The organism is Micrococcaceae bacterium Sec5.7, assembly GCA_039636785.1.
In the GTDB taxonomy this organism is placed as follows: domain Bacteria; phylum Actinomycetota; class Actinomycetes; order Actinomycetales; family Micrococcaceae; genus Arthrobacter.
This window is the reverse complement of the sequence record CP144169.1, coordinates 2474639-2589981: the sequence shown is the minus strand read 5'-3', so window position 1 is coordinate 2589981 and position 115343 is coordinate 2474639. Positions and strand designations below refer to the sequence as shown.

Below are 115343 nucleotides of genomic sequence, written 5' to 3'. Positions count from 1 at the left end.
ATACGCGGGAGCTGATCCAGCAGATCGAGTCGTCCGGTGACGCCACCGCAGTCCTGCGGGAACGGCTCAAAAGCGCGCTGGCGGACGACCCAAGGCTTGCCTCCCGGCTGGCACTGTGGGGCAGGCGCCTCGTTGGCGAGGCACTCACACAGGCACAGCGGGTCAGTTTCGAACACGCGTTCCTGGACGGGCTGACCGGCGGCCCGGACACTGAGGATGCGAAGGAACTGGTGGGCAGGCTGAGGGCCGAGGTTGCCGAAAACCACTCCCGCCGCATGGTGCAGCTGGGAATGACAGGCTGATCTGACCGCGCCGCTGAGTAATGCCGCCGGGGCAGCCGTCAACAGCGGCCAGCTGCCGGAGGCTTCCGTTAGGAGCCGGCGGCGTCCAGCGCTTCCAGCAGGGCGGTCGCGGCGCCTTCGGGATCGTCGGCTTCAGTGATGGCCCGCACCACTACGATCCGCCGGGCCCCTGCCGCAACAACCTGTTCCACATTCCCCAGATCAATGCCGCCGATTGCGAACCAGGGCAGCAGCACGCCTCCCACCGTGTCGGCGTCGGCTTTCGTCACGGCCTGTGCCGCGTACGTCACCAGATCAAGCCCGACGGCGGTCCGGCCCGGTTTGGTGGGAGTGGCCCAGACCGGGCCCACACAGAAGTAGTCGAGCCCGCTGCGCCCCGGCGAGGCCGCGATGGCGGCGTCAATCTGTTCCGGTGTGTGGGTGGAAATCCCGATCACCGTGGCGTCGTGGAGGAGCTTCCGGGCGGAACGCAACGGCAGGTCCTTCTGGCCGATGTGGAACACTGGGGCGGCTGATACCGAGGCGATGTCGGCGCGGTCGTTAACAGCCCACAGCCGGCCATGGCGGTGTGCTGCGGCCTGCAGGACTTGAAGAAGCTCAAGTTCTTCGGCCGCTTCGATTGTCTTGTCGCGGAGCTGGATGATGTCCACGCCGCCGGCGAATGCCGCGTCCACGAAATCGGCAAAGTCGCCGCGGTCCTTTCGGGCGTCGGTGCAAAGGTAAAGGCGGGCAGTGGAGTGGACGTTGTGCACGTTCATGGCACCAGCCTAGTTCCTCTAAACTGGACACGTACCGCGGGAGCCCGCTGCAGCTGTCACAAAGCTGCAGGGCTGAGAGGGCGTCAGTGCCGACCGCTTGACCTGATCCGGTTAGTACCGGCGTAGGGAAGGAATATCCATGACCTCTCCACCCCGCGGAGCCGGGCCCGGCCCCGCTGTCCTGCACGCAGATGTCGCGGTGATCGGCGGCGGCGTGATCGGCCACGGCATTGCCTGGGAGGCCCGGCGTTCCGGACGTTCAGTGGTGCTGATTGATGACGCCCCGGGTTCCGGAGCCAGCTGGGCGGCCGCTGGCATGCTCGCCCCGGTCAGCGAGCTGCACTACCAGGAGGAAGGGCTTCTGGAGCTGATGCTCGAGTCTTCGGCCCGGTGGCCCGAATTCGCTGCGGCGCTCGCCGGGGCCGCGCCCGGGGCGGCAGCTGACACCGGATACCTCACGACGCCGACGCTCGCCGTCGGCGCTGATGCTGCGGACCGGCGGGCCCTCACGGATCTCCGCGGCGTCCAGCGGACCAGCGGCCTGGACGTTGAACCGCTGACTATCAGGGAAGCCCGCTCCCGCGAGCCGCTCCTGAGCCCTGGAATTTCCTGCGCCATGGATATCCCGGCAGACCATCAGGTAGATCCTCGGAAGCTCCTGGCCCGGTTCGCCGGCTCCTTGGCCAGCCATCATGGCGACGCCGGCACCTGGGTAGACGGGGCGGCCGGCGGTTACGCACTCAGGGAGCGCGCCACAGGGCTCCTCTGGGAGACCGGCCGGGTATCCGGCGTCCGCCTGACCGGCGGCGGCACCGTCAAAGCCGGCGAGACCATCGTGGCCAACGGACTTGACGCTGCCTCACTGGCCGGGCTCCCGGCCGGGCTTGAACTGCCGTTGCGGCCGGTCTACGGCGACATCCTCAGGCTCCGCGTGCCCCGACACCTCCGCCCGCTCGTCACCTCCACGGTCCGTGGCCTGGTCCATGGCGTGCCGGTGTACATCGTGCCCCGGCAGGATGGAACTGTTGTCATAGGTGCCACCCAGCGCGAGGACGGGCTGTCGGCCGCGGAGGCGTTGGGTTCGGTCAATGCCGTATCGGCGGGCGGCGTCTACCAGCTGCTCCGCGACGCCCAGGTACTGGTTCCCGCCGTCTCCGAACTTGAACTGCTGGAGTGCACCGCCCGTGCGCGGCCGGGCACGCCGGACAATTCGCCGCTGCTGGGCAGGGTCTCCGCGGGAAGGGTGCCCGCGGGAAGCTGCGCCGGGGAAATCAGCGGCCACATCCCCGGGCTGATCATTGCCACAGGATTCTTCCGGCACGGCGTCCTGCTGACCCCGGCAGCCGCAGTGATCTGCCGTCAGCTCATGGACGGCACGCCGGATGCCCGCTGGGCTGTGTTCAGGCCCGACAGATTTTCCGGCACGCGCCGCGGGAGCCAGCCACTCACCGGCCCGGGGCTACCGGAGCCCACAGTCACAATTGACCCGAACAAGGAATCAGCATGAACATCAAATTGAACGGAACCCACCACGCTGTCAGTAATGGCGCTTCGGTCACAACTCTGGTCAGCCAGATCACCGGGCGTCGCCTTGCCGCCAACGGCCAGGCCGCTGACGGTCAAAAACTCGGAGTAGCCGTGGCGCGCAATTCCGACGTGGTGCCGCGAAGCCAATGGTCCGTCACGGCGCTCGCCGAGGGCGACGACGTCGAACTCGTTACAGCAGTTCAGGGAGGTTGAGCCGCATGACAGCCACAGATGCGCTTGTTATCGACGGGGTTGAGCTTGCCTCGCGCCTCATCATGGGCACCGGCGGCGCGCCGAGCCTTGACGGGCTGGGGTCCGCGTTGCTGGCATCCGGGACGGAACTGACTACCGTAGCCATGCGCCGCTACTCGCGGGCTGAAACGGGTTCCCTGTTCCAGCTGCTGGTCGACCACAAGATCCGGGTGCTGCCGAATACCGCAGGGTGTTTCACCGCCAAGGACGCTGTGATGACGGCCGAGCTTGCCCGGGAGGCCCTGGAGACGGACTGGGTCAAGCTTGAAGTCATCGCGGACGAACAGACCCTGCTGCCGGATGCCGTGGAACTTGTGGAGGCCACCGAGCAGCTGGTCAACCGCGGCTTCAAGGTGTTCGCCTACACCAATGACGACCCCGTCCTGGCCCTGCGTCTTGAAAATCTGGGCGCCACCGCCGTGATGCCCCTTGGCGCCCCTATCGGGACCGGCCTGGGAATCCTCAATCCGCACAACATCGAGCTGATCGTCGCCAGAGCCTCCGTGCCCGTGGTGCTGGATGCGGGGATCGGCACGGCCTCGGACGCCGCCCTCGCCATGGAGCTGGGCTGCGACGCCGTACTGCTGGCAACGGCGGTGACCAGGGCACAGAACCCGGTGCTGATGGGGGAGGCCTTCAAACACGCCGTCATCGCCGGTAGGCTGGCGAAAGCGGCCGGCCGGATTCCGCGCCGCGAGCACGCCTTGGCGTCATCGGTCATGGAAGGCCGGGTTGAATTTCTCTGAGCCCGCTCCATACCGGCTACATCTAGGCGGCTCATCCCGAACCACCCCAAGGAGTCAGCCGTGGCCGGCAAGGACGACATTCTCACACGCCTCCAGATCGACGATGCCCTCTCGGCGCTGCCCGATTGGAGGTACCGGCTGGGCGGTCTGGTCACTGTCTATAAGACGCCGACGGCGGCCGGCGCACTCGAGCTGATTGCCGCCGTCGGACGCCTGGCCGAAGAGCAGAACCATCACCCTGACCTTGACTGGCGGTACAACCGGGTGTTTATCCGCTTCAGCTCGCACGACGCCGGAACGGAGGTCACGTCACGGGATGTCCGTGCCGCGGCCGAAGCCAGCGACGCGGCGGCGGCGGCGGGCGCCACTCCCGAGCCCGGGCTGTACCGGACCGTGGAGTTCGCAATAGATACGGCCGATCCGGCGGGCATAGCCGAGGTCTGGAAGGCCGCGCTGGGCTACCGAAAGGGACGCTTCGGGGATCTCGTGGACCCGTACGGCCGCGGGCCAGGGCTGTGGTTTCAGGAAACAGACACCCCGAACGACAACCGCATCCACCTGGATATTCATCAGGCCAAGGCCGAGTCCGGGCCCACGCTTGAAAAGACGGCCGGTACCGGGGCCTTAATGAACCATGACCACGCACCCGACTGGGTGGTGGTCACGGATGCGCAGGGCAACCGGCTGTGTCTCTGTACTGAAGAAGGCCACGAACCTGACCTGTAGGGCCTGCTTAGGAAAGGCCTGCCGTTGGAGTCGCCGTTAGAGTCTCAGGGCAGCGGTCAGGCGCAGGGTGTCATGGCGGGCGCGGGTGCGTCCGAGCAGGATTGCGGCCGCCACCCCAGCGGCGGTACCCAGAACCATGGGCAGGATCCACGGAATCCAGGTGAGGCCCGGCTGGTAAGCAAAGCCTGCCGTGATGCAGATGATCCAGCTCAGCGCCCCGACTGCCGCGGCGACGCCCGCAGGCAACGCCATGCCGTACTTTGCATGGCGTTTGTCATTGGCCCAGACAACAAAACCCGCGGCCACTGTCACCAGGACAACGATAATCAGGGAAAGCATGGGATCTCCTCGGTGATGCGGACGGGTGTCAGAACTGGCCGAAACCGACGCGGCGGGCTTCCTCTGCGCCGATTTCAACGTAGCCCAGCACATTGCCCGGAATGATGACCAGGCGGCCCTTTTCGTCCGTCAGGCGCAGCTCCGTGCCCTTGGTGATGGCCTCAGCCACCACTTTGGCAACAGCGTCAGCATCCTGAGCCGATTCCAGCACAATTTCGCGGCCAATGTTCTGAATGCCGATCTTTACTTCCACAGCAAGGCCTCCCAGCCAATCAAAGTTTCAGGGTGTTCTCTATTTGTAGTCTAGGACTCTTTGGGGAAGCGAGAGATTCCGCGCCAAGCTAAACGGTAGATGAGGTCGCTGGCGACATCGAGATCAAGGTTTCCGTCGGTTTCCAGCCAGTAACGCGCACTGACCTGCGCCATTCCGGCGAGTCCCCGGCCCAGGAGCTGTGCCTCGAGCAGCGGAAGTTTGGTGTCCTCGGCGATGACCCGCGCGATGGCATCGGCAAACGTTTTGTTAAACGTCTCAAGCCGTGAACTGACGTCCGGATCGTTGATGAGGTCCGATTCAAACACCAGACGGTGTGCCTGGTCATCACTGTCGATGAAGCGGTAGTACGCGCGCATGACGGCCTGCACACGTTCATCGTTGTCCGACGTGGAATTCAAGGCGCCCAGCATCAGTTCGGTCAGCGAGCCCAGATGGCTGTCCAGCAGGGCCAGGTAGAGCTCGCGCTTGGAGGGAAAGTGCTGGTACAGCACGGGCTTGCTCACATGGGCGGTTTCGGCGATCTCGTCCATGGCTGCCCCGTGGTACCCGTTGGCTACAAAGACTTCCTGGGCGGCTGCCAGGAGCTGTGCACGGCGTTCGTCACGCGGAAGCCGGGCCGAACGCTGGCCTGCGGCACGCGTCTGTCCTGCGGGTACTTCGCCGGCCGGAGCTCGATCAGCCGGTGCATCGTCAACCACTGTTGGCCTACTTTCAATTGCAGTTACACCTACTTTACTTCGCAGTAATATGACCGGGCGGCATCTGGAGGCATACATTGAAGTATGGCTTCCACTTTGACCTCAGCTGCTTCCCCTGCTTCCCCTGCATCACTTGGAGCACTGGTTGAACCAGCGGCCGGGCTGACCCCGGACGAGGTTGAACGGTACTCGCGGCACCTCATCATTCCGGAAATCGGCGCGCTGGGCCAGCGCAGGTTGAAGAATGCCCGGGTGCTGGTCATCGGGGCGGGCGGACTGGGCTCTCCGGCACTCCTGTACCTCGCCGCCGCCGGCGTGGGAACCCTCGGAATCATTGACGACGACGCCGTTGACCTGAGTAATCTCCAGCGGCAGGTGATCCACGGGGTAGCCGATGTGGGACGGCCCAAAATCGAATCAGCCCGGGATGCCATCGCCGCGCTGAACCCCCTCGTGAACGTCCGGCTTCACAACGTGCGCCTTGATGCCACGAACGCCCTGGAGCTTTTTGCGGACTACGACCTCATCCTCGACGGTGCCGACAACTTCGCCACGCGCTATCTGGTCAATGACGCCGCGGCCATCCTGGGCAAGCCGTACGTGTGGGGCTCAATCTTCCGGTTTGACGGCCAGGTCAGTGTGTTCTGGGAACAGCATGGCCCCACGTACCGCGACCTCTACCCTGAAGCACCGCCCGCGGGTTCCGTGCCGTCCTGCGGCGAAGGCGGCGTGTTCGGCATGTTGTGCGCCGCCGTCGGGTCACTCATGGTGACGGAGGCCGTCAAGTTGATCACCGGCGTCGGGCGTTCCCTGCTGGGGCGGGTGGCGCTTTTCGATGCGCTGGGCGGCAGCTGGCGGGAGATCCGGGTGTCCAAGGACCCGGCTGCCGAACGGATCACCGAACTGACGGACTACGAGGCCTTCTGCGGCATCGCGCCGGTGGCGGTTACTGACGCTGAACACACGGTCACGGCAACGCAGCTGGCCACCATGCTGGCCTCGAGGAAAGCCGGGCTGAAGGACTTTGAGCTGGTGGATGTCCGCGAGGCCGGCGAGCACGACATCGTCAGCATTGACGGTTCGGTGCTGATCCCGCAGGGGAGGATCCTGGCGGGAGAGGCCTGGGCTGAGCTGCCCCAGGACAAGGACATCATCTTCCACTGCAAGGCAGGCACCCGTTCAGCAAACGTGCTGGCTGCGGCCCGCAAGGCCGGTTACCAGCGTGTCAGCCATCTCGACGGCGGTATTCTGGCGTGGGTCAGGGACGTGGAAAAGGAAAAGCCGGTGTACTGAACGGCGCCTGCCGGAAAACCACTGGACCGGCGGATCACTGCATGGGCAGATCACCGTGTGAGCAGATCACTGCGCAATGATGCTGACTTCCCGCGAGGCGATGACGGCGCCCGTGATCCAGTGCAGAAGGTCCACTGTCAGCCGGTACTTGCCGGGCGCCGGAGGTTTCAGGATGATGTCGTAGCGCTCCCCGGCTCCAAAATTGACGATGCTTGTCAACAGGGGCCTCTGCCCGCCGGAGATTGGCCTCGCGGCCCCAATCCGTCTTGAGATGTCGCGGAACGGCCGGCCGTCTTGGGCGATCAGTTCTGCCATCGCGACTCGCTTTCCTGCAGCGTCGGTGAAACGGGCGTTGATGGGGAAATAGTTGCCATTGAGCAGGCGCAGTAAAGTGGGTTTGACCCTGCCTGCTGCTCCGGCCGTGACATTGGCCCGGATGCGGGAGAGGAAGCTCGGGCCTTCCACTTTCCTGTCCGGATGGGCAAACTCGCCCCCAAGCAGATAGAAGTGCTTGGGTTCGAATCTGTCCAGGCCCACGTCATCGCCTGAAAGCCCGGCGGCGTGGTTGAGTTCATGCCAGCGGGGGTCCACAGAATACGGAACCAGGATCGCTTCGGTGTCAATGTCGTATTCGGGCCCGTCGACGAAGGCCCGCCGGGCGCCCGGCGCCACCGGGAAGTCCGGGTGTACCGCAGGATCGATGATCAAGGGGCCGAACATCCCCATCTGCACGTGCAGGGTCGTATTCACGTGGCAGTGGTAGAAGTACGTGCCGGCGGCCCCGACGTTCGGATTCCCGGGCTGGCCGCGGTCCGGCAGCCACTGGTAGGTGTATTTGCCGGAAACCTCGAAGGACGTGTGGCCCACGCCGTCGTTCCGCGGATCCGGTTCGATCCCGTGCCAGTGGATCGTATGGACTTTCTTGCTCGAATGCACAGTGCCGTGGAAGAGCTGTCCCTCGGTGAGCCGCACCAGGGGTGCCGGAAACCTTCGCCCGGAAGTCGCTGTCTCGAACGTCCATATCTCAAACGTGCCGCCGTCGTCGAAGGTCATCTTCCGGTTGAAGAATTTGAAGTCGAGGGCTACATGCGGCTCCTGGCGGAACTCGGTCTGCGGGCTGCCTTCCTGGATCTGGTCCGAGCTGAAGTCCACCTGGCTGCGGTAGAGGTGGTGCGCGGGTTCACGCGTGGACGGCACCGGGGCAGCGAGTGACCAGTGTCCCACCAGCCCGCCGGGATACATCCCGCCCATGGCCACCTGCGACGGTTCGGCATGGCAGTGCATGGGGTATTGCCAGTCGACGTTCCGTGCATTCCACACCTGGTCGGTGGCCTCGGGCGGACGCCTCAAGGGAAGAACAGAGTCCTTCCGGTCCAGCGGGTGGACCTCCACGACGTCCTCCCACTGCTGCAGCACCACGTGGCCGTCCGCATCCACCGAGCCCCCGGACCGCGGAAAATTGGTTTCGTTGCGCCGCACCGTCCAGACATGGTTGCCGTGGAAATGCAGCTGGTGATGGACAATGCCGGCATTGAGGAAGCGCATCAGCTGCCCGGTCCTGACAGTCCCCGAAGCGGTGCCCTGGCTGAAGTCGCGGACGTCAATAGCCCGTGCTGAACCGGACATCATGGATTCTTCCTCGCGGATCCGGTTTGCTTCCTCGTCCGTGGATATGCCCAGCGATTGGAACCCGCTGCGGCCGTTGAGCGTGAAATAACGGGGGTACGCAGGGGTCTTGGCCGGATCCACGATTCCTTGGCGGGCGGCGATCGCTGCCCATTTCGGATCGACGTTATGCAGGATCCAAAGCCACTGGCGCTCGAATTCGGTACCGCCTGGCCCGGAGAGCCACGGTGCGTCCGGATTGGTCACCAGCAGGGCACCGAACAAGCCGAGAATCCGCTGGACAGGGTCAGCTTCCGGATCGGCAGGATCAGCACCGGGGTCACAGTAGATGTATGTGCCTGCCGGAGGTGCCTCGAATTCCAGGGTTCTGGTCCGGCCAGGCGCAATCTCCCCGGTGCCCACATGGCCGCCGCCAGGTCCGGCGTGGAGGAATTGCAGGGCGTGTGGCTGGGCCAGGTTGTTCGATACCCGGAGGCTGATGATGCTGCCCGCTTCTGCGATAAGGGTCCGTTCCGGGAAGTAGCTGGCCCAGTGGGCACGGCGGATCAGGAACTGGCCGGGATTCGCCGGATCCGGCCGTGCGGGCTGCGGGCGGCCACGCGGCGGCAGGGCCGCGTTCAGCGGGTAGCTCCGGCTGGCCACGACGGAGCCGTTCCGGAGGACGACGCGCGGGCTGAGCGTGAGGCTCGGTGCCGGGTCGGAGGCCGATGTCCGACGGTCACCGAAGCCACGGTGGTATACCAAGGCCCCGTCCACCATCGGCAGGAATCCCTCATTGATGTGGACGTTAATGGTTGTCATGGCCGTCCTTGGTTAATCGTCAGGGGAGGCAGAGCAAGGGCCAGCGTCTGGTCTCGCACCGGATCTGAATACTCCAGCTCCATGTCCACGGAATCGTGGGGTGCCAGATAGCTGATCCACAGGTGCTCCGTTGTTCCCTGCGAAAGCGCACCAGGGCCTCGGCCGGAGTCCTGCGGCGTTACAGTCATGGCCGACGGGAGCAGCTTTAAACGGAGCTGGCCCGGGCCGAACAGCATCGGCTCCGTCATGGTGTTGTTGAGCTCCACCTCAAGCACTACTACGTCACCCCACGTGAGGTTTGCAGGCTGCTGCGACGCAGAATCGGGAAGTGTTCCACCGTCGTGGGAGTGGCTGTCGGTGCTGACCTTCCGGCTGCTGTCGACGCGCCGCAACGAAGGTCCGCCGCTGAAAGCGGCCGCTGAACCGGTCCCTCCTGTGAGCTGCGCGGCTGCGGCCGTGACCGTCCGGAATGCCGTCCGGCCTTGCGAATCCAGGCGGGCCAGGCGTCCGGCGCGAAGTACGGACAGGGTTCCGAACGCCGTGGCAACGCTGCCCCCGGAATCCTGTCCACTGCGCGATATGACACCGTACGTCCCGCCGGCCACCAGCAGGAACGCCCCGCCGCCCACCACCAGACCGAACTGGCGGCGGCTCAGGAGAGGGCCTGAAATGGTGCGTGTACTCAGATTCATGGTCGCGCCCCCAAATTGGTTTCACGGACAGCGTCCATTTTGCGTTGGACACCCTATGGAAAGCTTGGGATGCCGAAGCATCGGGCGGTGGAGTTGCCCGCGCAAACCAAGGCCCGGGAACGCACGTCAGGGCAGTGTGCCTAGGCGGTTTCCCGGGTTCCTTCAGGGTCCGCGGCCACAGTGTGGCCCACGGGGCACTCGGCGGCCGTGGCAGCGGCCGGCTGCTCCACCGTAATGCCGTACAGGGTTTCGAGGGCCGTGACGTAGTTGTCCTGCTGGCCGTTGGCGGCGAGTTCGCGGGCCCGGACGGTGGGCACATGCAGGAGCTGCTTGACCATCCGGCGCAAGGCGAATTCCACTTCCTCGGCGGCAGCTGTGCAGCCGTGGCGGGCACGGACCTTTTCCATCTCAGCGTCGAGTACGTTCATGGTGTGGCGGCGCAGAGCCACGATGGCGGAGTCCACAGACCGGGCCTCCCGCTCCTGCTCAAAAGCCTCGGCGGCGCCTGAAACAATGCTGCTGGCGTGGGAAAGCGATTCCGCCTGCTCCTGGGGGGCTGCGAGCCGGACGGATTCCAGCGTCAGCAGCTCAACGCCGTCGAGCTCCCCCACGGCCGGGTCAAAATCATGCGTGAGGGCGAGATCAATGGCGACGAGAGGCCGGGGCGACCCATCGCGGATCTGCGCCAGCTCTGCGGCCTCAACGCGCGTATCGGAACCGCTGCAGCCGATCATGACGTCGGCGGTGGCAACAGACGGGCGGAGGGATTCGCCGTCCAGGGCGGTCCCGCCACGGGTGGCAACAAAGCCTGCGGCGCGGCCGGACGAGGAAAAGACTGAAATGTCGGTGCAGCCGCGTTCCCGCAGCAATGCCATGGTGGCTCCGGCGTAGGCGCCGGTACCGAACACCACCACTTTCTTCTCTGACCAGTCGGTGTTCTCCGAAAGATCGGTGGCGAGATCCAGTGCCACGGAAACTATGGACAGCCCTCTGGAACCGAGTGCAGTCTGCGCGCCCACGTCCTTTGCTGTTTTGGACGCCGCCTGGAACAGCCGGACCAGTCCGGAACTGGCAGTGCCTTCATGTTGGGCAGTGATGAGGGCGCGCCGCACCTGACCGGCAATTTCCCGTTCCCCCACCACAGCAGAATCGAGCCCGGCGCTGACTGCGAAAAGGTGTTGGCTGACATCGGGGCCGGTGCGTGTGTTGAACGAGCGGGACACAAGCTGTTCGTTGAGGCCGCTCAAGCCGCTGATCTGCGCGACAAGCGCTGCCCGGGCAGCTTCGACATCGTCCACATGGGGAGCTTCGCCATAGATTTCGTAGCGGTTGCAGGTGGCAAGGACAATCGCGCCCGTCACTGCCGGCGATCCGGAGAGTGCGGACGTGGCGATCTCTGAAGCGCCGCTGCTCAGCTGAGCAACGGTCTCAAGGTCGATGTCGGCGTGTGTAGCCACCAATGAAAAAAGAACCACAGCAGATCAATCATAGCTTTTTCGCAGCCGTGTAGAACAACCCCGCGGGGCGATGCCGGACACCATGCCCTGTGATTCCTGCCACCGCACTGCCTCCCGGAGCCGCGAATGACAGGCTGTCGTTATCTTTTGAGGCCGTTTTTGGGCACAATCGAAGCATGACTCCTAGCGCTGCGTTATCTGCTGCCGGCACTCTCGATGCAGGCCATCCGTTGATGGACGGCCGCACTGCCGACTCCCCGCTGATCACTGCCTACCGCGGCGGTAAACCTTCGCGCCGACCGGTATGGTTCATGCGCCAGGCCGGGCGCTCCCTGCCCGAGTACCTGAAGCTGCGCGAAGGCGTTGCGATGCTGGATTCCTGCCTCCGCCCGGAGCTTGCTTCCGAGATCACCCTGCAGCCGGTGCGCAGGCACGACGTTGATGCGGCCATTTTCTTCTCTGACATTGTCATTCCGCTGAAACTGGCGGGTGTTGGTGTCGATATCATTCCCGGTGTGGGACCGGTTCTGGCCAAGCCCGTGCGGACGGCAGCGGATGTGGCAGCGCTGCCACAGCTGACCTGGGAAGCTCTTGAGCCCATCAGGGAAGCCGCGCGACTTACGGTGGCTGAGCTGGGAAAGACCCCTTTGATCGGCTTCGCCGGCGCACCGTTCACCCTGGCGGCCTACATGGTTGAGGGCAAGCCGTCCCGCGACCATCTGGGCCCGCGCACCATGATGCACGCTGACCCGGAAACCTGGACCGCGCTGGCCAACTGGGCAGCGGATGCCTCCGGCATGTTCCTGCGCGCCCAGCTTGAGGCCGGAGCATCTGCCGGACAGCTCTTCGATTCCTGGGCAGGCTCGCTGGGACTGGCTGACTACACAAAGTTCGTTGCACCGGCGTCGGCCCGTGCCCTGGACCACGTCCGCCGCCTCGGCGCACCGCTGATCCACTTCGGCACCGGAACCTCTGAGCTCCTCGTTGCCATGCGCGACATCGGGGTGGACGTGGTGGGCGTGGACTACCGCCTCCCGCTGGACGAGGCCAACCGGCGGCTGGGCGGAACTGTCCCGCTGCAGGGAAACATCGACCCCGCCCTGCTTTCAGCCCCGTGGGACGTGCTGGAAGCGCATGTGCGTGAAGTCATCGCCGCCGGCGCAGAGGCGCCCGGCCATGTCCTGAACCTTGGTCACGGCGTACCGCCCGAAACGGATCCGGCCGTCCTGACGCGCGTCGTGGAGCTCATCCATTCCATCTCGCCGGAGTAAGCCCGTGGACGCAGGCAAGCAGGGCCCCGGTACGGAACAAACCGCCGGAAGGACCGCACTGGTGGTTGGCGGCGGGATTTCCGGCCTGCTCGCTGCACGTGAACTTGCCGCAGCGGATTTCCACACCACCGTGCTGGAGGCCAGCGGTTCCTGGGGCGGCTGCGTGGGCAGCCACGTGGTTGCCGGACTGACCCTGGACAGCGGCGCGGAGTCCTTCGCCACCCGCTCCACAGCGGTGGCCGAACTCGCAGCTGAACTCGGACTGGCAGGAAAGATCGTTGCGCCGCATCCCGGCGGTGCCTGGGTGCAGCTGCCTGACGGTCCACGGGAACTGCCCAAAACGGGTGTTCTCGGAATCCCCGCCAATCCCTGGGACCCCGAAGTCCGACGCACGCTGGGGTTCCTGGGCTCCTTCCGGGCATCCCTGGACAAGTACCTGCCCGCCGCCGTGGGTACCGGAGGCGACGTCACCAGTGTGTCTGCCCTGGTTGGTGCCAGAATGGGCAGGCGCGTGCTGCAGCGTCTCGTGGAGCCGGTAGTGGGCGGTGTCCACTCTGCGGATCCGGCGCTCCTGGACGTGGATATGGTGGCGCCCGGCCTCCGTGCCGCAGCCAAGGAACATGGGTCCCTTGCCGCCGCTGTCGCAGCCCAGCGGCGCACCCCGGGCACCAAGGCAGGTTCCGCCGTCGCCGGTCTCGAAGGCGGGATGCACACGCTTGTTTCAGCATTGGTGGCTGACCTCCGCCACCGCGGAGTGACGCTCTTGGGAAATTCCCGTGCAGGTTCCATAGTCCGGACGGCGGATGGCTGGCACGTCACGGCGGAGGAGAAAATTCACGACGCCGGCCTGCTGGTGGTTGCGCTGGACGGTCCGGCCGCCATCGGGCTGCTGGAGGATGCGGTGCCCGCGCTCGTGGGCCGGCGCCCCGAAAGCGGGCCGGATGTGAAGCTCGTGACCATCGTTGTGGACCTGCCCGAACTCGATGGCAGCCCGCGGGGGACCGGAATCCTGGTGGCGCCGCAGACTCCGGGTGTTCAGGCAAAGGCGCTCACCCATGCCACAGCGAAATGGGATTGGCTGGCGGCGGAAACGGGGCCCGGCACCCATGTTTTGCGCCTGTCCTACGGCAGGGCAGGGAAGGAACCCGCCTCCGAAGACAAAGACCCGCAGAGCGACACTCAACTTCTCGCGGCCGCACTGCGCGACGCCTCGAGTCTGCTCAGCGTCCCTGTCACAGCTCAAGACGTGGTGGATTGGGACGTGGTCCGGTGGCCGGGCGCACTGCCGTTCGCGGCCGTCGGCCACAAGCAGCGCGTCGCGGAAGTACGGCGCATCTGCACCGACGCAGGCAGCCTCGCAATTGTGGGCGGCTGGGTATCGGGAAACGGCCTGGCTGCCGTGGTTGCGGACACCGGGCAGCAGATCCGTGCGCTGACCAGCTAAACGTTTTGGGCCACTGACCGGGCCTGTCAAGCGGTACGCGACTTCCTTTTCACTGCGGATTCTGGTTAGGGTGGGTGGCTATGGTTACTAACAGGTCCAACGTTTCAAGAGCGCTGACCGGTTTCCATGGGGGACTTCGGCGCGGCACAACTGCTGCTGCGCTCGGAGCGGTACTGGTTCTAACAGCAGGGGTACCTGCATCACATGCTTCCGGGGGTATGTCGCTTCCTGGGGCGGCCACCCGGGTGACGGCCAGTGCCCAACCGGCTGGCTTGGGTGACTGGCTGGGGGGCCTCTTCGGCCAGCCGGATCCGGATCCGGCCGAGCCCTCTGACCCGCCGGTAACTCCCGGTCCGTCTCCCGCACCGGTTGCGGACAAGCCGGCTCCTGTCCCGTCGTCCACCGCAGTTCCCGACCGGGGGCAGACCAATCCCGCAACGACACCGGCGCCCGCGCCGGCCGCCGCGCAGACTTCAGCTCCGTCTTCAGGTCCGGCGCCCACCACGGCCGCCCCGCCTGCTGAATCCCCGGTCACGCAGGCTGCTGAGGGAACAACGCCCACTCAGGCGACGGCTCCTGACACGCAGCCGGCCAACTCAACCAACTCATCCGCGGCGGCTTCGGACGTCCGGGCTGGCGCGGCTGCCTCGTCGCCCGGAAGCACGGCGCGTCCGGATCAGCCTGCAATCAAGCCGGTTTCGAACGTGGTGTCCTCCCGGGTGTCCGCGATGATCTGGTGGGGGCTTGGGCTTGTTGCCCTCGCAGCTGCTGCCGGTTTGGTCTTCCTGAGGATGCGTAAGGCCTGAGCACCCGGCGGCTGGGCGGCAAGCCGGCGGAACACACCCCGATCGTTCTGTGAAATAGAGCACTTCTACGTGTTGTAGAAGAGTTCTTTTTCGACTTACAGGCCGTGGAGGGGGCAGTATGGTATCCATGAGCCACACATCTGCCGAATCTGTCACTAAAACCGAAGAATCAGCTGAGCAGTTCTTCACTCTCTGGACTGTGTTCAAGCGATCCGCCGATGTCCTGCGCAGCGGTGATGCCGCTGACGAATTTGACGCACTGGTGGCGCGGCTGGCTGAGGCCGGCGTGACCCACCGCGGTAGCTACGATGTCTCCGCGATGCGGGCTGACGCCGACGTCATGGTGTGGCTCCACGGCTCCAAGCCGGAGGCCCTGCAGCAGGCCATCCGGGATATGCGGCGCAGCAAACTGTTCGCGGGAACCGAGATTGTGTGGTCGGCCATGGGCGTCCACCGCGAGGCCGAGTTCGCCAAGAACCACACACCCGCCTTCTCGCGCGGGGTTGCACCGGCGGAGTGGCTGTGCGTGTACCCGTTCGTCCGCTCCTACGAGTGGTACATTCTGCCCGACGCCGAGCGCGGCAAGATGCTGCGGGACCATGGCATGCTGGGACGGGAATTCCCGCAGGTCATCTCCAACACCGTCTCGTCCTTCGCCTTGGGCGACTGGGAATGGATCCTGGCCCTGGAAGCCCCTGAGCTGGTGGATCTGGTAGACCTTATGCGCCATCTGCGCTCCACCGAGGCACGCAACCATGTCCGGGAGGAAATCCCGTTCTACACCGGACGCCGCATTTCGGCCGGGGAGATTGCCGAGGTCCTGGCATGAGCCTGCTGGAGCACCAGGATGCAGGCGGCGCCGTCAACCCGGCGACGGAAGGGGGCCGGATGGCACCTAAGGACTACGACGCCGTCGTCCTTGCCTCGTTCGGTGGGCCTGAGGGGCAGGAAGACGTTATTCCGTTCCTGCGGAATGTGACCCGTGGCCGCGGCATCCCGGACGAGCGCCTCGAAGAGGTGTCCCATCATTACCGCGCAAACGGCGGCATCAGCCCCATCAACCAGCAGAACCGTGACCTGAAGGCGTCCCTTGAGGCTGAACTGGCCGCCCGCGGCATTGAACTGCCGGTGCTGTGGGGTAACCGCAACTGGGATCCGTACATCCCGCAGACCCTTCAGGACGCGTACGACGCCGGACACCGGAAGCTGCTGATGATCACCACGAGTGCCTACTCGTGTTACTCCAGCTGCCGCCAGTACCGTGAAGACGTCGGCATGGCCCTCACCGAGAGCGGCCTCGACGGCCGGCTCGAGGTCGACAAAGTACGTCAGTACTTTGACCACCCGGGTTTTGTGGAGCCGTTTGTGGAAGGCACTGCCGCCGGGCTGGCTGAGGTCCGTGCCCAGCTGGCTGCCGCTGGAACGCCCGATGCTTCCGTGCACGTTCTTTTTGCCACGCACTCCATCCCCATCCGTGATGCCGAAGCCGCGGGGCGCTCCGACGGCGAGCCCCGCGAGTTTGCCGAGGACTCGGCGTATGTCGCCCAGCACCTGGCCAACGGTACCGAGGTAATCCGGCGTGCCGAGGCTGAATCCGGACTTACAGTGCCCTGGTCTCTTGTGTACCAGTCCCGCTCCGGGGCACCGAACATGCCCTGGCTCGAACCGGACATCAACGACGCCATCGAGCAACTGGCAGTCCAGGGAGTCCAGGGGATTGTGATTGTTCCCCTGGGTTTTGTCACCGACCACATGGAAGTGGTCTGGGATCTGGACACTGAAGCCCTGGAGACCTGCCGCAACCTTGGCCTCGCCGCCACGCGGGTACCGACACCCGGCACGCACCGGAAATTTGTGACCGGCCTGGCAGACCTCATCTCCGAACGGACCGTTGCGAACAACATCAGCGATCGTCCGGCCATAACGGGGCTCGGGCCCTGGTATGACGTCTGCCGTCCCGGCTGCTGCGCCAACTTCCGCGGCGAGAAGCCCACCATTGCCGGTGCTGACACCACCGTCGGCACGGGCCACGATCCTTACCCTGTCGGTCAGGCTGCACCGTGACGGTAAGAATCGGCACCCGCGCCAGCAAGCTTGCATTGACCCAGACCCAGCAGACCGCCGACCAGCTGGCCGCCGTCGGGGGTTTCCCTGTTGAGCTGGTCCACATCCGGACCGACGGCGATGTCCTCACCGGTTCGTTGTCCCATATGGGCGGCACCGGGGTGTTTGTGACAGCGCTCCGCGATGCGCTCCTGCAGGATGTCTGCGATGTTGCAGTCCACTCGCTCAAGGATCTGCCGACCGGCGCGGCCCCGGGACTGACCCTGGCCGCCACTCCGCGGCGTGCGGACGTCCGCGATGTGCTCTGCGCCCGCAATGGCCTGAAGCTTGCCGATCTGCCGCACGGCGCCAGGGTAGGCACCGGATCACCCCGCCGTGCCGCGCAGCTGCGCGCTGTCCGTCCGGATCTGGACATCCTGGACATCCGCGGGAACGTGGACACGCGCCTGGGCCGTGTCCCCGGGCTTCCCGGCAACGCGACGGACGCCGTTGTTGAAGGAAAATCCTGCGACCTTGACGCCGTGGTAGTAGCTGCGGCGGGCCTGGAGCGGATCAGCCGGCTGGACACAGTCAGCGAATTCCTTGAAACGGATGTGATGCTGCCGGCAGCCGGCCAGGGATCCTTGGCCATAGAATGCCGGACCGCGGATGCCCCCAGCACGGCTGGATCCACCGAAGGTTCACAGGGCGCACTCGCCCAGGCGCTGGCTGCCCTTGATGACCCGGATACCCGGCTCGCCGTGACGGCAGAACGGGCCTTGCTTGCCCGGCTGGAGGCCGGCTGCGCAGCTCCGGTAGGCGCATACGCCTACCGGAAGGGCAGCATGCTGCACCTTGAGGCGGTTGTCTGCGCTGTGGACGGCACAGCCTCGGTGCGGGATAAACGAGCCACCGACGGGCTGACGGAAGTTGGAGCGACTCTGCTCGGCATCGAACTGGCGGAGGTTCTTCTGGCCGGTGGTGCTGCCGATATCGCGGACCTGACCGCGTCCTGATCCGGGCAGATCACCGGGTCATGGGACGGCACAGCGCGGAAGCTCCCGCGGGAAGCCATGAAGCCGGCACCGCCGGTGAGGGCGAGCCGGGAATTCTTGAGGGCGCCCGTGTGCTGATCACCCGCAGCCCGGACCGCTCGGAAGCCCTCGTGGCCGCCTTGCGCCAAACCGGTGCCGAACCGCTGTTGTTCCCCCTGATTGACTTTGAACGGGCCCGCGATCAGCATTCCCTCGATGTGGCTTTTGACGCGCTCGGAGCCGGCGCCTACAGCTGGCTGGTGGTCAGCAGCATCACCACTGTGCGGGCGTTGAAGGACAAGGCGGCTGAACGGGGTCTGACTCTGGACCAGTGTGTCCCGCCGTCCACCAGAGTCGCAACGATAGGCCAGTCATCGCGCCGCGTCCTGGAATCCGAGGGCCTCACCGTGCATCTGGTTCCCAACGGGGTCCAGTCCGCTGCCGGATTGCTGGCTGTCTGGCCGGGCGGCAGGGGGAGCGTGCTTCTTCCCCAGGCCGACATTGCCACTCCATTGCTCGGTGAAGGAATCCGGTCGCGGGGCGCCAACGTCCAGACTGTCATTGCATACTGCACGGTGGACTATCCGGCCAACCCTTCCCGGAGACTCAGCACCGGGCCGTCCGCCGCCGCGAAAGATTCCGGCGGACGGCAGGCAGCCGCGGTTCTGGATCCTGCAGAAGCGAAAGCGGAGATTGACGCCGGACGGCTGCACGCCGTCCTCGCGGCTTCACCCAGCGCCGTACGGCGCATCCAGGCGGCCCTGTCGCCATTGGCTGGCTGCCGCCTGGTGGTGATCGGGCGTTCGACGGCGGAGGAGGCCGGATCGTTGGGGCTCGAGGTTGCGTCCGTGGCCAGCGAGCCCACGCCGGGAGGTCTGGTGGCGGCGGTCATAGAGGCCCTGCTGCCGGGACATCCGGCAGTCACCCCGTCCGGCGGGAACCGGGCCACGCACAACCATCCACCGGCACAATATCCGTCAGAACAAAAAGGCACCATGTGAAGGACAGGACATGAGTTTTCCTAACCACCGCCCCCGGCGGCTCCGCACCACGCCGGCGATGCGCAGGCTCACGGCCGAAAACCGGCTCGCGGCGGCAGAGCTGATCTTGCCCGCCTTCATCCGGGAAGGCCTCACTGAGCCCAACGCGATTTCGTCCATGCCTGGCGTAGTCCAGCACACCACCGACTCCCTGAAACGTGCGGCAGCTGAAGCCGTGGAGTTGGGGGTGGGCGGCATTATGCTCTTCGGAATCCCGGCCGTCCGAGATGCCGAAGGAACGGCGTCACTTGATCCCGACGGTGTTCTGAACAAGGCCATCCGCGACGTCCGCTCAGAAGTAGGCGATGAACTCGTGATCATGAGTGACGTGTGTCTGGACGAATTCACTGACCACGGCCACTGCGGAGTGCTGGACGATGACGGTTATGTGGACAACGACCGGACACTGGAGATCTACGCCAGGATGGCAGTGGCGCAGGCCGACGCCGGCGCGCACATGCTGGGTCCGTCCGGAATGATGGACGGCCAGATTGCCGTGATCCGCCAGGCGCTTGAGGAAGCCGGCCACAACAACACCGCGGTCATCGCCTACGCCGCGAAGTATGCCTCAGCCTTCTACGGCCCCTTCCGCGAGGCCGTGGATTCCCAGCTGAAGGGTGATCGGCGCACATACCAGATGGATTCCGCGAACCGCCGCGAGGCCCTCCTCGAGGTGGAGCTGGACCTCGAGGAGGGTGCCGACATCGTGATGGTGAAGCCCGCCATGAGCTATCTGGACATTCTGGCAGACGTGGCCGCCATGAGCCCCGTCCCCGTGGCCGCCTACCAGATCTCGGGGGAGTACTCCATGATCGAGGCGGCAGCCGCCAACGGCTGGATCGACCGCCGGGCAGCCATCACTGAATCTGTGCTCGGCATCAGGCGGGCCGGCGCGAACATGGTGCTGACATACTGGGCTTCCGAGCTCGCCGGCTGGCTGACGGAGTCCTGATGGCTGACAAGGACGTGGTTCCCACCCCTCCTGGCAGTCCCACCTCTCCTGTGGGGCCTGCCGAAATCCTGCTCGGCCTCAATACTTTTGGTGACGTGGGTGAGGGTGCGGACGGAAGGCCGCTGCCGCATGCCCAGGTGCTGCGGCAGCTGCTGGAGCAGGCGGAACTGGCTGACGACGTCGGGCTTCATGCCTTCGGGGTGGGCGAGCACCACCGTAAGGACTTCGCCGTTTCGGCTCCCGAGGTGTTCCTGGCTGCGGCCGGCGCGAGGACCGCACGGATCCGGTTAGGTTCGGCCGTAACAGTACTTAGCTCCGACGATCCCATCCGGGTTTTCCAGCGGTTCTCCACCGTTGACGCCATCTCCAACGGCCGGGCTGAAGTGATGCTGGGGCGGGGATCATTCGTTGAGTCCTTCCCGCTGTTCGGCCTGGACCTTGCCGACTACGAGATCCTGTTTGAGGAAAAGCTCGAGCTCTTTGACAAAGTGCGGATGCAGAAGCCGGTCCACTGGGAAGGCCGCACCCGGCCGGCAATCAACGGGCTGAGCGTGTATCCGCCGCTGGAGCAGCACCTGCTGCCGGCCTGGATCGGTGTGGGCGGCACCCCTGAATCCGTACTGCGGTGCGCTGAGTACGGGTACCCCATCATTTTCGCCATCATCGGAGGTGAGCCCCGTGCCTTCGCGCCGCTGGTGAACCTGTACCGGGAGGCTATGGAAGAGTACGGCCACCCGATGCAGCAAATTGCCACGCATTCCCCGGGCCACATCGCGGATACCGATGAAGCTGCGCGCGAGGAGCTCTTCCCTCACTGGCTGGCGCAGCGGAACAGGATCGGATCCGAGCGTGGCTGGGGCCCCGGAAACAGGCGGGAATTTGATGCCATGTGCGGCCCTGAGGGGGCGCTCTACGTGGGCTCGCCTGAAACCGTGGCGCAGAAAATCGCCCTGCTCAAGCGCAATCTTGGCGTTGACCGCTTCGACCTCAAGTTCGGCAACGGCACCCTGCCGCACGATTCCATGATGCGCTGCATCGAACTTTTCGGCACCGTAGTGGCCCCCCGGGTAGCGGAGCTGCTGGCCGAAACCCGGCCGGCGAACTGAAAGAATGAAACACATGACTTCCAGCACCCCTCGCAACGAGGAACTCTTTGACCGCGCCCGCCAGCTGATGCCCGGCGGCGTCAATTCGCCTGTCCGCGCGTTCGGCTCGGTGGGCGGGACGCCGAGATTCATGGTCTCGGCCCAGGGACCGTACCTGACGGATGCCGACGGCCAGGAGTATGTGGACCTGGTCTGCTCCTGGGGGCCGGCGCTCCTGGGCCACGCCCACCCCGCCGTTCTTGAGGCGGTGCACGCAGCCGTGGACCGTGGGCTGTCCTTTGGTGCCTCGACACCGGACGAGGCCAACCTGGCTGCAATCGTCAAGGAACGTGTTCCCGCCGCCGAACGCGTGCGCATGGTATCCACGGGCACCGAGGCCACCATGACCGCCGTCCGGCTGGCCCGCGGCTTCACCGGCCGCAACCTGATCATCAAGTTTGCCGGCTGCTATCACGGCCACCTCGACGGGTTGCTGGCGGCGGCCGGCTCCGGCCTGGCCACGCTGGCGCTGCCCGGCTCTGCCGGCGTCACCGCGGCAACGGCAGCTGAGACGCTGGTTCTGCCGTACAACGATCTCGCCGCCGTTGAGGCCGCTTTCGCTGTCCATGGGCCAAACATCGCCGCTGTCATCACCGAAGCCGCACCCGCCAACATGGGTGTTGTCACTCCCGGTGACGGTTTCAACGCCGGACTGTCGCGGATTACGCGCGAACACGGCGCGCTGCTCATCCTGGATGAAGTCCTCACGGGTTTCCGCACCGGCTATTCCGGCTACTGGGGCCTCACCGGCGGCGCTCTTGATGCTGCCGAACCGTGGAGCCCCGATCTGCTCACCTTCGGAAAGGTGATCGGCGGCGGAATGCCGACGGCGGCCCTCGCCGGCCGTGCCGATGTGATGGGCTACCTCGCGCCGCTCGGCCCGGTGTACCAGGCGGGCACGCTGTCCGGCAACCCGGTGGCCATGGCTGCGGGTGTTGCCACTCTCACCCACGCGACCCGGGACGTCTACTCGTTCGTTGACGCGCGTTCGCTGGAACTGTCCTCCGCATTGTCCTCGGCATTGTCCTCAGCCGGCGTGGATCACTCGATCCAGCGCGCCGGGAACCTGTTCTCAGTGGCGTTCGGCACGTCTGCCCGGGGCGTTCACAATTACGACGACGCCCAGGGCCAGGAAGTGTTCCGCTACGCGCCGTTCTTCCACTCGATGCTGGACTCGGGCGTTTATCTGCCGCCGTCTGTCTTCGAGGCATGGTTCCTTTCAGCTGCTCACGATGACGCAGCCATGAACCGGATTTTCGATGCTCTGCCGGGCGCGGCGCAGGCTGCCGGCGCCGCAAAGGCCTGAGTTCCTCGGCATGGCCCGCATTGCCTGCCGAGGTGGCGGGCAGCGGGGCAGGCCGGGAGTAGGCTTATGGAGAACAGCCCGACTCAACCAAGCCACGGTAAGCATGCGCAAGCCTTTCACAACTGCAGCACTCGGGATGTCCGTGGTTATGGCTGGATTCTTTGTGGCGGTTGCTTCCTCCGACACCGCCACGGTAGGCGGAGCAGGGAGCCATCCCAGCGGGTCTCCGCCTGCTGCGGCTTCGCCTCCGCCGCCGTCCGCGACGACGCCCGCATCAGCGTCTGCCCCAGGCGCGCAAACTGCTCCGCCGCCCACGGCGGCGAGTCCACCGCCGGCCCGGACGCCTCCGGCGCAGGCTCCGCCGCCCGCAGTTGGCACGCCCGAACAGCGGTTGGCTGGGTTGACGCAGGAGCAGCGAGTGGGGCAATTATTCATGGTTGCTGCAAAAGCCACGGGTGCGGACGCCACTACCATGGCCGACCTCGCCAACTACCACACGGGCAACGTGTACTTGGCCGGCCGAAGTCATGCGGGCACCCGGGCTACGGCGGCCGTGGTGGCTGGCATGACAGCCACAGTGTCGGCTGCCAGTACCGGTGGTGTGCCGCTCTTCGTGGCAACAGACCAGGAGGGCGGCTACGTCCAGGTTCTGAACGGTCCCGGGTTCTCCGTTATTCCCACGGCGCTGGCGCAGTCCGGCTCGAGTTCCGCCCAGATCCAGGCGAGCGCCCGCCTCTGGGGAAGCCAACTGCTGCAAGGCGGCGTGAACGTCGACTTGGCACCGGTCCTGGACACTGTTCCGGGCCCGCAGTCCGCCGCCTCCAACCCGCCGATCGGCTTCTACCAGCGTGAGTATGGTTTTGCGCCAGCGCAGGTGTCCGCCCAGGGGAACGCCTTCGCCGCAGGGCTCCGGGAAGCCGGAGTGGCGCCGGTAGTCAAGCATTTTCCGGGTCTGGGACGGGTCCTCCTGAACACTGACGTCAGCGGGAATGTCCATGACACCTTGACCACGATCAGCGACGCATATCTGGAACCGTACCGGGCGGCGATCAGGAACGGTGTCCGATGGGTCATGGTGTCAAACGCCTATTACGACCGGATTGACCCAGCCAACATCGCTGCGTTCTCAACAGTCATCATGGGCACCATGTTGCGCTCGGATGCCGGGTTCACAGGAATCATCGTGTCCGACGACCTCTGCAACGCAGTGCAGCTTGCACCGTGGGCGCTCGGCGACAGGGCCGTAGACTTCATCGGCGCCGGCGGCACCATGGTCCTTTGCGCCGACCCGCTGAGCATCCCGGTCATGTACAACAAGGTGCTGCAGCGTGCGCAGGGCAATGCGGCCTTCCGGGCCGAGGTGGATGCTGCGACGTTGACTGTGCTGCGGGTCAAAGCGGGCCACTAGTTCGGAGCGGGTGCGAAAAGCCCCGGCCTCCGGCCTTTTACCTCGGCGTACGCGCCGTCGTCGTTCTCAAACGCGTTAAATGACTTTGGCACCCGCTGCAACGGGTGCCAAAGTCATGTAGACGGTTGCCGCGGGCTGTGGGCCGGCGCCGTGGGCTAGAAAGCCGCGGTCACATCTCCATTGGGCCATTCCTTCTCGATGAAGGCCTTGACCTCGGGGGAGTGCAGGAGCTCGTCGAGCTTCTGGATGCGGGCGTCATCCTTGGAGTCCGCGCGCCACGCCAGGAAGTTGGCGTACGGGTTATTGTCCACTGATTCCACAGCCAGGGCGTTTTGGGTGCTCAGGCCTGCCTTGAGGATGAAATTGCCGTTGATCAGGGCCAGATCCACGGAGGGGTCCTTGAGGTCGTTGATCAGCAGTTCCGGCTGGTTCTCGGAGAAATTAAGCTTCTTCGGGTTCTGCGCGTCCGTCAGGGTGATCACGGAGGAGTCATCCTTGATGTCCTTGACCAGTCCGGCAGCCTGGAGCACCTTGAGGGCGCGGACCTGGTTGGAGGGATCGTTGGTGATGGCGATCTTTGCGCCGTCGCCGATTTCCTTGATGTCCTTTACCTTTTCGGAGAAGGCAGCGTAAGGCTCAATGTGTACGCCTTCGCCGTGGCCGAACTTGTAGCCCTTGGTTTTCACCTGGTCGTTGTACCACGGCAGGTGCTGGTAGAAGTTGGCGTCCAGTGAACCATCGCTCAGGGCCGTGTTGGGCGTCTGGTAATCCTCGATCTCCGTGATGTCCAGTTTGAGACCGGCCTTCGGAGCGAGATCCTGATTGATGAATTCGAGAATCTTGGCGTGCGGAACCGGGCTGGCGCCCACCGTGAGCGTAACGGGGTTGGCCGGGTCCAGCGTTTTGGTTTCGGCGCCGGGGGTGGACGAACCACCGCAAGCCGTTAGCGCCAGAGCGGTAACAATACCAGTGGCAAGGAGGGTGAGTGACTTACGCATTGAATGCGTTCCTTTCAAAATCGCTTGGATCGCGGCGGCTGGCCGCCGGGATCCTGCATCTGTGCAGAGGGCAGATACCCGCTGCAGTGAAGTTATTGAGTAATTTGGGCTGGAGCAGGGTCAGCTCCGGCGCAGAAACAGCACTGCTGCCGGAGCTGGGGCCGTGGCCGGCCTAACGGTGATCCAGGCTCCGGGAGATCCGTTCGCCGACCAGCTGGATGACCTGGACCAAAACGATGATCAGCACGATGGTTACGATCATCACAGTGACGTCGAAGCGCTGGAAGCCGTAGTTGTAGGCGAGCTTCCCCAAGCCTCCGCCGCCCACGAGTCCGGCCATGGCGCTGTAGCCCACCAGGGTGACCACGGTGGTGGTGGCGGCGGCCACCAGGGCCGGCAGAGACTCGGGCAGCATGACCTTGCCGATCACCTGCATGTTGGTGGATCCCATGACCTGCGCGGCGTCAACCTTGCCGTGGTGCACGTCGCGGAGACAGGACTCCACGAGCCGGGCGAAGAACGGAATGGTCCCGATGGAGAGCGATACCGATGCCGCCACCGGACCCAGGCTGGTGCCGACGAGCAGACGGGCCAGCGGGATCAGCGCCACCATCAGGATGGCGAACGGGATGGACCTGGTGATGTTCACGATGATGTCGCTGACGATCCTGTTGACCACGGGCATGGGGCGGAGGCCGCCGGGTGCCGAGGCGTGAAGGAATACGCCGAGAGGCAGTCCGATCAGGACGGTGAAGAACGCCGAGATGCCCACCATCTGAAGTGTTTCAAGGATTGCTTCGGGGAGCGCTTTGGCCAGGACGGGGTTGCTGAAGATGCCGTTCACTTGACGTCTCCTGTCTCGTCGTTAAACGCAGCTGCGCTCACGGTGTTCGCGAGCTTGGCGCTAATGCCGCGTTCGTGCAGGTAATTCATCACGGCGTTGTGGTCCACATTTTCGGCGACCTGGACCCGGAGGTGGCCGAACTGCTGGCCGCCCAGGGTCTCGACGCTGCCCGCGAGCACGTTGAGATCAATGTCGAAGTGCCGGGCCACACCTGTCAGTACAGGTTCCTTGGCGCTTTCGCCGGAGAAAAGAATCTCCAGGACGGGGCCGCCCTGGAGTGCGCCCTTGAGCGGCTCCGATGGCGGCAGCGGCAGCAGGGCGCGGGCCAGCCTGCTGTCGAGCTCGCCGGCGACGTCCCGCAGCGCCCCATGTTCAATAACGCGGCCCTTCGACAAGAGAGACACTGATTCACACACACGCTTAACCACGTGCATTTCGTGCGTGATGATGAGCACCGTGAGCTGCAGGCGTCTGGTGAGGTCCTGGATCAGGTCAAGAATTTCATCGGTGGTGGCCGGATCAAGCGCCGACGTGGGTTCGTCGCACAGCAGCACATCGGGATCGGCCGCCAACGCGCGGGCGATCCCCACGCGCTGGCGCTGTCCACCGGAAAGCTGCGACGGATAAGCGCCTTCGAACCCCTCAAGGCCTACGAGCTTCAGGAGTTCAGCCACCCGGGCGCGGATCGTGTCTTTGGGCGTTTTTACGAGCTCCAGCGGATGAGCCACGTTGCCGGTGGCCGTGCGCGAGTCCATGAGGTTGGCGTGCTGGAACACCATCCCGATCCGGCGCCGTGCTGCCCGGATTTCCGAATCCTTGACGGAGCTGAGCTCCTTGCCATCGATACTGACAGAGCCCGACGTCGGACGGTCCAGCAGGGTGAGGCAACGGACCAAAGTGGACTTTCCGGCGCCGGAATGGCCGATGATTCCATGGATGGAACCTTTGGGAACGGAAAGAGTGACGCCATCGAGGGCAACCACTTCTTTCTTTCCCTGGCGGTAGACCTTGCGCAGGTCGGTGACTGTGATCATTTATCCTCAGGTGGTTGGGCCCGGGGGAGGCTCCGGGCACGGCATAGCACAAGCTCGCTTCTGAACTAAATTATGTCAGGGCAGCCAAAAGGCATCCACTTCTGCACACTATTCGTAATAGAGCGGGAACGGCGGAATATCCTGCGGGAATTGAGGATGCTTTACGACCAGCAGCCCGGTGTGGCTTTCGTCGGTTGAATTGCGGCCCGGCAGGCACAGTTAGCCCGCCGGGCGAAGTCAATGTGATATCCGTCCCACGATCCGCCGCCAGGCCGGGCTCCCGCTGAGGGGTCCGGCCGAGTCAGCGGTGATTCCATGAGTGATGCCAGGGCTAGAAGTCGCCCCTGCTGGAGTCTTCAGGAGGAAGCACGGGCCAGTCTCCCTCGATGACAGCCGTGGGTTTGGTTTTCCGCAGATAGTTCTGGAAATCAGCAGCCTGCGTGACGGCCCAGTCCACCTGTAACTGGTGCAGCTGGCTTGCCGGCATTTTGAGCTTGGGGAATTTTCCCGCCATGGCGTCGAGCATGCGCAGTGTAGCCAAGGCATCGGCCGCTGAGGTGTGGGCGTCGTCCAGCTGACACCGTACTCCTCGCACAGGGCCGTCAGGGTGCGCTTTCCTTTGCGGTAGCGGTCCACCTGCTTGTTCATGATGTAGGGGTCAAGGACAGGAAAGCGGTTCAGTTGCGTTACGCCGTACCGGGCAGACTCCGCGGCCAGGACGGTGAAGTCATAGCTGGCGTTGAAAGCGATCACGGGGACACCGGCGTCGAACAGTTCCTGAAGGACCGTGGCGAGCTCCCGGGTGACTTCGTGGGCCGGACGCCCGTCTCGGCGTGCCTGTTCAGTGGTCACGCCATGGACTTCGCTGGCCTCTGCCGGGATCTCCACGCCCGGATCCGCGAGCCACTCATGCTCCTTGACGACACTTCCGGCTGCATCCACCACGGTCACGGACGCGGTGACGATCCTGGCGGCGCGGGAGTTGCGGCCTGTGGTTTCGAGATCGAAGGCGGCCCGGGGGAGGGTGTTCCAAGTGGTCATGCCTCCACGCTACCTGCTGCCACCGACAGTTTCGGTCCGTGTCCCGCGCAGGGGGCGCAGAACACTTCAGCTGGCGGGCAGCAGCTAGTCTGGAGCCATGCGGACGGAGTATGTCGAGGCAGTGCTGGCATTTGTTGAGCTGGTGCCTGCGGGGACAGCCGTGGCCTATGGGGACGTGGCCGAACTCCTGGGATCGGGCGGCCCGCGGCAGGTAGGGTCCGTCATGAGCCACTACGGCAGTGCCGTGCCCTGGTGGCGGGTTCTGAAGGCGAGCGGCCTCGCCCCGGAGGGGCATGAGGCCGAAGCTTTGCGGTATTACCTTCAGGAGTCCACTCCGCTACTGGGGCAGTACCTCGAGTACTCGCGGACAGGGGAAGGCCGTTGGCGGGTGGATCTGGTGGCCGCGCGGTGGTCGCCGAAGGATGCTGACTTCGACATCATTGACGCCATTGCCGAGCGCTTGGAACGGCAGCTGCACAAATTGTCAGTGGCGGATGATGGAATGTCTGTGTGACCGTAACAATCCCTCAAACCGAGAGTCCCCAAACACCGGGTCCCGCGACACCGGGCAGGAACACTGCCGGTGCGGCAAAAAAGGCCGGCAGCAGGCTTCGGCTCCTGCCGCCCCGGGAGATCCACAGCGTTGAACCGCACCTGTCCCGTGACCAGCGCGCCGCCGTCGACGTCCCCAAAGGCTCCGGTCCGGTGCTCGTTCCCGGAGCACCGGGCACAGGAAAATCAACGGTGCTTGTTGAAGCTGCCGTCCGCCGGGCGGAGCAGGAGGGCGTCGATCCGGAACGGATCCTTATTCTCGCCCCGGGCCGGCTGGCCGCCGACTCTCTGCGTGACCGGTTCACCGCCAGACTGGACCGAAGCCTGAGCACCACCCCTGCCCGGACCTGGGCATCGTATGCGTTCGATCTGATCCGGCGAGCCAAGGCAGAAGGCATCCTTCCGCTGCCGCGCCCACCGCGGCTGCTTTCGGGCCCGGAACAGGACCTGATCATTAAGGAACTTCTCGAGGGACATGCACTGCCTGGTCTGGAACTTCCCTGGCCGGGCGATCTCGGGGCAGCGTTGGAGACCCGGGGGTTTCGCCAGGAAGTGCGGCAGCTGTTTGACCGGATCATTGAATCAGGCCGGACAGCAGCGGACCTTGTTGCGCTGGGGCGGGAATGCGGCAGACCGGACTGGATCGCGGCTGCGTCCCTGTATGCCGAGTACAGGGACGTCCTGGACCTGCGGATGCCGGAGGCGTTTGATCCGTCCGGCATCATCACCGCTGCCCGTCAGATTTTCCAGGACGAACCGGACTTTCTGGCGGCCGAGAGGGAACGGCTGCAGCTGATTCTCGTGGACGATATCCAGGAAGCCAGTCCTGCGGTTTTCGAGCTTTTGGCTGATATTGCGGGCGGCAAGGATGTCTATGTGACGTCTTCTCCGGACACCGTGGTGCAGGGCTTCCGCGGCGCCCGCCCTGATCTTGTGGCCGAACTGCCGCGGCTGCTTTCGGCCGGGAGGCCGGTCATTGAGAGGCCGCTCTGGCAGACACACCGTCACTCCCCGGCTGTGGCGAAGGCTTGGCTTGGCGTGGCCGCCCGCATCTCCCTGCGCGCGGGCGGCCAGCTTGCCCGGCGCCTTGAACAGCCTGATTTCGTTGAACAGTCTGATGTCGTTGAAAGGCGTCCGGAGCAACCTGAGGCCCGGGAAGCGGCGGGGTCCGTGGAGGCGCACCTACTGCCCTCTGCAGTCCACGAGTTGCGCTACGTTGCGCAGCGGATCCTCGAGGCGCACATCAACCACGGCCGCGAGCTCTCGGATATTGCGGTAATCGTGCGTAACGGCGGCCAGCTGAGCCAGCTTCAGCGGTACCTTTCCGGTCAAGGCATTCCAATTCGTATTCCCGTTGCAGAATCCGCAGTCCGGGACGAAGTGGCCGTCCGCCCACTGCTCGATGCATACGCCGTGGCATTGGACCCAGAGCAGTTGACGCCGGAATCCGCTGTGTCCCTGCTGACGTCCAGAATCGGTGGTGCAACCTCGCTTGAACTGCGCCGGCTCAGGCAATCGCTCAGACGGGAAGAAATCCTGGGCGGGGGTGGCCGGTCCAGCGATTCGCTGCTCGTGGAAGCCCTGCTGGAGCCCGGAGCCCTGGCAACACTGGGAATAGAGGGCCGGGCGGCGCGGCGGGCCGCGCGCATGATCCAGGCTGGCCGGCAGGCTGCGTATGAACCGGGCGCGAACGCGGAAACAGTTCTCTGGGCATTGTGGCACGCCACCGGCCTGGCCGGGGCCTGGACCGAAGCGGCATTGTCCGGCGGCGCATCCGGTGCCCGGGCGGACCGCGATCTGGACGCCATGATGGCACTGTTCCACACGGCGGAACGCTATGTTGACCAGCTGCCCGGATCCGGGCCGGAGCAGTTCCTTGAATACCTCCTGAATCAGGAACTTCCCATGGACACGCTGGCGGCACGTGCGCAGCTGGATGACGCCGTGGAACTGATGACGCCGGCCAGTGCCGCGGGACGGGAATGGCCCATGGTGGTTGTGGCTGGCCTGCAGGAAGGTGTGTGGCCCAACACCAGGCTCCGAGGCGAACTGCTGGGCAGCACCCTTTACGCGGATGCCGTTGAGCACGGAGTGGAATACGCGCTTCAGCTGGATCCACTCAGCAGGCTTCGGGAGATCCGGTACGACGAATTGCGGAGTTTCTCCACCGCAGTGTCGAGGGCGCGGGAAGTACTCATCTGCACGGCCGTTTCTTCAGAGGATGACCAGCCGTCGTCCTTCCTTGACTATGTGGCACCGCTTGGGCCGGATCGAGATGCCCGGGGGTTCACCCCCGTTCAGCGGCCCCTGACGCTTCGGGCTCTTGTGGCCGAACTCCGGCAATACGCCCAGCTGGACGGCAAATTGCCCGCCGAGGCCGAGGAAGCAACCCGCATGCTGGCACGGCTTGCAGCGGCAGCACCCGCGGTGCCCGGCGCCCACCCTGACAGCTGGTGGGGGCTCGCGCCGCTGACGTCCACGGAACCCGTGGTGCCACCCGGCGGCACCGTCTATGTCTCACCTTCCAAGGTGGAATCGGTCCAGAAGTCACCCCTTGACTGGTTCGTGCAGGCAGCCGGCGGCGAAGCTGCTACTGACTTCGCGCGAAGCCTGGGCACTCTGGTCCACTCCATAGCTCAGGACTTGCCGGAGGCTTCCGGAGCCGAGTACATCGCCGAACTGGTGCTTCGCTGGCCGGACCTGGGCATAAAGGACAACTGGGAGGGCAAACTTGACCTCAAGCGTGCCGAGACCATGGTGCGGAAGCTGGCACAGTACGTCCTGGTCATGCGGAGCGAAGGCCGGAGCCTGGTTGGTGTGGAGCAGGAATTCGAGGTGGCGCTGCCCGAGCTGCCGGGCGAGACCGCCGGGTCGCAGGCTGACACTCCGCGGTCGGCGGTCCTTCGGGGGCAGGTGGACAGGCTTGAGATTGACGCCCAAGGCCGGCTGGTCATCGTCGACCTGAAGACCGGGAAGCGGCAGCCGGGCAAAGCGGAACTCTCCCGGCATCCCCAGCTTGGTGCTTATCAGGCGGCCGTCCTCGCCGGAGGATTTACGGCTCCGGATGGTAATCCGCCGCCGGCCCGCCCCGGCGGCGCCGTTCTTGCGCAGCTCGGAACAAGCACCAAGCACGCCGGTGTCCAGCAGCAGGAGCCGCTGGATCCAGAGGACAACTGGGCGCTGGACATGGTGACTGAAGCCGCGGGCCTGATGTCAGGAAGAGTTTTTGAAGCGAGGCATGATCCGTCCAAGAGCGGACACGGTGGTCACGGCTGCCGTTTGCCGGAAGTCTGTCCTCTTTGTGTGCGCGGAAGGCAGGTTACTGAATGAGTCCCGAACATAGCCAACCGGCACCCCGGTTCAGCCCTGAGCAACTCTCGGCCATGCTGGGCGAAAAGAACACGCCCACGGAAGAACAGTCGGCCATCATCTGTTCTCCGCTGACACCCCGGCTCGTCATTGCCGGCGCGGGTTCGGGAAAGACCGCCACCATGGCTGACCGCGTGGTCTGGCTCGTCGCCAACGGCTGGGTCAGGCCCGAGGAAGTCCTTGGCGTCACCTTTACGCGAAAGGCAGCGGGCGAACTGGCCAGCCGGATCCGCGCCAAGCTCAGCGCGCTGCAGCGGATCGCAGCGGAAGATACCCGGCACCTTGTCTTTCCGCCCGGCCTGCTGAGCACCGATGCGCTCGAACCAAAGGTATCCACCTATCATTCCTACGCGAGCGGGATCGTTTCGGACTATGGGTTGCGGCTCGGTGTGGAACGAGACGTGGTGCTGCTGGGAGGGGCACAGGCCTGGCAGCTGGCCAGCGAAGTCGTGGAAGCCTTCGACGGCGAGTACCAACACTTCCGCGCCGCCAAATCCACCCTGGTCAAAGCTGTCATCCAGCTCGCGGGGGAGTGCGCAGAGCATCTGCAGGATCCGGCGCAGGTGGAGGCATGGCTGCTGGCACGGCTTGACGAGTTTAATGCAGTGCCCTATCTGGCAGGTGCCAAGAAGACTGCCACCCAGGCAGCCGGTGAGCTCAGCGTGATGTTGCGGACCCGGGCAAGCGTCGCTGAGATGGTCGGACGCTACTCGGAGGCCAAACGTGCGCGGGGGGCACTGGACTTCGGTGACCTTGTGGCGCTCGCTGCCAAGGCATCCAGCGAAATCCCGCTTGCCGCCGAGATGGAACGGCAGCGCTACAAAGTTGTCCTGCTGGATGAATTCCAGGACACCTCCTACGCCCAGCTGGTCCTCTTTTCTCGACTGTTCGGGGACGGACATGCCGTCACAGCCGTGGGCGACCCCAACCAGTCCATCTACGGGTTCCGGGGTGCTTCGGCCGGTCAGCTTTTCCACTTCGTCCGTGAATTCCCGGTGCGCGTGGCAGGAAATCCAACAGAGGCTGCCGCAGGACCGCCGGAGCACGGAAAATTCGAGGTGGCCCCCACCTCGTACCTGACAACAGCGTGGAGAAACGGCCGGAACATCCTTACGGCAGCTAATGTCATCTCGGCACCTTTGACCCGCGCAGCGGTCAATTCAGGTGCAGCCGGCCAACGCGGTACCGCAGCCTCCGTAGATGTCCCGCCGCTGCAGCCGAGCCCGGCTGCTGTGGATGGCCGTGTGGTGATCGGACGTTTCGGAACTGATGAGGATGAGGCCGCTGCCCTAGCCTCGGACGTGCTGACCTACCGTGTGACCGATTTTGAGTGTTCAGCCGAGGGGGCGCCGGTGCCTCCTTCCATGGCTGTACTCTGCCGGCGCCGGGCACAGATGGAATGCATCCGGCGTGAGTTCGAAGCCAAAGGGATTGCCTACGAAATCGTGGGACTGGGTGGCTTGCTGGATACTCCGGAAATCGTCGATCTTGTCTCAACCCTGAGGGTTCTTGCAGATCCAGGGCGTTCAGACTCGCTGATGCGCCTGCTTGCCGGCGCAAGGTGGCGGATCGGCCCGGCCGACCTCATGGCTTTCCGGGACTGGTCCAGTTTCCTGGCTCGCCGGCGTGGGCGACCGGGCCCAGGGGGAGCGGCCGGGAACGAGTCCGATGAATCGCCCGCTGAAGTGCTGATCGAAGGCGATATCACCGACACCGCCAGCCTCGTGGAAGCTCTGGACTGGCTTCCGCGGGACGGCTGGACGTCGGCCAACGGCCGGTCGGTCGGTGCGGAGGCCCTGGGCAGGCTCCGCCGCTTGTCGGCCGAGCTCAGGCAACTGCGCGGGTATCTGGGGGACGACCTCACCACGTTACTTGGCGAAGTGGAGCGGGCCATGTTGCTGGACATCGAGGTGGCGGCACGCCCGGGCTTCACTATCCATCAGGCGCGCCGGAATCTGGATGCATTCCAGGACGCTGCAGCGGGCTTCCTGCAGACTTCGCAGCGGGTGGATATTCTGGCTTTCCTCGCGTGGCTTGAGGCCGCGGCGGCGGAGGAAGGCGGCCTCGACGCTGCCCCGCCCGACGTCAACCGGGAGGCGGTCCAGCTGTTGACGGTGCATGCGTCCAAGGGGCTGGAATGGGACGTTGTTTTTGTGCCTGGGCTGAATTCAGGCGCGTTCCCGAGCAACCGGGATTCACGCTGGAGCAGCGGATCCGCAGCGTTGCCCTGGCCGCTTCGCGGAGACCGGGCGGATCTGCCCCAATGGGATCTTGACCAGCCGGACCAAAAGGGCTGGCTCGACGCCGAAAAGGATTTCAAGTCAGATGTTCAGACCCACAGCGAAGCCGAGGAACGCCGGCTCGCGTATGTGGCATATACCCGGGCCAAGTACGTCCTGTGGGTTTCCAGTGCAGCGTGGGTCGGTTCGCGCTCAGGCATGGCGGACATGTCCCCCTTCCTCGCCGAGCTGGCTCCGCTTGCCGGTCTGGGCGCAGTTGGCGAGCATGGCGTGTCGGGCATCGGCGTCTCGGACAAAACGGTGGCACCCAACGGTGTGACGCAACGGCGCGGGGCGGGCGGCAGCTCTTGGAAAGCTGCGACAATACATCCGTCGTCAGTCGAGGAGGATTCCCTCCCGGATGAAAGCCCGCTTACCCAGGAGCTGGAGGTGGCGGAGTGGCCCTATGACCCGTTGGAGGGTCCAGTTGATCCAAGAACCGGTGAACGCCGCAGGCTGACTCCGGGCCGACGATTGGCCATGCAGTCCGCTGCGCGGCGTCTGCTGGAAGCCATAGCGGTTGTCGAGGCAGCCGCGGGCATGCCGGGCTCCAGTAAACAGTGCGAACTTAATCCCGTCACAGCTGTCCTGTTGCGGGGCAACGCCGCCGGCTGGGCCCGGGAAGCCGAGCTGCTGCTGGAGCGCCGCAACAGACGGGCCGGCGGCGGGCAGGAGGTGCACCTGCCAAGCCACATCTCCGCTTCCACGCTGGTGGATCTCGGAGACAATCCGGAACGGGTCCTGGCACAGCTCAGGAGACCGCTTCCGCGCCAACCGGGGATGTCAGCCCGGAAGGGTACGGCTTTCCACTCGTGGGTGGAAGAGTATTTCGGCGCTGCCGGAACGCTGGACCTTGGCGAGGCTCCGGGATCTGACAACCACATTGACGAGGCTTACGGGCTCGATGCCATGGTGGCCACGTTCCGGGAATCGGAGTGGGCCAACCGATCGCCGGCGTACGTGGAGGTCCCTGTCGAGACGAGAGTCGGGGAGGTGGTGGTCCGCGGACGTATCGATGCTGTGTTCAAGGACGCGGACGGCAGATGGGATCTGGTGGACTGGAAGACAGGAAGGCGGCCTTCACCCAGTGAGCTCAAGGTCAAGGCGGTCCAGCTTGCTGTTTACCGGCTGGCCTGGGCCCGGCTCAAAGGTATTCCGGTGGACGACGTGAGTGCTGCGTTCTACTATGTGGCCGACAACCAGGTGGTCCGCCCGCACGATCTCGGCTCAGCGGCCGAACTGGGAAAAATCATCGCCGCAGCGCTCTCGGCCCCGGCGGATTAAGAGCGAAGTCCCTACCGGCGCTATTCGGGATACGAAGTCCCTACCGGCCCTATTCGGGATACTTGGTGCAAGGGTGACGCGGTGTCAGGGCAACTTGGTGTCAATAAACTTGAGGGCAGCTGTTGACGTGTCGTCAGCGGAAAGAACCACCGGCCGGGAATGTGTCCGGCGTTCCGGGTCCTCGTCTGTCGGAATCGGCATGACATGCACTGGGGCCAGTGCCGCTGATGACGGTTCAACACCTTCGTCGGATACCGGTTCCGGTACGCCTGCGGGTGCTGACCGTCCTGCTGAGTCAGCGCTCGCAGCCGTTTCACCGGGCCGTGCTGCTGCGGCGGGTTGTGATGCGCTTCCGGCGTCCCCAGCGGGTTGAGGCAACGGTTCAACGCTGATGGATTGCCCGCCGTGCTCGGCGATGTCGGCGGCGAGAGTTTCGAGCATGCTTTCTGCCTCGGAGATCATTTCCTGGTCGCCGGCCGCAATGCCCTTGACCAGGTACTGCGCCAGCGCAAACTCCGCCGAAAGGGCCGCACGCCGCAGCAGATGGGTGTCAGGGGTGTCCCTGCGGCTCTCGGTGTAGTTGCGGACCACAGCATCCACAAAGTCCTGTTCGTTCGAGGCAACCAGCCAGGCGAGGTCGTCTGCGGGATCGCCGATCCGCAGATCGGTCCAGCCGGTCACCGCGGTGATCCGTTCCCCGTCGACCAGGAGGTTGTCCTCGTGGAGATCGCCGTGGACCACGGAGGGGTTGAAGCGCCACAGGGAGACGTCTTCCAGAGCATGTTCCCATCGGCGCAGGAGCACGGGGGGGATCTTGCCCGTGGTGGCTGCCTGGTCGAGTTCGTTCAGCCTGCGCTGTCGGAATTCGTTCGGGGTGTAGCTCGGCAGATCCGCATTGCTGACCAGGGCGTGGGGCAGATCGTGGATGGCGGCCAGGGCGGTCCCGATTTCCTTGGCCAGCGCTGCAGAACCCGTGGTCAGGTCTTCGACGCTCCTGGTGGCTCCGGTCAGGTGTGAGTAAACAAAAGTACTGAGGTTTCCCTGGCGGACGGTGCCTGCCACGGTGGGCATCAGGAAAGGCAGTTCAGCCCTGATTCCTGGAGCGAAGGCGCGAAGCACCAGAAATTCAGTCTCCAGCCTCGCACTTGCCTCCGCATGGCGTGGCGAACGGACGCGCCAGCGTTTGCCTTCGGAGTCCAGCAGGAGGGCGGAGTCGAAGTCCGCAGGATCGTCCGGTGCGGAGCTTACTGCGGTCGGGGTCAGCCCGGGGACTGCCGCGGTTGCCACAGCTGCCAGTTCGATCGGTTCTCTTCTCACGCCTCCACGGTAGATTGACTGGCGTCCAAGACGACGATGTGTATCGGCGAGTCTCCATATCAGCCCTAAATCACAGCCAGTCGTCAGCTTCAGGAGCCAGATGCAGGGCTAAAATGTCAATTGTCGGCCCGAGTCAGTACGGTGGATACATGAGTCATGCGGAGTCCGCGGCACCGGCAAATCAGCTGCCGGCAAGAGAACTGCCGGCCAACCACCTGTTCGATACCGTGCTTCCGGTGCGCCCTGCCCTTGTGGACCGAGGTTCAGTCCGGCGGATGAAGCCGGGGATGGTCGAAGAGCTGCTAGCAGGCGCCGGCACACGCGCAATGGTCCTTTCCGGCCGCCAGGCTCTGCTTCATGGCACTCGACTGCTGCTTATGGATGGGTCCGCGCTGCTGGACGAGCTCCGCAGGATGGGATCCGCGCCAGAGCAGCTGGTGTATCTGGGCTCAGGGCTGGAGGGCTCTGAACTCACGGCAGGCACGGAACTTGTGTTGGTGGTCCTCGCTGCACCGGTGGAGCCCGGCCTTGCGGGCATCCCCGCCGATGCCTCCTGGGCCGGGTTCCGCGACGTCGCCGCCCGGCTCAATGCCACGGATGCTGCCCTGTTCATCGAAGCCAGCGCCATCGCCAACTGGCATGGCAGCCACACCCACTGCCCCCGGTGCGGCACCCCCACGCTCGTGGAGTCCGGCGGCTGGGTGCGCCGCTGCCCGGCTGACGGTTCGGAGCACTACCCGCGCACCGATCCCGCCATCATTGTCACGGTGGTAGGGCCGGACGATCGCCTGCTGCTCGGCGGCGGTGGCCCTAGCGATGCGAAAAACTATTCGACGCTGGCGGGTTTCGTTGAACCCGGCGAATCACTCGAGCAGGCTGTGGTGCGGGAAATCCAGGAAGAAGTGGGGGTGCGGGTCATTGCCTGCCAGTACCTCGGCTCCCAGCCTTGGCCGTTTCCGGCATCGCTGATGCTTGGATTCACCGCCGTAACCGATGACGCAGAAGCAAAGCCCGACGGCGTTGAGGTCACCCGGGCGCGCTGGTTCAGCCGCGAGGAGCTGCAGGAGTCTGTGCTGAGCGGCGAAATTGTCATCTCCAGCCGGTTGTCCATTGCGCGGTCACTTATTGAACATTGGTACGGCGGAGTCATCCTGGACCGTCCCGCCGTCGAATGACCGTCGGCTTTAATTGAACAGACATCATCCGGCGACTGAGCAGCAGAAGTGACTAACGAGAATCCTGACAACACCGCGTCTCCTGACGGCGCGTCGCTCGAGGACCGCATCCTCGGCGGGCTCGACGCCGAACAGCGTGAGGTGGCCAGCACACTGAACGGCCCGCTGTGCGTGCTTGCCGGTGCCGGCACGGGCAAGACCCGCGCCATCACGCACCGCATTGCGTACGGCGTGCACTCAGGTGTCTACAGTCCACAACGTCTCCTGGCCGTCACCTTTACGGCCCGTGCTGCTGCCGAAATGCGCAGCCGTCTTCGCGATCTCGGCGTCGGCAACGTCCAGGCTCGGACCTTTCACGCGGCAGCATTGAGGCAGCTTCAGTTCTTCTGGCCCCAGGCAGTGGGTGGCGCCCTGCCGAATCTGCTGGACCACAAGGCGCAGATGATCGCCGAGGCAGCCCGCCGGCTGCGGCTGAGTACGGACCGGGCCTCCATCAGGGACCTTGCCTCGGAAATCGAGTGGGCAAAGGTTTCCATGCTGACACCGGCAAACTATCTTGAAAATGCGCACGACCGGGGGACTCCCGGCGGATTCGACCTCACGGCTGTGGCGCGGGTTTTCCAGTCCTATGAGGACGTCAAGACGGACCGCAATGTGATCGACTTCGAGGACGTCCTGCTGATCACGGTGGGCATTCTCCAGGAGGATGCCAAGGTGGCAGCCACCGTCCGCGAACAGTACCGGCACTTTGTGGTGGACGAATACCAGGACGTTTCGCCCCTTCAACAACGACTCCTTGAACTGTGGCTCGGCGGTCGCGACGAATTGTGCGTGGTGGGCGATGCCAGCCAGACGATCTATTCGTTTACCGGCGCCTCGCCCAAGCATCTGCTCGGGTTCAAGGGCATGTACCCCCAAGCCAATGTTGTGAAGCTGATCCGCGACTACCGCTCCACGCCGCAGGTGGTGAAACTCGCCAACGACCTGCTGGCCGCCCGCCGCAGCGGCGGCCCTGTGGCCGACGCGGCCTGGGCCGCCCCTCTTCAGCTCGTGGCGCAGCGCCCCGCGGGTCCCGTGCCCCAGTTCACCGAGTGCGCAGACGATGAAGCCGAAGCAGCCACTGTTGCCATCAAGGTCCGTGAACTGCTCGACGCCGGCACACAGGCCAGCCAGGTGGCCGTGCTGTTCCGCACCAACGGGCAGTCCGAAGCGTATGAGCAGGCCCTGGCATCTGCCGGGATCGGCTATCAGCTCCGTGGCGGGGAGCGGTTCTTCGCACGCAAGGAGGTCAGGGACGCCATCCTTCAGTTACGGGCAGCCACCCGGGCAGCGGCTGAATCGGCAGAGCCTGAGCCTCTCGGGCAGCTGGTGCGCGATATCGTCGCCTCCCTTGGCTACACCGAGGCGCCACCGCACAGCGGGGGTGCGCTGCGGGAGCGGTGGGAGTCACTGGCCGCATTGGTTGCCCTTGCCGACGAACTTGTTCTGAGCCGGGGGGCAGAGTTCAGCTTGTCGGATTTCGTCAACGAACTCCAGGAGCGGTCACTGGCGCAGCATGCCCCCACCGTTCAGGGTGTGACGCTGGCCTCCTTGCACGCTGCCAAGGGCCTGGAATGGGACGCCGTGTTCCTCGTCGGCCTCAGCGAAGGCCTGATGCCCATTTCCTTCGCGGACACACCGGAAGATGTGGATGAGGAGCGCCGTCTGTTGTATGTGGGCATTACCCGTGCGCGCGAGCACCTCGCGCTGTCGTGGTCTACGGCCAGAACCCCGGGAGGACGGGCCAACCGCAAGCCCTCACGCTTCCTCGACGGGCTGAGGCCGGACTCGGTGGCCAGTTCCACGGCGCGCGGAAAGGGAGCTCCGCCGCGCCGAAAGGCCGCCGCACCGGCCGTGTGCAGGGTCTGCGGGAGCATGCTCTCCAGCGGTGCAGAGCGCAAAGTGGGCCGCTGTAACCAGTGCCCGCCCAGCTACGAGGAGCAGACGTTCGACGCACTAAGGCAATGGCGGAAGGAGGTGGCGCTCTCGGCTGAAGTTCCCGCATTTGTGGTCTTCACCGACGCAACGCTGACAGCCATTGCCGAGGCCAGGCCGGCGTCTCTGGAGGAGCTGGCCGAGCTGGCCGGCGTCGGCCCGTCCAAACTTGAGCGGTACGGCGAGGCCGTCCTCGCTGTACTGGTGGAAAGCGCCACCCTCTGATGCCTCAGCCACAAAGATCAAGGGGAGCACAACTGACCACCGACGACGGCGCCCCGGTGGTGGTGCGGCGCTCCGCCCGCCGCCGCCGGACCGTTGCGGCGTTCTGGGAGAACGGCACGGCAGTAGTGGCAATTCCGGCGAACTTCAGCAAAGCCCAGGAATTCGAATGGGTGGGGCGGATGCTCGAGAAGCTCCGGCTGCAGGGTGCAAAACGATCCATAGGCGGGGGCAAGCGACGTCCTGCAACCGATGCAGCGCTCGCCGCGCACGCCACGGAACTCTCCGGCCGCTACTTCGGCGGGCGGGCCATTCCGACGTCGGTCCGCTGGGTGAGCAACCAGAACTCACGGTGGGGATCCGCCACACCTTCTGACGGGTCCATCCGGCTCTCGGACAATCTCCGACCCATGCCGCAATGGGTTATCGACTATGTGCTGCTGCACGAGCTGGCGCATCTTCTGGTTGCGGGGCACAATGCCGCGTTCTGGAAGCTGTTGGAGACATACCCGGAAACGGGGCGTGCCAAGGCGTTCCTCGAAGGCGTTTCATTCGCAACGTCACGCGGGCTGGCCGCCTCGGACGGGGCCCCGGCCGCTCAGGCTGCCCGCGTGGCAGGTTCCGCCGACGCCGACTAGTGTCATGCGCCTGAAATTCGTTTCTTAATTGTAAATGGGGTATGGCGAATGCGGGCGGCCGAAGGCCGCGTTGGAACTGTCGGACGACGAGCGTGAGACGGTGGCCCGGTGGGCCCGGAGGCGGAAGTCATCCCAAGCGTTGGCGGTACGGTCGAGGATCGTGCTGGCCAGTGCGGAGGGGCTGACGAACGTGGCTGCCGCGGCCCGGTGCGGAGTCGAGCCGCACACGGTGGCGAAGTGGCGGCGCCGGTTCCTGGAACAGCGCCTGGACGGGCTGGTCGATGACCCCCGGCCCGGGCGTCCGGCCACGATCACCGCCGAACAGGTCGAGGACATCGTGGTCGCGACGCTGGAATCAACGCCGAAGAACGCCTCGCACTGGTCGCGGGCGAAGATGGCCGAACGCTCCGGGCTCTCCAAATCGACGATCGGACGGATCTGGCGGGCCTTCGAGCTCAGGCCGCACCGGGCCGACGGCTTCAAGCTCAGGCCGCACCGGGCCGCCGGCTTCAAGCTCTCCAACGACCCCTTGTTCGTCGAGAAGGTCTACGACGTGGTGGGCTTGTACCTGAGCCCGCCGGAGTCGGCGGTGGTGCTCAGCGTGGACGTGAAGTCCCAGGTCCAGGCATTGGCCCGGTCCCAGCCGGCGTTCCCGATGATGCCGGGCATGCCCGAGAAGCGCACCCACGACTACGTCCGGCACGGGACCACGACCTTGTTCGCGGCACTGAACACCGCGGACGGGTCCGTGATCTCCAGTCTGCACCGCAGGCACCGGGCCCTGGAGTTCAAGAAGTTCCTGGCCAAGATCGATGCCCAGGTGCCCGGGGACCTGCAGATCCACCTGATCTGCGACAACTATCAGACCCACAAGACGCGGGCGGTGAAGACCTGGCTCGAGAACCACCCGCGCTTCCACATGCACTTCACCCCGACCTACTCCTCCTGGCTGAACCAGGTCGAACGGTTCTTCGGATTCGTCACCGAGGATCTACTGCGCCGCAGCGACCACCGCAGCGTCCAGGCGCTCGAGGCAGACATCCGCAAATGGGTCAACGACTGGAACACCAACCCCACACCCTTCACGTGGAAAAGACCGCCGAACAAATCCTCGAATCCCTCGGACGACTTCTGAACCGAATTTCAGGCGCGGGACACTAGCCTTTCGGTTCCTGTCCGTCTTCCGGATCGGCTCCGGCGTCGGGTTCGCTGTTGCTGTCTGACTCTGTGCCTGCAGCCGGTTCGCTGCCGCCGGCGGCGTCCCCAGCTATTTCGTCCGGGCCGGAGGCATCCGGCCCGGCCGGGGTGTCAAAGCCGCCGCTCAGTAGTTTCTGCAGTGCGTCATCCACTTCGCTGTCGCGGGCTTCGGCAAGTTTCCGGCGGGCGTTGAATCCTTGGGGATCGTCAAGATCCCCGGCCGTAGGGAGCAGATCCGGGTGCTTCCAGATGGCGTCGCGGCCATCAATGCCGCGCTCGTCCTTGAGCGATGCCCAGAGCGTGGCGGCTTCGCGGAGCCGGCGGGGCCGGAGCTCCAGCCCCACGAGCGACGAGAAGGCGTGCTCGGCCGGGCCGCCGGTGGCCCGGCGGCGCCGCACGGTCTCCCGAAGAGCGGACGCTGAGGGCAGAACGTTCTCGGTGGCGGCTGCCGTCAGCTCGTCCACCCAGCCTTCAACGAGCGCGAGGGCGGTCTCAAGCTTTTCCAGTGCCTGTTCCTGGGCCGGTGTCCGCTGCGGCATGAAGACCCCCTGTGACAGTGCCTCCTGGATACCTTCGGGGTTGCTGGGGTCAAGGTCCCTGGCGAGCTCTTCAATTCTTGAGGTGTCAATGTGAATGCCGCGTGCGTAGGCCTCGATGGCACCGAGCAGGTGCCCGCGAAGCCAAGGAACCTGAACAAAAAGGCGTGCGTGGGCAGCTTCGCGAACGGCCAGGAACAACCGGATGTCGTTTTCCGGGAGACTGAGTCCTTCGCCGAACTTGGAAACATTCGCCGGGAGCAGCGCCATCTCCAGATCGGCAAGGGGGACGCCGATGTCAGTGGAGCTGACCACCTCGGCGGAGAGAGCGCCAATGGCCTGTCCCAGCTGCATGCCGAAAATAGCCCCGCCCATGTTCTGCAGCATGGAGGAGGCACCGCCCATCATGGACTTCATTTCCTCGGGCATCTGTTCGGTCATGGCGCTGGACAATGCGTTGGCAATGCTGTTCGCCACTGGCTCGGTGAGCCGCTTCCACGTTCCGAGGGTCTCCTCAACCCACTCCGCGCGTGACCATGCCCGGCCGATGAGTCCGGTCGCCGGAAGGTCTGTCACCTGGTCAAGCCACAGTTCGGCAAGCCGCAGTGCCACGTCCACTTCCCGCGACTGCAGGGCCGTGACGGAGGGGTCAGTGCTGCTGGCGGCCACGCGCCTGGCGTTCTCATGGGCGAGCTGCCAGTTGACCGGGCCCTCGGACGGGGCGCTCATCATGGCCTGGACCTGAGAGAACATCTGGGCCAGCAGATTTGGATCGTCCGGCAGCCCTGCTGCCTTTGCCAGTTCGGCGGGGTCAATGTTTTCCATGCCCTTGCCGCCCATCAGGTTCTGCAGCATTTCTGCCAGCGGATCCTTTGGGGTGTCGTCGCCGTTGGACGGATTGAGTGGGTTGGAGGTCATGATCCCGCCGATCGTCGGTGTGACTGTTGATCAACTTCACGGTACCCCGGCGCACGAGCGGCTGTCTGCCGAAAGCGGGTCACGTTCGCTGTAGGCAAAGAGCTCTGGGGGTGCCGAGCGCGTAGTGTTAGGAATCGGAATGTTTGCAGGCTGCCGGCGTGCCTGGTTTCAGTCACATTGCCCCGGCATGCAACTGCGGTACGGAGAGGTCCTTCAGTGACGATTACACGGGGCGATCAGCCCACCGAAGAGCCTGTTGCTCACTTGGCAAGCGGCAGACGGGCTGACGGCACCCGCTCCCGGCGCGGCAGAGCACGCGACCACAGGTTTCGGGCCATGGTGGTGTCCGGCGTCGTGGCCGTGGGACTTGGTATTGCCGCGGCCAGCATCCCGGTTCCCTACGTGGTGGAGTCTCCCGGGCCAACCTTCAACACACTGGGACAGGACAACGGGAATGCCGTGATCAGCGTGACGGGGCATAAAAGCTTTCCGGCCAAAGGAAATCTGGACCTCACCACTGTTTATGTTGACGGCGGACCCAACGGCCCTGTGAGTGTCTTTGGGGCTTTCGCGGCCTGGCTGGACGGATCTAAGGCCGTCTACCCGGAGGAATTGATTTTCCCCACCGGCGTCACCAAGGAGCAATCCCAGCAGGAGAGCGCGGTGGCCATGGCAACCTCTCAGGAAAACGCTGTGGCGTCCGCACTCAACGAACTCGGGATTCCGTTTGAGCAGAAACTCCAGGTCGCAGGCCTTTCCGACGGATCAGCGTCGAAGGGGAAGCTTCAGGCAGATGACGTCTTCACCTCGATCAACGGCAAGCCCGTCACGTCCCTGACCGTTATTCAGGCGGAGCTGGCCGCCGGTGCAGGGAAACCGTCTACCGTCGTCGTCGACCGCAAGGGTGCGCCCGTGACGCAGACCATCACGCCGGCGGAGACCGACTCGGGCCGTTTCATTCTCGGCGTGATGCTCCAGTACCGTTTCACGTTCCCTTTTGACATCAAGATTTCCCTGGACAAAGTGGGTGGCCCGAGCGCCGGCCTGATGTTTGCGCTGGGAATCGTTGACACCTTGACGCCGGGGGACCTCACCGGCGGCAAGTATGTCTCCGGAACCGGCACCATCACGCCTGAAGGCGTGGTGGGCCCAATCGGCGGAATCGGGCAGAAAATGCATGGGGCCCGGGCGGGGGGAGCCACCATTTTCCTGGCTCCGGCGGCCAACTGCAACGAGGTTGTTGGCCATATTCCCGACGGACTCCAGGTGGTCAAGGTGGAGAACCTGTCCGAAGCCCGGCAAGCGGTGGAGCTTGCCGGTTCGGGCGGGGATACCTCGGGACTTCCCGTCTGCACCAGCAACTAGACTGAATTGAGGAACTAAGCTTCGCTGCCACTCGTGGCAGATATGACGGCCGTTGCCACTCTGTCTGACCGGTGCCGGAAGTCGATCACACGCACGCTCTGAATGTTAATCTGACGACCAGCTATGAGGTACCGAGTTTGTCCCGTCCCGCCAGCCCCACCCCGCCCGGAAGACCCCAACCAAGGCGCGGTGCCTTGACGCCGACGCTGATTGTCGTTGCCCTCGTTGTGGTCGGCTTCATTTTCTTCGCCAATGTGTGGACGGACGTCCTCTGGTACCAGCAGCTCGGATTTTTCCAAGTGTTCCTGACGGAGAACCTGGCTCGGATCAGCATCTTCGCCGCCGGCTTCGCCATCATGTTTGCTGCCGTCTTCTTTGCAATCCGGATTGCCTACCACGCCAGGCCCGTGTACGCACCGGACTCCGAAATCCGGGACAACCTGAACCGCTACCAGGCGCAGCTGGAACCCGTGCGCCGTGTCGTGATGATCGGCCTTCCGGTGCTCTTCGGCCTGTTCGCTGGAAGCGCCGCAGCCAGCCAGTGGCAGAAGGTCCTCCTGTTCTTCAACCAGGAGCCGTTCGGCCAGAATGATCCCTTGTTCGGTCTGGACATCAGCTTTTACCTCATGACGCTGCCGTTCCTTGGCTTCGTCACCGGTTTCCTGATCAGTGTGGTAGTGGTGGCCGGCATCGCCGGCATCCTCACCCACTACCTGTACGGCAGCATCCGCCTGATGGAACGCGGTATTTTCACCAGCCGCGCCGCTCAGATCCACCTCGCCGTGACCGGCGCTGCATTCCTGTTGCTTCTTGGCACTAACTTCTGGCTAGACCGCTATGCTTCGGTGCAGAACAGCGGCGGACGCTGGGCTGGCGCGCTGTATACGGATGTCAACGCTGTCATCCCCACCAAGGCTATCCTGGCGGTGGCGGCCGCTCTCGTGGCCATCCTGTTCATCGTTGCGGCCGTGATCGGCAAATGGCGTCTGCCGGTGATTGGCATGGCCATGCTGATCATCACTTCCATTCTCGCGGGTGGCGTTTATCCCTGGGTCATCCAGCAGTTCCAGGTCCGCCCTTCAGAGCAGACGCTTGAAGAGGAATACATCAAGCGCAATATCGAGATGACCCGCGCGGCGTACGGGCTGGATAAGATCCAGGTTGACCGGTACAACGCCACGAACACCGCCACCACGGGTGCACTCGCCCCGGATGCCCAGACAACGGCGAACATCAGGCTGCTGGACCCCAACCTGATTTCAGACGCTTTCTCGCAGCTGGAGCAGTACCGCCCGTACTATCAGTTCCCCGAGGCGCTGAACGTGGACCGCTACGAGGTGAACGGCAAAATCCAGGACACGGTGATCGCAGTCCGTGAGCTCAACCCGGCGAACCTGAGCACCAACCAGCAGGGCTGGCTCAACCAGCATGTTGTGTACACGCATGGTTACGGTGTGGTGGCCGCGAAGGGGAACAAGTTCACCGTTGACGGCAAGCCCGATTTCCTGCAGGCAGGCATCCCGTCCACTGGTGTGCTGGGCAACGACTCTACGTACGAGCCACGCATCTACTTTGGCGAAAACTCTCCTGAGTATTCCATAGTGGGGGCCCCTGACGGTGCGGCAAATCGTGAGCAGGACCGCCCGTCTGCCAAGGAAGGTGACGGCGAGACCCAGTACACCTTCAAGGGCAACGGTGGCCCCAAAGTAGGCAGCTTTTTCAACAAGATCCTGTACGCGATCAAGTTCCAGTCTTCGGATCTTTTGCTGTCCGACGGCGTGAACGAGGAATCGCAGATCCTTTATGAGCGCAATCCTCGCGAGCGGATCCAGAAGGTAGCGCCGTACCTTACCGTTGATGGCAACGCCTACCCTGCCATGGTTGACGGGCGGGTCAAATGGATTGTTGACGGATACACCACGAGCCAGTACTTCCCGTATTCGCAACAGGAGCAGCTCTCCGATGCCACTGCGGACTCGCAAACCACGTCCGGGCGCTCCGTTGCCCTGCCGAACAGCTCGGTCAACTACATCCGCAACTCGGTCAAGGCCACTGTTGACGCCTACGATGGTTCCGTTACTCTCTACGCCTGGGATGATCAGGATCCCATCCTGAAGGCCTGGCAGAACATCTTCCCCACCTCTCTCAAGCCTTACTCCGAGATGTCAGGTGATGTTATGAGTCACGTCCGCTATCCGGAAGACCTGTTCAAGGTCCAGCGCGAGCTCCTGGGGCGCTACCACGTCACTGACCCCGTCAGCTTCTACAAGACCGATGACGCCTGGAGCGTTCCGAATGACCCCACCGTCGACGCGGACGTCAAGCAGCCCCCGTTCTACATGTCATTGCAGATGCCGGACCAGGACAAGCCCGCATTCCAGCTGACATCATCATTCATTCCGCAGATTGTGAACGGCAACGCCCGCAACGTGCTCTATGGCTTCCTTGCCGCAGATTCGGACGCCGGCAAGGTGAAGGGGGTTAAGGCTGAGAGTTATGGGCAGCTGAGGCTCCTTCAGATACCGCCGGCAACACAGGTGCCCGGTCCCGGCCAGGCCCAGAACAAGTTCAACTCGGACCCCACAGTCTCGCAGGCACTGAACCTTCTTAGGCAAGGAGCCTCGGATGTGCTCAACGGTAACCTGCTGACACTTCCCGTGGGCGGCGGAATCCTCTACGTCCAGCCGGTGTATCTAAAATCCACGGGTGAAACGTCCTACCCCACGCTTCAGCGAGTACTGGTGGCCTTCGGCGACAAGATCGGCTTCGCCCCAACCCTGGATGCAGCCCTGAAGCAGCTGTTCGGCGGGGATTCCGGCGCCACCGCAGGCGACGTGGCCAATAACGGCCAGACTCCCGCAAATCCTGGCGGCGGAACCACTCCTGCTCCCGGGGGTACGGATGCCAAGGCTGATCTCAAGGCTGCTCTGGCGGAGGCAAACGCCGCCATCAAGGCCGGCCAGGCGGCCCTCGCTGCCGGTGACTTCGCCACATATGGTGAGCAGCAGAAGAAGCTTGCCGCGGCGCTCCAGAAAGCGATTGACGCCGAGGCGAAGGTGGCTGTCACAACATCCGGGGGCACACCCACGCCGGGTGCCACCGGCACAGCAACACCCGCGCCTTCGCCGTCACCAAGCAGCTGATGCTGGCGGTTCGCAGCAGCCGAGTGAGCTGCGGCGCAGCCTGACAGCAGAGACGTCAGCTCTGAAGCAGGTTTTCCGGCTCCTTTCGGAGCCGGAAAACCGGCCTTTTGAGTGCCGGGGATTCCGCATTCTGAGAAGTTTCCCCAGCTCAGCGGCGTGCTGTGGAGTCGGGGAGACGCAGATCACGTCACTTCGATTTGGCCCGCCGTTCACCGCGAGGTAGAGTTGATCTTGCGACGCGGGGTGGAGCAGTTCGGTAGCTCGCTGGGCTCATAACCCAGAGGTCACAGGTTCAAATCCTGTCCCCGCAACTGACAAGAAGTCCGGAACGCTGGAAACAGCGTCCCGGACTTTTTGGTTTAAGCGGGTTATAGGAAAAATGTGTGTAAGTCTCGGGCGTGTCAGGAGCGCCCGGCCGAGCCTTTTGCGGGCCCAAAGCCCTTCTTCTGCGCAGAGTCCGGTGCTGTGGCGCACTGGTCCGGGAGTGCTTTCGATGACCTCTGTTTGTTGTGGTCGTTGGGGCTGATAGTGGTGGGTCTCGATCAGTGACGCCGGTCGTGCGGGGTTTTCGCTGCGGAGGTAGAGGTGACCATTCGATGGCGCGTTTCTGGTGGGCTTCGCTCATCCCGCGGTGGGCCCGTAGCAGCAGTCTGGGCCGGCTGGTCAGGAAGGTGCGGACGTTCCGTTGAACATGCACGAGGCAGCGTTGGACGGCGGCCTCCTGCCAGCTTTCGGACAGGGATGCGGCGATGCCGGAGCCGCCGTCGGTAATCACGACCCGCGGCGCGGGGAAACGGGCCAGCAAGGCGGCCCACGCGGCTTTCGTCTCGGTATCGCACCACTGCTGTCCCCGGTGATCTGCCACGAATTACGAGTACCCCTACAACCAAGGGTCTCAGGGCATAGCGATCGCCGTGATACCGCCCCAGCACTGGGAGGCAGGCTCATTCCTTGCACACATTTTTTCCTACAACCCAATAATTCACCCGCTGTGTGCGGGTAGGCGTTGAGGCCATCGCAGCCAGTGGCAAAGGTGCCCTGGAAAGTAGGGTACTGTTGATCAAGCGACGCGGGGTGGAGCAGTTCGGTAGCTCGCTGGGCTCATAACCCAGAGGTCACAGGTTCAAATCCTGTCCCCGCAACCACAAGAGAGGCCCTGACCGGGCAACAAGCCGGTCGGGGCCTCTTGTTTTGTCCAATTAGTAGCAGTCCCTAGTATTCTCTTTCGCAGAGCCTCAGATTTTTGAGCACTGGCCAGTCATTCTCGAGAGGAATGTTGTTCGATGTCCACACCGACGAAGAAGCCCGGTACCGCCAAGAGCAAATGGGCGAAACTCTACTGGGCAGTGCCCGCTGTCCTGATGGCCCTGCTGCTGGTGGTGTTGCTGGCAAAGTGGATTACGGGCCTCTCCGGCGTCAGCTCGTTTATGGCGGACTATCCGGGCCATTCGGAGCTGCCGGCGGGCGCTCCGGTGGGCTTTCCGGCCTGGCTGGGCTGGCAGCATTTCCTCAACGGCTTCTTCCTGTTGCTGATCATCCGGACGGGGTGGCAGGTGCGGACCACTACGCGCCCCAGCGGGCACTGGACGAGGAATAACAAGGGCCTGATCAAGACCAAAACGCCGCCCACCAAAATTACGCTGGAACTCTGGTTCCACCTCACTCTCGACGCCCTCTGGATCCTCAACGGCGTGGTCTTTGCGATTCTGTTGTTCGCGACCGGGCAGTGGGTGCGCATTATTCCCACTAGCTGGGATGTTTTCCCGAACGCGATTTCGGCTGGTCTGCAGTACGCCTCGCTGAACTGGCCCACGGAGAACGGCTGGGTGAACTACAACGCGTTGCAGCTTCTGACCTATTTCGCGACCGTCTATGTTGCCGCGCCACTGGCCTTTGTCACTGGCCTGAGGATGTCTTCTGCCTGGCCGAAGAAAGCTGCCACACTCAACCGGCTTTACCCGGTTGAGGCCGCCCGGGCAGTGCACTTCCCCGTGATGATCTACTTCGTGGCGTTCATCGTGGTCCACGTGTTCTTAGTCCTTGCGACCGGCGCGCTGCGAAACCTAAACCACATGTACGGCGGCAGCGACGACATCAGTTGGGTCGGATTCTGGATCTTTGCGGCCTCCATCGCGGTCATGGTCGCCGCCTGGTTCCTCGCCAGGCCGCTGTTCCTGCGGCCAGTGGCCTCACTTATGGGGAAAGTCAGCCGCTAGCCGGGTCAGCTGTCTCTGAGCCGCTGGTACGGCTCCAGGGCGCGCGCTTACGTGCGATTCCGCGAGACCCACTACTGGTTCAGGGTAGCCCAGAGCACGGGCCTGGTGCATCCACCGTTCGTGGAGCTTCCTGTCGTCCAGGATCGAAAGCTCCGGTACAAACCGCGCTGGTAACTGCCGCCCGCGTCGAACCTTTTGCTTTAGGTCACCGGAGTGAAAACCCGGAAGGTATGCGGGGACGTCGCCGGGCATTCGCGGCTCGCCCCGGTCGGGGGAGGACCGGCGCCGCCAGGTCTCTGACATCATCGCCAGCTGCGTGTCCAGGTTCATGACGAGCCGTTGTTGGTAGCCCAGCTACTGCAAGGATGCCGGCACAGTTCAGACGAATTCTCCGCGGCCGTCGTCGCATCATCCTAATTATTGTGGGCAGCTGGCTTGCGGAATTGCCTGCGGCAGGCGTAGGACAGCGGTGCGGTCCGCCCGGGCAGCCGCATTGCAGGAGCAGGTCTCACTGCTGCGGGCGAACAGGCCGTCAGCTTCCGGTGGCTCTGACTTCGCCCGCGTCGCCCAGGGCGCCACGGCTTCCACGTCGCAGGGCGTGGCAGAGGCCGGGGATCCTCAGGAGCCCCGGCCTCTCTTATTGCTTCGGCGGATCACCGCCGGATGTACTCTTTAGAGCTTGTCGAAGTCGGCTTCATCAACGGTGGAGCCTGATGCAGAAGCGGCACCCGCGGCACCGATAGCCGGCTTGGCACTGCCCGTCTTCAGCGCGGCCAGTCGGGCTTCGATCTCGGTCTGCTCCCCCAGATCCTCGAGCTGATTGAACTGGGAGTCAAGGCTCGAGGCCGCGAGCTCCTGCTGGCCGCGGACCTTGGCCTCTTCGCGGCGGATTTTCTCTTCGAAGCGGCCCACCTCGCTGGTGGGGTCCATGAAGTCGATGCTCTTGATGGCATCGTGGACCTGCGACTGTGCACTGGCCGTCTTGGCGCGGGCAACGAGCTCGTTGCGCTTGCTGGTGAGCTCGTTGAGCTTGCCCTTCATCTGATCCAGGCCGGTCTTGAGCTTGTCCACCACCTCGGACTGGGAAGCAATGTTGGGCTCAGAGGACTTGGCCTCGTTCTCCGAGGACATCTGGCGCTGCAGGGCAACCTTGGCCAGGTTGTCGAACTTCTGCGCGTCGGCTCCGTTGCCTCCGCTGCGGTATTCATCGGCCTTGCGGGAAGCGGCGAGTGCCTTGTTGCCCCAGTCCTGGGCGTTCTTGACGTCCTCGTGGTAATCATCCTGGAGCATGCGCAGGTTGCCGATGGTCTGGGCCACGGCGGACTCGGCCTCCGCAATGTTGTTCGTGTAATCCCGAACCATCTGGTCCAGCATCTTCTGCGGATCCTCAGCCTGATCCAGCAAAGTGTTGATGTTTGCCTTTGCGAGCTGCGCGATGCGGCCGAAAATGGACTGCTTAACCATGGTGTTACCTTTCGTCCTGCTCAGTGGTTGCCACTGGATTCAGTGAACAGTTGTTGTAGCGCTTCAATCCGCCAGCCGGGACAAGGCCGACTGGCGCCTAGTCTTCTACCAGCTAGAAGTCCCCGCCGCCGCCGGAATCGCCGCCCCAGCCGCCGCCGGAGTCACCGCCACCGAAGCCGCCGCCGGAGTCACCGCCGCCGAAGAAGCCGCCACCGTCGCTGTGGCCTCCGCCCCAGCCTCCGCCGCTGCCACCATTGAGAATGGAGTTGATCAGGATGCCGCCGAGAATTGCGCCGCCCAGACCGCCGCCTCCACCCCGGCCGCCGCCGCCGAACATTCCGCCGCCGCCGTAGCCCTGGTTGGAGTAGCCGCCGAAGCTGTCAACGTCCGACTGGGCCAGCTGGGCGGCCTGGGCCGCGAGTGCATGGGCCTGCTGGGCGTAGGTCAGCGCTGTGACCGGATCGGTCCGGGATATGGAAAGGGCATAGTCCAGGTTGCGCTGTGATTCCGCGAGCCGCGTGCGGGCCTCTGTTCCCACTCCGCCACGGCGTGCCGTGATGTAGTCCGAAGTGGCGCTGATCTGGGCCTGCGCCGCCATGATGGTCTGCTGGAGTGATGCCTGGGCACGACGCGCCTGATCCTGCTGGTCCCGGATGCCCGTCAGGGACTGGTCCAGGGACTGGTGGGCGGCTTCCACCCTCTGCAGGGTGGCGATCGGATCGATCTTGCCTCCCTGGATCTCGGACTTGACCTGCGCCAGTGCCGCTACGACGCCGGCTACCGGGCCCGCCAGCTCGGGATGGGCTCCGGACTCGATCATGGCTTTTGCCTGGGCAAGGTCCTGGGAGGTTTCGACGACGGCGGTTTCCAGCCCGTTGCGCGCTTCGTCGAGGCTCCCGGAAACCTTGGTGATGGCATCGATGAGTACGTTGGTCTGGTGAAGGCTTTCTTCGGAAGCCCGGACGGCTACTGCGGCAAGGCTGCCTTCACCGCCAGCGAGTTTTTCCTGTGCCGTGGCAGTGGCATTCTGAACAAATGCAAGACGCTCCTTGGCCTGGGTGATGTTGTCTGAGACCTGGACCAGGGCGCTGTCCGCGTATTTTGCCCGCAGGGTGGCCAGCGACTGTTCAGCGTTGGCGATCTTGGCGTCGGCTTCCTTGGCGCCCGCGCTAACGGCTGCCAGAGCCTGCGGAGCGTTTTTCTCGAGTTCCCGCAGGGAATCGAAATCTGCCTTCTGTTCCTGCAGCGAGGCCAGGGCCGCCTCGGAACGGCGGATGATTTCGCCCAGCCAGCTGCGCTGCTGCTCTTCGGTGTCCGGGATGTGGTCATCCAGCTGCTGTTGCAGTTTGAATGATTCGGACATGTGTCCCTTGGCTTCCTGCAGCGCCTTGGTGAAGTTTCCGACGGCGGAATCGCCGTACTGTGCCTGGGCGAACCCGAGTTCCTGCTCGCTGGACTTGATGGAGTCGTCCGCCTCGATCAGCAGTGATCCGCTCTTCTTGCGCAGGTCATCCACACTGAGTCCGGCCAGGGGATCGAGTTCCGCTCCCTGGGGTCCAAAGCTGGCGCTCGAAGCCTGGGCCGCTTTCTTGCGGCGGTTGCGGAAGTAAAGGTATGTTCCCGCGCCGCCAGCAGCAGCAACTCCGGTGCCGACCAATACGGCTGTCCCGGCGCCGCCAGCGGACGGAACGGTGCCGCTGCCGCCACCGGCTGCATCGCCAACGGCCGCCGCAGCGTCGATGGCTGCCTGGGCGTAGTCGCTGTTGCGCAGCTGTGGGTCAATTGCCGAATCTTTGATGGTGTCGCGCTGGGCATTGGTGATTTTGCTGTTGGACGGCTTGCTCAGCTGGTACTGGCGCGTGTCCGTGGCCACAGTCAAAAGCATGGAATTGGCACCCAGGCTGGCCTTCTGGGCAACGTCGTTTGCCCAGGCAACACGGTCAGTGGGATTCTCGAATTTCTTCACGTAAACGACGTGAAGGGTCATGGCGTGGTCGGTTCCGAGCTTCTTGATGGCGTCTTCGACGTCAGCCTTCCTGCCCCCGAGGACTCCTGCCGAGTCCACAATTTTCGTGACGGGATCCAGAGTCACCGGGTCTTCTGCCCAGGCCGAGGTGGCGGGTACCGCCATCAATCCAACCAGGCCGATCACGGCGAGAATACGTTTGAACTTTGACCGCATGTGCAACCCTTCAGCACGCCTGACACTGATTCGGGCCGAATCAGTCGTCTCAGAACGCAGCAGCGCCCCCACGCGTGATGTAAAGCCGCAGGTCGCTGTGGCAATTCCTCTTGATTCTATGGTGCACCTATTGCCGAGTCCACAACGGGGAATATGCCACCAGCGAAACGGGCTGCACCCATCAGAGGCAGGGTGGGAAGGTCATTCAGGAACCTCCCAGCTAACGTCCGCTTTGGTTTCAGTCAAAGCGTCCATAGTTAAGGCAGACGAGGATGAAAGGAAGTCCAATGACCGAGAACCCAGCACCGGGCGCATCACCTGAGAACCGAGATTCGGCCCAGCCACGTGGCGAGCAACCGGCAGAGCCGCAGCAGGACCCGGCCGCGGCCGTGCAGGGGGAGCAGGCATCGGTTTTGAACGCCCCTGCCGGCCAGGAAAATTCCGCCGGCCGGGAGAATCCCACCATGAGACTGGACGGTGCTGCGCACGAACCGCAGCAGGAGCCATTCGAGGCTCCCCGTCCCGTATATCCGCCTCGCGAGCCGTTTTATGGACAGCAGAGCGGTCCCGCGACGCAGCAGTTCGCATCGCCATCGGATCAGTCCCTACCCCACCGGACTCCGGCCCAGTCCTACCAGCAGCCACCGTACGGGCAGCACGGCGCACATGCTGCAGCGCCAGCGAACCCTGCCAATGCACCCAGGCGCAAGCCAGCGTTCGGCGTCGGTACGCTGGTGGCCAGCATTCTGGCCGCAGGGCTCGTCGGCGGTGGAGTGGCAACGGTGGCCGGCGGCAACCTGTTTAATGGCAATTCAACGCCGGTGGCCAGCAGCAGCGGCAACCAGCCAGGCCCGGTAATCGTCAATAACAAGGACGATGTGAACGTCATCACCGCGGCGGCGCTGAAGGCATCTCCGAGCGTGGTCACCATCAAGGCCAGCAGCGGCAGTGAGGGCGGCACCGGTTCGGGCATCATCCTGGACAACGTCGGCCATATCCTTACCAACACCCACGTGGTGACGCTGGATGGCAAAACGGCCGATGCCACCATCGAAGTCCGCACCAGCGACGGGAAGGTGCTTGCAGCCAAGATTGTGGGCACGGATCCACTGTCTGATCTGGCCGTTATCAAGGTGGATGACGCGTCCGGGCTGACGGCAGCAACCATGGGCGACTCCGGCAAGCTCAACGTCGGCGATACTGCCGTGGCAATCGGCTCTCCGCTGGGCCTGACAGGAACTGTCACGGACGGTATCGTTTCCACTCTCAACCGTACAATCAGCGTGGCTTCGTCTGCGGCGCCCAAAGACGGTGCCGATAATTCGCAGAACGGCGGCGAGGGCGGTTTCCAGTTCGCGCCTCCCGGCGGTGGGCAGAGCCAGAGCACAGCCAACCAGGGCTCTATCTCGATCAACGTCATCCAGACCGACGCAGCCATTAACCCCGGCAACTCCGGGGGCGCACTGGTCAACAGCAAGGGCGAGGTAATCGGAGTGAACGTTGCCATCGCATCGGCGAGTGGCGATTCCTCCAGCAGCGGCAACATCGGCGTGGGTTTCAGCATCCCCATCAACCACGCCAAGCGCGTTGCCCAGGAAATTATTGAGACCGGCAAGGCGACGCACGGCCAGCTCGGCGTCAGTGTCAAGGAGAAATCTGCCTCCAAGTCAGCATCCGGATTCTCCGTCGGTGCCGACGTGGCAACGGTTGAATCCGGTTCTGCTGCGGCCAAGGCCGGCATCAAGGTGGGCGACGTTGTGACCAAATTCAACGAACTCGCGATCAACGATCCGAACCAGCTCACAGCAGCGGTCCGCGAGCAGCCCGCCGGGGCCACCGTCAAGATCACTCTCTTGCGGAACGGCCAGCAGCACGTGCTGGACGTGAAGCTCGGCGCAGCAGCCGAACAGTAACGCAGCTGCCCGAAAGCTTCGCAGAAGGACCAACGACGACGCCGGGCCGCACCGTGAAGGTGCGGCCCGGCGTCGTGCTTCCGTATGCCGTGTGCGGCGGGCGCAGACACAGGCCTTAACGGGACGGCGCCGGAGCACCGCTATATGGTTAGCTAGGAGACACCCGTACCCCGGGCGATCCGTGGCCATGACCTCACCCGGCTGGCTATCCACAAGCATGGAAGGCTGCTGTAAATACAGTGGAAGAGACATTGAAGATCATCGTCCTCGTAAAGCATGTACCGGACGCGCAGTTCGACCGTCACCTCAATGGCGAGGGCAGCACCACGGACCGCGACGAAAGCATCCTGTCCGAACTGGACGAATACGCCCTGGAAGCTGCGTTGCTGCTGGCTGAGGCACGTGGCGGCAGTAAGGCAGGCAATCAGGTGATCGCCCTCAGCATGGGGCCCGCCGGGGCGGTCAACGCAGTGAAGAAATCACTCCAGATGGGCGCCACCGAGGGCGTGCACCTGAAAGACGACGCACTCGCAGGCTCGGACGCCGCGGCCACATCGCTCGCGCTCGCAGCAGCCATCCGTCACATCGGCACGGATTCGCCCGTGGATCTTGTGCTCACCGGCATGGCCTCCACCGACGGCGAGACCTCCCTTGTGCCGGCGCAGCTGGCTGAACGGCTGGGCCTCCCGCAGGTGACATTTGCCTCCGCGCTGGAGGTGAACGGCGGACGGCTCACGGCCCGACGGGACGGCGACACCCACTCGGACACCGTGGAAGCTGCGCTGCCGGCCATCGTCTCCGTCACGGATCAGATCAATGAGCCCCGGTACCCCAATTTCAAGGGCATCATCGCGGCGAAGCGCAAGAGCATCACCACATTAAGCCTTGCGGACATCGGCGTGGACGCTTCCCAAGTGGGCCATGCGGGTTCGTGGACTACCGTGGAGTCCGCGGAAGCCCGCCCACCGCGCACGGCCGGCACCATCATCACGGACGAAGGCGACGCCGGCATCAAGCTGGTTGAGTTCCTGGCCGCCCAGAAGCTGCTCTAAGAGGGATCAACAGACATGGCAAAAGTACTCGTATTCATTGACAACCCGGGCCAGGCACTGAAAAAGAGCAGCCTGGAACTGCTGACTATTGCGCGCTCCCTGGGCGAGACCGCTGTTGCGTTCAACGGTGAACTCAACGACGATGTCGCCGCGGCCCTGGGCGCTAACGGCGCCGTTGCGATCTACCGGCCTTCTGCGGAGGATCTGGACAGCTACCTTGTGGCCCCGAAGGCTGCATACCTTGCTGCCGCGGTGGCCGCGTCCGGTGCCACCGCTGTGCTGGTGGAGAACTCGGCAGACGGCAAGGAGATCGCCGCGCGGCTGGGAATCCGGCTGAGTGCCGGTGTGATCACCGACGTTGTGGCCGTGGATCCTGACGGCACCGCCCATAAGTCGGTGCTGGCTGGCTCGTACACCACCACGGCCAAGGCCACTACCGCCGTAACTGTGCTGACCATCAAGCCGAACAGTGTCACTCCGGAGCCCTCCGGAGCCGAGGCCGCGCCCGAGGCCATCGTGGTGGCGGTGCCCGCGGATGCAACAGCAGCCGCCGCCCGTATCACGGGACGGAATGAGAAGGGCGCCAGCGGCCGGCCCGATCTGACCGAAGCCCGGATTGTGGTGGCAGGCGGACGAGGTGTGGATGGTGACTTCGGTCCCGTCGAACAGCTTGCCGACGCCCTCGGCGCAGCTGTTGGGGCTTCCCGTGCTGCCACGGATGCCGGCTGGATCAGCCACGACGCGCAGGTGGGCCAGACCGGCAAGACCGTTTCGCCGCAGCTGTACATTTCTGCCGGAATCTCCGGGGCCATCCAGCAGAAGGCCGGCATGCAGACTGCCAAGGTAATTGTGGCCATCAACAAGGATGCGGATTCGCCGATCTTCGAGATCGCCGACTTCGGCATCATCGGGGACCTCTTTGAGGTGCTGCCCCAGGCAACGGAAGAAATCAAGAAACGCAAAGGCTGATTCCTTGACCGCACACGCTGTTTCAGCACAGAGCCCGTTCAGCCAGGACCACCACCCGGTTGAGCGGGTGCTCTGTTTCACGGCCCATCCGGACGACATCGATTTCGGCGCGGCCGGCACCATCGCGGGCTGGACTGCCGCCGGCGTCCGGGTTAGCTACTGCATCATGACCGACGGCGATGCCGGCGGTTTCGATCCCGCGCACCGTGCAGAAATCATCGCACTGCGGGCAGCCGAGCAGCACCGCGCTGCTGAACTGGTGGGCGTCACTGATATCCACTACCTCCACCAAAGGGACGGGTACCTGGAACCGTCGCACGAGGTGATCAGGGGAGTGGTAAAGCTGATCCGCGAAATCCGCCCCGACGTCGTGCTAGCCATGCATCCGGAGCGGAACTGGAACCGGATACAGAAGAGCCATCCGGACCACCTCGCTGTGGGAGAAGCCGTGACACGGGCTGTTTATCCCGCCGTGGAAAACCCCTTCGCATATCCGGAGCTCGCCGAAGCGGGTCTGGCGGCGTACAAGCTGCCGTGGCTGTGGCTATTGGCCGGTCCTGAGGAACGTGAGAATCATTTCGTGGACGTCACCGAGCACGTGGAGTCCAAGCTGGCTGCCATTCGCGTCCACGCCAGCCAGCATCCTGACCTTGGGGCCATGGACAGCACTGTCCGCAGCCTGATGCTGCGGACAGGGGAGCGCGCCGGCATGGGCGAAGGACGCAGCGCCGAGGCCTTCCACGTCGTACCAGTCAACGGGTCCGGGACCATCGCAGGGTTCTAACCGCGCGACCGGAGCGCCACCCGGCTTCTTGTCGATAGATCTGTTTATCATCCAGAAGACCGGACCGCGGCTCAGGCCCCCAAGGGTGCCGCAGCGACTGTCGGCAGCGTGGGAGTGGCAGAACCGCCAGCGGGTTCCACCGTGATGCCCAGGGCCGCCGCTGAGGCAATTCCATGGACCAGAGCCGGCTTGGACAGGGCCGCGGCGTCCATCAGTCCCTGGGAAACAGGGGCGGAGCCGTCCCTGGGGATCAGCCACATCTGATAGACCTTGCCTGCTGCAGGGGCAGGGACACCGCTCATTTTGAGCACTACGGCGTCCTTCGACGCCGAAATCAGGACGGTGGCTGTACCGCCGCCGGTGACGTCCACCGTGGCCTCACGGACATCCTCTGCCCTCACTATCTGGTTCACAGGATCATTCTGGTCGGCCACATAGGCACCGATTCCCACTCCGCCAAGTGCAATAACGGCGGCCGCCGCAACCCCTGCCAGCCAGTTGCGGACGCCGGCCGGCCGGCGTCGTACTTCACGGCGCCGACGCGCGGCGGAGAGGTCATCTGTTACCGGCGCGGCACGGATTTCGGCCACAGATTCCGGCACAGCGTCAGGGGCCTCGCTCTCGGAGGACAACTGCGGCGGCAGCTGCAAAACAATCCGGTCAAACAGCCCGGCGGGAGGTTCCTCCTCAGCCACATAGCTTGCCGCCAGCGTTTCCCGGGCCTGGCGGACGCGTTCGTTGAACGACTCGCGCTCGGCCTGGGGCGCAGCGGAGACGTGCCGCTCTATGGCGGCGCGTTCAGCGTCGCTCACGGCATCCAGGGCATACACTTCTGCCAGCTCCACGGCACGGCCAGAGGCCAGATCGGCCGGGATATCTTCTTCAAATCCCCCAGGCAGGCGACCGCTGTTCTGACTGTTCATCTCGGTCATCTCAACTCACCCCCAGACAGGTCTTCAAACGGATCAGTCCGTCGCGGATGCGGGACTTGACGGTGGGCAATGCCGCATCCACCTTTTCTGCGACTTCCCTGTAAGTGAGGCCGCCGTAGTATGCGAGCCGCACGGATTCCTGTTGCGTTTCGGTCAGAGTTTCCAAGCAACGGACCACGGCCTCGGCCTCAAGCCGGCTACCCACTTCATCGGATACCGAATCATGGTCGATGTCCTGGCTGCTGGCCCCGTACCTGGCTTCGCGGTCAGTGGAAGACTGGGACGATCTCACCTTGTCCACTGCGCGGCGGTGGGATATTGTCATCAGCCACGCCAGCGGGCTGCCTGCCTGACGATCGAACTTGGCAGCGTTTTTCCAGACCTGGAGAAACACTTCCTGAGTGGCGTCCTCACTGAGTTCCGGATCGATCAGGACCCTCCTGGCCATACCGAAAACCCGGTGTGACGTCAATTGGTAGAACTCGGCAAACGCACTCCGGTCGCCGGCGGCGATCCGATCCAGCAGCCCGGCCAGGCGTTGGTTCAGATCGGAGGCAGGGGCAGGGACTTCAGCTGCCTCAAAGTTTGGCGCGTTGGGAGTTTCCATCACTGATAAGCATAAGTGTCTGGGCGGTGAATCATCAGCAGTGTGACCATGAGGGGCAACCCGCCTACCGGCGGCGAACCGGCCCGGGCCCCTGCCCGCCTGCAATGTACTCACCTGCCGCTCCTTGGGATCCGTGGATTTGTCCTCACAAATAATTCGGTGCCGAGCAGCCGGTGGATGGGAGGACCACGTCCATGGTTTGGCAAGGTTGAAACGTGGGTCCTGCCGTCCCTCTACAACTGTGCGCCGGCAAATCCTTGTTGCCGCCATGCCTCATAGACGGCAATTGATGCGGCGTTTGCAAGGTTCAGGGAACGCAGGGACGGCATCATGGGCAACCGCACCCTGGTTGTCACGTGTGGATCGTGCTTGAGGTGTTCGGGCAGCCCTACGGACTCCGGCCCGAACAGCAGGACGTCTCCGGGCACATAAGCAATATCCGCATAGGAGACCTCGCCATCGGAGGTGAAGGCGAACACGCGCTGCGGCTGAAGGGCTTCCCAGGCGGCTTCGATGCTCGAGTGGATGGTCACCACTGCCAGATCGTGGTAGTCCAGACCGGCGCGGCGGAGCTTTGCGTCGGAAAAATCGAATCCCAGGGGCTCAACCAAGTGCAGCTCGGCGCCGGTGATGGCAGCCAGCCGGATGGCGTTGCCGGTATTGCCGGGGATTTCGGGAGTGTGGAAGAGGATACGGAACACTGTCCTATTCTAGCGAGGGCGTTAGTGCATCCCCCGCAGGAGCCGGGCGAGGACGGATACATTGACGGTGTTCGGGGCAGGCCCGGAACTCAGAAACTGCTTCAGGCCGCGCGTCAGTCCGGCTGCATTGACCACCTGGATGGCGTCCATGGGGCTCGGCGCGTGTCGGTGATGGTCGATGACCGGTTCGTGGAGGTTGCCGCCGGGGCTGTGGATGACAGTCCAGCCGGTCACATTGAGTTCGGGGAAGATGTCCTGCATGCGCCGCACCACGTGCGCCAGCTGCGGCGGGGCAATGGACCGTCCGCCATGGTTCAGCGTGCTTCCGTCCCAGGCATACGCGCCCTTGGGCAAAAGCATGGAGCCGATGAGAGCCAGACGGTAGCCGGACAGCAGCGCGTGGTCGATGTGGCTGTTGTCTGCCGGTGACTGCAGCCCGTTGATCAGCCGGGCAGCCGGAATAGCCGGGAGGATCTGGCGGCTTATGAGCTGCACGGTCCGCATCTCGCGCTGGATCCGGGCTTCGGCCCCGAAGATCCCGCGCTTCCTGGGCATTCCGTGGACCTGCTGGCCGGCCTGGCCCAGGGGGATAAGGGGCACCGCACCAACGGCCTCGGAACCATCCTGATCGTAAGGCGGCACATAGACCGGGGCGTCCCCTGACGTATTGCGTGGGGTGTTGGGGCGGTGGACGGTGGCAGAAGCATGGCTGCCGGCTGCCGGCGCGTCGAAATGCGCTTCTGATTCGGGATTGTCTGAATCCGTGCGTGAGGCCCCGCCCGCATAGGAGCGGTCGTAGGCTTTCCGGCGCCTGGGATCGATCAGGGTTTCGTAGGCCAAAGTGACCTCGCGGAACGCCGCGGCATCACCACCGTGGTCGGGGTGGACTGTGCGGGCGGCCCTGCGGTACGCCACCTTGATCTCCTTGTCGCTCGCGGTCACGGCAATGCGGAGTACCTGGTAATGGGAGCTGCTGCTCTCGGTCAAGCATTGTCCCTTCTTTTGATGTTGCCAGTCCGCTCAGGCAGCCCGGTCAGCCCAGTTTAACGGCCCACGGACATAACGACCGCGCCCGCGTGGCTAGTTCCCGTTGGCTGGCATAATTCACCGCATGATTATCGCCGTCGCCATCAATCCCCGGGCATCGTTCGGCGCCCGGCAACATGCAGGTGAGCAGGTGGTAGAGCACCTTCGGTCCGCCGGGGAGGACGTGCTGGTGCTGCGGAAGGGCAGTTATGCGCAGCTGGCCGCAGCTGTTGATGAAGCACTCGTATCCGGGATAGGCGCGCTGGTGGTGGTTGGCGGGGACGGAATGGTGCACCTTGCCGTCAACGCGCTCGCGGGATCGGCTTCCCCCTTCGGGACTGTTCCGCTGGGAATTGTTCCCAGCGGAACAGGAAACGACATGGCCAGGGCGCTCGGGCTTCCGCTCAACGACATTCCTTCGGCCTGCAAGAGGGTGATGGCCGGGCTGGCGTCCGGTGGCAGACTGATCGACGTGGGCCGGATCACCGGTGCTGCCGGGTCCCGCTGGTTCGCCGGCGTGGTGTCGGCGGGGTTTGATGCCTCTGTCAACGAACGGGCCAACTGCTGGCGCTGGCCCCGGGGAAAGAGCCGATACAACCTTGCGATGCTCCGCGAGCTGGTGACGTTCCGGGCCATCAACTACACGGTGACCGCCGACGGCGAAACGTGGCAGCAGCGAGCCATGCTGATTTCCGTGGCGAACGGCCAGTCGATCGGGGGCGGCATGAAGGTGACCCCGGACGCCCGGCTGGATGACGGCCTTCTTGATCTTTTCATAGTCCGTCCGCTGTCCAGGGTGCGGTTTCTGGCTGTCTTCCCCAGGGTTTTTTCCGGCCGGCACGTGGGCCACGCTTCCGTGGACATCCGGAGGGTACGGCACGTGGAACTGGCGGCAGCCAACGTTGTTGCTTATGCCGACGGCGAGAGGATCGGGCCGCTGCCCCTCACCGTTGATGTGGTGCCGGGCGCTGTCAGATTGCTCGCATAGCCTCATGGAGGCACTGGCCGTTCCAGGGGGTCCCTGCTGTCCTGGCTAAGGCATTGAGAGAGTCTAGACTTTTCAGGAAGCCGTGCCGGTCAGGTTGCCCGGCGGGACAGTACACGGGGTGGAGATGGAAGCCATAGGTGGATTCGCGGTATGCAGCCGATCCGGGGCACGGCAACTGGCGCGCCGGGGAACAGCTGCGGTGGGAACTGCGACGGCAGTTGTTGCGCTGCTGGCCGGCTGCAGTGTGGATGTGCCGGATCCCTCCGCGCCCAAGACCGTCCAGGCCACACCCTCACTCGCCAGGCCCACCATCATCCCCGGCCACGACCCAGCGGCGGTCGCGGCCGCGGACATGACCTTTGCCGCCGGCGGCACGCTTGCGCAAGGGGTTCCGGTGGGAATCTCGGACGGGCTCCGGGAAGCCCCGGGGTGGAAGCCGGTCAAGGAGAGTGTGGCTGGCGAGAGCCAGTATCTCAAGGCTGACGGCTGTCTGGTCTCGGCGAAGGTCCGGGTCAGTCAGTGGCCGCTGGTGGCAGGTGATGACCGGGCATCCACCGTGGAGCTTTTCAAATACCTGGATGCGAGCATCCTGCCTGAGTACCTGAAGGCGGCTTCCCTCCGTTGGGGCGGGGATCTGGACAAGCCCGGCCCCAAAGTTGACGTGCTGGTGCTTGAGGCCCCTGCCAAGCCGGGAGCAAGAGCCACAGCTGTTATGGCGCGGCTCTTCGGAAAGGCTGGTTCGTCTGCCCTCGTTTCCATCTCATGCACTGGCGCCGCATCCCTGGCTGCCGCACGGGCAGACGTTGCCAAGCGCTTGCTGGTTGTGCCGCCTTCGAACTGACTTGTCACGGCCGGCCAGTCATTTGCTGGATGGGGTTGACAGTCTGTTGAGGGCCAGTGCACCGACCAGCAGGCCAAAGTCCCGCAGCGCGACGTCAAAGAAACTGCCCACAATGATCAGATTGACTATGATCCCCAGCAGCCAGAGAGCAACAACGAGGGATCCGATGCGGGGACGAAAGGCCACCAGTACGCCGGCGATGATTTCGATGGCTCCGACGCCGTACATGATGGTCTGTGCGGGCAGCGGCACCATCGACGTGGCTACGGGGGCGAGGTACATGGTCCAGTCGGTCAGCAGATTCGTGAATTTATCCAGTCCGAAAATGATGGGCGCCACCGTGAAAACCGTGCGAAGCAGCATGAAAGCCTGCCGGCCACCATCTGCATTCGGCCCCCGCAGCTGTGTTGGTTCCTTCAGGACTGTTGGATCGTTCATGACAGGCTCCTTCTAAAAGTGGATACATTGATTTTAGACTGCCAAGCAGTATTAAGCAATGAATCTTGTTTTTAGAGTTAAACTGATTTCATGACCCGGATTCCCTGGCCCCGGCGCATTGCGGCGGTGGCATCACTCGATGACAGCAACCGGCGGCGCCTCTTCGGTTTCGTCGCATCAGCACAGGACGCCGTGGGCCGGGATGAGGCTGCTGCAGCCGTCGGTCTTCCCAGAAGCACAGCGTCTTTCCAATTGGACAGGCTGGTGCAAGACGGCTTGCTGGCGGTGGAATTCAGGAAGCTTCAGGCCAAGGCCGGCCCGGGTTCCGGGCGGCCGGCCAAGTTGTATCGGCCCGTCCTGGAGGAAGTCGGCGCAACCATTCCGGACCGCAACTACGATCTGGCCGGCGAGCTGATGGTGTCAGCCATCGAGGAGTCGATGAGCGGTGGGGGCTCCGTCCGCGACGCGCTGATCAGAACGGCGTATTCCAAGGGAAAGGCCATGGGGGCAGCGGGTGTGCCGTTCCAGGAAGTCCTGAGCGGCAACGGCTACCGCCCCGAATCCGATGGTGACGGCGGCCTGGTGTTGCGCAACTGCCCCTTCCACCGCCTGGCGGACGGGCATGCCGATGTGGTCTGTGCCATGAACGGGGCATTCCTGAGCGGTGTTGCCTCCGGTTGTGGAGTACCGGAAGACCGCGTTGAAGAGGTCGGTGTAGAGGAAGACAGGCCTGCCGGCCAGTGCTGCGCCAGGATCAGACCGAGCTGAGCACTTGCGGCCGCCTCCGCAGGCCGGTTAGCAGAACGCCGGAAATCACCAGTACCCCACCTATGATCTGCGGTGCGGTCATGGGTGTTCCCATCATGACGGTGATCATGGCGGTGAAAACAACCATGAGATTGAGATAGTTTCCCGCAGTGGCAGGTGTGGTGGTCCTTAACGACAGGTTCCAGAAGAGGTAGGCACCCAGGGACGGGAAAACGGCGATGTAGGCCAGCGACCAGCCTTCCGCAGGCGTGGACGGAAACCCCGCGTTGGTCAGTATTGCCAGCGGCCCCAGCATAACCGTGGCCATCAGCACCTGAACGGCCGTTGAAGCTATCGCGGGAACGCGCAGCTGCCGGGCAATGATGGTGTAGAAACCCCAGAACCCAATGGCCCCGGCCATCATGATCTCGCCGGTGTTGAAGCCAAGGCTGAAAACCCCCAGCAGGTCACCCCTCGTCAGCACGAGCAGCACCCCCAGCAGCCCCAGCGCAATGCCCAGCCAGCCGATGGGCCGCAGTCTGTCACCCAGAAGGAAAATGGCCATCACCACAATCAGCGCCGGATTCGCTGCGGTGATGAGCGAAGCATTGAGCGCCGAGGTGTGCTGGAGGGCGCTGTACAGCAGCAGGGTGTAGCCGCTCATTCCCAGGACGCTCAGAAGCAGGAGCACAGGCCAGCGGCGCAGTACAGCCCGCCAGTCCGGACGCTCCACAAAGTGAGCCAGTGCCAGCAGGGGTAACGCGGCGAGCGCCCAGCGCCAGAACGTCAGTTCCACCGGGGTCATGGTGGCAACTGCAGCCTGACCCACTACAAAGTTGCCGGACCAGAAAAGTGCGGCCAGGACAAGGTATATCGGCGCTTTCACCGCTCGAATCTACATCAGACCTTGAATCGAGCTCAGACCGGCCCCTGATCCGCGACCACAAACCCGCGGGCCCTGATCCGCGACCACAAGCCGCGGGTAGAATTGGCCTGTGTCTGTCTATATGGATCATGCCGCCACTACCCCCCTTGCCCCCGAGGCTCTGGCTGCCCTGACGCGAGAGCTGTCGCGGACAGGCAATCCCTCGTCTCTGCACGGTTCCGGCCGGCGTGCGAGGCGCTCCGTGGAGGATGCCCGTGAGACCATCGCGGCGGCGGCCGGGGCCCACCCCTCGGAAGTGATCTTCACGTCGGGCGGTACCGAGGCGGACAACCTCGCCGTCAAGGGCCTGTACTGGGCCCGGCGAAGCGACAACCCGGCACGACGGCGCATCCTTTGTTCCGCCGTCGAACATCACGCAGTCCTGGACACGGTTGAGTGGCTGCAACGGCACGAAGGTGCCGACGTCACATGGCTTCCCGTGGACTCCGACGGTGTTCTGGACCTGGCGGCACTGAAGGCCGAGCTGGCGCGCGAGCCGCAGTCCATTGCCTTGGTAACGGTGATGTGGGCCAACAATGAAGTGGGCAGTGTCCAGCCCGTCCGGGACATTGTTGAGCTGTCGCACGCGGCGGGTGTGCCGGTGCATTCCGATGCTGTGCAGGCCTTCGGGACCCTGCGGGTCGATTTCAAGGCGTCGGGACTGGATGCGATGTCCATTTCCGGACACAAGATCGGCGGTCCGGTGGGAGTGGGGGCACTCTTGCTGGGGCGGGCCGTGAAGCTCACACCGGTCCAGCACGGCGGTGGGCAGGAACGCGATGTCAGGTCAGGCACCCTGGACACCGCGTCCATCGCGGCGTTTGCAGCCGCTGCAGAAGCAGCCACCGGGATTCTCGACGCGGAATCCGGGCGGATCGCGGCCCTCCGGGACCGGCTGATCGACGGCGTTCGTGCTGCCGTGCCCGAGGCAGTATTGCGGGGCCCGGCCGGCGACGGACGGTTGCCCGGCAACGCGCATTTCACTTTTCCGGGCTGCGAAGGCGATTCCCTGCTTTTCCTGCTGGATCTTGCCGGCGTGGAGTCATCGACAGGGTCTGCCTGTACGGCGGGCGTTCCCCGGCCATCGCATGTGCTCCTCGCCATGGGGCTGGACGAGGGAACAGCACGGGGTGCGCAGCGCTTTACCCTCGGGCACGCGTCATCAGTCGCCGACGTCGACGCCCTGCTGGCCGCACTCCCGGGTGCCTATGCGCGGGCTCTCCAGGCGGGGATGGCCGGCCACGAGTCCTCGATCCAGACCGCTGCCACAGTTGCCCGTCAGGCGGCCGGAAGCAGCTGATCCAAAGGCGTATCGGCGTCCGCCAGCGTTTCCGGGGTGATCCGGGCGCGGGCTGAAATCAGTGCCTTGATGGTCTTCTGTGCGCCGGGTTTGATGGAGCGGGGCCAATTGACGCTCATCCCCGCCACCACCCGGCCGTCCTGTTGCCAGAACGCCATGAACTCCCTGGCTTCCAGTGAGCCGCGGATCACCGGCGCCGCTCCGGCCGCCAGCGTGGGGAATCCTGAATACTCCATGCTGACGTCAAACTGGTCCGTGTAGAAGTACGGAATCGCGTCCAGCGTGACGTCCTGGCCCAGCATTGACTTCGCCGCCACCTTCCCGCCATTGAGGGCGTTGGACCAGTGCTCGCTGCGGTGGTGTTCGCCGGTGAAGGGGTGCAGGGCATTGGCCACGTCACCGGCTGCAAAAATGCCCGGCGCGCCGGTCCGCAGCGAGGCATCGGTCAGGATACCGTTTTTGAGATCCAGCCCGGCAGTTTCGGCCACTGCCGTGTCCGGGACAACGCCCACGGCGATGATTACCAGGTCCGCCGGCAGGAGCTCGCCGGAATCCGTGACCACCCCCGTCACAGTTCCGGATTTACCGGTGATCTCCCGGGCAGATGCAGGCAGCCTGAACTGCACTCCGTTGGCCCCGTGCAACGAGCGGAAGAATCCACCCAGCTCGGGGCCGATTGCTGCACCGAGCGGTATATCCTCCAATCCCAGCAGGGTGACGTGGTTGCCGTAGATGGTGGCTGCCGCAGCGAGCTCCATGCCGATCCAGCCCGAACCGATCATCACCACGTTCCTGCCGCCGGCCTCCAGCTTCCCGCGGAGCAGGCGGCTGTCGTCCAGCGTCCTGAAGGTGGTGACGCCCTCGAGTCCGCTCCCGGGCAGCAGAATATGGCGGGGGAATGAGCCGGTGGCGAGGAGCAGCGCGCTGTACTTCAGGGAACTGCCGTCGCCGATGCGTACGGTTCGGGAGCCGGGGTCAACACCGGTGACCGGAACGCCCAGGCGCAGTTCGACGTCGTTCTCCGCGTACCAGCCGTCCGGCACCACCGGGACGCTGTCCTCCGCCGCCTTGCCCAGCAGATACTCCTTGGAAAGCGGGGGCCGAAGGTACGGGTGATGGGCCTCGGCCCCGAACAGGGTGATCCTTCCGGTGTACCCCTCAGCGCGGAGCGTCCGGGCGGCCGTGGCGCCGGCCAATCCGGCTCCGGCGATGACAATATTTTCGGTGTCTGCGGCAGGCATGGGTGGGCTCGATTCTTCCGGCGGGCCGTCCGCTGGCAGCCCTCGAATTCTAAAACCAGTAGTCTTGACGCTAGAAGCATTCGAGCCGGCCGTCAAGGTATTTTGAGGCCGCATTCCGCCAGGCAGTAGAATAGACGGGCAAGCATTGTGTCCGGCCCGTGGCCGGGACCCTGCCGCTGCCAGCACATCCCTCACTTTTCCTACAGAAAGCCAGCATGCGAGTTCTTGCAGCCATGAGCGGCGGAGTAGATTCCGCCGTCGCCGCCGCCCGCGCCGTCGAAGCAGGGCACGACGTCGTTGGGGTCCACCTCGCGCTGTCCAGGATGCCCGGCACCCTGCGGACCGGCAGCCGCGGCTGCTGCACCATTGAGGACTCGCGCGATGCCTGGCGCGCCTGCGACGTGCTGGGAATCCCCTACTACGTCTGGGACTTCTCGGAGCGATTCAAGGAGGACGTGGTGCAGGACTTCATCGACGAATATGCCGCCGGCCGCACTCCCAACCCCTGCATGCGCTGCAACGAACGCATCAAATTCGCCGCACTCCTTGAGAAGGCAATCGCCCTCGGCTTTGACGCCGTCTGCACCGGCCACTACGCCAAGGTGATCGAGGATGCCGACGGCAACGTTGAACTTCACCGCGCCGCCGACTGGGCCAAGGACCAGAGCTACGTGCTAGGCGTTCTCACCCACGAACAGCTCAAGCATTCCATGTTCCCGCTGGCCGACACCCCTTCAAAGGCCGAGGTGCGGGCCGAAGCCGAACGCCGGGGCCTGTCTGTGGCCAACAAGCCGGACAGCCACGACATCTGCTTCATTCCCGATGGCGATACCGCCGGCTGGCTGGCCGAGAAGATCGACATGACCACGGGCGACATCGTTGACGAAACCGGGTCCAAGGTGGGCGAGCACCCGGGCGCCAACGCCTTCACAGTGGGTCAGCGCCGCGGCCTGAAGCTGGGTACTCCTGCGGCCGACGGCAAGCCGCGGTTTGTGCTCGAAATCCGGCCGAAGGAAAACAAGGTTGTGGTGGGGCCGGAGGCGCTGCTGGCCATTGATGAGATCCGCGGCATCAAGGTTTCCTGGGCCGGTCTGCCCATTGACGAGGTAAGCACCGGTGCGGAGTTCGACTGCTACGCGCAGGTCCGCGCCCACGGGGATCCCGTCCCGGCGAAGGCCCACATGGAGCAGGTTTCCGGCGACGACGGTGTGCTTCGCCGGAACCTGGTGGTCACACTGACCGATCCGCTGAGGGGAGTGGCACCGGGACAGACCGTGGTCCTCTACCAGGGGAGCCGGGTGCTGGGCCAGGCAACCATCGACGCCGCCCGTTCCCTGCAGCGCGCGGAGCTATAGGGTGCACTGACCCGCTCAGGGAGCGTTAAACGGCGGCGGCCCGAGGATCTCAAGTCCGCCGTTCACCCTGCCGGATTCGCGAACACGGTCAAAATCGACGACGCCGAAGCCGGGCTCGTCTTTGTGCAGCAGTTCGCTGGCACCCAAGTAGAAGGCCTGAGCGCTTCCCCGGGTGTGCAGGCACAGGAGCCGTGCTCCCACGGACAGAACCATAAACGCGTGCGGCACGCCACGCGGCACCATGACAAAGCAGCCGGCTCCCAGCCGGTGTTCTGCCCCGTCAACATTCATCAGAATCTCTCCCGACAGAACGTACATGCTTTCATCCGACTCAGGATGAGTATGCATCGGCGTCACCTTGCCCTGTGTCATTTCGTCTTCGAAGAGCAGGAAGGCACCGCCTGTTTCGGACTCTGTAGCCGGCCAGGTGTGGGTTCCGCCGCCAAGGAACCAGCGGCGCTCTGCGTCTTCGGCCTGGCGGACTATTGCAGGAGCTGGTTTTGTAGTCTCCACGGCGCTCGCCTTTTCAGTGAAATGAGCTTATGGGACTTATGTCCCATAACAAGACTGGAGTACCATAACGCACATGTCAACCCCTTATCTTGAGACCGGCCGGGCCGGTCAGAAGCGACGGACCCGCGACGCGCTTGTTGCCGCCGCGAGAGAGCTTGTGGCCGCTGGCCTTGCGCCCACGGTGGATGAGGCTGCACTTACTGCCGGAGTGGCGCGCAGCACCGCATACCGCTATTTTCCGGGCCAAAGTGAGTTACTGGCCGTTGCCCACCCGGAGACGGTGCGCGAATCGTTGCTGCCCGCGGAGCCGCCGAGAGATCCTGCGGAACGACTGGACGCTGTCGTTGTGGAGTTCATCAGTCTCATTCTGGACACGGAAGCGCAGCAGCGGACCATGCTCAGGCTGTCCCTGGAGCCAAGAAGCCCGGGCGCCGAACGGCTGCCGCTAAGGCAGGGCCGGGCCATCGCCTGGCTCACCGAGGCTTTGCAGCCTCTGGCCCAGACTCTACCGGAGGGCGGCGTCCGGCGGCTTGTACTGGCCATCCGGAGTGCAATCGGAATTGAAGCCCTGGTATGGCTCACGGACGTAGGCGGACTCACCCGCAAGGATGCGGCCGACTCCATGCGCTGGTCCGCCATGGCACTGCTGGAACAGGCGCTGGCTGTAGGTCCGCCCCGGTCCTGAAATCAACCTGCAGGATCCTGTCAGGTAAATTTTGTGTCTCATCTCACAAGATGTAACGATTCACCGTGCAACAGTCTGATTGAATCAAGGGATCAGGACAGCGCGCCTCCCAAGCGGTTCACAAGTTCTGCCCGGGGTGGCGCGCGCGTACTCATCGAACAGAAAGTTCACAGATGGCAATGAACAAAAAGGCCTTGCAAAGCGCTATCGCGCTGGCAGGCGTTTCCGCATTTGCATTGACTGCCTGCACGGGCCCGTCCGGCGGCGGAACATCCACCGGCGGCGCCGGCGGTGGCAGCATTACCTATGGCACCACCGACAAAGTGGTCACCCTTGATCCTGCCGGTTCCTATGATGCCGGTTCCTTTATGGTCATGAACCAGATTTACCCGTTCCTGATGAACCAGAAGCCCGGATCAGCAGAAGCCGTCCCAGACATCGCGGAATCCGCATCGTTCACTTCGCCGACCGAGTATACGGTCAAGCTCAAATCCGGGCTCAAGTTCGCCAACGGCCACGCGCTGACGTCCTCCGACGTGAAGTTCTCAATCGACCGGATCGTCAAGATCAACGACGACAACGGCCCGGCGTCGCTGCTCAGCAACCTGGCCTCGGTCACCGCCAAGGACGACAACACCGTCGTCTTCACGCTGAAGGCCGGCAATGACCAGGTCTTCCCAAGCGTGCTCGGGACCAACACCGGTCCGGTCATCGACGAAGAGGTCTTCCCGGCCGACAAGCTGATGGCCGACGACGAGATCGTCAAGGGGAAGCCGTTCGCCGGCCCGTACACGATCGAGAGCTACAAGAAGAACGAGCTCATCAGTCTCAAGGTTAACGCTGACTACCAGGGCCTGCTGGGCAAGCCCGCCAACGACGGCGCCACGATCAAGTACTACGCGGACTCCAACAACCTCAAGCTGGATGTCCAGCAGGGCAACATCGACGTCGCCGGCCGCAGCCTGACCGCGACCGACGCCGCAGACCTTGAAAAGGATTCGAAGGTCAAGGTCCACAAGGGCCCGGGTGGCGAACTGCGCTACATCACCTTCAACTTCGACACCATGCCGTTCGGTGCCAAGGCTGCCGGCGCCGATCCGGCCAAGGCACTTGCCGTCCGCCAGGCGATGGCCAACGTCGTCGACCGTGACGCGATCGCCAGCCAGGTCTACAAGGGCACGTACCTGCCGGCCTATTCTGTTGTTCCTGATGGACTGCCCGGTGCAGCCAAGCCACTAAAGGACATGTACGGCGACGGCACCGGCAAGCCCAGCCTCGATAAAGCCAAGAAGGCCTTCAGCGATGCCGGCGTCACCGCCCCTGTCACCCTGAAGCTGCAGTACAACCCGGACCACTACGGCAAGTCTTCGGGCGACGAATACGCCATGATCAAGGAACAGCTGGAGAAGTCGGGCCTGTTCAAGGTCGAACTGCAGTCCACGGAGTGGGTTACCTACTCCAAGGACCGCACCAAGGATGTGTACCCGGTCTACCAGCTCGGCTGGTTCCCGGACTACTCCGACGCCGACAACTACCTCACGCCGTTCTTCATCCCGGGCAACTTCCTGAAGAACCATTACGAGAACCCCGCCGTCACTGACCTGATCACCAAGCAGCTGGTCACCAGTGACAAATCCGAGCGTGAAAAGGTGCTCGGCGAGGCCCAGACGGCCGTCGCCAAGGACCTCTCGACTCTGCCTCTGTTGCAGGGCGCCCAGCTGATGGTCGCCGGCAAGGACATCAAGGGTGTTGAGAAGACTCTTGATCCGTCCTTCAAGACCCGACTTGGCGTGATTTCCAAGTAGGTCTCCACCCCATCAGGTTCTGACCAGCCAAGGAGGCGGGGCGCCTACTCGGCGTCCCGCCTTTCTTGCTGGTTGGGCCACAACTCGTTCCGGTGCACGCTGTGGGTTCCGGGAACACAACTTTAGGTACCAATGACAACACTTATTGAGGCGCCGCCAACCGACGCCGACGGCCTCCTGCCGTCAAAGAGAAAGTCGTCCGGTGGGGGACTGGGCCAATACATCCTGATCAGGTTCCTGCTGATCTTTCCGACCATTCTCATCCTCGTGACCATGGTGTTCTTCCTGATGCGGATCACCGGTGACCCCATTACGGCTGCCCTGGGCGGGCGGCTTCCGCCGGAGCTGCTGCAGGAACGGATCCATTCCGCCGGCTACGACCGGCCCATCTTCGTGCAGTACTTCGAGTATCTCGGGCAGCTGCTCACCGGCAACTTCGGCACGACGCTGTCCGACAACCGGAAGGTCTCCGAGATGCTCACCACCTATGGTGCGGCCACTCTCGAATTGTCCATCAACGCGGTGCTGGTAGCGCTGCTCGTCGGCATTCCCCTGGGCATGGTTGCCGCGCACCGGCGTGACAAGGCTCCCGATGCGGTGCTCCGGATCTTCGCCATCCTCTGCTACGCCACTCCGGTCTTCTTCGCCGGCATGCTGCTCAAGCTGACCTTCTCCGTCTGGCTGGGATGGCTGCCGGTTGCCGGGCGCGCCAAGACCTCCAGCGAACTCGCCCTCAGCGCGCTCCAGGCGCCCACCGGCATCTACTGGCTGGATGCTATCCGAAGCGGCAACATGGCCGCGCTGGGCGACGTGGTTGCTCACGCCGTACTCCCGGCGCTCGCGCTCGGCCTGCTGACAGCAGGCATCTTCCTGCGGCTGGTGCGCACCAACGTGATCGGCACCCTCGGCAAGGACTACGTCGAAGCCGGCCGTTCGCGGGGTGTCAGCGAATTCCGCCTCGTCACCAAGCACGCCTACAAGCCGGCCCTCATTCCCATCATCACCGTGATGGGGCTCCAGATTGCCGTGCTCCTGGGTGGCGCCGTGCTGACGGAGACCACTTTTGAATGGAAAGGGCTCGGCTTCCAGCTGGCCAATTACCTCACCGCCCGCGACTTCGTGGCAGTCCAGGGCATTGTGGTCCTGCTCGCCGTCATCGTGGCCGTGACCAACTTCATCGTGGACATTGTTGCCGCGCTTATCGACCCCCGCGTGAGGTACTGACATGAGCACTGAACCCATCACCGAAGGCTACAAGGACCCGCGGGGCTCATGGTTCCGGCGGCTGCCGGTCGTCTCGCATTTCAACAAGAGCGTGGGCCTGCAGCGGGGCATGCTGGTGGGCGGACTGGTCCTCACCTGCTTCTTCCTGCTCACCGCCATTTTCGCGCCGCTGATCGCTCCATATGGCTTTTCCCAGATTTCCGACGCCGACGGCAGCTTTCCTGCGCAGGAGGCACCTGGAGGCAAACACCTGATGGGCACCACCGTTGGCGGCTACGACGTCTTCTCCAGGGTCGTCTGGGGTGCGCAGACCGCCGTCATGGTGATCGTGGTGGCCGTGGTCATGTCCATCTTCATCGGTGTGGCACTGGGCCTCGTCAGCGGCTACCTCGGCGGCTGGCTGGACCGGATCCTCGTGGTCATCGCCGACGCCGTCTATGCCTTCCCATCCCTGCTTGTGGCAATCGTCATGGCAATCGTGATCAGTGGCGGCCGGTCCAGTCTCCTGGGCGGCATCCTCGCGGCGGCGATCTCCATCACCGTGGTCTTCATCCCGCAGTACTTCCGGGTCATCCGCGCAGAGACCATCCGGTTGAAAGCGGAGCCGTTTGTGGAATCCGCAAAAGTGGTCGGCGCGTCCAACATCCGCATCATGAGCCGGCACATATTCACGAACGCCACGCGCACGCTGCCGCTGATCTTCACGCTCAACGCCTCCGAAGCGATCCTGACCCTCGCGGGCCTGGGCTTCCTGGGCTTCGGCATCGAACCGACGTCGGCAGCCGAATGGGGCTTCGACCTCAACAAGGCGCTGGCAGACACCACGTCCGGCATCTGGTGGACCGGCGTATTCCCCGGTCTGGCAATCGTCCTCACCGTAGTCGGCCTGACCCTCGTGGGGGAAAGCATTAACGACCTCAACGATCCCCGGCTCCGCGGACGCAAGCGCGCCGGCGGCAAAGCCGGAAAAAATGCCAAGGGGACCACCCAGGCGGCGCTTGAAGCAGAATCGAGAACACCATGACCATCAACATCGGTTCGGTATCGGACCAGCACAGCGCCGGTGACCGGCCCGTACTGGAAATCGAAAACCTCAGCGTTACGTTTGCCACTGACGGCGGTGACGTCTACGCCGTCAAGGATGTCAGCCTGGATGTCAGGGCCGGAGAAGTGGTGGCCATCGTGGGGGAGTCGGGTTCCGGCAAGACCGTCACGGCAAAGACCATCCTTGGCCTGCTGCCCGAAACCGCCACAAGCGGCGGCGCGGTGCTCATTAACGGCAACAACGTCATCAGCGTCAGCGCTGCCAAACTAAGGCAGATCCGCGGCCGCGACGTGGCTATGGTGTTCCAGGAACCGTCCACGGCGCTCAACCCCGTCTTTACCGTCGGGTGGCAGATCGCCGAAGGCATCCGTGCCCACGCGGGCAGCAGCGGCGGAAAACGGGTTACAGCCAAACAGGCCAAGGCGCGGGCCATTGATGCACTCCGAAAGGTGGGCATCCCTGACCCGGAGACCCGCGTCAACTACTATCCGCACCAGTTCTCCGGCGGGCAGAAGCAACGCGTGGTTATTGCCGCGGCCCTGGCCTTGAACCCCGGGCTGATCGTGGCCGACGAACCCACAACGGCCCTGGATGTCACCGTTCAGGCCGAGATACTCCAGCTGCTCCGGGATCTGCGGGATGCATACGGCACCTCCATCGTGCTGATCACACACAACATGGGTGTGGTGGCTGACCTCGCGGACCGGGTAGTGGTCATGTACCAGGGCGACGTTGTGGAGGAAGCTCCGGCGAGGGTCCTGTTTGCGGAACCGAAGCAGGACTACACCAAAAAGCTGCTGGCCGCCGTGCCGCACCTTGGCCGGAACTCTGCGTCGGAAGGCATGACCGAGCGCGCCCACCAGGGCGGCAAGGTGCTCGTGGAGGCAAAAAACCTCACCATTGAATACCCCGGCCGGCTGGGCAGCCCATCGTTCAAGGCCGTGGACGGTGTCAGCTTTACGGTCTCCGAGGGCGAAGTCTTCGGGCTCGTCGGGGAATCGGGTTCGGGCAAGACCACCATCGGCCGTGCCATCGCCGGCCTTAACCGGACCACCGGCGGAAGCCTCAAGGTGCTGGGCTACGAGATGCTGAACCTCAAGGAGCGGACCTTCAAGCCGCTCCGAAAAGAGATCGGGTTCGTTTTCCAGGATCCTGCGGCGTCCTTCAATCCGCAGCTGACCATCGGTGACTGTGTAGCGGAACCGCTGATTATCCACAACAATCCCACCCCGGCGCAGGCGCGCAAGCGCGTGGCTGAACTGCTCGAATCAGTCCAGTTGCCGGCGTCGTACGCTGAACGGTTCCCGCACGAGCTGTCCGGCGGACAGCGCCAGCGGGCGTCGCTGGCCAGGGCACTGATCCTTAACCCGAGGCTGCTGATCGCGGATGAGCCGACGTCGGCGCTGGACGTCTCGGTGCAGGCTAAAGTGCTTGAGCTGTTCAAGGAGATCCAGCTGGAGTTCGGGTTTGCCGCACTGTTCATCAGCCACGATCTCGCCGTGGTGGACATCCTGTCCCATTGGGTGGGTGTGCTGTACAAGGGCAAGCTGGTGGAGCAGGGGATCGGCACCCAGATCATGGGCGCGCCGCAGCATGACTACACGAAGCGACTCATCGCCTCGCTCCCGGTGCCCGATCCGGATGAGCAGGCCAGGCGACGTGAAGAGCACCGGGCGCTGCTTGGGATCTAGCCGTACGCTCGTGCATTAGCCCAGTGCCCGTCCTCCGTTCCGAAGGGCGGGCACTGCCGTGGTGGGCGTCACTCGGACACCACCTTGATGTTGAACATCCTGTCCCCCTGGCTGGCGTAGAGGCGCAGCCATAACGGCATCCACATTTCCAGCCCGCGGGCCGAATCAAGAGAGCCAAGATCCCTGATGTGCTCAGGGCGCCAGCCGAATTCGCGCAGGATGCCGGCCACCTCTTCCTTGGCATCCACGTCATTGCCCGCCAGAAAGGCATCGTGGTCGCCGCCGGCGAGCCGGTCCGGGTTCACCATAAGGTCGGCGCGCATGGTGTTGAGGGCTTTGACCACGCGGGCCTCCGGGAAAGCCCGCTGGATTGTCTCGGCCAGGCTGTCGGTATTCTGGATGGTAAGCGACGGCGGGAAGCCGGCAGAAAAATCCAAGGGATTCCCGACGTCGATCAGCACCTTGCCTGCAAGGTTCGCCGCCCCGGCAGCTTCGAGTACTGCGACGGACACTGCCCCGCCGGTGGCGTTGATGACCAACTCGGCGCCGGCGGCAGCCCCGGCGAACGTAGCTGCCTGCGCGTTCTCGCCGGCACCAGCGGCCCATTGAGCCGCGATAGGATTGGCGGCATCCCGGGATCCCATGGCGACGCTGTGCCCGAGCGCGGCCAGTTTGCCAGCCAGTGTCCGGCCAACAATGCCGGTTCCAAGTACCGCAATTTTCATTTCTGCCTCCGCAATCGGCGCATCAGTGGATACCTCCATTGTGGTCCTGTTCGCCTACTTGCGGAGCGGCTTAACACCCACGTGGTTTTCCGGCCGTGCCCATAGACTGGAATCATGACCCCGCACAGCCACAATCTTCCCGATGCCGAATCCTTCGACGCTGCCGCCAGCTCCTTGGCGGGACACATCGACAACTCGGTTATGGCGGAACTGTTGTCCATCCGGTCAAGTATCGACAACATCGATGCCACGCTCGTGTATCTGCTGGCGGAACGGTTCAAAGCCACGCAGAAGGTCGGATTCCTCAAGGCGGCGCACCGCCTTCCCGCTGGCGATCCCGGGCGTGAAACCGCGCAGATTGCACGCCTCCGGCGGCTAGCGGAAGAAGCGCATCTCGATCCTGCCTTCGCTGAGAAATTCCTGAACTTCATCATCGGCGAAGTCATCCGGCACCACGAAGCCATTGCGGAAGATCACCAGGCGACGGCAGGCAAGCAGGACGTCCGGAGCACAGGCCTCTCCACCGGCCCCGCAACGTCTGTGGACGCCTGACGGTGGCTCCTCAGCGTGAGATAACAGAACTCCCGGTACCGGATCAGGTCACGGCCACAGCCCTCGGACCCTGGCCGGGCGAAGACCCCGTGGAAGCCACGCGGATCATCCGTGGCGAGTTCGGCGGCCCGCACCTGCCTTTCCTGGCGGAGTTTCCGGACCGCGGGGTGGGCTCCGATGCGCTCGGCCGTACAGCGTCGCTGCTCGTGGAAATGTCCGTTGATGTGCAGCCCTATGGCTGGCGGATAGTGGACCGGCCGGGGCGCGATCTCATCCGCGCCCGGTCAGCGCTGGCCACGGACATCAACGTGCTGGCTGATATTGCAGGCGTTGAGGACAGCCCGGCGGCAGAGTTCAAAGTGCACTTGCGCGGACCGCTCAGTCTTGCGGCGGGACTCCACCTCCACAACGGAGAGCGTGCGCTGATCGACTACGGTGCGCGGCGCGATATTGCAGAATCCCTTGCCGCCGGGGTGGGCGACTACCTCGGCCGCATTGCCACGGCTGTGCCTGGTGCACGGCTTGTGGTGCAGCTCGATGAACCCGATATCGCCTCGGTACTGGCCGGCACCATTCCGACGTCGAGCGGCTACCGGACGCTGCGGTCAGTCGACGGCCAGGAAGCCACCGAATCCTGGCGGGTGGTTGTTGACGCCGTCCGCGCCGCCGGGGCTGCCGAAATTGTGGTGGCGGTCCCGGAAATCGAGGCGCCCTTCGAACGTATCCTCGCGGCCGGCGCGGACGGCATCGCTGTTCCCCTCAAGGCGCTGACATCCCGTCAATGGGAGCAGCTGGCCGGTGCGGTTGAGGCCGGAAAACGGCTCTGGGCCGGTGCGTTGCAGGTGGACAGTGCCGGGTTGCCCAAGGTATCCGACGTCGTCGACAACGTCTGGCGCCCGTGGCGGCAGCTGGGATTGCCGGCGTCCTCGCTCAGCACGCTGCGCGTTACACCGTCGGACGGATTGGCGGGCCACACGCCGCAATCGGCAACAGAGGTACTCGTCCGGCTGACACAGGTCGCGGACGGGCTGAACCAGCTGTCCATGGGATGACCGGTGCCGGGTCAACCGGCGGCGGGCCCACTGGCTCCCTACGCTGACGCTGGATCAGCTTCGCCACTCCCAGCGGTCCGGCTGCGCCACGCGTGGAAGAAACCCCGGTGCTGAATTGCCGCCGGGGTAGGGCTCAAGACGGTAGTCAAAGCCTCCCGCGTAGACAAGTACGAGCCCGAGTTGGGGCTGGATGACCTTAACCTGGATCCGGTGCCTGCCATGCTCTCCTTCCGCACCGTCCCACGACTGTTCCGCATATGCCTTGGCGTCCTGAGCGGCGGGCAGAGGGATCCGAAACCGCCCGAGGAACAGACGGGAGGCCCCCGAAACACCACGAAGCCTGCCCTCCGCGGTGACGCTCAGGTTCAGGTCCGTGACCAGCCGCCGGTACTTGCCCACATAGTCCACCAGCCGAGGCTTGTCGCCGGTGTTCGTGGCGCTCGTGGTGTCCTGGAAAACCCGGGTGTGGCCAGGGAAGAAAATCTCCCGCCGGGCCGTCAGGCTGGAGCGTCCGAACGGATCCAGATGAGCGTGGTTTTCGATCCGGAACGGCACAGATTCTCCGTATTCCGGGAAGAACGCCTGCTCGCCTGCCGTCAATTTCAGCAGCGGACTCAACCAGCGCTGCCGGCATCCCACTACATCGAACATACCCTCGCCTACTCCATAGTGGCCGGAGCCGGGGGCGAGTGAAAAGTATTCCTGCAGTTCAGGCTGAAGCAGGCCGAAGTCCTGGCCCAGAGCCTGCTGGTGGATGGACGCGCCGCTCACAATCTGCCCGCCGCCTTCAGACGGATGTAAGTGTCCGCCAGCAGCGGCGGTAACTGATGAGGTTCGGCGTCCACAACCTCGACACCCAGCTGGCGGAGCTGAACGCTGACGGCTTCGCGCTCGAGCAGCGCACGTTCGGCGGCTGCCGCCCGGAAGACATCAGCGGCGGTGGTCCGCTCGAGCAGCATGGTCCCCAGCATGGGGTCACGGACGGAGGCCACTACCACAAGGTGCTGTTGGGCGAGTTGTGCGGCCATGGGGAGCAGCCCTTCCTCCGGAGCACCGCCGTCCAGTGACGTCAGGAGGACCACCAGCGAGCGGTGCGCCGATACGGCACGGACCTGGCCAGGAATCTGCTGCCAGTCGAGTTCGATCAGCTCCGCTTCCAGCGGAGCCATGGCCTGGACCAGCCTGCCCAGCAGATTTCCCTTGCCAGCGGAGCCCACCCTGCCGCGCGTCCTCCGGTCGAACGCGAAAAAATCCACTCTGTCCCCGCCTCGCTCGGCGAGAACCGCCAGGAGCAGTGCAGCCTCAATACCGGTGTCAAGGCGTGGCTCGTCGTCGATCCTTGCTGCGGCGGTCCGGGAGGTATCCAACATGATGACCACGCGCCGGTCCCGTTCGGGACGCCAGGTGCGGACCACAACGGCAGAGCGGCGGGCAGTGGCACGCCAGTCGATGGAGCGCACATCATCGCCGCGGACGTACTCACGGAGCGAATCGAATTCGGTCCCCGCACCGCGGATCTGAACTGCGGCTTTGCCGTCGAGCTCACGGAGTCTGCGGAGCTTGGACGGAAGGTGCCGCCGGGAGTTGAATGGTGGCAGGACGCGCAGGGACCCTGGGCAGGGCACCGTCTTTTGGCGGGCGCCCAGCCGGAGCGGGCCGAACGAGCGCAGCGTCACGTGGGGAGCTGACAGGTCACCACGCCGCACGGGCTGGAGCCGTACGGTCATGCGGCGACTTTCCCCGGCCGGAACGTCAAGGTCCTGTCTGGGGTTCGCCGCCCCGGCAGATGGCTGCCACCCATCGCGCACCAGGGCCCGGAGGGCGCGGTTTCCGTTGTTGCGGACCGTAAGCACCGATTCCACGGTGCCTGTCAGCGTGACATTTCCCGGTGCCTGCCGCTCCATTGCGATGCTCTTCAAGGATGCGGCGAACCCCAGCTCAAGTAACAACAAAGCGCCAAGCGCCAGCAGTACCAGCAGCACCGTCCACCAGCCTGGAACGAGCAGCACCGGGGCAAGGCCGACGAAGGCAAGGAGTACAAACCGTCCCGAAATCGCCATCGCAGTCAGCGGGGGACGGGTACTGAAGCCAGGATGCTGCCCAGCACATCGTCCACCTGCACGCCGTCCATCTGGGCTTCGGGCCGCAGCGCAACCCGGTGCCGGAGGCATGGGAGCGCCAGTGCCTTGACATCGTCCGGGGTGACGAAGTTGCGGCCGGACAGCCATGCCCATGCTCTCGAGGTGTTCAGCAGCGCGGTAGCTCCTCGCGGCGACACACCCAGCTGGAATGAGGGCGCCGAACGTGTGGCTCGGACAAGGTCAACGATGTAGCCCAGGATCTCCGGTGCAACCGTGACAGCGGCCACCGCGTGCCGCGCCCGTTCCAGCTCATCCACGCCGGCGACGGCCCGCACTCCTGCGGCCAACAGATCCCGGGGGTCGAAACCGGAAGCGTGCCGCCGGATGACTTCAATTTCGTCCTCCCGCCCAGGCAGATGCATGGTGAGTTTCAGCAGGAAGCGGTCAAGCTGTGCTTCGGGCAGCGGATAGGTGCCCTCGTATTCCACCGGGTTCTGAGTCGCAGCCACAATAAACGGCGCCGGCAACTTCCGGGAGACCCCGTCTACCGAGACCTGGCGCTCTTCCATGGCCTCCAGGAGCGACGCCTGCGTTTTGGGCGGTGTCCTGTTGATCTCATCCGCCAGCAGGATGTTGGTGAAAACCGGCCCCTCGCGGAAACTGAACTCAGAGCTATGGGAATCGTAGACGAGTGATCCGGTGACATCGCCGGGCATCAGGTCCGGAGTGAACTGGATGCGTTTGGTGTCCAGATTCAATGCCGCAGACAGGGTGCGGACCAGCAGGGTTTTCGCAACCCCGGGCACCCCCTCGAGCAGTACATGCCCGCGTGAGAGCAAGGCGATGAGCATCCCGGTGACAATCGAATCCTGGCCAACAACAGCTTTGGCCACCTCGTGCCTGACGTCCAGCAGTGCCTGACGCACAGGATCCCGAAGCTGTGAATCGTCGTTCCGCGGCGGGGCAGCCGGCGGCCAGGTTGTGACGGGTGTACTGCCATAGGTGTCACGGGCGGAGCCGCTTGGTTCGTTCATCGGGCACTTACCTCTTTCTCTAGTCGGTCCAGCTTCTGTGCCCAGTGCACCAGCTCGGTCTCAGTACGTGGATGGGCGTTGAGCAGCGCGTCTGTATCAGCCACTGGCCTGCCAAGACAGCGTGCGGCTGCCGACACAACGTCCCCCGCCTCCGCGCCCGCACCAAGCCGGAGAGCTTTCGCCAGCCGGACCAAGGCCCCTGCCCTGAGATTGTCTCTGGCCCGGTCCACTGCATGGGCGTCATGGTACAGACGTGCTCTGCCTTCCACTGTCTCAATGGCCTTCACCACAACTGGAAGCGGCTCAAACACCAGCGGTCCCATCCTCCGTCCGCGCCACAGCATTGCAAGCACGGCCCCGAAAACGAGCCAGGGGCCCAGAAACGCCAGCCAGTCCGGGGCAAGTTCGTCCAGGGTCGGCGGCGAATCAGCCGCCGCGACGTCAGCAAGGCCGGGGAGGTACCAGATCAGATCCGTGGTGGGGCCCAACGTCCGCAGGACCAGCGCGGCGTTGCCGTGGTCGTCAAGGCGGCTGTTGCTGACGATGTTCGTGCTGCCCAGCACTATCAGCCGGCCGTCATCGGATGACGCGTAAAGCCCACCGTCATTTCCGGCCGGACGGTAGCACACGCCGCTGCCGGTGTAGAGGAATCCGGATTCCGCGGTGACAGTACCTGCTGCATTCGGGTCTGAGAAGCTGCACCCGGGTTCCAGCGTGGACGCCCACGAAGGCACCACTCCTGCCTGGCGGATTCCGGTGTCCAGCCCTGTGAGCGTGTTGAGCCGCGGTGTTACCACCACCAGCCTGCCGCCCTTGTTCCTCAGCTGCTGCAACCGGGCATGGTCCAGGAAGCCGTTGCGGTCGTACAGCAGGACGGTTGAGCCGGGGCGGGCGGCCAGAGCGGCATTGGTGTCCTTGAACGAGTCCGAAGGCTGAACGTCCACACCCTGACGTCCAAGAATTTCAACGACAGCCTTCGCACCGTCGGGAGCGGCGTTGTGTGCGGACAAAGGAACGGCATCTCCGCGGGGCTGCAACTGGGCGGCGAGGGTAATCAGCAGCGCAAAGGCGAAGACCGTGCCGATCACGATCCTGGACCGGTGCCTTGTGAACCATTTGCAGGCACGTAGCACAGGAGACGGGGAGGCGCCGGGTGGCGTCCCGGGTTCGGAAACCGCCGATTGTCCGGCTTTCGGTCCGGGCACGGTCATCGGGGGACCGTAAAGCTTCCGGTGCCGGTCGTGTCACGGGCCGGCTTTAACGAGACGAGCGAGAGCTCCAGATCCACGATGGCTGCGTAATCACCGGCGTCTGCATCTGCCCGCCCATAGCGGATGGCATCAAAAGTCCGGGCGGCTTCGTTCAGCCTGTCCGCTGCGGCGCCGTAGGAATGGGCCAGTTGCCCTGCCACCTCGTCCGCTGTCCGGCCGGGCCGGGGCTCTATGACATCCCGGTCCTCTGCGGACCGCACCAGGGCGCGGAACTGATCGACGACGGCGGCACGCCAGTCGCCGCGGGCCGCAGAGGCTGCTGCGCGCTCGCGGTAACCGGCCGAACTGACCGCATTGTCGGCGTCGAACATGTCAGTTCGCGGTCTGAGGCTCGGATTAAGGCGCGGGCGGACCAGAACTATCGCGACGCCGATCAGTACCGCTATGACCACCCCGATCAGGGGAGCCGCCGCGGTCCCGTCCACGCCTGCACCGCTGCCGTCCAGAGAGCGGAGCCAATCCGTCAGCTGCTTCCATAAACCATCGATCCAGCCGGGCCAGGCATGGCTGTAGTCCGGTTTTGACAGCTCCTCCACGGCCCAACGGCGTGCTTCTTCGCGGTCGGGGAGGACCGGCGTCTCAGCCCGCATCCGCGGATGCCCCGTAGTCCGGCAGTCCTCGTCCGGGTACTCCGTCGGGGTCGGCCCCGGTTTCAAGCAGTCGGAGCAGGACGATGTCCAGGCCGTCCTTCCGCATGCGGAGATCCATGTAGAGCAGCGCCATCACCGAGGTCTGGAAGGCATATCCCACTGCACCAATCAGGGCGGCGACGATTGCGGACACGATTCCCACCGCCACAGCTGCCGTGGCCGCCTGTGACGCGCCACCGTGGGGAGACACCACGGTGGAGAGGAATCCGGAGAGCAGGCTGATGGGGATCATCACAATCTGCGCGATCACGCCCACCATGATGCCCACTACGAGGGTGATGCCCAGGATGCGCCACCAATTGCCACGGGTGAGATGCCAGGACCGGCGGATTCCATCCAATGCGCCGATTTCCTCCACCACAATGACGGCGGGCGCCACCATCAGCTTGACGTAAACCCAGATCATCACCACAAAAAGCCCCAGTGCAAGCGGCAGGAGAATAATTGCTGAAATTCCGCCCAGCGCGGTGATCAGGGCAGCTGCTGTCACAACAAACAATGTTGCAGCCAGCAGACCGCCGAGAAAAAGGATTCCGGCCAGCCGGATCAGGGCCCCCGCCCGGGAACGCGCCAGCGCCCACATCTGCCTGAAGCCTGTTTGCCGGTTGAGGATGGACCTGGCCACCGGGACTACCATGGCCCCCTGCAGTACTGCGGAAATTATCAGGGTGAGTATTGCGAAAACCAGCGCTCCGCCGGCAACGCCGAAGCCGAGCGCTGCCAGATCCGAGTTCTCTCGGCCTGCTATCCACGCCTCAATTGATCCGGCGGAAACGGTGGTAAAGGCCGTGACTGCCGCTGTGACAATGGCACTCAGCGATTGGGCCAGAAGGGCCGCCCCCAACATTGCCTTGGCGTTGCGCCGGATGGTCTGGAAGGAGCCGTCCATGATTTCGCCGAACATCAGCGGACGCAACGGAACAATGCCTGGTTTCGGCGGAGCAACGTACAGGGGCTGCCGGTGCTGCGGCATGTCGGGGCCGGCTGGCGGCGCACCCCATTGAGGCTGGCCGCCCCACGCTGGCGGCGTATTCGGATCCTGCTGCGACAACCTGTTCCTCCCCACAAGACTCGGCCCGGGCGTTTTGGGCGGCCGGAAGATCACAGTTCATGCCTCTGGCGTCCGGCAACGCCCGGCACGCTCCCAGCCTATAGTTCCGCCGTCGAGCGTCATAGCATGCTGAGCGAATCAGCACTGGACATTCCACCTCACGGCACCTTCCACGCGCGTCGTTGAATGCTGCGCAGGCACCGCGGACGCCATGCCGTGGATCCAGTCAACGGGACAAAGCCACGGCAATAAGGGAATATATAACTATGAAGGCACGCATTCTGGTAGTTGACGATGACGAGGCGCTGGCCGAGATGATCGGCATAGTCTTGCGCAATGACGGGTTCGAGCCGGTCTTTTGCGCGGACGGAAGCAAGGGGCTGGAAGTCTTCCGCTCGTCCAAGCCGGATCTCGTGTTGCTGGACCTTATGCTCCCGGGGACGGACGGTATTGAAGTGTGCCGCCAGATCCGTGCGGAGTCTGACGTTCCCATCGTGATGCTCACGGCCAAGTCCGACACTTCGGATGTGGTTCGCGGACTCGAATCCGGTGCTGACGACTATGTGCCCAAACCGTTCAAGCCGGCTGAACTTGTGGCACGGGTCCGTGCACGGCTGCGCCCGGGTGACCAGAAGGCCCCTGAAACGCTGAGGATCGCGGACATCACCATTGACGTCGCCGGCCACCTGGTGAGCCGCGGAGACGGACGCATCTCACTCACGCCCCTGGAATTCGACCTTCTGGTCGCTCTGGCCCGCAAACCCTGGCAGGTTTTTACCCGGGAACTTCTGCTCGAGCAGGTCTGGGGCTACCGGCATGCGGCCGATACCAGACTGGTCAATGTCCATGTCCAGCGCCTGAGGTCAAAGATCGAACGCGATCCGGAAGCCCCCGAAGTAGTATTGACGGTTCGTGGTGTCGGCTACAAAGCAGGTTCCTGAGCCGTCAGGAGGCGACACCGGCGGCGCGCCGGGTCCTACCCCGTCGGGTCCGTCGCAATCGGGCCACGCCCCGCATCCCCATCCGGCACCCGAGCACTCCGATGCGCTGGGCGTGACCCTGTCGCGGCTGCCGGAGCGTGCCCGGATCTGGACACGGCGCGCGCTGATCGTTGTGCTCCGGGTCGCCCGGCTCGTCCGCACCGGGCTTAGCCGGTTCTTCCCGGGAATCCGCTTCCTGGCGCAGACCCTCCACCGCCGGTGGCGGCGTTCCCTGCAATTCCGGACAGTACTGACAACGCTTCTGTTGTCCGTCGGCTCCTTCGCGGTAGTGGGAGCGTACCTGTCAAATCAGATTGCCAACAACCTGTTCCAGGAACGCCTCACCCAGGCGGAATCGGAGACCCGCTTCAATGTCAAGCAAGTGCAGGACACGTTCGACGGTGCACAGGTCACCGACCAGTCCAGTGTCATCACGCTGGTCTACGACACCCTGAACGCCGTTGAAGGCCGGGGTTCCGTGATCCAGCGGCGGTACGTCTTCGAAGCGATGCCGGAGCAGAACAAGCCCCGGAACCGCTGGGTTGAGTCGCGGGCCTCAGACCAGCTGACGGTGAGTGTCATTCCTCAGGAGCTGCGGACAGCGGTTCAGGATTCGGGTAAGGACCAATACTGGGCCTCCACGGAATTCCCGGTGGGGACAGAGGACCGTCCGGGTATTGCGGTCGGAAATAAAGTGACCTTCAACGGCACCGTCTACGAGCTTTACCTTATTTATGATCTGAACACGGCACAGCAGACCCTCAACGAGATCCAGAATGTCCTCTGGGCAGGCGGCGCCGTGCTGGTGCTGATGATAGGCGCCATCGCCTGGTACGTCACACGGAACGTTGTCAGCCCGGTGAGCCACGCAGCCCTGGTGTCGGAGAAACTCGCTGCCGGGCAACTGCAGGAGCGGATGGTAGTCAAGGGCGAGGACGAAGTGGCCCGTCTGGGCGCCTCTTTCAACCACATGGCGGCCAGCCTTCAGGAACAGATCACGCAGCTGGCCACCCTGTCACAAATGCAGCAGCGCTTCGTATCCGACGTTTCCCATGAGCTACGTACACCACTGACTACAGTCCGGATGGCCGCGGAAGTACTCTACGACGCCCGCCATGATTTCGATCCCATCAATAAACGGTCCGCTGAACTCCTGTACAACCAGGTGGAACGGTTCCAGTCACTCCTCGCAGATCTGCTGGAAATCTCAAGGTTTGATGCCGGCGTCGCAATGCTCGACGCCGAACCCGCGGACATCCGGCAGGTCATCTCCCATGTGATGGAAGGCGCGGCCCCCGTCGCTGCCGAGTATGGTTCCGACGTCACCCTCAACGCCCCGGCCGGGAGCATCGTGGTGGAGATGGATGCCCGGCGGGTCGACAGGATTCTGCGGAACCTTGTCCTGAATGCCCTCGAACATGGCGAAGGCAGGCCTGTCAACATTTCCGTGGCAGCGAATGAGTCCGCTGTGGCTGTGGCCGTGAGGGATCACGGCATCGGCATGAGTCCCGCGGAAGCGGCCCGGGTGTTCGACAGATTCTGGCGTGCGGATCCGGCACGGGCGCGCACCACCGGCGGCAGCGGCCTGGGACTCTCCATCGCCGCCGAGGATACCAAGCTGCACAACGGCTGGCTGCAGGCGTGGGGGAACAAGGGGACGGGATCCAACTTTCGCCTCACGGTACCGCTTAAACAGGGCGGCAGCATCGAAAAGTCTCCGCTTCAGCTCGAACCGGCCGACGTCGCACTGCCGGGCTCTGCACGGGAACGCACCATGTTGATCCTGGATCCGGGGTCCACCCCGGATCCAGACGCAACTGAACCAGCTGAAGCCACCGAACCAACCGGAGCGAAGGAGAAATCATGACCCGGTCACCGGTGAGGTTGTGGCACACGGTAGTTGCAGTGCTGGCTGTTCTGATGTTCCTCCTGACATCCTGTGCCCAGATCCCCAGGTCCGGCCCGGTGGGCAAGAGCACGGATGAAAGTGCCGGAAACATCAACGTCCCGGCATTCTTCCCAGAAGCGCCTCAGCCTGGCGCTGGTCCGGCATCCGTGATCCAGGATTTCTACCTGGCAGGCAGCGGCTATGAGGACGACTACGCCGTGGCACGGCAGTACCTGACACAGGCGTCTTCCGTTTCCTGGAAACCGGATCAGCGGGCGCTCGTGTACCGCCATGCGCAGGTTGTCAAGACCGGCGTCGAAAATGTCTATAGCTACCAGCTTGATGTCTCGTATTCTGTGGACGCCGACGGCGTGGCAACACAGATGCCGGAGGGCACCAGGGAAAGTATCCCCGCCACCGTGACCCAGGTAGATGGGGAATGGCGTATTTCCGCGCTTCCGGACGGCACGGCCATTCCGGAAGAGACGTTCAAAGTGATCTACGGTGCGTATCCGATCTACTTCTACGATCCGAGCTTCACTTATGCGGTACCTGACATACGGTGGTTCATCAAGAAGAAAACCGTTAAGGCGATGACCAGCGCTTTACTGGGCGGACCGGCCCCCTATCTGAAGGGTGCCGTTGTGAGCGCCTTTCCCTCGGGGATGAAGCTGGCACGGGAGTCAGTGCCCGTGGTTTCAGGCGCTGCGCAGGTGGACCTCACTGCCAAAGAACTGACCGAGGCATCAGGGGAAGACAGGCTCCGGATGCAGACCCAACTGGCACTCACCTTCCGCAGCCAGCCGGACGTGATCAACGTCGAGCTGCGGGCGAACCAGGACCTGGTTCGGCTCGAGGACAACGGCTCCATCCTTCCGCCGGTTCTCAATAAGAGTGTTCCGGCCCGCCAGATCGCTGTCAGCAACAACCAACTCGTGCGGTACGAGAACAACAGGATTTCGCCCCTGCCCGACATGCAACCGGTTTCAGCGCTTGGCCCGCGGGCACCGGCAGAGTCACCCGTCTCGCAGTCTGTCGCATTCCTCAACCGGAGCCGCTCCACGCTGTATACGATGGTGCCCGGCCAGCCGGCCAGGGCGCTCACAACCCGCAGCACTCTGACGCATCCGTCGTTTAGCCACGATGACTGGGTCTGGACGGCAGGGCCCGGGGCCGACGGAGCCACAGAGCTTGTGGCTTTCAAGCCCACTGGGGTAGCGGAAGGTGCAACCGTCCCCACCGTGACTCTGTCGCCCTCTTGGCTTGCCGGACGGACGGTCAAGGATTTCCGGATTTCCCGCGAGGGCGTCCGTGCTCTGGTGATATCCGAGCAGAACGGCAAGACCCGTGTACAGATCACCGGCGTTATCCGCGCAGCAGACGGCACACCCAAAGAACTGACAACTGCCGTAACCCTGGTTGCGGCCAGCAACCCGGACCAGGGCGTCTGGGTCAACGACACCACGGTTGCGGTTATGAGGGGGGCGGCCTCTGCCAATGTGACTCCGGAGTTGCTTTCCCTGAGCGCGGGGCAGCCGCAGCAGCTGGCTCCGTGGCCCGGGCTCGTGGCCCTTAGCGCCGGCAACGGGCCCGAGGAGATTTACGGGCAGTCCGAGGAAGGCATTTTCCAGAGGCTTGGAAACGGCTGGTCGCCTCAACTGAAGGGACCCATCGACCCGTCGTTCCCGGGGTAACCCGGTTGGGCCGGAACTGCCAGGGTTTTCCACATAGGAAAACGGCAGGCTTCCGCCCACGGCGCCGGACGCGGGAATATTGGCGGGTGAACAGCTCGGACGACGACGACGGCCGGTGCCGCGCACGCGCCCGTTCGGACCCCGACCTGTTGCCTCGCGGGCCCTCATCCAAGCACCGCAGCGAATACCGGCAACCGATCCTGCGGGCAGTTGAGCTGGCTGCCGGGGCACTAACGGAACTTCTTGCGCTGGCGCTGCCCGTGGACTGCGTGTGCTGTGGAACTGAAGACCTTGCTCTCTGCGCCGCCTGCGAACGCCAGATACGGTTATTGACGCGCAATCCGTTCAGGGCAGAGGCACAGGCCCCGGCGCTGATGGATGTAGACGGCAATGTCATACTTCCTGTGGTTGCGGCCGGCATCTACCGCGAAGAACTGGCGCAGGCGGTGCTGTCTTTCAAGAGACACGGCCACGGGCAGCTGGAAACGGTTTTGGGCAAGGGCCTCGGCCGCGCCGTCCACGCCGCCGCCAATGTGCCGGACGTCTGTCTGGTTCCGGTTCCCAGCAGCAACAGCGCTTTCCGTAAACGCGGGTTCAGCCCTGTCAGCCTGCTCCTCAACAGCCTCCGCAGGCGCGGGGCACTCTCAGGCATGACCGTGCACAACGTCCTCAGGAAGTCCGGTCCGCTGGCTGGACAGGATCGATCGTCCGGCGGGCAGAAAGGACTGGGCCGCGGCGCCCGTGCACGTCGGTCCCGGGGATCCATGCGTGTGGCCGGTACAAGAAGCGGTCAAGAAATCCGGGGGCGCCCGTGCATTATTGTCGACGACGTCCTCACAACGGGTGCAACCCTCGCCGAGGCGGCACGGGCGGTCCACATGGCGGGCGGTGTGGTCAGGGGAGCCGTGGTCCTGGCCGCGACACGCCCGCCGGTCGGAGCGCCGTCAGGCACTGGTCCGCAGCGTGCGCCCGGAAATGCCGGCGACTTGGAAAAAAATAAACCACGAAAGGATGAATAACCGGTGGCGATGAACTAACGTCGGATATGGGTACCAAGAACAGATGTACCTGTCGATGGCGGCTCGGAAAGGGGCTCGACAGTCAAGCAGATCGGCCCTTGGAAGTGCCGCCGTCGTGTCACCGAAGTCATTTGGAGGGCACCATGGAGTTCATGATCAGCGGACGAAATCTGACGGTCTCAGACCGCTTCCGCGAATACGCCGGCGAGAAAATCTCGAAGATTGAATCGCTTGGGGACAAAGTCCAGCGGGTTGATGCGAAGGTTTCCAAGGAAACGAATGCACGCCAGACCGGTGACCAGCTCACCGTTGAAGTGACAGTCCTGGGCCGCGGCCCCGTGATCCGTGCCGAAGCCAGCGCCGCAGACAAGTTCGCCGCGTTCGACCTCGCCTACAGCAAGCTGCTTGAGCGGCTCCGCAGGGCCAAGGACCGCAAGAAGGTCCACCACGGCCGCCACACACCGAAGGCCGTCCGGGAGGCCACGGCAACTCTGGAACCTGCCAGCGCCAGCGAGCCAATCTATGTTGAGGCCAGTCATCGTGTTGACGCCCCGGCCGCCCCGGCCGAGAAGTCTCCCTACGAGGTGGACAACGACATTCCCGCAGGCGACTCTCCGGTGCTGATCCGCCGGAAGGTTTTCCCCGCCGCATCGCTGACTCTCGATGATGCTGTGGACAACATGGAACTTGTAGGCCACGATTTCTATCTGTTTGTGGACAAGGCGACCAAGTCCCCTTCAGTGGTCTACCGCCGCCGCGGCTGGACATACGGCGTCATTGCGCTGGACCAGGAATGTGAACCTGGTGTAACCGCCCTGGAAGAAAAGATTCATGCCTACCGTTCCGACGATGAGGCCGCCAGCGCATAAGCTGGTGCCAACTTTCCGACGAAAGGACTGACGTGGGCGCATCACTGAGCCTCGTACAGGCCCGGCGGATCGCACTGGCAGCCCAGGGATTGGATAAAGGACGGCCCGCCGGCCCGTGACATCGCGGACGGTGGGCCGTACCTTTGCCCGGCTCCAACTAGTCCAGATCGACTCCGTCAACGTGGTTTCCAGAAGCCACTTTCTGCCGTTCTACTCAAGACTGGGAAATTACGACCGCAACATCCTTCATCGGATGGCAGGCAACCACCCAAGACGCATGATGGAGTACTGGGCCCACGAAGCCAGTTTCATCCGCCCGGAGCACTTCCGGGACCTGGTGATGTGGCAGAAGCGCAAGTGGGTGGGCGCTTCCGCCATGGAACCGGTGCTTTGCAAAGGGGTCGCCGCGAAGATACTTGAGGCCCTGGCCACCGGCAGGCCCATGACTGCTGCCGAACTTACCGCCCGGCTGGGCCACGTCGAGGACAGACAACAGGTCAACTGGGGTTGGAACTGGAATGCCGTCAAAAGGGTGCTGGAACACCTCTTTGCGGAGGGGCTGGTCTCGTCCGCCTCCCGGACCGATCAGTTTGAACGCCGCTACACTCTGACTGCCCGGGTCCTGCCCACGGTCGCCTTTGATGACACCCCGGCGGACAGAACGGCCGCAATGCACCGGCTCATCGAAGCGGCAGCGCAGGCTCATGGGATCGGAACCGTGCGGTGTTTCGCCGACTATTTCCGCACCCCCGTGAACGCTGCAGCTGTTTCCGTGCAGTATCTGGTGGACAGCGGCCGGCTGGTGCCGGTCACGGTGGAAGGGTGGGATAAGCCGCTGTTCCGCCACGCGGAGGCGACGCTGCCGCGCGCTGCGACCGGGACGGCGCTGCTCAGCCCTTTCGATTCACTCGTATTTGAGAGACGCCGGCTCGAGGACCTGTTCGGATTCCATTACCGGATCGAGATCTACACACCGGGACCCAAACGGCGATTCGGTTACTACGTCTTGCCGTTCCTGCTTCGGGACCGCATTGTTGCAAGGGTCGACCTCAAGGCAGACCGCGCCGGCAGTCGACTGCTCGCGAGGGCATCGCATGCCGAGCCTGGTGCGCCGCCGGACACCGCCGTCGAACTCGCCGCCGAACTGAGGCTCATGGCCGAATGGCTGGGCCTGGACGACGTCCTGGTGTACCCGGCAGGGGATCTTGCACCGCAGCTGGCTGCGGTCATCGGCGGGCCGCAGGGGAGTATCCGCTCTCAGGGAACAGAGGCAACTTGCCCCGGGTCTCTCCCGTAGACTAATCACGCCAGAATTCGGCAGCATGAGATTGGGAGCAACTTCACGTGGCATCACTTATCGAAAAACTTCTCCGCACGGGTGACAAAAAAACCCTGAGGCAACTGCGGAACTATGCCGATTCCATTAATGCCCTTGAAGACTCATTCAAAACCTTCACGGATGCCGAACTGCGCGAAGAAACAGATCGACTCCGCGAACGCCATCAGGATGGCGAGAAGCTTGATGATCTCCTTCCCGAGGCCTTTGCCGCCGTACGTGAAGCGTCCTCACGCACCCTGGGCATGCGGCACTTTGATGTCCAGCTCATGGGCGGAGCCGCCTTGCACCTGGGTAACATCGCAGAAATGAAGACCGGCGAAGGTAAAACTCTCGTGGCCACCGCTCCGGCCTACCTCAATGCCCTCGCCGGAAACGGCGTCCACGTCATTACCGTGAACGACTACCTCGCCGAGTATCAGTCTGACCTTATGGGCCGCGTCTACCGGTTTCTGGGGCTGAGCAGCGGATGCATCCTTTCCAATCAGGATCCGTCTGTCCGGCGCGAACAGTATGCCGCTGACATCACCTACGGGACCAACAACGAGTTCGGGTTCGACTACCTGCGCGACAACATGGCCTGGGACAAGTCCGAACTCGTCCAGCGCGGCCACAGCTTTGCCATCGTTGATGAAGTTGACTCCATTCTGATCGATGAGGCCCGTACCCCGCTGATCATTTCCGGACCGGCCCAGGGCGACACCAACCGGTGGTACAGCGAGTTCGCCAAGGTTGTGCTGCGGCTGCAGACCGACCAGGACTATGAAGTCGACGAAAAGAAGCGCACTGTCGGCGTCCTTGAGGGTGGCATCGAAAAGGTCGAGGACTACCTGGGCATCCAGAATCTTTATGAATCAGCCAACACGCCGCTGATCGGCTTCCTCAATAACGCCATCAAGGCGAAGGAATTGTTCAAACGGGACAAGGACTACGTCATCCTTGATGGCGAAGTCCTGATTGTGGACGAGCACACCGGGCGCATTCTCGCCGGACGCCGGTACAACGAGGGCATGCATCAGGCGATCGAAGCCAAAGAAGGCGTCGAGATCAAGGCCGAAAACCAGACCCTCGCAACGGTGACGCTGCAGAACTATTTCCGCATGTACGGCAAGCTCGCGGGCATGACCGGTACGGCAGAAACCGAAGCCGCCGAATTCATGGGAACGTACAAACTCGGTGTGGTGGCCATCCCGACCAACCGGGACATGGTGCGGATCGACCAGTCGGATCTTGTGTTCAAGAACGAAACCGTCAAGTTCGACGCCGTGGTCAAGGACATTGCCGAGCGGCACGAAAAGGGGCAACCGGTCCTGGTGGGTACCACCAGCGTTGAGAAGAGCGAATACCTTTCCAAGCTGCTTGCCAAGGAGGGTATCCGGCACGAGGTCCTCAACGCCAAGAATCATGCCCGTGAAGCCTCCATCGTGGCCCAGGCAGGGCGTCATGGCGCAGTGACCGTTGCCACCAACATGGCAGGCCGCGGTACCGACATCATGCTGGGCGGCAACGCCGAATTCACTGCCATCGCTGATCTGGCCAACCGCGGGCTCGACCCCGAGGAGAACTCCGAGGACTATGAGGCCGCATGGCCCGGCGCATTGGACGCTGCCAAGCAGTCGGTCAAGGAAGAGCACGCGGAAGTCCTGCAAATGGGCGGCCTGTACGTTTTGGGCACCGAACGCCATGAATCACGACGCATCGACAACCAGCTGCGTGGCCGCTCGGGCCGTCAGGGCGATCCGGGGGAGTCCCGCTTCTATCTCTCGCTGACCGATGACCTCATGCGGCTGTTCAACTCCGGTGCGGCCGAGCGTTTGATGAACAGCTCAGTCCCCGATGACGTGGCACTTGAGTCCAAGCTTGTTTCCCGGGCCATCGCGTCGGCCCAGGGCCAGGTTGAGGGACGCAACGCTGAACAGCGCAAGAACGTCCTTAAATACGACGACGTCCTGAACCGCCAGCGCGAGGCCATCTATGGGGACCGCCGTCGTATTCTCGAGGGCGATGACCTCCATGAGAAGGTGCAGTTCTTCCTCGAAGACACCGTCAACGCCCTGATTGACGACGCAACGTCTGAAGGGAACGGCGATGACTGGGACTTTGACCAGCTGTGGACCAACCTCAAGACGCTTTACCCGGTGAGTGTGACGTCGCACGACGTCATCGACGAGGCCGGCGGCAAATCCCGCCTCACCGTTGAGTTCCTCAAGGAAGAACTGCTGTCCGACGCCCGGCTGGTCTATCAGTCCCGGGAGGAGGCCATCGGTTCCGACAGTATGCGTGAACTGGAACGGCGTGTGGTGCTCTCTGTGATCGGCCGCAAATGGCAGGAACATCTCTATGAGATGGACTACCTGAAGGAAGGCATTGGCCTTCGTGCCATGGCCCAGCGTGACCCTCTGGTGGAGTACCAGCGCGAAGGTTTCACCATGTTCCAATCGATGATGGAAGCCATCAGGGAGGAGAGCGTTGGCTTCCTGTTCAATCTGGAGGTCGAGGTCACTCCTGCCGAGGACATCGTCTTTGCAGATTCCGCCGGGGAGCACACGGAACACCATGAACCGCAGATCCGTGCCGCCGGTCTGGAGACACCGGAAAAGCCCGCCCAGCTGCAATACACCGCGCCCGGCGAAGACGGAGCCAGCCAGACCCGTGTGGAAGGCAAGTCCTCTGCGCGCTCGGGCAACCCGGCCAAGGCGGCCGCCCAGGACAACGCTAAGCGCGGGACCAGGAAAAAGCGCCGCTGAGTCCAAATCGCCTGGCAGGCAAGTCGTCAGCAAAACAAGTGGGACCGGAACGAATGTTCCGGTCCCACTTGTTTGCGCGACTGCTCGGCCGCGCGCTTCAGCCGATTTCCAAGGCAGTAATGCGCCACACCTGCTTGCTGCGTTCCAGCCTGACGGCTACGGCCCGGGCCCTCAGTTCATCAACGACGACGGCACTTGCCTCATATACGTCCGGCGAAACTTCGCACACCCGGACCGACCGCACGGCGGGATTCCGGTGGAGCCGTTTCACGGCTGGGAACGAGCTGTTGGCGGCTTCGCGCCGGATCAATGACGCCCGGTGCTGAAGGGCATTGAGGCAGCGCTGATCGAGTCGTCGGGCCAATTGCTGGACCGGCCGCGTCCCGGCGAGGACTTCGATGGCAGCCTGGACGGTATTCCGGGTTATTGCACTGATTTCCCGGCCTTCGTCTGCTGCCCGTAGCTGAAGGAAAGGCGGATCCTGCGGGGAGCTGGTGTCCGCACGGGTGCGAATGGAAGTTACGGCACTCATTGTGGTTCCTTTGCTTGATCGGGGATGCATGTCGGCAACTAGACCGCGGACGGCGACTTGAGGATCTGGCCGGGTAGTAGAACGTCGGGATACTCACCGATGGCTGCCCTGTTGGCCTGGTACCAGCGGGGCCAATGCAAGGCGATGTCGACGTCGGAAGCCGTGGGGCCAAGATCGCGGGCCGCAATACTCCAGAGAGAGTCTCCTGCGAGCACCGTGACGCCGCCGGTGCCAGCGCTGCCGCTGTCCTGTGACGCACGGATGGGATGCGCCACAACCAGGCCGGGCTCAGCAACAGGAGAGCTGGGTTTCCAACGGGGCTTGAGATCCGGTGGCAGCCCAGCCGCACCGGGCGGAAGTTCTGCGGGGGACGGGGCGGCGGGCGCCACCGTTGGATGTTGCAGCTGAACGGACTCCCCGGCACCCGTCGGAGCCCACGCCGCAGCGGCCGCCACCTGCTGGGTTGGGCTCCAGCCGGGGCCCGCCGGGAGCGTCTCCGCGTTGGCGAGCGGGGCAGAGATCAGTTGAATCCCCAGCGCGGCCAGAGCCAGCCGTCGCATGAACGCCGGGCTGTATCTGCCTGTTGCAGCTGCTGCGCGCTTACTGCCGCATTTCTCAAGAACGGCGGCAGCGAAGGCGATGAGCAAGGAAATTACCCACCAGACAACCATCACCAGACCCACGGTGTTCGCCACGATTCCCAGCAGATCCTCGAAGCCGAGGGACTGCCGACGGAAAGCTGAAATGTGCCATCTCTCGATGAGATTGGCGCCTGTAAGGGTCAGAAACAGGCCCAGCAGCAAAATGACGACTGCCATGGCTGCGTCGGATCTGACTGGCCGGGGAGACAGTGCTTGCATGGCCTCCAGCTCCTTAGGGTGTGTTTGATGCGATTTGATGGTGTTTGATGAATATAAACATAGTTTGCATCACTTCAGTGATGTTTGTCCAGACGATTGTTGGAAATCCCGCGAATTGACCCGTGGGCCCGTCCGGCCTACGCTGGCGCCATGCGTTGGGATGCTCTGTTTGATGACATGGAGGCACAGTTTGCCGCTGGAGACAGGATCGGGCTGGAAGCAGAAATTACCGAGCGCGCCAGAGTGGATACAGCCTCGATTGAACTGGCGGACCGGCTCCGTGGCTCGCTTGGCCGGCGCATCGGTGTGCACCTCGCGTCGGGCTCGGCTTTTGAGGGGATGCTGAGCCATGCGGGCGCCGACGGACTGGTGCTCAACGAAGAGCAACAGCAGGTTCTGATTCCGTACGCCTCGGCGGCGCGGTACGTGGGACTTGGCCGGCTGGCGGTCGGCGAGCCTTCAACAGTCAGGCAGAAACTGGGACTGGCCAGCGCCTTGCGGGGACTGGCCCGTGACAGGTCCGGGCTGACAGTCATTCTGGGGTGTGGTTCAACCGGCGAGGCCAGTCTAAGCGGCGTGATTGACAGGGTTGGGCGGGACTTCTTTGACCTGGCCATAACCCAGCCCGGGGAGGCCAGGCGTTCCGGCAGCGTGAGTCAGATGTCGACTGTTCCGTTTAGTGCGTTGGGAGCCTTGAGATCGCTCAGATCCGGTGAAATGTAGGCAGCGGAGAGTGGACCTGCCATGTCAGACTGACTTGGCTTTTGATTCCTCGATCATGCGGCTGGCTTCGGCATAGCGCTCGTCGATGTACTGCTCCAGCATTTTTTCCTCAACGCGCCATTGGCCGCGCCCGCCCACCTGGATGGCCTTGAGCTCTCCGCTACGGACCAGGGCATAGGCGGCCGGTGAATTGATCTGAAGCTGTTCGGCAACATCTGCAAGGGTGAGGAATCGGGGCATGTATCCATTTTGCCATCAATGACGCCGGGTGGTGCGGTTATCCACAGTTTGGTGTTGTTTGGGTCTGTGACTTTCCGATCCGGCCTCTTTGCCGTAACAATGATGATGTCCGGAGCAGATAGCCGTCCGGCCGGCACGGACAAGGGGATCAGATCGAATGAGTGTTACCGCAGCGGTTACGGGAGCCCGTCTGAAAAAGCCGTCATGGAAGGACCCCCGGCTGCTTGTCGGCATCCTTCTGGTTCTGGCGTCGGTTGTCGGCGTGATTTCGCTGGTGACCAGCGCAGACCAGACCACTGAGGTGTATGCGGCACGCGAAGCGATCGCCGTGGGGGAGAAGCTTACGCCGGATAACTTGAACCGGGTCAAAGTGCGGCTGGGCGACGTTCAGACACACTACATCACCGTTGAAGCGGGGATTCCTGAAGGGATGGTTGCTGTCCAGCGCATAGGCAAGGAACTGCTCGTGCCCCGGGCGAGCCTGGGACAGGTGGACGCACTTGACCGCAAGCCCGTTTCGGTCACCATAGAGGAAGCGCTCCCGGACCAGGCCGTTGCGGGCACACTGGTAGACGTCTGGGTGGCGCTCCCCGATACCCGCAATGGTTTCAGCGAGCCCAGGCTTCTGTTGCCCGGTGCTGAAATTTCCCAGGTCACGTCCGGCTCCACGGCCCTGGGGTCTTCGAAGTCCACGGTTCTGCTGGTCCTGGTTGCCGATACACAGATGCCCGCACTGCTGGGGGCACAGGCGAACAGAGCGAAGATTTCCGTGGTCTGGAATCCGGGCGGAGGAACCAGATGAGTATCCCCGTGGTGACCGTCGGGCAATCTCAGGAGGATCTGGTCGGTGGCCTCGAACGGCTCCACGGTCCTGTCGCCGTGGTTCGGAGGTGTACCGAGCTGTCTGAACTGCTGGCTGCATGCCAGAGCGGGCTTGCCCGGGCAGCTGTGGTGGCCGAAGGCAGCGAGGAGCTCACCGCGTCCCTCGTGGACCGGCTGGGGGCAGTGGGTGTAGCAATCATCGCCCTGACTGACAGCCCGGAAGAGGCTGCCAGGCTGCGCGGGATCGGTGTGGCTTCCGCTTTGTCCGGGGTAGAGTCCTCTGCCCTGGCCGCAAGGATCTCCGATGCAGTGGCTCAGCTGACGGGTACAGGATCCCGGCAGGGGACCTCGCGCGAAAGCGGCTTCTCGGACACCGGCGCTGCCTTCAGGCCACTGCCTGACACCGCAGACGCCGCTCCGGTGGCGTTCGGAACCGGGCAGATTATTGCTGTCTGGGGACCGGCCGGATCACCGGGCCGGACCCTCGTCGCTGCCAATATGGCCGGCGAGCTTGCCGCCGAGGGTAAATCCGTGTTGCTCGTGGACGCGGATAGTTACGGTGCCAGCGTGGCTGCCGTCCTGGGCTTGCTGGATGAGGCGGCCGGTCTTGCCCAGGCCTGCAGGCTGGCGGACCAGGGGCTGCTGGACAAGGACGCATTGCTGCGGGTCGCCATGCCTGTGGCCACAAAGTCTGGAACATTCAGGGTCCTGACCGGAATCACCCGGGCAGAGAGATGGACCGAGCTCCGTGCCGCGGCGCTTTCGCTGGTACTGGAACGTGCAAAGGAGATCGCGGACGTAGTAGTGGTGGACACCGGGTTCTGCCTCGAAGCTGATGAAGAACTCAGCTTTGACACGATGGCTCCACGGCGAAACGCTGCGACCCTGCGCAGCCTCGAGATGGCGGATACCGTGTATGCCATAGGTTCCGCAGACCCGATCGGGGTGCCGCGCCTTGTGCGCGGACTGGCGGAGCTTGAGGCGGCAGTCCCGCAGGCGTCCCCCCACGTTGTTATGAACAAGGTCCGCGCAGCTGCAGTGGGCCGGTCTCCCGAGCGCCAGCTCAGGGATGCCTGGGACCGTTACGCGCCGTCCTCGGCGATCCAGGCATTCCTGCCTGCGGACCAGGCAGCCAGTGATGCAGCGCTTTTGTCCGGCTCACTGTTGCTTGAGGCGGCACCGGACTCTCCGCTGCGTTATGCGATCGCTGGCCTTGTTTGTGCACCTGTCCAGCAAACCCGGCGATCCTCTGTCTTTTCTCCCACAGCAAAGCGTCGGCTAAAGAGCTAGGCTCACCATGAGGGCTGCGATGAAGCAGCCATAAATTTGTGATGGAGGCGTTTATCCATGTCGACTGGATCCAGCGTGGAGGATCAGTCCCTTTCGATCGGAGCCCGCAAGGGTTACCTCGGGGACTACTACGAGCACCTCGCGGAAGAGGACTCCCGCGGCTATTCGCGGGATCTGCTGGCCGCCCGGGCGGAAACCCACCGCGACGTAGCCACCACCCGGTTGCCAGGTAAGGCAAACATCGAAATAGTCGATGAAGCGGACGGCACCGTGGTCTACATCGTCACGGATGACATGCCCTTCCTGGTCGACTCCGTCAATGCGGAACTTGTCCGGCAGAATTCGGCGATCCACCTGGTGCTCCACCCCTTGTTCGTGGTCACCCGCAACCGCCAAAGCGGCGAACTGGTAAAGGTAGACAGAGTTCCATCGCATATAGGTATTTCCAGCGGCGACACCGCCGCGCTGCCCAGCATGTCCCACCTGATCGCACAGGGAGACAATGCCTCGCATATGGAATCCTGGATAGCTGTGGAAATCGACCGGGCCAGCGATGAGGCACGGGCACTGCTGACTGAGGGTTTGGGACGGGTGCTCGGCGACGTCCGTGCCGCCGTCGAGGACTGGCCGAAAATGCGCAGCAAGGCACTCCAGATCGCGCAGGATCTGGATAAGGTGGCCAACCCCGCCCAGATCGTTGAGCTGCGGCAGGCGCAGGACCTCCTCCACTGGCTGGACGAGGGGAACTTCACCTTCCTCGGATACCGGGAATACGATCTCGTTAATGACTCCGGTGAGGACGTCCTGCAGCTTCGTGATGACAGCGGCCTTGGGCTGTTGCGCGCGAGTGCCGATTCGCATCAGTTGCAGCACCTGACCGAAGCCGGCCGGAAAAAGGCGCGCGAGAAGCGTGCCCTCGTGATCACCAAGGCAAACTCCCGCTCCACGGTTCACCGTTCTGCATATCTTGACTACATCGGGGTCAAGAGTTTTGACTCCGCGGGAAACGTCAACGGTGAGCAGCGCTTTATCGGTCTCTTTGCCACGAGCGCCTACGCCGGCTCCGTCCGCAACATTCCGATTGTCCGGGAAAAGGTGGACGCTGTCCTCCGCAGCGCGGGCTTCCCGCCGGACTCGCATTCCGGTAAGGACCTGCTGGGAATCCTTGAAACTTACCCCCGCGACGAACTGTTTCAGATCGAAATCCCGGATCTTGCCGCCACTGCAACCGGGATCCAGCGGCTCCAGGAGCGCCGCAGGACCAGGCTGTTTCTCCGACCTGATATCTACGGCAGGTTTATGTCCGCCGTCGTATATCTTCCCCGCGACCGCTACACCACCAACGTCCGGCTCCGCATCGAACAGGAGCTCCGCGAGACGTTCCAGGCCGTGTCGATCGACTACGAGGCACGGATGACGGAGTCAGCCCTCGCACGGCTGTTTTTCCGGATCCGTCTTCCAAAGAATGCCGACGTCAGCAACGTCAACCCCGAAGAGCTCGAGAAACGACTGGTCCGGGCCGCCCGGTCGTGGAGTGAAGGCATCACTGAAGTACTGCGCGACGGCGGTGCTGACGCCGAGACTAAGGAACTGGCCGGCGTCTGGGCCGAGGCGTTCCCGGCGAGCTACCGCGTGGACTACGAAGTGGAAGATGCGCTGGAGGACATCGCCCGCTTCGAAAAGTACGGCGCAGCTGCCGAGCGGACATCCCAGGATGTCAGGCCGGAGCGGCCCGGTGTCCATGTGTACCTGCCGGAAGGGGCCGGGGCCACCCTTGAAGAGGATGCACGCGTCAAGCTGTACATGCTCGAGCCCAAGAGCCTGAGCCAGATTCTTCCCTACTTCCACAACCTTGGTCTTGAGGTGCTGGACGAACGGCCCTTTGAGATCGAGACAGCGGACCGCCGGGACTTCTTCCTGTATGACCTGGGGCTGAAATTCCCGGCCGGCGTTGATCCCCTGTCAACCGGACAACTGCTTGCCGAATCCTTCGGAGCAGCTGTTTCGGGCGCCGTGGAGTCGGACAGCTTTGACAGGCTGGCCCTCCGCGAACGCATGCACTGGCGCCAGATTATTGTCCTGCGTGCATACGCCAAGTACATGGCCCAAATGGGCAACACGAATTCCTTCGAGTTCATGGCGGACACACTGCTGGCGAATCCGGAGGTGACACGGGGACTTAACGCGCTGTTCGCGGCGCGCTTCGACCCCGCATTGCCGGACGCGGAACGTGATGCCCGGCAGTCGGCCGTTCGTGAAGAACTGGCCGCTTCGATCGAATTGGTGCCAACGCTGGACGCCGATCGGGTGCTGCGGACCTTTGTGAACCTGATTGAGTCCACCCTGCGCACGAATTTTCACCAGAACAAGCCATACCTGAGTTTCAAGCTCAATCCGGCCAAAATCGAGGGTCTGCCGTTCCCCAGGCCAGTGTTCGAGATCTGGGTTTACTCACCGCGCGTGGAAGGTGTCCACCTTCGTTTCGGCAAAGTGGCACGTGGCGGGTTGCGCTGGTCGGATCGCCGGGAAGACTTCCGCACCGAGATCCTGGGATTGGTCAAGGCCCAGACCGTCAAGAACGCCGTGATCGTTCCAACCGGCGCCAAGGGTGGTTTCTTTGCCAAACAGCTTCCGAATCCTGCTGCGGACCGCGCTGCCTGGATGGCTGAGGGGATCGAAAGCTACAAGACCTTCATCCGTGGACTGCTCGACCTCACGGACAATCTGATCACTACGCCGGACGGCGAGGCTCTGGTCTCACCGACCGATGTTGTGAGGCATGATGACGACGACTCCTACCTTGTGGTGGCGGCAGACAAAGGTACCGCAACGTTCTCTGACATCGCCAACGGACTCTCGGCTGAATACGGTTTCTGGCTCGGCGACGCCTTCGCCTCCGGAGGCTCGGTAGGATACGACCACAAGGCGATGGGCATCACTGCCCGCGGCGCCTGGGAATCCGTCAAGCGCCACTTCAGCGAGCTTGACCTGGACACCCAGTCCGAACCCTTCAGCGTTGTGGGTGTGGGGGACATGTCCGGTGACGTGTTCGGCAACGGCATGCTGCTCTCGCCGCACATCCGGCTGCTGGCTGCTTTCGACCACAGGCATATCTTCCTGGATCCGGCTCCCGACGAGGCGGCTTCCTTCGCGGAGCGTCAGCGGCTGTTCAATTTGCCACGGTCCTCCTGGGACGACTACAACCAGTCGCTCATCAGCAACGGCGGCGGCGTGTATGCCCGGCAAGCCAAAATCATTCCCGTTTCGGAGCAGGTGAGGGCTGCCTTGGGGCTGCCAGAGGGCATTAAACAGCTCAGTCCGCCCGAACTCCTTCGGGCCATCCTCCTTGCGCCGGCTGACCTGCTCTACAACGGCGGCATCGGGACGTACGTCAAGGCAAGCACCGAGTCGAATGCCCAGGTAGGGGACAAAGCCAATGATGCCATCCGGGTTGATGGCCGTGAGCTCAGGGTCAAAGTGGTGGGCGAAGGCGGAAACCTTGGCATGACCCAACGCGGCCGAATTGAGGCAGCCCTGCAGGGCGTCATCCTGAACACCGATGCCATCGATAATTCGGCCGGTGTGGACTGCTCAGACCACGAGGTCAATATCAAGATCTTCGTGGACCGGATGGTGGCCGCCGGGAAACTGGAGGCAGCAGAACGTGCCGACTTCCTGGCATCGATGACGGAGGAAGTCGGGCGGCTGGTGCTCGAGGACAACATCGACCAGAACATCCTGCTGCTTAACGACCGCATGCGCGTTGCGGAATGGAGCCCCAGTTACGAGCGGCTCATGGACTGGCTGGAAAAGTCTGCTGACTTGAAGCGGGACCTTGAGGCTCTGCCCTCCACGGCAACGCTGCGCGAGCGGCTCGAACAGGGCCAGGGACTGACCTCGCCGGAGCTTTCCGTACTCGCGGCCTATGCCAAGATTGAGCTCGCCACGTCCCTGCGCGAAAGCGATCTGGCCGACGATCCATGGTTCCGGCAGACGCTCCGGGACTACTTCCCCAAGCAGCTGCGGGAGAAGTTCGACGCCGAGCTGGACACGCATCCGCTGCGCCGCGAGATCATTGCGACGATAGTGGCAAACGACATGATCAACATGGGCGGCATCACCTTTGCATTCCGCACCATGGAGGAAACGTCGGCAAGCGAGGTGGCTGTCGCCAAGGCCTTTGTGGCTCTCCGCGAAGTCTACGAGCTGGACATCATGGTGGAGGAACTTAACAGCCTGCCGGCGTCCTTCCCCACCGAACACTGGAGCACCATCCACCTCGATATCCGGCGCCTGCTGGACCGTGCGGTGCGGTGGGTCCTTGGTCAAGGCAGTGGCTCGCGGCCTATTGCCGATACGGTGGCGGAGTTCAAGCCGCTCATGGACCCGATGCGCGCCCGCCTGCTGGATTACCTGCGCGGCGATGACCGGTCGAGGGTGGCAGGATGGCTTGAGAAAGCCCGTGGCTGGAAACTGCCGGAAGATCTGGCCCACCGCTGGGCCGAGCTCTTCGAAAGCTTCGTCCTGCTGGACATCGCCAAGATCGCCCATGTCAGCGCGGAACCAGTGGAAAGCATCGCGCATGTCTACTACACCGTGTTCAACCGCTTCCATGCAGATTCCCTGCTGGAACGCATCACCAAGCTGCCGAGGGCGGACCGGTGGCAGGCGCTTGCGCGCGCGGCCTTGCGGGATGACCTCTACTCGACCGTTTCAGACATGACGACGGCGGTACTTGAGTCCACGTCGACGGGAACCCCGGCAGAAGACCGGCTGAAAGTCTGGGAAGGGCTGAACGCAGAACAGCTGGGCCGTGCCAAGAGCATGTTTGACGAGGTCAACTCGCTCGAAGCCGACGATATGGCTTCACTGTCGGTAGCATTGAGGCTCTTGAGGTCAATCGTCCGACGCTGAGGGGACTGTCCCGGCGTTGAAAATGGAGGTGCAGTGGCAATCTTTACGGACCCTATCAGGGAACATGCTGATTTTGGGCCGGGGGATGCTGAGTGGCTGCACCTCCTGGTGGGCGACTGGCAGATGGTGGCCGACCTTGCGTTTGCCGACCTTGCCTTGTGGTTTCCCCATCCTGAGCACGGGTATGTGGCGCTGGCGCACGTCCGCCCCTCCACCACACACACGGTCTTTCATGCCGACTTCGTGGGGGAGGGAATCCGCTCGGACCTGCAGCCGCTGGTGGACAAGGCCTGGAACAGCCGCATCATCGAGCGCTCAAGCGAAACCAACTGGAGCAGCGACATGGCGCTCCGGGTTGAAGCCGTGCCGATGGTCAGGAACGGACGCACCTTGGCCGTGGTCACTTCCCATATGGATCTCTCCAGTTCCCGGATGCCTTCACGGCTTGAACTGACCTACCGCCAATGTGCTTACGACCTGTTGCGGATGGGCACCCTGGGTTTGTGGCCGGATTTTGCCTCACCCACTGGTTCCCGCCGCGGCGCGCCGCGTGTGGGAGACGGTCTGATCAGGCTCGACGCCGACGGCATTGTGCAGTACGCCAGCCCCAATGGCGTGTCCGCATTCAGACGGCTTGGTGACGGCGAATCGCTTGAGGGCCGCTCGCTTGCCGAGGTAACCGCCAGTCTGCTGAAAGACCGGCGGATGGTGGACGAAACTCTGCCTCTGGTGGTCACCGGACGGATGCCCTGGCGCAGCGAGATCGAATCGCGCGGCGTGAGCCTGTCTCTGCGGGCTATCCCGCTGCGCGATGAACAACAGCGGTTCGGTGCGTTGGTCCTGTGCCGCGATGTGTCGGAGCTGCGACGCCGCGAATTGGAGCTTGTCACCAAGGACGCAACCATCCGCGAGATCCACCACAGGGTCAAGAACAACCTCCAGACGGTTGCAGCTCTTTTGCGCATGCAATCCCGCCGGATGGTCAGTGATGAGGCAAAACAGGGTCTTGAACAGGCCATGCGCAGGGTTGCCACCATCGCGCTGGTCCATGAGACCCTGTCACAGGGCCTGGCCCAGAGCGTCGATTTCGATGAACTCATCGGCCGTCAGTTCAGGCTTTCTGCCGAAGTGGCGTCTCCCTCCCAGCAGGTAAAGACCGAGCGGGCCGGACTCTTCGGCGAGCTGCCAAGTGACTTCGCCACCCCGCTGGCGCTGGTGATCAACGAACTGGTGACCAACGCCGTCGAGCACGGACTAGAGGGGCGAACCGGAACAGTCTGGCTTTTGGCCGACCGCTCGGAGGGCGAAGATGGCGAGGAGCTGCTCACCGTCACAGTGGCGGATGACGGCGTGGGGTTGCCGGAGATCCCGCATGTGGAGGGTCTGGGCCTTCAGATTGTCCGCACGCTCGTGACGAGCGAACTGGGTGGTTCGATCCAGTGGCAGCGCCGCGATGGCGGCGGGACTGCAGTTCAGATTGTGCTGAGCCTCGTCAGACGGTAGGCACTCAAGTCCAACCCCGGCTAATAACGGCAATGGCCGCGGACCCGGAGGTCCGCGGCCATTGCCGTTGGTTTTGTGGTGCGCTGTCAGCTGTCAGCCTTCACTCGTCAGGAGGCGCGGCGCGCGCGCGCTGCCCGGCGCTTGAGCGCACGTCGCTCGTCTTCGCTCATGCCACCCCAGACGCCGGCGTCCTGGCCGGATTCGAGTGCCCACTGCAGGCACGTATCAACGACCGGGCAGCGGCGGCATACGCTCTTTGCTTCCTCGATCTGAAGGAGGGCAGGCCCGGTGTTGCCTACTGGGAAAAACAGCTCCGGGTCCTTGTCGAGGCACGCTGCGCGGTTACGCCAATCCATGCTGATCAGTCACTCCATTCCTGGGAAAATGCGGAACTCTTTGTGAAAATATTCACTTGAGGCTACATAGGAAAGGGGCCCTGCAGGGCCCCCTTGGTCATCTGAATTAAGCGTGTCATGTTAACGCCGTGTAAACAAGGGGTAATGGTCTAGGAAATCACTCCAAAGCGTGAGCGATACATCACACCGGCCGTCCGGGCCCTCACCGTTAGTTGACTATGTCCGGTAGGGTGCCAGTGTGTCAAGACCCCCCCTGAACCCTCCCAATGCTTCCCCTGGCCCCGCTGATGATGACTCCCTCCACACGGGCGTGTCGGCCTCGCCCCCTGATTCGCCGCTTGATTCGCCGGCCGAGCGGCCGCGCGGAGTAAGCGTCATTGCGCTGATCGTTGCAGCCGAGGCGACGGCGTTGCTCGCTGCCGCCGTCTGGTACGGATTCCAATTGGCTTCCCGGGCACCGGTGCTTTCGTTCTGGGGGGCAGTGTTCACTCTCGTGTTGCTTCTGGCCTTTTCGGCCTGGCTTTATGCCGTGGGGCATTTCCTCTTTCGTGGCTACCGGTGGACGAGGGCCGGCGCTCTGGTGGCACAGCTCTTTGCATTGGCCATTGGCTTTCCCACGCTCACCGGTGGATACACCCTGGCCGGACTCGCCATGCTGGTGCCGGCGGTTGCCGGCATTGTGCTCCTGTTCGACAAACGGGTCATCGGCTTTGCATCGCGGACGGGCGGGTCACCTCCTGCCCTGTAGCGCCTTCCGGCCTCAGGACGGGCAGCCCCGGTTCTGACGGGGGTGCACTCAGGGGTAGCTGGACCGCGGTTGCCCTGCCATCCGAAATGAGGATGGCGCGGCCAGCTGGCGGGCTGGCTTCCAGCTCGAAGCGCAGGCCGAAGAAGTCACCGTCCATCAGGCTTCGAGGTGCGATGAGCACACCGGTTCCATGGCTGCGGGTGTTGAGGGCCAGCGGAACACTTTGCATCAACGTGGAGCTGAAACCGGCTGTCCATATGACTGTCCACCCCATGTTGTTCAGCTCGAGGAGGTGTTGGTTGGCCGCGGGCGGGAGCAGATCCGCATCGTCGGCAAGCACCACGGAGTTCCGGTCAAGCTGTTCCGACATGGCCTTGGCATGGACCCGGGCCCAATATTCTTCCGGACTGGATCCGGAAGCGGGACAGAGCCAGCTGCGGATCGATGTGTTGATGGCGGGAAGGGCCTCGATCAAGGTGCTCTTGCCGGATGCAGGACCACCGAGAACGGCCAGGACACTGCCTGCAGGCAACCGCACAGCCACGGGATCCAGTTCGTCCCCACCGAGCCCTATATACAGGCGGCGACGCCGGTTCGCCGGCGAGTCACTTGCTGAAGGTGCCTTGTCGCAGGAATCCGGGGCCGCACTGCCCATGCTGCCGCCTATGCCGGCGCCCAGCCGCGACAGCACGTCTTCTACCAGTACCCGTGCGGGCAGCGGTTCTATCCTGAAGGGAACCTCCAGAAGCGCGGGTGGCTGCCGGTGCGGTGCTTCTTCCGCTGATCCGTCGTTGACAGGCCAGGCGAAGAACTGACACACGGCCGTCTTGCCATCTGCGAGAGCTCCTTGTGCTACTCCACGGCCCGGTACCGGGGCCGTGTCCGGCAGCCTCGGCCATGCCAGCCGGCTGTCTTCATTGGATCCGGTCGGAAAAAACACGCGGTTCGGGACCGAGGCGAAGAACCGGGAGGTTACGAGCTCCCGTTCTCCTGAGATGATCACTGTGATGCCGGCCTTTTTTCCGTCACGCACGATGTCCTGGATCACATCCTCGGCCCACATGAGCGGCCCTGCACGGAAAGCGGAAACCCAGGAACCCCAACCGGATATAACAAGAACCAGCGGGGTTTGCTGTTCGCCCTGTTGACGGCTGAGCCGCGCTGACATCTCATGTGCGAGCCGCTCCAGCACGCGGACACCGCGTCGAAGTTCATGCAGGCAGGCCACTGCTCCCACGCGTTCAGATGCTGCAATGTCGCCGAACGAGGTGTCGGCGTCGAGTATGTAGAAGTGCGTTTCGGCCCGGTCGGTTATCAACTGATGGACGGCCAGAAGCATCGCCTCCGGCGCTCCGCTGGCTTGTCCGCCGACCAAACCGATATGGCCGTGCTCCGCCGGCCGCCATTCGAGCAACGCGATCCGTTGTTCGTCCGGAAGATCCACCCAGCCCAGCTGGGCGGAGCAGCTTTTTTCGGCTCCTGAGGCGTCAAGGGACAGGGCGTGCACCTCTGCGGCAGGATGTGCCGGGGCGAAATCGCGCCGGCGGGAGAAGGGCAGCGGCGCAGGCAAAGGGTTTGCGACCGGCCTGCGCGCCGACGATCCGCCCATGGTTGACCATAGCCGGCAGGTCAGGTCAATGATCGGCGCGGCTGCCTCCGCTGGTGTGATCGTCGCTGGACCGGTTGACTGGCTGTCCTTCGCCGGAAACGGGGCCGACAACGCGTCTTCAGCGAGCCGGATGGTAATTCCGGTTTCCTGGACTCCTGCAGAGGCCAGGCCGAGCGATGCGGTTTGGAACTCCTCGGCCGCCTCGGTTCCGCGGGCAAGGAAGGCCCTGCCTGGGGCATCGACAGCGATGCCGGCCGCGATCTTCGAGTTGATAATATCTACTGACTCCATCTCGGACTGGACCCGGAGCGCGATGCTCGTGGTGACATTCGCACGGATATCGGCAGTGAGAGCTCCCTGGGGACGCTGGGTGGCCATAATCAGATGCACACCCAGGGAACGCCCGATGGCGGCGATTCTCATCAGTTCGCGGAGTGCTTCCGGGGCATCCTCCACCAGCATCCGAAATTCGTCGATGATGAGAATGAGATGGGGGAGCGGGTTCGCTTCGCCGGTGCACGTAGCACGGTAAGCAGCCAGATCCGGAGCTTGAACTGATGCCAGGAGCTCTTCGCGGAGCCGGATTTCCGACCGCAGCGAGGCAAGCGAACGGTCGAGTTCGGGCAGGGTGAGGTCGGTCAGCATGCCAACGCAGTGGGGGAGTCCGGTGAGCGGTCCGAGCCCCGAACCGCCCTTGAAATCGATAAACAGGAAATTGATGCGGTCAGGCGGAAAGCTGAGCGCCAGTGCCGCCGTCAGGCTCCGGAGAAGTTCTGATTTTCCGGAGCCGGTGGTGCCGGCCACCAGAAGGTGGGGGCCGTCAGCTTCGAGATCAAGGATTCTGGGACCCGTGGCTGCCAGCCCAACAGGAACGGGAAGTCCTGGCCGCAGCCGCCCGGTGGCCCAACGCAAGGACGTCTCTGCGGTTGACAGTGGAAGAACGTCACCGAGACTGCAGGATTCAGGCAACGAGGCCGTCTTCGGGGTCATTCCGTCAGCTGCGGCTGCGCGTTGCCGGCAGTAGCGGTTGAATACCTGTTCCGGAACGAGGTCAGGCACGAATCCGGACCTGAGACCGCCGGTACTGAGCGTTGCGGTGCGTTCGCCCAGTTCGATGTCGGTTGGTGATGCTGCTCCGGCAGCGTGGATGAAGTGGAACACCTGCCAGCCCCGGCCCCGCGCTTCCTCGATGATCTCGGCGTCCGGGCCGGCCGAACCGACGTCTCCCATGATCATCAGGACGCCAGGGGAATTCCCGGGGGCAGGATCCGGAATCAGCACCGCGGCCGTGGAGCGGGTATTGGCGGAAAGAGTCACCTTGTCCAGATAGCGGGCCGCGAGTGGCAGCAGTCCAATCCGACCGTGGATGAGAATCCTCGTGTTCCGCGCCAGCGGGTAGCCGCTGAGCTGCATGATGATGGAGTGGGCCAGACCATTCACTGCTCGTCGGGCCCCCCGCACGGATGCAATGGGGGTGGATGGATCCAGCGTTAGCGGCGCCCATCCCAGAGCAGGACGCGCAAGGTTCGGATCATCCGGTTCGAAGCTGATGTTTGCTTGCTGCTCGGCCAGCCCGAGTCGCAGCCAGACGACGCCTCTTTCATCCAGGTTGATGTTCTGTCCGGTCACCGCGACTGGACCACTGATCACCAGATCTGCAGCGGAAGGGGCGGATCGCCGTCGGCGTTTCCGGTCTTCCTGCACGGCAGCGGCGATCGCCGCTTTCAGCTCGCCGCGTTGCCGCCTGCCCACAACCACAGGAACGAGGACGGAAACTGCGGAGACGGCTGTAAAAGCGAGGAACATCCACATGCCGGTGAGGACAGCCAGACCCACGCCGATGACCAACGGCAGCCCGGCCGAGAGAAGGAGGGCTGTCCGGTTGCCGGCTTCAGCCCGACGACTGATCTTGAGTGGTGCTGCTACGGATTGACCCGCCTCCGCCAACTCATGTCCCGAAAGCGACAGGGCTCCTCGGAAGATGACCGACATTGTCGAATTGCCACAGCGAACCGTCGAGCCGGTTGATACGACCGCTTTCCTTACCCGTTTGCCATCCACTTCTGTGCCATTTGCGCTGTCGAGATCAACAATGGTGATGGCTGTGTCCGAGACCTCAAGCCTGGCATGTTCCCTCGACAGATCGGCGTCCGGAATGATGACTTCCGTGTTGCTTCGGCCAATCCGGTATGTTCCGCGCTGCAGGGGCAGCATTGTCCCGGCGCCTGGTCCGCTGCGGACGACAAGCATCAGGGACGGGGGAGAGCCGTCTTTTGGGCTGATCCCGGGTCTGGCTGCGGGGGTGCCGCCGTCGACCAGGATCGCACCGTTGACCAGGGGAGGGACTCCCACGGTCATCGCGGATACTGCCGATCCGTCCAGCGTCAGTTCCCGGGTCCCGAAGTAACGGGTGATTTCAGTCTGAAGCGCTTCGCCCGTGCAGTCCGGCGATGCCTCGATTGTCAGCTCCAGGGGTTCATCAGTGCTGCGGGAACCCGGTCCCCGGACCAGCGTGCAGTGGAGCGTCAACGGTCCACCTCAATTCTTTGGCGACGAATTTGAGACCACACTAGCGCGGGCAGGGTCCGCGTGTCCTGCCGGGAACATGGCATGTGGATAACTCCGCTCGACGCCTTGGATTCGCAGATGGAGCGGTACTCTCGGGTAGGCTAGAGCAGCAGACAATGCGCAACATTGCGCTGCCCGCTTTCGAACCAGGAGATTTAGTGACCGCTGACCTCGTCATCGTAGGGTCGGGCTTCTTCGGCCTGACAATCGCAGAACAGGCCGCCACTGAGCTGGGCTTAAAGGTGGTTGTCATCGACCGCCGCCACCACATCGGTGGCAATGCCTACAGCGAAAAGGAAGAGCAGACCGGCATCGAGGTCCACCGCTACGGTGCGCACCTCTTCCACACTTCCAACGAACGGGTCTGGGATTACGTCAACCGTTTCACTTCGTTCACGAACTACGTTCACAAGGTCTACGGGGTCCACAAGGGCGAGGTCTACTCCCTGCCGATCAACCTGGCAACGATCAATCAGTTCTTCCGGGCAAACCTCACTCCGGGCGAGGCTCAGGCGCTCATTCAGGAACAGGCCGGCGAACTTGCCGGAACTGATCCGCAGAACCTCAACGACAAGGGCATCCAGCTGATCGGTCGCCCGCTCTACGAGGCATTCATTAAGCACTACACCGGCAAGCAGTGGCAGACGGATCCCAAGGACCTGCCCGCGGGCATCATCTCCAGGCTCCCGGTCCGTTACAACTACGACAACCGGTACTTCAACGACACGTACGAGGGACTTCCCACGAACGGCTATACCGCGTGGATCGAGAAGATGGCTGATCACCCGAACATCGAGGTCCGGCTGAACACTGATTTCTTCGACGACTCCCACGAATACAGCAAGGACAAGGTAGTTGGCAATATCCCGGTCATCTACACCGGACCGGTTGACCGTTACTTCGACTTCGCAGAAGGCGACCTGTCCTGGCGCACCATTGACTTCGAGGAAGAAGTGCTCGACGTCGGTGATTTCCAGGGAACATCAGTGGTCAACTACAACGATGCCGATGTGGCGTACACGCGCATCATTGAACCGCGCCATTTCCACCCGGAGCGCGACTACCAGACAAACAAGACCGTCATCATGCGGGAGTTCTCGCGTGCCGCCGAAAAGGGCGACGAGCCGTACTACCCGATCAATACGGCGGCTGACCGCGAACGGTTGCTCAGGTACCGGGACCTGGCGGCAGCCGAGCGGGACGTCCTTTTCGGCGGGCGCCTGGGCACGTACAAGTACCTCGACATGCACATGGCCATCGGCTCTGCTCTGACCATGTTCGACAACAAAATCCGGCCGCACTTTGAAGCAGGCACTGAGATCGAAAGCGGAGGAGTGGACGCATGAGCGTGACGCAGCAGAACAGTGATTCCCTGGCTCCGGAGGAACAGGACGGCGTTGAAGCCGGCTGGGCAACGATTCAACGGGTGATTCTCCCCGGCGAGCGTGGCATGGAAACGTTGCCGCTTTACCTGGATTCAGGAGTTGTCAGCAGCGCGTCAGATCTTTCCGGCGAGGCGTCCGGCCTCGGGCGGGTATTGGAAGCGCGGATCGAGCAACCGAGCATTAGCCGAATAGTTCATGCCGACGATGTGCTGTCCAGGACAACGGCCTCGGTGCGGGCCGGAGAACGCATCTCCTTCGGAACGTATTTCAACGCTTTTGCCGCCTCATACTGGCGCCGTTGGACAACCGTCCGTGAGGTCCGGCTGAGCGTCAGGACTTCGGGTCACGGCACTGTCAGCGTCTACAAATCCAATGCCCGTGGATCATTGCAGCACGTCGAAACTTCCCGGGTGCAGGGTGACGCTGAGACAATCTTTACGCTGTCCCTTGTTCCCTTTGGCGACGGCGGTTGGTACTGGTTCGATGTGACCGCAGGTAAGGATGAGCTGCTGTTCTCGGGGGCAGAATGGCAGGCGCAGGCCGAGCGTCGTCAGAATGGGTCGATCACTGTGGAAATCACCACATTGAACAAGACCGCCTTCTGCGTCAACAACCTGCGGATTCTGAGTGAACATCCTGAAGCGCTCCAGAACGTAAAAGAAGTCATCGTTGTGGACCAAGGTACGGACAAGGTCCAGGATGCCGACGGGTTCGACGCAGTTCGAAGTGTCCTGGGCGACAAGCTCAGGGTTATCCATCAGGCGAATCTCGGAGGATCAGGGGGATTTGCCCGCGGCATGTACGAAGCCGTTGAGAACGGCAGCGACTACGTCCTCTTGCTTGACGATGACGTTGTCATTGAACCCGAAAGCATCGAACGGCTGGGCACCTTCGCAGACTACTGCAGGACACCGACGCTCGTGGGCGGACACATGTTCGACCTGCACGACCGCAATGTCCTGCACACCTTTGGGGAGATAGTTAACTCCTACGTCGTTGGCCCGGACGAGCCCAACCCGAACCAGAAGATGCGACACAACTTCGGCCGGCGCAACCTGCGGGACACTCCTTGGATGCACCGTCGGGTGGACGTTGACTATAACGGATGGTGGATGTGTCTGATCCCAACGGAGGTGATCCGCGAGATCGGACTGTCACTGCCGGTATTCATTAAGTGGGATGACTCCGAGTACGGTGTCCGTGCCAAGGCTGCAGGTTATGGCACTGTCTCCTTGCCTGGTTCGGCGGTGTGGCACGTTTCCTGGATCGACAAGGATGATCTTGTCGGGTGGCAGTCTTACTTCCATACCCGGAACCGGTTTATTTATGCGCTGCTTCACAGCCCGTATGAGCTCGGCGGAGGGCTCCTCGAGAACTCGATGAAAATGGATCTGAAGCACCTGATTTCGATGCAGTACTTCACTGTTCGAGGCAGGATCGAGGCAATGAGGGATCTCCTGAAGGGCCCGGATCACCTGCACTCGCTTCTGCCCACCAGGCTGCCAGACATTCGTGCAATGGCCGAGGACTATCCGGAGGCGCAATTCAGGCCGGAGATCGAGGACTTCCCCCACCTGAAGTCGGGCCGTCCGCCGCGGCGCGGTAAGGGCTTCGCCGCACCGTCCTACGCAACTATTTTGCCGTGGACGGCTAAGAACGTCTTCCGGCATATCGCCAAGCCCGTCAAGGTAGACGCGAAGGACCATCCCCAGGCCTTTGTCCCGCACCAGGACAACAAATGGTGGCGCGTTTCCCAGTACGACAGCGCGATCGTATCCAACGCAGACGGTACCGGTGCGTCCTGGTATCAGCGTGACCCCAAGCGTGTACGGGAGTTGCTGGCGCAGAGCATCGGGGTTTACGCCCAGGTGCTCAGGAGCTGGCCGCGGCTGCGGGCGGAATACCGCCGCGCCCTGCCTGAGATCACCTCGCTGGAAACGTGGAAGAAGACTTTCGAGGCCCACAGCGAGCCAGACCGGAAATGACATCAACTGACTTAGGCCTCGTGAGGCCTGGTTTCGGCAGCGGGCTGGCAGATGTACTCCGTTCCAGGTTTCTGCTGAAGCTTCTGGTCCGGAAAGAGCTCAAGGTGAGATACCGGGGGTCAGTGCTCGGTCTGCTCTGGTCCTATGTGAAGCCCGGTGTCCAGTTCATCGTGTTCTACGTTGCCCTGGGCATTTTCCTCGGTCTCGAGCGAGGTCTGGAGAATTACGCCGTCTACCTCTTTTCCGGAATAGTCCTGATCAATTTCTTCTCCGAGGCATTGGCGAATGCAGCCCGGTCCATCGTGGCCAACGGCGGGTTGATCAAGAAGATATATCTGCCGCGGGAGCTGTTCCCGGTGGCCTCTGTTTGGGTGTCAGCGGTGCATTTT

At 63.6% G+C, this 115343-nt stretch carries 92 protein-coding genes, 2 tRNA genes, 3 pseudogenes and 1 riboswitch (2 of these 98 running past the window's edge); of the genes and pseudogenes, 62 read left to right on the top strand and 35 right to left on the bottom strand.

Going from position 1 to position 115343, the window contains the following annotated elements:
- Positions 1-302: the final stretch of a ferritin-like fold-containing protein gene (locus tag V3C33_12295; protein XAS66277.1), read on the top strand. 373 nt of this gene lie to the left of the window's left edge; 302 of the gene's 675 nt are visible here — the last part of the coding sequence; its start codon lies beyond the left edge, outside the window; it ends in the stop codon at positions 300-302.
- A 68-nt stretch (positions 303-370) separates the two neighbouring features.
- Here V3C33_12295 and thiE read toward each other — a convergent pair whose 3' ends face one another.
- On the bottom strand, positions 371-1060 hold the full coding sequence (thiE, locus tag V3C33_12290) for a thiamine phosphate synthase (GenBank protein XAS66276.1): 690 nt from the start codon (positions 1058-1060) through the stop codon (positions 371-373).
- A gap of 26 nt (positions 1061-1086) precedes the next feature.
- A riboswitch (TPP riboswitch) is annotated at positions 1087-1207 on the top strand.
- Between thiE and thiO the strand changes: the two genes are divergently transcribed.
- The 4 genes from thiO (at position 1200) to V3C33_12270 (ending at position 4311) form a co-directional block, all read left to right on the top strand.
- Entirely contained in the window at positions 1200-2567 is a 1368-nt protein-coding gene (gene thiO, locus V3C33_12285) for a glycine oxidase ThiO (GenBank protein XAS66275.1), read from the top strand. It overlaps the preceding riboswitch by 8 nt.
- Entirely contained in the window at positions 2564-2800 is a 237-nt protein-coding gene (gene thiS / locus V3C33_12280) for a sulfur carrier protein ThiS (protein XAS66274.1), read from the top strand. Before thiO ends, thiS begins: the two co-directional genes overlap by 4 nt.
- A gap of 5 nt (positions 2801-2805) precedes the next feature.
- Entirely contained in the window at positions 2806-3585 is a 780-nt protein-coding gene (locus V3C33_12275) for a thiazole synthase (GenBank protein XAS66273.1), read from the top strand.
- 60 nt (positions 3586-3645) lie between these two features.
- Entirely contained in the window at positions 3646-4311 is a 666-nt protein-coding gene (locus V3C33_12270; protein ID XAS66272.1) for a 4a-hydroxytetrahydrobiopterin dehydratase, read from the top strand.
- Between the two features lie 36 nt (positions 4312-4347).
- Here the strand turns inward: V3C33_12270 and V3C33_12265 are convergent, their stop codons facing one another.
- The 3 genes from V3C33_12265 to V3C33_12255 are packed head-to-tail and all read right to left on the bottom strand — an operon-like array spanning position 4348 to position 5622.
- Positions 4348-4650: a hypothetical protein gene (locus V3C33_12265; GenBank protein XAS66271.1), complete on the bottom strand. Its 303-nt coding sequence runs from the start codon at positions 4648-4650 to the stop codon at positions 4348-4350.
- 28 nt (positions 4651-4678) lie between these two features.
- Complete coding sequence (locus V3C33_12260; protein XAS66270.1) at positions 4679-4903, bottom strand: DUF3107 domain-containing protein; 225 nt, start codon at positions 4901-4903, stop codon at positions 4679-4681.
- A gap of 50 nt (positions 4904-4953) precedes the next feature.
- Positions 4954-5622: a TetR/AcrR family transcriptional regulator gene (locus V3C33_12255; protein XAS66269.1), complete on the bottom strand. Its 669-nt coding sequence runs from the start codon at positions 5620-5622 to the stop codon at positions 4954-4956.
- Between the two features lie 84 nt (positions 5623-5706).
- Here V3C33_12255 and moeB point away from each other — a divergent pair, with 84 nt between their 5' ends.
- Positions 5707-6915, top strand: a complete 1209-nt coding sequence (gene moeB / locus V3C33_12250; GenBank protein ID XAS66268.1) for a molybdopterin-synthase adenylyltransferase MoeB — start codon at positions 5707-5709, stop codon at positions 6913-6915.
- Between the two features lie 66 nt (positions 6916-6981).
- Here the strand turns inward: moeB and V3C33_12245 are convergent, their stop codons facing one another.
- The 3 genes from V3C33_12245 to V3C33_12235 all read right to left on the bottom strand — a co-directional run bounded on the left by V3C33_12245 (position 6982) and on the right by V3C33_12235 (position 11509).
- Entirely contained in the window at positions 6982-9342 is a 2361-nt protein-coding gene (locus tag V3C33_12245; protein XAS66267.1) for a multicopper oxidase domain-containing protein, read from the bottom strand.
- Positions 9339-10034 carry a hypothetical protein gene (locus V3C33_12240; protein XAS66266.1) on the bottom strand — a complete coding sequence of 232 codons (696 nt, stop codon included), beginning with the start codon at positions 10032-10034 and terminating at the stop codon, positions 9339-9341. Before V3C33_12240 ends, V3C33_12245 begins: the two co-directional genes overlap by 4 nt.
- 140 nt (positions 10035-10174) lie before the next feature.
- The gene (locus V3C33_12235; protein ID XAS66265.1) at positions 10175-11509 is read right to left on the bottom strand and encodes a glutamyl-tRNA reductase; all 1335 of its coding nucleotides are present in this window, start codon (positions 11507-11509) and stop codon (positions 10175-10177) included.
- A gap of 158 nt (positions 11510-11667) precedes the next feature.
- Here V3C33_12235 and hemE point away from each other — a divergent pair, with 158 nt between their 5' ends.
- The 11 genes from hemE to V3C33_12180 all read left to right on the top strand — a co-directional run bounded on the left by hemE (position 11668) and on the right by V3C33_12180 (position 23940).
- Complete coding sequence (gene hemE, locus V3C33_12230) at positions 11668-12762, top strand: uroporphyrinogen decarboxylase (protein XAS66264.1); 1095 nt, start codon at positions 11668-11670, stop codon at positions 12760-12762.
- 4 nt (positions 12763-12766) lie between these two features.
- Complete coding sequence (locus V3C33_12225; GenBank protein ID XAS66263.1) at positions 12767-14206, top strand: FAD-dependent oxidoreductase; 1440 nt, start codon at positions 12767-12769, stop codon at positions 14204-14206.
- Positions 14207-14478: 272 nt separating this feature from the next.
- Positions 14479-15012 (top strand): hypothetical protein, encoded by a 534-nt coding sequence (locus tag V3C33_12220; GenBank protein XAS66262.1) that lies wholly within the window; start codon positions 14479-14481, stop codon positions 15010-15012.
- Positions 15013-15139: 127 nt separating this feature from the next.
- The gene (gene hemQ, locus V3C33_12215) at positions 15140-15841 is read left to right on the top strand and encodes a hydrogen peroxide-dependent heme synthase (GenBank protein ID XAS66261.1); all 702 of its coding nucleotides are present in this window, start codon (positions 15140-15142) and stop codon (positions 15839-15841) included.
- On the top strand, positions 15838-17076 hold the full coding sequence (locus V3C33_12210) for a ferrochelatase (protein ID XAS66260.1): 1239 nt from the start codon (positions 15838-15840) through the stop codon (positions 17074-17076). Before hemQ ends, V3C33_12210 begins: the two co-directional genes overlap by 4 nt.
- Entirely contained in the window at positions 17073-18071 is a 999-nt protein-coding gene (gene hemC / locus V3C33_12205; GenBank protein XAS66259.1) for a hydroxymethylbilane synthase, read from the top strand. Before V3C33_12210 ends, hemC begins: the two co-directional genes overlap by 4 nt.
- Positions 18072-18091: 20 nt before the next feature.
- On the top strand, positions 18092-19090 hold the full coding sequence (locus V3C33_12200; GenBank protein ID XAS66258.1) for a uroporphyrinogen-III synthase: 999 nt from the start codon (positions 18092-18094) through the stop codon (positions 19088-19090).
- 10 nt (positions 19091-19100) lie between these two features.
- On the top strand, positions 19101-20081 hold the full coding sequence (hemB, locus tag V3C33_12195; protein ID XAS66257.1) for a porphobilinogen synthase: 981 nt from the start codon (positions 19101-19103) through the stop codon (positions 20079-20081).
- Positions 20081-21187, top strand: coding sequence for an LLM class flavin-dependent oxidoreductase (locus V3C33_12190; GenBank protein ID XAS66256.1), 1107 nt, complete (start codon positions 20081-20083; stop codon positions 21185-21187). Before hemB ends, V3C33_12190 begins: the two co-directional genes overlap by 1 nt.
- A 13-nt stretch (positions 21188-21200) precedes the next feature.
- Positions 21201-22532, top strand: a complete 1332-nt coding sequence (gene hemL / locus V3C33_12185; GenBank protein ID XAS66255.1) for a glutamate-1-semialdehyde 2,1-aminomutase — start codon at positions 21201-21203, stop codon at positions 22530-22532.
- A 418-nt stretch (positions 22533-22950) separates the two neighbouring features.
- Positions 22951-23940 carry a glycoside hydrolase family 3 N-terminal domain-containing protein gene (locus tag V3C33_12180; GenBank protein ID XAS66254.1) on the top strand — a complete coding sequence of 330 codons (990 nt, stop codon included), beginning with the start codon at positions 22951-22953 and terminating at the stop codon, positions 23938-23940.
- Between the two features lie 155 nt (positions 23941-24095).
- Here the strand turns inward: V3C33_12180 and V3C33_12175 are convergent, their stop codons facing one another.
- Positions 24096-24938: a MetQ/NlpA family ABC transporter substrate-binding protein gene (locus V3C33_12175; GenBank protein XAS66253.1), complete on the bottom strand. Its 843-nt coding sequence runs from the start codon at positions 24936-24938 to the stop codon at positions 24096-24098.
- On the opposite strand from V3C33_12175, the gene V3C33_12170 reads away from it, so the two are divergent.
- A complete protein-coding gene (locus V3C33_12170; GenBank protein ID XAS66252.1) occupies positions 24926-25114 on the top strand; it encodes a hypothetical protein in 189 nt (62 codons plus the stop codon). The genes V3C33_12175 and V3C33_12170 overlap by 13 nt on opposite strands.
- On the opposite strand, the gene V3C33_12165 is transcribed toward V3C33_12170, so the two are convergent.
- The 3 genes and pseudogenes from V3C33_12165 to V3C33_12155 all read right to left on the bottom strand — a co-directional run bounded on the left by V3C33_12165 (position 25111) and on the right by V3C33_12155 (position 27857).
- A complete protein-coding gene (locus V3C33_12165) occupies positions 25111-25782 on the bottom strand; it encodes a methionine ABC transporter permease (protein ID XAS66251.1) in 672 nt (223 codons plus the stop codon). The genes V3C33_12170 and V3C33_12165 overlap by 4 nt on opposite strands.
- Positions 25779-26816: an ATP-binding cassette domain-containing protein gene (locus V3C33_12160; protein ID XAS66250.1), complete on the bottom strand. Its 1038-nt coding sequence runs from the start codon at positions 26814-26816 to the stop codon at positions 25779-25781. Before V3C33_12160 ends, V3C33_12165 begins: the two co-directional genes overlap by 4 nt.
- Positions 26817-27147: 331 nt before the next feature.
- Positions 27148-27857, bottom strand: a pseudogene (locus tag V3C33_12155) (3'-5' exonuclease).
- A 97-nt stretch (positions 27858-27954) separates the two neighbouring features.
- On the opposite strand from V3C33_12155, the gene V3C33_12150 reads away from it, so the two are divergent.
- The 3 genes from V3C33_12150 to V3C33_12140 all read left to right on the top strand — a co-directional run bounded on the left by V3C33_12150 (position 27955) and on the right by V3C33_12140 (position 35341).
- A complete protein-coding gene (locus tag V3C33_12150; protein XAS66249.1) occupies positions 27955-28371 on the top strand; it encodes an MGMT family protein in 417 nt (138 codons plus the stop codon).
- A gap of 104 nt (positions 28372-28475) precedes the next feature.
- Complete coding sequence (locus tag V3C33_12145) at positions 28476-31739, top strand: ATP-dependent DNA helicase (protein ID XAS69732.1); 3264 nt, start codon at positions 28476-28478, stop codon at positions 31737-31739.
- The gene (locus V3C33_12140) at positions 31736-35341 is read left to right on the top strand and encodes an ATP-dependent DNA helicase (GenBank protein XAS66248.1); all 3606 of its coding nucleotides are present in this window, start codon (positions 31736-31738) and stop codon (positions 35339-35341) included. Before V3C33_12145 ends, V3C33_12140 begins: the two co-directional genes overlap by 4 nt.
- A gap of 84 nt (positions 35342-35425) precedes the next feature.
- Here the strand turns inward: V3C33_12140 and V3C33_12135 are convergent, their stop codons facing one another.
- Positions 35426-36658, bottom strand: coding sequence for a phosphotransferase (locus V3C33_12135; protein XAS66247.1), 1233 nt, complete (start codon positions 36656-36658; stop codon positions 35426-35428).
- 149 nt (positions 36659-36807) lie between these two features.
- On the opposite strand from V3C33_12135, the gene nudC reads away from it, so the two are divergent.
- The 4 genes and pseudogenes from nudC to V3C33_12115 all read left to right on the top strand — a co-directional run bounded on the left by nudC (position 36808) and on the right by V3C33_12115 (position 41828).
- Complete coding sequence (nudC, locus tag V3C33_12130) at positions 36808-37833, top strand: NAD(+) diphosphatase (protein ID XAS66246.1); 1026 nt, start codon at positions 36808-36810, stop codon at positions 37831-37833.
- 48 nt (positions 37834-37881) lie between these two features.
- Positions 37882-40032 carry an ATP-dependent DNA helicase UvrD2 gene (locus V3C33_12125; GenBank protein ID XAS66245.1) on the top strand — a complete coding sequence of 717 codons (2151 nt, stop codon included), beginning with the start codon at positions 37882-37884 and terminating at the stop codon, positions 40030-40032.
- Positions 40032-40667 carry a M48 family metallopeptidase gene (locus V3C33_12120; protein XAS66244.1) on the top strand — a complete coding sequence of 212 codons (636 nt, stop codon included), beginning with the start codon at positions 40032-40034 and terminating at the stop codon, positions 40665-40667. The genes V3C33_12125 and V3C33_12120 overlap by 1 nt, the downstream gene beginning before the upstream one ends.
- 34 nt (positions 40668-40701) lie before the next feature.
- Positions 40702-41828: pseudogene (locus tag V3C33_12115) on the top strand (IS630 family transposase).
- Here the strand turns inward: V3C33_12115 and V3C33_12110 are convergent.
- A complete protein-coding gene (locus V3C33_12110; GenBank protein ID XAS66243.1) occupies positions 41825-43318 on the bottom strand; it encodes a zinc-dependent metalloprotease in 1494 nt (497 codons plus the stop codon). The pseudogene V3C33_12115 and the gene V3C33_12110 overlap by 4 nt on opposite strands.
- Before the next feature lie 216 nt (positions 43319-43534).
- Between V3C33_12110 and V3C33_12105 the strand changes: the two genes are divergently transcribed.
- The 5 genes from V3C33_12105 to V3C33_12085 all read left to right on the top strand — a co-directional run bounded on the left by V3C33_12105 (position 43535) and on the right by V3C33_12085 (position 50042).
- Entirely contained in the window at positions 43535-44683 is a 1149-nt protein-coding gene (locus V3C33_12105) for a S16 family serine protease (GenBank protein XAS66242.1), read from the top strand.
- Positions 44684-44877: 194 nt separating this feature from the next.
- Positions 44878-47826 carry a UPF0182 family protein gene (locus V3C33_12100; protein XAS66241.1) on the top strand — a complete coding sequence of 983 codons (2949 nt, stop codon included), beginning with the start codon at positions 44878-44880 and terminating at the stop codon, positions 47824-47826.
- Positions 47827-48063: 237 nt separating this feature from the next.
- Positions 48064-48137: transfer RNA gene (locus tag V3C33_12095), tRNA-Met, on the top strand.
- A 757-nt stretch (positions 48138-48894) separates the two neighbouring features.
- Positions 48895-48971, top strand: a tRNA-Met gene (locus V3C33_12090).
- A gap of 138 nt (positions 48972-49109) precedes the next feature.
- Positions 49110-50042 carry a cytochrome b/b6 domain-containing protein gene (locus V3C33_12085; protein XAS66240.1) on the top strand — a complete coding sequence of 311 codons (933 nt, stop codon included), beginning with the start codon at positions 49110-49112 and terminating at the stop codon, positions 50040-50042.
- 672 nt (positions 50043-50714) lie between these two features.
- Here the strand turns inward: V3C33_12085 and V3C33_12080 are convergent.
- Together V3C33_12080 and V3C33_12075 are read right to left on the bottom strand one after the other, a co-directional pair.
- A complete protein-coding gene (locus V3C33_12080) occupies positions 50715-51506 on the bottom strand; it encodes a PspA/IM30 family protein (protein ID XAS66239.1) in 792 nt (263 codons plus the stop codon).
- A gap of 112 nt (positions 51507-51618) precedes the next feature.
- The gene (locus V3C33_12075; protein ID XAS66238.1) at positions 51619-53688 is read right to left on the bottom strand and encodes a TPM domain-containing protein; all 2070 of its coding nucleotides are present in this window, start codon (positions 53686-53688) and stop codon (positions 51619-51621) included.
- A gap of 287 nt (positions 53689-53975) precedes the next feature.
- On the opposite strand from V3C33_12075, the gene V3C33_12070 reads away from it, so the two are divergent.
- The 4 genes from V3C33_12070 to V3C33_12055 all read left to right on the top strand — a co-directional run bounded on the left by V3C33_12070 (position 53976) and on the right by V3C33_12055 (position 58406).
- A complete protein-coding gene (locus V3C33_12070) occupies positions 53976-55601 on the top strand; it encodes a trypsin-like peptidase domain-containing protein (GenBank protein XAS66237.1) in 1626 nt (541 codons plus the stop codon).
- Positions 55602-55852: 251 nt separating this feature from the next.
- Positions 55853-56653 (top strand): electron transfer flavoprotein subunit beta/FixA family protein, encoded by an 801-nt coding sequence (locus V3C33_12065; protein ID XAS69731.1) that lies wholly within the window; start codon positions 55853-55855, stop codon positions 56651-56653.
- Between the two features lie 15 nt (positions 56654-56668).
- Entirely contained in the window at positions 56669-57622 is a 954-nt protein-coding gene (locus tag V3C33_12060; GenBank protein XAS66236.1) for an electron transfer flavoprotein subunit alpha/FixB family protein, read from the top strand.
- A gap of 4 nt (positions 57623-57626) precedes the next feature.
- Positions 57627-58406: a PIG-L deacetylase family protein gene (locus V3C33_12055; GenBank protein XAS66235.1), complete on the top strand. Its 780-nt coding sequence runs from the start codon at positions 57627-57629 to the stop codon at positions 58404-58406.
- Between the two features lie 71 nt (positions 58407-58477).
- Here V3C33_12055 and V3C33_12050 read toward each other — a convergent pair whose 3' ends face one another.
- The 4 genes from V3C33_12050 to V3C33_12035 form a co-directional block, all read right to left on the bottom strand.
- Positions 58478-59329: an anti-sigma factor gene (locus tag V3C33_12050; GenBank protein XAS66234.1), complete on the bottom strand. Its 852-nt coding sequence runs from the start codon at positions 59327-59329 to the stop codon at positions 58478-58480.
- Between the two features lie 10 nt (positions 59330-59339).
- Complete coding sequence (gene sigK / locus V3C33_12045) at positions 59340-59945, bottom strand: ECF RNA polymerase sigma factor SigK (protein ID XAS66233.1); 606 nt, start codon at positions 59943-59945, stop codon at positions 59340-59342.
- A gap of 233 nt (positions 59946-60178) precedes the next feature.
- Positions 60179-60646, bottom strand: a complete 468-nt coding sequence (locus V3C33_12040) for a tRNA (cytidine(34)-2'-O)-methyltransferase (protein ID XAS66232.1) — start codon at positions 60644-60646, stop codon at positions 60179-60181.
- A 21-nt stretch (positions 60647-60667) separates the two neighbouring features.
- On the bottom strand, positions 60668-61633 hold the full coding sequence (locus V3C33_12035; protein ID XAS66231.1) for a DnaJ domain-containing protein: 966 nt from the start codon (positions 61631-61633) through the stop codon (positions 60668-60670).
- A 124-nt stretch (positions 61634-61757) separates the two neighbouring features.
- Between V3C33_12035 and V3C33_12030 the strand changes: the two genes are divergently transcribed.
- A complete protein-coding gene (locus V3C33_12030; protein ID XAS66230.1) occupies positions 61758-62660 on the top strand; it encodes a YegS/Rv2252/BmrU family lipid kinase in 903 nt (300 codons plus the stop codon).
- A gap of 199 nt (positions 62661-62859) precedes the next feature.
- Positions 62860-63501: a hypothetical protein gene (locus V3C33_12025; GenBank protein XAS66229.1), complete on the top strand. Its 642-nt coding sequence runs from the start codon at positions 62860-62862 to the stop codon at positions 63499-63501.
- A gap of 18 nt (positions 63502-63519) precedes the next feature.
- Here the strand turns inward: V3C33_12025 and V3C33_12020 are convergent, their stop codons facing one another.
- Positions 63520-63939, bottom strand: a complete 420-nt coding sequence (locus tag V3C33_12020; GenBank protein XAS66228.1) for a hypothetical protein — start codon at positions 63937-63939, stop codon at positions 63520-63522.
- A gap of 90 nt (positions 63940-64029) precedes the next feature.
- Here V3C33_12020 and V3C33_12015 point away from each other — a divergent pair, with 90 nt between their 5' ends.
- Positions 64030-64707, top strand: coding sequence for a transcriptional regulator (locus tag V3C33_12015; protein XAS66227.1), 678 nt, complete (start codon positions 64030-64032; stop codon positions 64705-64707).
- Here V3C33_12015 and V3C33_12010 read toward each other — a convergent pair.
- A complete protein-coding gene (locus V3C33_12010) occupies positions 64694-65572 on the bottom strand; it encodes a DMT family transporter (protein ID XAS66226.1) in 879 nt (292 codons plus the stop codon). The two genes, V3C33_12015 and V3C33_12010, sit on opposite strands and share 14 nt — an antisense overlap.
- A gap of 109 nt (positions 65573-65681) precedes the next feature.
- Between V3C33_12010 and V3C33_12005 the strand changes: the two genes are divergently transcribed.
- Positions 65682-66911 carry a cysteine desulfurase family protein gene (locus tag V3C33_12005; GenBank protein XAS66225.1) on the top strand — a complete coding sequence of 410 codons (1230 nt, stop codon included), beginning with the start codon at positions 65682-65684 and terminating at the stop codon, positions 66909-66911.
- Here the strand turns inward: V3C33_12005 and V3C33_12000 are convergent.
- On the bottom strand, positions 66890-68152 hold the full coding sequence (locus tag V3C33_12000; protein XAS66224.1) for an FAD-dependent oxidoreductase: 1263 nt from the start codon (positions 68150-68152) through the stop codon (positions 66890-66892). The two genes, V3C33_12005 and V3C33_12000, sit on opposite strands and share 22 nt — an antisense overlap.
- Positions 68153-68367: 215 nt before the next feature.
- Between V3C33_12000 and mnmA the strand changes: the two genes are divergently transcribed.
- On the top strand, positions 68368-69507 hold the full coding sequence (gene mnmA / locus V3C33_11995) for a tRNA 2-thiouridine(34) synthase MnmA (GenBank protein XAS66223.1): 1140 nt from the start codon (positions 68368-68370) through the stop codon (positions 69505-69507).
- Positions 69508-69522: 15 nt separating this feature from the next.
- On the opposite strand, the gene V3C33_11990 is transcribed toward mnmA, so the two are convergent.
- The gene (locus V3C33_11990) at positions 69523-70020 is read right to left on the bottom strand and encodes a cupin domain-containing protein (GenBank protein ID XAS66222.1); all 498 of its coding nucleotides are present in this window, start codon (positions 70018-70020) and stop codon (positions 69523-69525) included.
- Positions 70021-70093: 73 nt separating this feature from the next.
- Between V3C33_11990 and V3C33_11985 the strand changes: the two genes are divergently transcribed.
- From V3C33_11985 to V3C33_11965, 5 genes are all read left to right on the top strand, one after another.
- A complete protein-coding gene (locus V3C33_11985) occupies positions 70094-70705 on the top strand; it encodes a TetR/AcrR family transcriptional regulator (GenBank protein XAS66221.1) in 612 nt (203 codons plus the stop codon).
- A 173-nt stretch (positions 70706-70878) separates the two neighbouring features.
- A complete protein-coding gene (locus V3C33_11980; protein XAS66220.1) occupies positions 70879-72510 on the top strand; it encodes an ABC transporter substrate-binding protein in 1632 nt (543 codons plus the stop codon).
- Between the two features lie 132 nt (positions 72511-72642).
- The gene (locus tag V3C33_11975) at positions 72643-73734 is read left to right on the top strand and encodes an ABC transporter permease (protein XAS66219.1); all 1092 of its coding nucleotides are present in this window, start codon (positions 72643-72645) and stop codon (positions 73732-73734) included.
- Between the two features lies 1 nt (position 73735).
- The gene (locus tag V3C33_11970; GenBank protein XAS66218.1) at positions 73736-74758 is read left to right on the top strand and encodes an ABC transporter permease; all 1023 of its coding nucleotides are present in this window, start codon (positions 73736-73738) and stop codon (positions 74756-74758) included.
- Entirely contained in the window at positions 74755-76470 is a 1716-nt protein-coding gene (locus tag V3C33_11965; GenBank protein ID XAS66217.1) for an ABC transporter ATP-binding protein, read from the top strand. Before V3C33_11970 ends, V3C33_11965 begins: the two co-directional genes overlap by 4 nt.
- A 68-nt stretch (positions 76471-76538) precedes the next feature.
- Here the strand turns inward: V3C33_11965 and V3C33_11960 are convergent, their stop codons facing one another.
- Positions 76539-77234, bottom strand: a complete 696-nt coding sequence (locus tag V3C33_11960) for an NAD(P)-binding domain-containing protein (protein ID XAS66216.1) — start codon at positions 77232-77234, stop codon at positions 76539-76541.
- A 75-nt stretch (positions 77235-77309) separates the two neighbouring features.
- On the opposite strand from V3C33_11960, the gene V3C33_11955 reads away from it, so the two are divergent.
- Positions 77310-77747: a chorismate mutase gene (locus V3C33_11955; protein XAS66215.1), complete on the top strand. Its 438-nt coding sequence runs from the start codon at positions 77310-77312 to the stop codon at positions 77745-77747.
- Positions 77748-77749: 2 nt separating this feature from the next.
- Positions 77750-78799, top strand: a complete 1050-nt coding sequence (locus V3C33_11950; protein XAS66214.1) for a hypothetical protein — start codon at positions 77750-77752, stop codon at positions 78797-78799.
- Between the two features lie 54 nt (positions 78800-78853).
- On the opposite strand, the gene V3C33_11945 is transcribed toward V3C33_11950, so the two are convergent.
- The 6 genes from V3C33_11945 to V3C33_11920 all read right to left on the bottom strand — a co-directional run bounded on the left by V3C33_11945 (position 78854) and on the right by V3C33_11920 (position 84808).
- Entirely contained in the window at positions 78854-79570 is a 717-nt protein-coding gene (locus V3C33_11945; protein XAS66213.1) for a DUF4166 domain-containing protein, read from the bottom strand.
- Positions 79567-80859 carry a DUF58 domain-containing protein gene (locus V3C33_11940; protein XAS66212.1) on the bottom strand — a complete coding sequence of 431 codons (1293 nt, stop codon included), beginning with the start codon at positions 80857-80859 and terminating at the stop codon, positions 79567-79569. Before V3C33_11940 ends, V3C33_11945 begins: the two co-directional genes overlap by 4 nt.
- 5 nt (positions 80860-80864) lie before the next feature.
- On the bottom strand, positions 80865-81914 hold the full coding sequence (locus tag V3C33_11935; protein XAS66211.1) for a MoxR family ATPase: 1050 nt from the start codon (positions 81912-81914) through the stop codon (positions 80865-80867).
- Entirely contained in the window at positions 81911-83002 is a 1092-nt protein-coding gene (locus V3C33_11930; protein XAS66210.1) for a DUF4350 domain-containing protein, read from the bottom strand. The genes V3C33_11935 and V3C33_11930 overlap by 4 nt, the downstream gene beginning before the upstream one ends.
- Before the next feature lie 119 nt (positions 83003-83121).
- Entirely contained in the window at positions 83122-83775 is a 654-nt protein-coding gene (locus tag V3C33_11925; GenBank protein ID XAS66209.1) for a DUF4129 domain-containing protein, read from the bottom strand.
- The gene (locus tag V3C33_11920) at positions 83765-84808 is read right to left on the bottom strand and encodes a hypothetical protein (protein ID XAS66208.1); all 1044 of its coding nucleotides are present in this window, start codon (positions 84806-84808) and stop codon (positions 83765-83767) included. Before V3C33_11920 ends, V3C33_11925 begins: the two co-directional genes overlap by 11 nt.
- 344 nt (positions 84809-85152) lie before the next feature.
- Between V3C33_11920 and mtrA the strand changes: the two genes are divergently transcribed.
- From mtrA to secA, 7 genes and pseudogenes are all read left to right on the top strand, one after another.
- A complete protein-coding gene (gene mtrA, locus V3C33_11915; GenBank protein ID XAS66207.1) occupies positions 85153-85827 on the top strand; it encodes an MtrAB system response regulator MtrA in 675 nt (224 codons plus the stop codon).
- Between the two features lie 112 nt (positions 85828-85939).
- The gene (gene mtrB, locus V3C33_11910; protein ID XAS69730.1) at positions 85940-87733 is read left to right on the top strand and encodes an MtrAB system histidine kinase MtrB; all 1794 of its coding nucleotides are present in this window, start codon (positions 85940-85942) and stop codon (positions 87731-87733) included.
- Positions 87730-89448, top strand: coding sequence for an LpqB family beta-propeller domain-containing protein (locus tag V3C33_11905; GenBank protein ID XAS66206.1), 1719 nt, complete (start codon positions 87730-87732; stop codon positions 89446-89448). The genes mtrB and V3C33_11905 overlap by 4 nt, the downstream gene beginning before the upstream one ends.
- A gap of 86 nt (positions 89449-89534) precedes the next feature.
- Entirely contained in the window at positions 89535-90467 is a 933-nt protein-coding gene (locus tag V3C33_11900; protein ID XAS66205.1) for a phosphoribosyltransferase family protein, read from the top strand.
- 143 nt (positions 90468-90610) lie between these two features.
- A complete protein-coding gene (gene raiA, locus V3C33_11895) occupies positions 90611-91336 on the top strand; it encodes a ribosome-associated translation inhibitor RaiA (protein XAS66204.1) in 726 nt (241 codons plus the stop codon).
- Positions 91337-91368: 32 nt separating this feature from the next.
- Positions 91369-92633, top strand: a pseudogene (locus V3C33_11890) (crosslink repair DNA glycosylase YcaQ family protein).
- A gap of 47 nt (positions 92634-92680) precedes the next feature.
- Positions 92681-95419 carry a preprotein translocase subunit SecA gene (gene secA, locus V3C33_11885; GenBank protein ID XAS66203.1) on the top strand — a complete coding sequence of 913 codons (2739 nt, stop codon included), beginning with the start codon at positions 92681-92683 and terminating at the stop codon, positions 95417-95419.
- A 97-nt stretch (positions 95420-95516) separates the two neighbouring features.
- Here secA and V3C33_11880 read toward each other — a convergent pair whose 3' ends face one another.
- Together V3C33_11880 and V3C33_11875 are read right to left on the bottom strand one after the other, a co-directional pair.
- A complete protein-coding gene (locus tag V3C33_11880) occupies positions 95517-95951 on the bottom strand; it encodes an Rv3235 family protein (protein ID XAS66202.1) in 435 nt (144 codons plus the stop codon).
- A 38-nt stretch (positions 95952-95989) separates the two neighbouring features.
- The gene (locus tag V3C33_11875; GenBank protein XAS66201.1) at positions 95990-96811 is read right to left on the bottom strand and encodes a LysM domain-containing protein; all 822 of its coding nucleotides are present in this window, start codon (positions 96809-96811) and stop codon (positions 95990-95992) included.
- Positions 96812-96961: 150 nt separating this feature from the next.
- On the opposite strand from V3C33_11875, the gene V3C33_11870 reads away from it, so the two are divergent.
- Positions 96962-97534 carry a hypothetical protein gene (locus V3C33_11870; GenBank protein ID XAS66200.1) on the top strand — a complete coding sequence of 191 codons (573 nt, stop codon included), beginning with the start codon at positions 96962-96964 and terminating at the stop codon, positions 97532-97534.
- Positions 97535-97558: 24 nt separating this feature from the next.
- Here V3C33_11870 and V3C33_11865 read toward each other — a convergent pair whose 3' ends face one another.
- Positions 97559-97774 (bottom strand): helix-turn-helix domain-containing protein, encoded by a 216-nt coding sequence (locus V3C33_11865; GenBank protein ID XAS66199.1) that lies wholly within the window; start codon positions 97772-97774, stop codon positions 97559-97561.
- A gap of 157 nt (positions 97775-97931) precedes the next feature.
- Here V3C33_11865 and V3C33_11860 point away from each other — a divergent pair, with 157 nt between their 5' ends.
- From V3C33_11860 to V3C33_11845, 4 genes are read left to right on the top strand one after another with little or no spacing between them, the layout of a single operon-like run.
- The gene (locus V3C33_11860; GenBank protein XAS66198.1) at positions 97932-98576 is read left to right on the top strand and encodes a hypothetical protein; all 645 of its coding nucleotides are present in this window, start codon (positions 97932-97934) and stop codon (positions 98574-98576) included.
- Positions 98573-99886, top strand: coding sequence for a P-loop NTPase (locus V3C33_11855; GenBank protein ID XAS66197.1), 1314 nt, complete (start codon positions 98573-98575; stop codon positions 99884-99886). The genes V3C33_11860 and V3C33_11855 overlap by 4 nt, the downstream gene beginning before the upstream one ends.
- Before the next feature lie 57 nt (positions 99887-99943).
- Positions 99944-104800, top strand: a complete 4857-nt coding sequence (locus V3C33_11850) for an NAD-glutamate dehydrogenase (GenBank protein XAS66196.1) — start codon at positions 99944-99946, stop codon at positions 104798-104800.
- 33 nt (positions 104801-104833) lie between these two features.
- A complete protein-coding gene (locus V3C33_11845) occupies positions 104834-106303 on the top strand; it encodes a PAS domain-containing sensor histidine kinase (protein XAS66195.1) in 1470 nt (489 codons plus the stop codon).
- Positions 106304-106410: 107 nt separating this feature from the next.
- Here the strand turns inward: V3C33_11845 and V3C33_11840 are convergent, their stop codons facing one another.
- Complete coding sequence (locus V3C33_11840; protein ID XAS66194.1) at positions 106411-106659, bottom strand: WhiB family transcriptional regulator; 249 nt, start codon at positions 106657-106659, stop codon at positions 106411-106413.
- Between the two features lie 310 nt (positions 106660-106969).
- Here V3C33_11840 and V3C33_11835 point away from each other — a divergent pair, with 310 nt between their 5' ends.
- Positions 106970-107407: a hypothetical protein gene (locus tag V3C33_11835; GenBank protein ID XAS69729.1), complete on the top strand. Its 438-nt coding sequence runs from the start codon at positions 106970-106972 to the stop codon at positions 107405-107407.
- On the opposite strand, the gene V3C33_11830 is transcribed toward V3C33_11835, so the two are convergent.
- Entirely contained in the window at positions 107361-111545 is a 4185-nt protein-coding gene (locus tag V3C33_11830; protein XAS66193.1) for an FtsK/SpoIIIE domain-containing protein, read from the bottom strand. The genes V3C33_11835 and V3C33_11830 overlap by 47 nt on opposite strands.
- A gap of 197 nt (positions 111546-111742) precedes the next feature.
- Between V3C33_11830 and glf the strand changes: the two genes are divergently transcribed.
- The 3 genes in view from glf to V3C33_11815 are tightly spaced (each overlapping or abutting the next) and all read left to right on the top strand, a layout consistent with a single transcriptional unit that may run on beyond the window.
- Positions 111743-112930 carry a UDP-galactopyranose mutase gene (gene glf / locus V3C33_11825; GenBank protein ID XAS66192.1) on the top strand — a complete coding sequence of 396 codons (1188 nt, stop codon included), beginning with the start codon at positions 111743-111745 and terminating at the stop codon, positions 112928-112930.
- Entirely contained in the window at positions 112927-114954 is a 2028-nt protein-coding gene (locus V3C33_11820; protein XAS66191.1) for a glycosyltransferase, read from the top strand. The genes glf and V3C33_11820 overlap by 4 nt, the downstream gene beginning before the upstream one ends.
- Positions 114951-115343, top strand: partial view of an ABC transporter permease gene (locus V3C33_11815; protein ID XAS66190.1) — the beginning only. Its footprint extends 468 nt past the window's final position; only the first 393 of its 861 coding nucleotides appear in the window; it begins with the start codon at positions 114951-114953; its stop codon lies beyond the right edge, outside the window. The genes V3C33_11820 and V3C33_11815 overlap by 4 nt, the downstream gene beginning before the upstream one ends.

Excerpts from the sequence above, each read along its gene's own strand:
- thiE (XAS66276.1), bottom strand. The coding sequence starts at position 1,060 with ATGAACGTGCACAACGTCCACTCCACTGCCCGCCTTTACCTTTGCACC.
- thiO (XAS66275.1), top strand. The coding sequence starts at position 1,200 with ATGACCTCTCCACCCCGCGGAGCCGGGCCCGGCCCCGCTGTCCTGCAC.
- thiS (XAS66274.1), top strand. The coding sequence starts at position 2,564 with ATGAACATCAAATTGAACGGAACCCACCACGCTGTCAGTAATGGCGCT.
- V3C33_12275 (XAS66273.1), top strand. The coding sequence starts at position 2,806 with ATGACAGCCACAGATGCGCTTGTTATCGACGGGGTTGAGCTTGCCTCG.
- V3C33_12265 (XAS66271.1), bottom strand. The coding sequence starts at position 4,650 with ATGCTTTCCCTGATTATCGTTGTCCTGGTGACAGTGGCCGCGGGTTTT.
- moeB (XAS66268.1), top strand. The coding sequence starts at position 5,707 with ATGGCTTCCACTTTGACCTCAGCTGCTTCCCCTGCTTCCCCTGCATCA.
- V3C33_12245 (XAS66267.1), bottom strand. The coding sequence starts at position 9,342 with ATGACAACCATTAACGTCCACATCAATGAGGGATTCCTGCCGATGGTG.
- V3C33_12240 (XAS66266.1), bottom strand. The coding sequence starts at position 10,034 with ATGAATCTGAGTACACGCACCATTTCAGGCCCTCTCCTGAGCCGCCGC.
- hemE (XAS66264.1), top strand. The coding sequence starts at position 11,668 with ATGACTCCTAGCGCTGCGTTATCTGCTGCCGGCACTCTCGATGCAGGC.
- hemQ (XAS66261.1), top strand. The coding sequence starts at position 15,140 with ATGAGCCACACATCTGCCGAATCTGTCACTAAAACCGAAGAATCAGCT.
- V3C33_12210 (XAS66260.1), top strand. The coding sequence starts at position 15,838 with ATGAGCCTGCTGGAGCACCAGGATGCAGGCGGCGCCGTCAACCCGGCG.
- V3C33_12200 (XAS66258.1), top strand. The coding sequence starts at position 18,092 with ATGGGACGGCACAGCGCGGAAGCTCCCGCGGGAAGCCATGAAGCCGGC.
- hemB (XAS66257.1), top strand. The coding sequence starts at position 19,101 with ATGAGTTTTCCTAACCACCGCCCCCGGCGGCTCCGCACCACGCCGGCG.
- V3C33_12190 (XAS66256.1), top strand. The coding sequence starts at position 20,081 with ATGGCTGACAAGGACGTGGTTCCCACCCCTCCTGGCAGTCCCACCTCT.
- hemL (XAS66255.1), top strand. The coding sequence starts at position 21,201 with ATGACTTCCAGCACCCCTCGCAACGAGGAACTCTTTGACCGCGCCCGC.
- V3C33_12175 (XAS66253.1), bottom strand. The coding sequence starts at position 24,938 with ATGCGTAAGTCACTCACCCTCCTTGCCACTGGTATTGTTACCGCTCTG.
- V3C33_12160 (XAS66250.1), bottom strand. The coding sequence starts at position 26,816 with ATGATCACAGTCACCGACCTGCGCAAGGTCTACCGCCAGGGAAAGAAA.
- V3C33_12150 (XAS66249.1), top strand. The coding sequence starts at position 27,955 with ATGCGGACGGAGTATGTCGAGGCAGTGCTGGCATTTGTTGAGCTGGTG.
- V3C33_12140 (XAS66248.1), top strand. The coding sequence starts at position 31,736 with ATGAGTCCCGAACATAGCCAACCGGCACCCCGGTTCAGCCCTGAGCAA.
- nudC (XAS66246.1), top strand. The coding sequence starts at position 36,808 with ATGAGTCATGCGGAGTCCGCGGCACCGGCAAATCAGCTGCCGGCAAGA.
- V3C33_12120 (XAS66244.1), top strand. The coding sequence starts at position 40,032 with ATGCCTCAGCCACAAAGATCAAGGGGAGCACAACTGACCACCGACGAC.
- V3C33_12110 (XAS66243.1), bottom strand. The coding sequence starts at position 43,318 with ATGACCTCCAACCCACTCAATCCGTCCAACGGCGACGACACCCCAAAG.
- V3C33_12085 (XAS66240.1), top strand. The coding sequence starts at position 49,110 with ATGTCCACACCGACGAAGAAGCCCGGTACCGCCAAGAGCAAATGGGCG.
- V3C33_12080 (XAS66239.1), bottom strand. The coding sequence starts at position 51,506 with ATGGTTAAGCAGTCCATTTTCGGCCGCATCGCGCAGCTCGCAAAGGCA.
- V3C33_12075 (XAS66238.1), bottom strand. The coding sequence starts at position 53,688 with ATGCGGTCAAAGTTCAAACGTATTCTCGCCGTGATCGGCCTGGTTGGA.
- V3C33_12070 (XAS66237.1), top strand. The coding sequence starts at position 53,976 with ATGACCGAGAACCCAGCACCGGGCGCATCACCTGAGAACCGAGATTCG.
- V3C33_12060 (XAS66236.1), top strand. The coding sequence starts at position 56,669 with ATGGCAAAAGTACTCGTATTCATTGACAACCCGGGCCAGGCACTGAAA.
- V3C33_12050 (XAS66234.1), bottom strand. The coding sequence starts at position 59,329 with ATGAACAGTCAGAACAGCGGTCGCCTGCCTGGGGGATTTGAAGAAGAT.
- sigK (XAS66233.1), bottom strand. The coding sequence starts at position 59,945 with ATGGAAACTCCCAACGCGCCAAACTTTGAGGCAGCTGAAGTCCCTGCC.
- V3C33_12030 (XAS66230.1), top strand. The coding sequence starts at position 61,758 with ATGATTATCGCCGTCGCCATCAATCCCCGGGCATCGTTCGGCGCCCGG.
- V3C33_12020 (XAS66228.1), bottom strand. The coding sequence starts at position 63,939 with ATGAACGATCCAACAGTCCTGAAGGAACCAACACAGCTGCGGGGGCCG.
- V3C33_12015 (XAS66227.1), top strand. The coding sequence starts at position 64,030 with ATGACCCGGATTCCCTGGCCCCGGCGCATTGCGGCGGTGGCATCACTC.
- V3C33_12000 (XAS66224.1), bottom strand. The coding sequence starts at position 68,152 with ATGCCTGCCGCAGACACCGAAAATATTGTCATCGCCGGAGCCGGATTG.
- mnmA (XAS66223.1), top strand. The coding sequence starts at position 68,368 with ATGCGAGTTCTTGCAGCCATGAGCGGCGGAGTAGATTCCGCCGTCGCC.
- V3C33_11985 (XAS66221.1), top strand. The coding sequence starts at position 70,094 with ATGTCAACCCCTTATCTTGAGACCGGCCGGGCCGGTCAGAAGCGACGG.
- V3C33_11980 (XAS66220.1), top strand. The coding sequence starts at position 70,879 with ATGGCAATGAACAAAAAGGCCTTGCAAAGCGCTATCGCGCTGGCAGGC.
- V3C33_11975 (XAS66219.1), top strand. The coding sequence starts at position 72,643 with ATGACAACACTTATTGAGGCGCCGCCAACCGACGCCGACGGCCTCCTG.
- V3C33_11970 (XAS66218.1), top strand. The coding sequence starts at position 73,736 with ATGAGCACTGAACCCATCACCGAAGGCTACAAGGACCCGCGGGGCTCA.
- V3C33_11965 (XAS66217.1), top strand. The coding sequence starts at position 74,755 with ATGACCATCAACATCGGTTCGGTATCGGACCAGCACAGCGCCGGTGAC.
- V3C33_11960 (XAS66216.1), bottom strand. The coding sequence starts at position 77,234 with ATGGAGGTATCCACTGATGCGCCGATTGCGGAGGCAGAAATGAAAATT.
- V3C33_11955 (XAS66215.1), top strand. The coding sequence starts at position 77,310 with ATGACCCCGCACAGCCACAATCTTCCCGATGCCGAATCCTTCGACGCT.
- V3C33_11940 (XAS66212.1), bottom strand. The coding sequence starts at position 80,859 with ATGGCGATTTCGGGACGGTTTGTACTCCTTGCCTTCGTCGGCCTTGCC.
- V3C33_11935 (XAS66211.1), bottom strand. The coding sequence starts at position 81,914 with ATGAACGAACCAAGCGGCTCCGCCCGTGACACCTATGGCAGTACACCC.
- V3C33_11925 (XAS66209.1), bottom strand. The coding sequence starts at position 83,775 with ATGCGGGCTGAGACGCCGGTCCTCCCCGACCGCGAAGAAGCACGCCGT.
- V3C33_11920 (XAS66208.1), bottom strand. The coding sequence starts at position 84,808 with ATGCCGCAGCACCGGCAGCCCCTGTACGTTGCTCCGCCGAAACCAGGC.
- mtrA (XAS66207.1), top strand. The coding sequence starts at position 85,153 with ATGAAGGCACGCATTCTGGTAGTTGACGATGACGAGGCGCTGGCCGAG.
- V3C33_11905 (XAS66206.1), top strand. The coding sequence starts at position 87,730 with ATGACCCGGTCACCGGTGAGGTTGTGGCACACGGTAGTTGCAGTGCTG.
- raiA (XAS66204.1), top strand. The coding sequence starts at position 90,611 with ATGGAGTTCATGATCAGCGGACGAAATCTGACGGTCTCAGACCGCTTC.
- V3C33_11880 (XAS66202.1), bottom strand. The coding sequence starts at position 95,951 with ATGAGTGCCGTAACTTCCATTCGCACCCGTGCGGACACCAGCTCCCCG.
- V3C33_11875 (XAS66201.1), bottom strand. The coding sequence starts at position 96,811 with ATGCAAGCACTGTCTCCCCGGCCAGTCAGATCCGACGCAGCCATGGCA.
- V3C33_11870 (XAS66200.1), top strand. The coding sequence starts at position 96,962 with ATGCGTTGGGATGCTCTGTTTGATGACATGGAGGCACAGTTTGCCGCT.
- V3C33_11865 (XAS66199.1), bottom strand. The coding sequence starts at position 97,774 with ATGCCCCGATTCCTCACCCTTGCAGATGTTGCCGAACAGCTTCAGATC.
- V3C33_11860 (XAS66198.1), top strand. The coding sequence starts at position 97,932 with ATGAGTGTTACCGCAGCGGTTACGGGAGCCCGTCTGAAAAAGCCGTCA.
- V3C33_11855 (XAS66197.1), top strand. The coding sequence starts at position 98,573 with ATGAGTATCCCCGTGGTGACCGTCGGGCAATCTCAGGAGGATCTGGTC.
- V3C33_11850 (XAS66196.1), top strand. The coding sequence starts at position 99,944 with ATGTCGACTGGATCCAGCGTGGAGGATCAGTCCCTTTCGATCGGAGCC.
- V3C33_11840 (XAS66194.1), bottom strand. The coding sequence starts at position 106,659 with ATGGATTGGCGTAACCGCGCAGCGTGCCTCGACAAGGACCCGGAGCTG.
- V3C33_11820 (XAS66191.1), top strand. The coding sequence starts at position 112,927 with ATGAGCGTGACGCAGCAGAACAGTGATTCCCTGGCTCCGGAGGAACAG.